General features: G+C 58.6%; 100 protein-coding genes, 1 pseudogene and 1 riboswitch (1 of these 102 cut by a window edge). Of the genes and pseudogenes, 55 read left to right on the top strand and 46 right to left on the bottom strand.

The window, feature by feature from the left end; all coding sequences use genetic code 11:
• The 6 genes and pseudogenes from FHX16_RS20875 to pmtA form a co-directional block, all read right to left on the bottom strand.
• Window positions 1–130, bottom strand: the beginning of a protein-coding gene (locus tag FHX16_RS20875; RefSeq protein ID WP_183757060.1) for an adenosylmethionine--8-amino-7-oxononanoate transaminase. The gene continues 1,139 nt to the left of window position 1, outside the view; 130 of the gene's 1,269 nt are visible here — the first part of the coding sequence; it begins with the start codon at window positions 128–130; the stop codon falls past the left edge of the window.
• Complete coding sequence (gene bioD / locus FHX16_RS20880; RefSeq protein WP_183757061.1) at window positions 127–765, bottom strand: dethiobiotin synthase; 639 nt, start codon at window positions 763–765, stop codon at window positions 127–129. Before bioD ends, FHX16_RS20875 begins: the two co-directional genes overlap by 4 nt.
• Complete coding sequence (locus FHX16_RS20885; protein ID WP_183757062.1) at window positions 762–1,907, bottom strand: 8-amino-7-oxononanoate synthase; 1,146 nt, start codon at window positions 1,905–1,907, stop codon at window positions 762–764. The genes bioD and FHX16_RS20885 overlap by 4 nt, the downstream gene beginning before the upstream one ends.
• A complete protein-coding gene (bioB, locus tag FHX16_RS20890; RefSeq protein ID WP_183757063.1) occupies window positions 1,904–2,878 on the bottom strand; it encodes a biotin synthase BioB in 975 nt (324 codons plus the stop codon). Before bioB ends, FHX16_RS20885 begins: the two co-directional genes overlap by 4 nt.
• A 199-nt stretch (window positions 2,879–3,077) precedes the next feature.
• Window positions 3,078–3,701, bottom strand: coding sequence for a GntR family transcriptional regulator (locus FHX16_RS20895; protein WP_183757161.1), 624 nt, complete (start codon window positions 3,699–3,701; stop codon window positions 3,078–3,080).
• Window positions 3,702–3,816: 115 nt separating this feature from the next.
• Window positions 3,817–4,435, bottom strand: a pseudogene (gene pmtA / locus FHX16_RS20900) (phospholipid N-methyltransferase PmtA).
• A 378-nt stretch (window positions 4,436–4,813) separates the two neighbouring features.
• Between pmtA and FHX16_RS20905 the strand changes: the two are divergent.
• Window positions 4,814–5,698, top strand: a complete 885-nt coding sequence (locus FHX16_RS20905) for an MBL fold metallo-hydrolase (RefSeq protein ID WP_183757064.1) — start codon at window positions 4,814–4,816, stop codon at window positions 5,696–5,698.
• A 960-nt stretch (window positions 5,699–6,658) separates the two neighbouring features.
• On the opposite strand, the gene FHX16_RS20910 is transcribed toward FHX16_RS20905, so the two are convergent.
• Window positions 6,659–7,210, bottom strand: a complete 552-nt coding sequence (locus FHX16_RS20910; protein WP_183757065.1) for a hypothetical protein — start codon at window positions 7,208–7,210, stop codon at window positions 6,659–6,661.
• Window positions 7,211–7,556: 346 nt separating this feature from the next.
• Window positions 7,557–7,652, top strand: a riboswitch (TPP riboswitch).
• A 50-nt stretch (window positions 7,653–7,702) separates the two neighbouring features.
• Between FHX16_RS20910 and thiM the strand changes: the two genes are divergently transcribed.
• Genes thiM through thiD form a run of 3 tightly spaced genes read left to right on the top strand, consistent with a single transcriptional unit; the run spans window position 7,703 to window position 9,955 of the window.
• A complete protein-coding gene (gene thiM / locus FHX16_RS20915) occupies window positions 7,703–8,506 on the top strand; it encodes a hydroxyethylthiazole kinase (protein ID WP_183757066.1) in 804 nt (267 codons plus the stop codon).
• Entirely contained in the window at window positions 8,503–9,135 is a 633-nt protein-coding gene (gene thiE, locus FHX16_RS20920; RefSeq protein WP_183757067.1) for a thiamine phosphate synthase, read from the top strand. Before thiM ends, thiE begins: the two co-directional genes overlap by 4 nt.
• A gap of 4 nt (window positions 9,136–9,139) precedes the next feature.
• Complete coding sequence (gene thiD / locus FHX16_RS20925) at window positions 9,140–9,955, top strand: bifunctional hydroxymethylpyrimidine kinase/phosphomethylpyrimidine kinase (protein WP_183757068.1); 816 nt, start codon at window positions 9,140–9,142, stop codon at window positions 9,953–9,955.
• A 29-nt stretch (window positions 9,956–9,984) separates the two neighbouring features.
• Here thiD and FHX16_RS20930 read toward each other — a convergent pair whose 3' ends face one another.
• The 3 genes from FHX16_RS20930 to FHX16_RS20940 form a co-directional block, all read right to left on the bottom strand.
• On the bottom strand, window positions 9,985–10,833 hold the full coding sequence (locus FHX16_RS20930) for a carbohydrate ABC transporter permease (protein ID WP_183757069.1): 849 nt from the start codon (window positions 10,831–10,833) through the stop codon (window positions 9,985–9,987).
• Window positions 10,826–11,764: a carbohydrate ABC transporter permease gene (locus FHX16_RS20935; protein WP_259130185.1), complete on the bottom strand. Its 939-nt coding sequence runs from the start codon at window positions 11,762–11,764 to the stop codon at window positions 10,826–10,828. The genes FHX16_RS20930 and FHX16_RS20935 overlap by 8 nt, the downstream gene beginning before the upstream one ends.
• 67 nt (window positions 11,765–11,831) lie before the next feature.
• A complete protein-coding gene (locus tag FHX16_RS20940) occupies window positions 11,832–13,142 on the bottom strand; it encodes an extracellular solute-binding protein (RefSeq protein ID WP_183863880.1) in 1,311 nt (436 codons plus the stop codon).
• A gap of 215 nt (window positions 13,143–13,357) precedes the next feature.
• On the opposite strand from FHX16_RS20940, the gene FHX16_RS20945 reads away from it, so the two are divergent.
• From FHX16_RS20945 to lhgO, 5 genes are all read left to right on the top strand, one after another.
• Window positions 13,358–14,557, top strand: coding sequence for an ROK family transcriptional regulator (locus tag FHX16_RS20945; protein ID WP_183757072.1), 1,200 nt, complete (start codon window positions 13,358–13,360; stop codon window positions 14,555–14,557).
• Window positions 14,558–14,590: 33 nt separating this feature from the next.
• Window positions 14,591–15,691, top strand: a complete 1,101-nt coding sequence (locus tag FHX16_RS20950) for a Gfo/Idh/MocA family protein (RefSeq protein WP_183757073.1) — start codon at window positions 14,591–14,593, stop codon at window positions 15,689–15,691.
• A gap of 16 nt (window positions 15,692–15,707) precedes the next feature.
• On the top strand, window positions 15,708–16,349 hold the full coding sequence (locus FHX16_RS20955; RefSeq protein WP_183757074.1) for a ThuA domain-containing protein: 642 nt from the start codon (window positions 15,708–15,710) through the stop codon (window positions 16,347–16,349).
• Window positions 16,350–16,771: 422 nt separating this feature from the next.
• Entirely contained in the window at window positions 16,772–17,296 is a 525-nt protein-coding gene (locus tag FHX16_RS20960) for a (Fe-S)-binding protein (RefSeq protein WP_246712673.1), read from the top strand.
• 491 nt (window positions 17,297–17,787) lie between these two features.
• The gene (gene lhgO / locus FHX16_RS20965) at window positions 17,788–19,017 is read left to right on the top strand and encodes an L-2-hydroxyglutarate oxidase (protein WP_183757075.1); all 1,230 of its coding nucleotides are present in this window, start codon (window positions 17,788–17,790) and stop codon (window positions 19,015–19,017) included.
• A 17-nt stretch (window positions 19,018–19,034) separates the two neighbouring features.
• Here the strand turns inward: lhgO and FHX16_RS20970 are convergent, their stop codons facing one another.
• Together FHX16_RS20970 and FHX16_RS20975 are read right to left on the bottom strand one after the other, a co-directional pair.
• Window positions 19,035–19,760, bottom strand: a complete 726-nt coding sequence (locus tag FHX16_RS20970; RefSeq protein WP_183757076.1) for an SDR family oxidoreductase — start codon at window positions 19,758–19,760, stop codon at window positions 19,035–19,037.
• 222 nt (window positions 19,761–19,982) lie between these two features.
• Window positions 19,983–20,276, bottom strand: coding sequence for a hypothetical protein (locus FHX16_RS20975; RefSeq protein ID WP_183863884.1), 294 nt, complete (start codon window positions 20,274–20,276; stop codon window positions 19,983–19,985).
• Between the two features lie 224 nt (window positions 20,277–20,500).
• Here FHX16_RS20975 and FHX16_RS20980 point away from each other — a divergent pair, with 224 nt between their 5' ends.
• The gene (locus tag FHX16_RS20980) at window positions 20,501–20,743 is read left to right on the top strand and encodes a hypothetical protein (protein ID WP_183757078.1); all 243 of its coding nucleotides are present in this window, start codon (window positions 20,501–20,503) and stop codon (window positions 20,741–20,743) included.
• A 185-nt stretch (window positions 20,744–20,928) separates the two neighbouring features.
• Here FHX16_RS20980 and FHX16_RS20985 read toward each other — a convergent pair whose 3' ends face one another.
• Window positions 20,929–22,032 (bottom strand): LacI family DNA-binding transcriptional regulator, encoded by a 1,104-nt coding sequence (locus FHX16_RS20985; RefSeq protein WP_183757079.1) that lies wholly within the window; start codon window positions 22,030–22,032, stop codon window positions 20,929–20,931.
• Between the two features lie 166 nt (window positions 22,033–22,198).
• On the opposite strand from FHX16_RS20985, the gene FHX16_RS20990 reads away from it, so the two are divergent.
• The 5 genes from FHX16_RS20990 (at window position 22,199) to FHX16_RS21010 (ending at window position 26,953) form a co-directional block, all read left to right on the top strand.
• Window positions 22,199–23,182 carry an ABC transporter substrate-binding protein gene (locus FHX16_RS20990; protein WP_183757080.1) on the top strand — a complete coding sequence of 328 codons (984 nt, stop codon included), beginning with the start codon at window positions 22,199–22,201 and terminating at the stop codon, window positions 23,180–23,182.
• A 98-nt stretch (window positions 23,183–23,280) separates the two neighbouring features.
• Window positions 23,281–24,774: a sugar ABC transporter ATP-binding protein gene (locus FHX16_RS20995; protein WP_183863885.1), complete on the top strand. Its 1,494-nt coding sequence runs from the start codon at window positions 23,281–23,283 to the stop codon at window positions 24,772–24,774.
• A gap of 61 nt (window positions 24,775–24,835) precedes the next feature.
• Window positions 24,836–25,777 (top strand): ABC transporter permease, encoded by a 942-nt coding sequence (locus tag FHX16_RS21000; protein WP_246712683.1) that lies wholly within the window; start codon window positions 24,836–24,838, stop codon window positions 25,775–25,777.
• A gap of 12 nt (window positions 25,778–25,789) precedes the next feature.
• Window positions 25,790–26,791: an ABC transporter permease gene (locus FHX16_RS21005; protein WP_259130196.1), complete on the top strand. Its 1,002-nt coding sequence runs from the start codon at window positions 25,790–25,792 to the stop codon at window positions 26,789–26,791.
• Window positions 26,792–26,815: 24 nt separating this feature from the next.
• Window positions 26,816–26,953 carry a hypothetical protein gene (locus FHX16_RS21010; RefSeq protein WP_183757084.1) on the top strand — a complete coding sequence of 46 codons (138 nt, stop codon included), beginning with the start codon at window positions 26,816–26,818 and terminating at the stop codon, window positions 26,951–26,953.
• 157 nt (window positions 26,954–27,110) lie between these two features.
• Here the strand turns inward: FHX16_RS21010 and FHX16_RS21015 are convergent, their stop codons facing one another.
• From FHX16_RS21015 to FHX16_RS21025, 3 genes are all read right to left on the bottom strand, one after another.
• Window positions 27,111–28,136 carry a hydroxyacid dehydrogenase gene (locus tag FHX16_RS21015; RefSeq protein ID WP_183863888.1) on the bottom strand — a complete coding sequence of 342 codons (1,026 nt, stop codon included), beginning with the start codon at window positions 28,134–28,136 and terminating at the stop codon, window positions 27,111–27,113.
• 221 nt (window positions 28,137–28,357) lie between these two features.
• Window positions 28,358–31,147: a hypothetical protein gene (locus tag FHX16_RS21020; RefSeq protein ID WP_183863889.1), complete on the bottom strand. Its 2,790-nt coding sequence runs from the start codon at window positions 31,145–31,147 to the stop codon at window positions 28,358–28,360.
• A gap of 92 nt (window positions 31,148–31,239) precedes the next feature.
• Complete coding sequence (locus FHX16_RS21025) at window positions 31,240–31,365, bottom strand: hypothetical protein (protein ID WP_259130200.1); 126 nt, start codon at window positions 31,363–31,365, stop codon at window positions 31,240–31,242.
• A gap of 882 nt (window positions 31,366–32,247) precedes the next feature.
• Between FHX16_RS21025 and FHX16_RS21030 the strand changes: the two genes are divergently transcribed.
• The 7 genes from FHX16_RS21030 to FHX16_RS21060 all read left to right on the top strand — a co-directional run bounded on the left by FHX16_RS21030 (window position 32,248) and on the right by FHX16_RS21060 (window position 42,166).
• Entirely contained in the window at window positions 32,248–34,158 is a 1,911-nt protein-coding gene (locus tag FHX16_RS21030; protein ID WP_259130202.1) for a caspase family protein, read from the top strand.
• Window positions 34,159–34,407: 249 nt separating this feature from the next.
• Window positions 34,408–36,546, top strand: a complete 2,139-nt coding sequence (gene scpA, locus FHX16_RS21035) for a methylmalonyl-CoA mutase (protein ID WP_183863891.1) — start codon at window positions 34,408–34,410, stop codon at window positions 36,544–36,546.
• 225 nt (window positions 36,547–36,771) lie between these two features.
• Window positions 36,772–37,929, top strand: a complete 1,158-nt coding sequence (locus FHX16_RS21040; RefSeq protein ID WP_183757089.1) for a Gfo/Idh/MocA family protein — start codon at window positions 36,772–36,774, stop codon at window positions 37,927–37,929.
• Between the two features lie 12 nt (window positions 37,930–37,941).
• On the top strand, window positions 37,942–38,826 hold the full coding sequence (locus tag FHX16_RS21045; protein WP_183757090.1) for a carbohydrate ABC transporter permease: 885 nt from the start codon (window positions 37,942–37,944) through the stop codon (window positions 38,824–38,826).
• Window positions 38,823–39,683: a carbohydrate ABC transporter permease gene (locus FHX16_RS21050; RefSeq protein WP_183757091.1), complete on the top strand. Its 861-nt coding sequence runs from the start codon at window positions 38,823–38,825 to the stop codon at window positions 39,681–39,683. Before FHX16_RS21045 ends, FHX16_RS21050 begins: the two co-directional genes overlap by 4 nt.
• Window positions 39,684–39,744: 61 nt before the next feature.
• The gene (locus tag FHX16_RS21055) at window positions 39,745–40,947 is read left to right on the top strand and encodes an ABC transporter substrate-binding protein (protein WP_210281002.1); all 1,203 of its coding nucleotides are present in this window, start codon (window positions 39,745–39,747) and stop codon (window positions 40,945–40,947) included.
• An 82-nt stretch (window positions 40,948–41,029) separates the two neighbouring features.
• A complete protein-coding gene (locus FHX16_RS21060) occupies window positions 41,030–42,166 on the top strand; it encodes an ABC transporter ATP-binding protein (RefSeq protein WP_183757092.1) in 1,137 nt (378 codons plus the stop codon).
• A gap of 25 nt (window positions 42,167–42,191) precedes the next feature.
• On the opposite strand, the gene FHX16_RS21065 is transcribed toward FHX16_RS21060, so the two are convergent.
• The 4 genes from FHX16_RS21065 to FHX16_RS21080 all read right to left on the bottom strand — a co-directional run bounded on the left by FHX16_RS21065 (window position 42,192) and on the right by FHX16_RS21080 (window position 45,666).
• Complete coding sequence (locus tag FHX16_RS21065; RefSeq protein WP_246712675.1) at window positions 42,192–42,488, bottom strand: hypothetical protein; 297 nt, start codon at window positions 42,486–42,488, stop codon at window positions 42,192–42,194.
• A gap of 95 nt (window positions 42,489–42,583) precedes the next feature.
• On the bottom strand, window positions 42,584–43,684 hold the full coding sequence (locus FHX16_RS21070; protein ID WP_183757093.1) for a D-TA family PLP-dependent enzyme: 1,101 nt from the start codon (window positions 43,682–43,684) through the stop codon (window positions 42,584–42,586).
• Window positions 43,685–43,699: 15 nt separating this feature from the next.
• Window positions 43,700–45,160 carry a M81 family metallopeptidase gene (locus FHX16_RS21075; RefSeq protein WP_183757094.1) on the bottom strand — a complete coding sequence of 487 codons (1,461 nt, stop codon included), beginning with the start codon at window positions 45,158–45,160 and terminating at the stop codon, window positions 43,700–43,702.
• A gap of 20 nt (window positions 45,161–45,180) precedes the next feature.
• A complete protein-coding gene (locus FHX16_RS21080) occupies window positions 45,181–45,666 on the bottom strand; it encodes a hypothetical protein (protein ID WP_183863892.1) in 486 nt (161 codons plus the stop codon).
• 112 nt (window positions 45,667–45,778) lie between these two features.
• Here FHX16_RS21080 and FHX16_RS21085 point away from each other — a divergent pair, with 112 nt between their 5' ends.
• The 6 genes from FHX16_RS21085 to FHX16_RS21110 all read left to right on the top strand — a co-directional run bounded on the left by FHX16_RS21085 (window position 45,779) and on the right by FHX16_RS21110 (window position 52,542).
• Window positions 45,779–46,168, top strand: coding sequence for a RidA family protein (locus tag FHX16_RS21085; RefSeq protein WP_183757096.1), 390 nt, complete (start codon window positions 45,779–45,781; stop codon window positions 46,166–46,168).
• A 23-nt stretch (window positions 46,169–46,191) separates the two neighbouring features.
• Window positions 46,192–47,055 (top strand): MurR/RpiR family transcriptional regulator, encoded by an 864-nt coding sequence (locus FHX16_RS21090; protein ID WP_183757097.1) that lies wholly within the window; start codon window positions 46,192–46,194, stop codon window positions 47,053–47,055.
• Between the two features lie 21 nt (window positions 47,056–47,076).
• A complete protein-coding gene (locus tag FHX16_RS21095) occupies window positions 47,077–47,853 on the top strand; it encodes an SDR family oxidoreductase (protein ID WP_183757098.1) in 777 nt (258 codons plus the stop codon).
• Between the two features lie 29 nt (window positions 47,854–47,882).
• Window positions 47,883–49,802 (top strand): beta-N-acetylhexosaminidase, encoded by a 1,920-nt coding sequence (locus tag FHX16_RS21100; RefSeq protein WP_183863893.1) that lies wholly within the window; start codon window positions 47,883–47,885, stop codon window positions 49,800–49,802.
• An 8-nt stretch (window positions 49,803–49,810) separates the two neighbouring features.
• Window positions 49,811–51,247 carry a M81 family metallopeptidase gene (locus FHX16_RS21105; RefSeq protein ID WP_259130214.1) on the top strand — a complete coding sequence of 479 codons (1,437 nt, stop codon included), beginning with the start codon at window positions 49,811–49,813 and terminating at the stop codon, window positions 51,245–51,247.
• A 95-nt stretch (window positions 51,248–51,342) separates the two neighbouring features.
• Complete coding sequence (locus FHX16_RS21110) at window positions 51,343–52,542, top strand: MFS transporter (RefSeq protein WP_183863895.1); 1,200 nt, start codon at window positions 51,343–51,345, stop codon at window positions 52,540–52,542.
• On the opposite strand, the gene FHX16_RS31625 is transcribed toward FHX16_RS21110, so the two are convergent.
• A complete protein-coding gene (locus FHX16_RS31625; RefSeq protein ID WP_405049307.1) occupies window positions 52,513–52,884 on the bottom strand; it encodes a cupin domain-containing protein in 372 nt (123 codons plus the stop codon). The two genes, FHX16_RS21110 and FHX16_RS31625, sit on opposite strands and share 30 nt — an antisense overlap.
• Before the next feature lie 236 nt (window positions 52,885–53,120).
• On the opposite strand from FHX16_RS31625, the gene FHX16_RS21115 reads away from it, so the two are divergent.
• Window positions 53,121–53,462, top strand: coding sequence for a carboxymuconolactone decarboxylase family protein (locus FHX16_RS21115; protein ID WP_183863897.1), 342 nt, complete (start codon window positions 53,121–53,123; stop codon window positions 53,460–53,462).
• Window positions 53,463–53,497: 35 nt separating this feature from the next.
• Window positions 53,498–54,526 carry a dicarboxylate transporter/tellurite-resistance protein TehA gene (gene tehA, locus FHX16_RS21120; RefSeq protein WP_183863898.1) on the top strand — a complete coding sequence of 343 codons (1,029 nt, stop codon included), beginning with the start codon at window positions 53,498–53,500 and terminating at the stop codon, window positions 54,524–54,526.
• 196 nt (window positions 54,527–54,722) lie between these two features.
• Here tehA and FHX16_RS21125 read toward each other — a convergent pair whose 3' ends face one another.
• The 7 genes from FHX16_RS21125 to FHX16_RS21155 form a co-directional block, all read right to left on the bottom strand.
• Window positions 54,723–55,487, bottom strand: coding sequence for a sugar phosphate isomerase/epimerase (locus FHX16_RS21125; protein ID WP_183863899.1), 765 nt, complete (start codon window positions 55,485–55,487; stop codon window positions 54,723–54,725).
• Window positions 55,488–55,794: 307 nt separating this feature from the next.
• Window positions 55,795–57,165 (bottom strand): alpha-glucosidase/alpha-galactosidase, encoded by a 1,371-nt coding sequence (locus FHX16_RS21130; protein ID WP_183757106.1) that lies wholly within the window; start codon window positions 57,163–57,165, stop codon window positions 55,795–55,797.
• 21 nt (window positions 57,166–57,186) lie between these two features.
• The gene (locus FHX16_RS21135) at window positions 57,187–58,854 is read right to left on the bottom strand and encodes an ABC transporter ATP-binding protein (protein ID WP_183757162.1); all 1,668 of its coding nucleotides are present in this window, start codon (window positions 58,852–58,854) and stop codon (window positions 57,187–57,189) included.
• A gap of 10 nt (window positions 58,855–58,864) precedes the next feature.
• The gene (locus tag FHX16_RS21140; RefSeq protein WP_183757107.1) at window positions 58,865–59,998 is read right to left on the bottom strand and encodes an ABC transporter permease; all 1,134 of its coding nucleotides are present in this window, start codon (window positions 59,996–59,998) and stop codon (window positions 58,865–58,867) included.
• 1 nt (window position 59,999) lies between these two features.
• Complete coding sequence (locus tag FHX16_RS21145; protein ID WP_183863900.1) at window positions 60,000–61,007, bottom strand: ABC transporter permease; 1,008 nt, start codon at window positions 61,005–61,007, stop codon at window positions 60,000–60,002.
• A 111-nt stretch (window positions 61,008–61,118) separates the two neighbouring features.
• Window positions 61,119–63,206 carry an ABC transporter substrate-binding protein gene (locus tag FHX16_RS21150; RefSeq protein ID WP_183757109.1) on the bottom strand — a complete coding sequence of 696 codons (2,088 nt, stop codon included), beginning with the start codon at window positions 63,204–63,206 and terminating at the stop codon, window positions 61,119–61,121.
• Window positions 63,207–63,329: 123 nt separating this feature from the next.
• A complete protein-coding gene (locus tag FHX16_RS21155; protein ID WP_183863901.1) occupies window positions 63,330–64,796 on the bottom strand; it encodes an alpha-glucosidase/alpha-galactosidase in 1,467 nt (488 codons plus the stop codon).
• 202 nt (window positions 64,797–64,998) lie between these two features.
• Between FHX16_RS21155 and FHX16_RS21160 the strand changes: the two genes are divergently transcribed.
• Window positions 64,999–65,889: an AraC family transcriptional regulator gene (locus tag FHX16_RS21160; protein ID WP_183757111.1), complete on the top strand. Its 891-nt coding sequence runs from the start codon at window positions 64,999–65,001 to the stop codon at window positions 65,887–65,889.
• Window positions 65,890–65,908: 19 nt separating this feature from the next.
• Here FHX16_RS21160 and FHX16_RS21165 read toward each other — a convergent pair whose 3' ends face one another.
• Window positions 65,909–66,622, bottom strand: a complete 714-nt coding sequence (locus FHX16_RS21165; RefSeq protein WP_183757112.1) for a DUF899 family protein — start codon at window positions 66,620–66,622, stop codon at window positions 65,909–65,911.
• A 208-nt stretch (window positions 66,623–66,830) separates the two neighbouring features.
• Between FHX16_RS21165 and FHX16_RS21170 the strand changes: the two genes are divergently transcribed.
• The 3 genes from FHX16_RS21170 (at window position 66,831) to FHX16_RS21180 (ending at window position 68,415) form a co-directional block, all read left to right on the top strand.
• On the top strand, window positions 66,831–66,974 hold the full coding sequence (locus FHX16_RS21170; protein ID WP_183757113.1) for a hypothetical protein: 144 nt from the start codon (window positions 66,831–66,833) through the stop codon (window positions 66,972–66,974).
• A 70-nt stretch (window positions 66,975–67,044) separates the two neighbouring features.
• Complete coding sequence (locus tag FHX16_RS21175) at window positions 67,045–67,635, top strand: AraC family transcriptional regulator ligand-binding domain-containing protein (RefSeq protein WP_246712684.1); 591 nt, start codon at window positions 67,045–67,047, stop codon at window positions 67,633–67,635.
• Between the two features lie 444 nt (window positions 67,636–68,079).
• Window positions 68,080–68,415: a hypothetical protein gene (locus tag FHX16_RS21180; RefSeq protein ID WP_183757114.1), complete on the top strand. Its 336-nt coding sequence runs from the start codon at window positions 68,080–68,082 to the stop codon at window positions 68,413–68,415.
• Window positions 68,416–68,434: 19 nt separating this feature from the next.
• Here the strand turns inward: FHX16_RS21180 and FHX16_RS21185 are convergent, their stop codons facing one another.
• The gene (locus FHX16_RS21185) at window positions 68,435–69,181 is read right to left on the bottom strand and encodes a histidine phosphatase family protein (protein WP_259130228.1); all 747 of its coding nucleotides are present in this window, start codon (window positions 69,179–69,181) and stop codon (window positions 68,435–68,437) included.
• Window positions 69,182–69,421: 240 nt separating this feature from the next.
• Here FHX16_RS21185 and FHX16_RS21190 point away from each other — a divergent pair, with 240 nt between their 5' ends.
• The gene (locus FHX16_RS21190; RefSeq protein WP_259130231.1) at window positions 69,422–69,760 is read left to right on the top strand and encodes a hypothetical protein; all 339 of its coding nucleotides are present in this window, start codon (window positions 69,422–69,424) and stop codon (window positions 69,758–69,760) included.
• Window positions 69,761–69,918: 158 nt separating this feature from the next.
• Here the strand turns inward: FHX16_RS21190 and FHX16_RS31630 are convergent, their stop codons facing one another.
• From FHX16_RS31630 to FHX16_RS21200, 3 genes are all read right to left on the bottom strand, one after another.
• A complete protein-coding gene (locus tag FHX16_RS31630) occupies window positions 69,919–70,110 on the bottom strand; it encodes a hypothetical protein (protein WP_405049305.1) in 192 nt (63 codons plus the stop codon).
• Window positions 70,111–70,443: 333 nt separating this feature from the next.
• Window positions 70,444–71,166, bottom strand: a complete 723-nt coding sequence (gene hutC, locus FHX16_RS21195) for a histidine utilization repressor (RefSeq protein ID WP_183757116.1) — start codon at window positions 71,164–71,166, stop codon at window positions 70,444–70,446.
• A 57-nt stretch (window positions 71,167–71,223) separates the two neighbouring features.
• Window positions 71,224–72,585, bottom strand: coding sequence for a formimidoylglutamate deiminase (locus tag FHX16_RS21200; RefSeq protein WP_183757117.1), 1,362 nt, complete (start codon window positions 72,583–72,585; stop codon window positions 71,224–71,226).
• A 121-nt stretch (window positions 72,586–72,706) separates the two neighbouring features.
• On the opposite strand from FHX16_RS21200, the gene hutI reads away from it, so the two are divergent.
• The 9 genes from hutI to FHX16_RS21245 all read left to right on the top strand — a co-directional run bounded on the left by hutI (window position 72,707) and on the right by FHX16_RS21245 (window position 83,255).
• Entirely contained in the window at window positions 72,707–73,969 is a 1,263-nt protein-coding gene (gene hutI, locus FHX16_RS21205; RefSeq protein ID WP_183757118.1) for an imidazolonepropionase, read from the top strand.
• Window positions 73,966–75,501: a histidine ammonia-lyase gene (gene hutH / locus FHX16_RS21210; RefSeq protein WP_183757119.1), complete on the top strand. Its 1,536-nt coding sequence runs from the start codon at window positions 73,966–73,968 to the stop codon at window positions 75,499–75,501. Before hutI ends, hutH begins: the two co-directional genes overlap by 4 nt.
• A gap of 1 nt (window position 75,502) precedes the next feature.
• Window positions 75,503–76,303 (top strand): N-formylglutamate deformylase, encoded by an 801-nt coding sequence (gene hutG / locus FHX16_RS21215; RefSeq protein ID WP_183863904.1) that lies wholly within the window; start codon window positions 75,503–75,505, stop codon window positions 76,301–76,303.
• Window positions 76,304–76,328: 25 nt separating this feature from the next.
• The gene (gene hutU, locus FHX16_RS21220; protein WP_183863905.1) at window positions 76,329–78,017 is read left to right on the top strand and encodes a urocanate hydratase; all 1,689 of its coding nucleotides are present in this window, start codon (window positions 76,329–76,331) and stop codon (window positions 78,015–78,017) included.
• Window positions 78,018–78,152: 135 nt separating this feature from the next.
• A complete protein-coding gene (locus tag FHX16_RS21225; RefSeq protein ID WP_183757122.1) occupies window positions 78,153–78,737 on the top strand; it encodes a HutD family protein in 585 nt (194 codons plus the stop codon).
• Between the two features lie 375 nt (window positions 78,738–79,112).
• Window positions 79,113–80,126 (top strand): taurine ABC transporter substrate-binding protein, encoded by a 1,014-nt coding sequence (tauA, locus tag FHX16_RS21230; RefSeq protein ID WP_259130237.1) that lies wholly within the window; start codon window positions 79,113–79,115, stop codon window positions 80,124–80,126.
• Window positions 80,127–80,195: 69 nt separating this feature from the next.
• Window positions 80,196–80,987, top strand: coding sequence for a taurine ABC transporter ATP-binding protein (locus FHX16_RS21235; RefSeq protein ID WP_183757124.1), 792 nt, complete (start codon window positions 80,196–80,198; stop codon window positions 80,985–80,987).
• 65 nt (window positions 80,988–81,052) lie between these two features.
• Window positions 81,053–81,838 (top strand): ABC transporter permease subunit, encoded by a 786-nt coding sequence (locus tag FHX16_RS21240; RefSeq protein WP_246712685.1) that lies wholly within the window; start codon window positions 81,053–81,055, stop codon window positions 81,836–81,838.
• A gap of 61 nt (window positions 81,839–81,899) precedes the next feature.
• Entirely contained in the window at window positions 81,900–83,255 is a 1,356-nt protein-coding gene (locus FHX16_RS21245) for an LLM class flavin-dependent oxidoreductase (RefSeq protein ID WP_183757126.1), read from the top strand.
• Here FHX16_RS21245 and FHX16_RS21250 read toward each other — a convergent pair whose 3' ends face one another.
• The 3 genes from FHX16_RS21250 to FHX16_RS21260 form a co-directional block, all read right to left on the bottom strand.
• Complete coding sequence (locus FHX16_RS21250) at window positions 83,256–83,909, bottom strand: methionine ABC transporter permease (protein WP_183757127.1); 654 nt, start codon at window positions 83,907–83,909, stop codon at window positions 83,256–83,258.
• Window positions 83,890–84,975: a methionine ABC transporter ATP-binding protein gene (locus FHX16_RS21255; RefSeq protein WP_183757128.1), complete on the bottom strand. Its 1,086-nt coding sequence runs from the start codon at window positions 84,973–84,975 to the stop codon at window positions 83,890–83,892. The genes FHX16_RS21250 and FHX16_RS21255 overlap by 20 nt, the downstream gene beginning before the upstream one ends.
• A 92-nt stretch (window positions 84,976–85,067) precedes the next feature.
• Window positions 85,068–85,901 (bottom strand): MetQ/NlpA family lipoprotein, encoded by an 834-nt coding sequence (locus tag FHX16_RS21260; RefSeq protein ID WP_183863908.1) that lies wholly within the window; start codon window positions 85,899–85,901, stop codon window positions 85,068–85,070.
• A gap of 268 nt (window positions 85,902–86,169) precedes the next feature.
• Here FHX16_RS21260 and FHX16_RS21265 point away from each other — a divergent pair, with 268 nt between their 5' ends.
• Entirely contained in the window at window positions 86,170–87,618 is a 1,449-nt protein-coding gene (locus FHX16_RS21265) for an FAD/NAD(P)-binding protein (RefSeq protein ID WP_259130243.1), read from the top strand.
• A gap of 60 nt (window positions 87,619–87,678) precedes the next feature.
• On the opposite strand, the gene FHX16_RS21270 is transcribed toward FHX16_RS21265, so the two are convergent.
• On the bottom strand, window positions 87,679–88,215 hold the full coding sequence (locus tag FHX16_RS21270) for a hypothetical protein (protein ID WP_183757130.1): 537 nt from the start codon (window positions 88,213–88,215) through the stop codon (window positions 87,679–87,681).
• 213 nt (window positions 88,216–88,428) lie between these two features.
• On the opposite strand from FHX16_RS21270, the gene FHX16_RS21275 reads away from it, so the two are divergent.
• The 5 genes from FHX16_RS21275 to FHX16_RS21295 are packed head-to-tail and all read left to right on the top strand — an operon-like array spanning window position 88,429 to window position 92,245.
• Entirely contained in the window at window positions 88,429–89,100 is a 672-nt protein-coding gene (locus FHX16_RS21275) for an amino acid ABC transporter permease (RefSeq protein WP_183757131.1), read from the top strand.
• Window positions 89,100–89,771 carry an amino acid ABC transporter permease gene (locus FHX16_RS21280; RefSeq protein ID WP_183757132.1) on the top strand — a complete coding sequence of 224 codons (672 nt, stop codon included), beginning with the start codon at window positions 89,100–89,102 and terminating at the stop codon, window positions 89,769–89,771. Before FHX16_RS21275 ends, FHX16_RS21280 begins: the two co-directional genes overlap by 1 nt.
• Before the next feature lies 1 nt (window position 89,772).
• Window positions 89,773–90,507 (top strand): amino acid ABC transporter ATP-binding protein, encoded by a 735-nt coding sequence (locus FHX16_RS21285; protein ID WP_183757133.1) that lies wholly within the window; start codon window positions 89,773–89,775, stop codon window positions 90,505–90,507.
• 9 nt (window positions 90,508–90,516) lie between these two features.
• Window positions 90,517–91,434 (top strand): N(4)-(beta-N-acetylglucosaminyl)-L-asparaginase, encoded by a 918-nt coding sequence (locus FHX16_RS21290; protein WP_183757134.1) that lies wholly within the window; start codon window positions 90,517–90,519, stop codon window positions 91,432–91,434.
• A 19-nt stretch (window positions 91,435–91,453) separates the two neighbouring features.
• On the top strand, window positions 91,454–92,245 hold the full coding sequence (locus tag FHX16_RS21295) for a transporter substrate-binding domain-containing protein (RefSeq protein WP_183757135.1): 792 nt from the start codon (window positions 91,454–91,456) through the stop codon (window positions 92,243–92,245).
• A gap of 37 nt (window positions 92,246–92,282) precedes the next feature.
• Here the strand turns inward: FHX16_RS21295 and FHX16_RS21300 are convergent, their stop codons facing one another.
• Window positions 92,283–93,284 (bottom strand): LacI family DNA-binding transcriptional regulator, encoded by a 1,002-nt coding sequence (locus tag FHX16_RS21300; RefSeq protein WP_183757136.1) that lies wholly within the window; start codon window positions 93,282–93,284, stop codon window positions 92,283–92,285.
• Between the two features lie 153 nt (window positions 93,285–93,437).
• Here FHX16_RS21300 and FHX16_RS21305 point away from each other — a divergent pair, with 153 nt between their 5' ends.
• Window positions 93,438–94,802 carry a Xaa-Pro aminopeptidase gene (locus tag FHX16_RS21305; RefSeq protein ID WP_259130249.1) on the top strand — a complete coding sequence of 455 codons (1,365 nt, stop codon included), beginning with the start codon at window positions 93,438–93,440 and terminating at the stop codon, window positions 94,800–94,802.
• A gap of 36 nt (window positions 94,803–94,838) precedes the next feature.
• Here the strand turns inward: FHX16_RS21305 and FHX16_RS21310 are convergent, their stop codons facing one another.
• The 4 genes from FHX16_RS21310 to FHX16_RS21325 all read right to left on the bottom strand — a co-directional run bounded on the left by FHX16_RS21310 (window position 94,839) and on the right by FHX16_RS21325 (window position 97,738).
• Complete coding sequence (locus tag FHX16_RS21310; RefSeq protein ID WP_183757138.1) at window positions 94,839–95,090, bottom strand: DUF2934 domain-containing protein; 252 nt, start codon at window positions 95,088–95,090, stop codon at window positions 94,839–94,841.
• A 114-nt stretch (window positions 95,091–95,204) separates the two neighbouring features.
• Window positions 95,205–95,618 (bottom strand): VOC family protein, encoded by a 414-nt coding sequence (locus FHX16_RS21315; protein ID WP_183757139.1) that lies wholly within the window; start codon window positions 95,616–95,618, stop codon window positions 95,205–95,207.
• Window positions 95,615–96,718 (bottom strand): Gfo/Idh/MocA family protein, encoded by a 1,104-nt coding sequence (locus tag FHX16_RS21320; protein ID WP_183757140.1) that lies wholly within the window; start codon window positions 96,716–96,718, stop codon window positions 95,615–95,617. The genes FHX16_RS21315 and FHX16_RS21320 overlap by 4 nt, the downstream gene beginning before the upstream one ends.
• 9 nt (window positions 96,719–96,727) lie before the next feature.
• Window positions 96,728–97,738: a Gfo/Idh/MocA family protein gene (locus tag FHX16_RS21325; RefSeq protein ID WP_183757141.1), complete on the bottom strand. Its 1,011-nt coding sequence runs from the start codon at window positions 97,736–97,738 to the stop codon at window positions 96,728–96,730.
• A gap of 617 nt (window positions 97,739–98,355) precedes the next feature.
• Here FHX16_RS21325 and FHX16_RS21330 point away from each other — a divergent pair.
• Complete coding sequence (locus FHX16_RS21330) at window positions 98,356–99,477, top strand: heparin lyase I family protein (RefSeq protein WP_183757142.1); 1,122 nt, start codon at window positions 98,356–98,358, stop codon at window positions 99,475–99,477.
• A gap of 235 nt (window positions 99,478–99,712) precedes the next feature.
• On the opposite strand, the gene FHX16_RS21335 is transcribed toward FHX16_RS21330, so the two are convergent.
• A complete protein-coding gene (locus tag FHX16_RS21335) occupies window positions 99,713–101,482 on the bottom strand; it encodes a hypothetical protein (RefSeq protein WP_259130256.1) in 1,770 nt (589 codons plus the stop codon).
• Between the two features lie 150 nt (window positions 101,483–101,632).
• Window positions 101,633–102,109 (bottom strand): nuclear transport factor 2 family protein, encoded by a 477-nt coding sequence (locus tag FHX16_RS21340; RefSeq protein ID WP_246720094.1) that lies wholly within the window; start codon window positions 102,107–102,109, stop codon window positions 101,633–101,635.
• A gap of 337 nt (window positions 102,110–102,446) precedes the next feature.
• Here FHX16_RS21340 and FHX16_RS21345 point away from each other — a divergent pair, with 337 nt between their 5' ends.
• From FHX16_RS21345 to FHX16_RS21355, 3 genes are all read left to right on the top strand, one after another.
• A complete protein-coding gene (locus tag FHX16_RS21345; RefSeq protein WP_183757144.1) occupies window positions 102,447–105,596 on the top strand; it encodes an adenylate/guanylate cyclase domain-containing protein in 3,150 nt (1,049 codons plus the stop codon).
• A gap of 88 nt (window positions 105,597–105,684) precedes the next feature.
• Window positions 105,685–106,980, top strand: a complete 1,296-nt coding sequence (locus tag FHX16_RS21350) for a serine hydrolase (RefSeq protein ID WP_183757145.1) — start codon at window positions 105,685–105,687, stop codon at window positions 106,978–106,980.
• 546 nt (window positions 106,981–107,526) lie between these two features.
• Window positions 107,527–108,171, top strand: a complete 645-nt coding sequence (locus tag FHX16_RS21355; protein WP_183757146.1) for a hypothetical protein — start codon at window positions 107,527–107,529, stop codon at window positions 108,169–108,171.
• A gap of 69 nt (window positions 108,172–108,240) precedes the next feature.
• Here the strand turns inward: FHX16_RS21355 and FHX16_RS21360 are convergent, their stop codons facing one another.
• Together FHX16_RS21360 and FHX16_RS21365 are read right to left on the bottom strand one after the other, a co-directional pair.
• Complete coding sequence (locus FHX16_RS21360) at window positions 108,241–108,534, bottom strand: hypothetical protein (RefSeq protein ID WP_183757147.1); 294 nt, start codon at window positions 108,532–108,534, stop codon at window positions 108,241–108,243.
• Between the two features lie 149 nt (window positions 108,535–108,683).
• Window positions 108,684–108,974: a hypothetical protein gene (locus FHX16_RS21365; RefSeq protein ID WP_183757148.1), complete on the bottom strand. Its 291-nt coding sequence runs from the start codon at window positions 108,972–108,974 to the stop codon at window positions 108,684–108,686.
• Between the last annotated feature and the right edge of the window lie 384 nt (window positions 108,975–109,358).

Below are 109,358 nucleotides of genomic sequence, written 5' to 3' on the forward strand. Positions count from 1 at the left end.
AGGAGATGGCATCTAGAATTCGATTGCCATCCTCATCAACGAGGTAGGCTCCTTCCGTGGAGACGATGCGCTTCATCGGAGGTTCCAGCGCATGCTGGGTGAACGGATGCCAGATAATCGATCGGGTCATGGGCTGACCTCTCCAAATGCGGAAAGATCAAAATTGTCGTGGAACGCCCTCCTCAAACCCGTTGCTGTCAAGCTCGTCAGGATTGGCAATCGACCGAGGGACCGAGTGCCGCTCAATTTGCTGATGATGGATTCGGTTTCCAGGTTTTCATTACCGATAAAGGCGATGCCGAGGATCGGAACCGCGCGATGGCGCATCGCTTCGACGGACAACAGCGTGTGATTGATGGTGCCAAGCGTCGTCCGCGTGCACAGGATGACGGGAATCTGCCAAGCGGCAAACACATCGGCAAACACAAGACTTTCAGAGAGCGGGACCATGAGGCCCCCTGCCCCTTCGATCACAAGTGGTCCATCGACATCGGGTGGGACAAGCCTGCGCGGATCGATTGAAGTTCCGTCGATTCGGGCTGAAAGATGCGGCGAGGCAGGTGTCGAGAGTTTGTAGGCCTCAGGGAGGATGCGTTCAGAAGGCACGCCGCCCAATCGGGACACGGTTTGTGAATCCGTTTCCCCATCGAGACCTGACTGCACCGGCTTCCAGTAATGACCGCCCAACGCATTTGTGAGCGCAGCAGCAAATACGGTCTTGCCAAGGCCGGTATCCGTGCCGGAGACGACAAAGTGTGCCGTCATTGCCCATTCTCCTTCAGGATCGTGAAGAGCCGTTCGAACATTGCTGAAATCTGCTGTTCCTCCACATTCAGAGTAATGGAGATCCGCAACCGCGCCGTACCCTCGGGAACCGTCGGTGGCCGGATTGCGCGAATATCAAATCCTTCGGCCTGCATCTGGCGGGCAATCGAGACCGCGCGTCCGTTGTCACCAATCAAGACCGGGATGATCTGCGAGCCGCTCGGCGTCTTGGCTAGTCGGGATTGCAGTTGTGCGCTGGCAAAGGCGACGAGTTTCTCCAGGCGGGTCAGCCTCTCCGGCTCATCGGCCAGGAAACGAAGCGCCTCACGGACCGCCGCTGCCATTAGCGGCGATGGCGCGGTGGAGTAGATGAAGTTGCGGGCGCGATTGATAAGGTAGTCCACGAGGATCTTCGGCCCCCCCAGGAGCGCCCCGCTAGCGCCCAGCGCCTTGCCGCAGGTATGGACCGTCAGGACATGACTACCCGCCCCGAGATTGGCGGCAAGGCCTCGACCTTCTTGGCCGAAGACACCGGTTGCATGCGCTTCATCGACGACAAGGAAACCGTCATGGCGCCGGGCAAGTTCGGCCAACTCACGCAGCGGCGCCCTGTCACCATCCATCGAGTAGAGACTCTCAACGCCGATCCAAGGAACCCCCTTTCCTCCCTTGTCCCGCCATTCCCGAATTGCCTGCTCGACTGCACAGGCATCGTTGTGGGGCACGGCGCGGGTGATTGCCTTGCTGGCTGAGATCCCCTCCATTGCACTTGCGTGGATCAGTTCGTCATAGACGACAAGGTCGTCGCGCAGAGGCAGGGTGGAGAAGATCGCCGCATTCGCGGCATATCCGCTGGCGAAATATAGCGACTTCTCCACGCCGAAGAGCCGTGCCGCTTCCGCTTCCAGCATCTCGTGCTCGATGTGATTACCGCGGAGCAGCCGCGAGGCACCGGCGCCCACGGGAACACCCCGGTCAACCGCTGCCCTAATTGCCGCTTTCAGGCGAGCTGAATTGGCGAACCCTAGATAGTCGTTCGACGCAAAGTCGATGCCCGATGCCACGGTTACGGAACGGATGCGCGACTTGCGCTCCAACCCGGCCATGGTCTTCGCATAACGGGCAAGCGCGACCCCGCTCAAGGGCGATGTTCCAGTGGCATTGGTTCCAGGCCTAGGCGCCGAAACAGCATGGCGTCCTTGTCTTCACCGGGATTGTCTGCCGTCAGAAGTGTCTCGCCGACGAATATGGAATTGGCTCCGGCAAAGAAGCAGAGCGCCTGCATCTCATCGCTCATGTCGGTGCGTCCTGCCGATAAGCGGACATGGGACTTCGGCATCAGGATGCGGGCAAGGGCGATGGTGCGGACGAAGTCGATCGGATCGACAGCTACGGCATTGGCAAGCTTCGAGCCGGGGATTGGGATCAGCATGTTGATTGGCACACTCTCCGGGTGCTCCGGAAGGTTGGCCAATGTGACAAGCATGGAAATCCGGTCAGCAGTGGTTTCACCCATTCCGAGAATACCGCCTGCGCAGACCTTGATACCAGCATCTCGCACGGTGGCGAGGGTCTCCAGCCGATCCTCAAAGGTACGGGTGGTGATGACCTCGGGATAAAAACGTTCGGAGGTGTCGATGTTATGGTTGTAATAGTCCAGGCCGGCATCTGCTAGGCGCTCAGATTGCTCAGGAGTGAGCATGCCGAGCGTCATGCAGGTCTCCATGCCAAGAGCCTTGACGCCCTCGACCATCGCCACAAGCGTGTCCATGTCTCGGTCCTTCGGGCTGCGCCACGCCGCACCCATGCAATAACGGGTCGCTCCGCCGGCGCGAGCCTGACGTGCCGCAGCAAGGACCCGCTCGACCTCCATCAGCTTGGAGGCCTTGAGGCCCGTCGGATAGTGAGCTGATTGGCTGCAGTAACCGCAGTCCTCGGCGCATCCACCGGTCTTGATGGACAAAAGCCGGCTCATCTGAATTGCGTTTGGATCAAAGGTCTCGCGATGGATCTGCTGGGCGCGGAAAACGAGATCGTTGAAAGGTAAATTATAGATAACACCAGCCTCGTCGTAACCGATTTTTACCCTGATCGTCGCGTCCGCCTGCTCCATGCGATGCCTCCCTTCGATATTGATAGATAGAATCCATAATTATCTATAAAATGAAACGAGACGACTATGTGCAACAAACCAGCCGAAGAATTTCGGCAGTGCGAAATCAACCTGAGCGGGATTTGAGGCGCGCGTTCTTGAGCCGGCCAGGCCCAGAGCAATGGTTCCAGGGTGGGGTTAACAACCCGCACGTCGCAAGTCAGCGCTGAATGGGACCTATCCGCTGCACATGCCGTTCAAGAACGACGACGGCTTGACTGACTTCACCTTTTCGAAGGTGGTCGAGGATCAAGTGGTGATCGAGGTCGATCCGCGGGATCCATACCGCGCCATAGGTCGCAAACGCGTAGCGCGAACCCACCATCTGGAGATCATCGATTGTTGCCAACAATCGCGGCATTTTGCTTGGAGCCAGCAACAGGTGGTGGAAGCGCCGATTTGCCTCGTCCCAGGTTCGCGCGTCGCGTGCGGTATCACCAGCAATCATCGCCGCCATTGCTTCGTCCATGATGGATGTCGTCAAGTTCGGCGCGGCTTGCCGCAACGCCAGTCCCTCGAGGACCGAACGCATCAGCGCGGCTTCCTCTACGGCGGCCCGGGAAAAGCTTGCAACGCGAACGCCCCGGCGGCTCTCGCTAATGGCAAGCCCTTGGGCCTCGAGCCGGCGGAATGCTTCTCGCACCGGTACGTGACTGGTGTCGAACTCGTCGGCGATGTGGTCCTGCCTCAGCTTGCTCCCAGGCTCAAGTGCACCTGTAATGATGCGGTCCGCGAGAACGCGGCTAATGCGATTGGCAATTGTGTCCTCAGTGGCAGCGGTCATCATTTATAGATAAAAGCTGCCAGGCGCGCTGTCGAGCGTGCCTGACTATTGACCCACTGAAAAGAGAAGTTGGTGGTGCGGCCTCGAGCGGTGAAGGTCCGAAGGTCGTTCGTCGTTAGCGAGGTGGTCCCGATTTATTCTGCCCCTGCTTCTTCGCATACATCCAAAGCTGCGCGGGTGGAATGTTTCCTCATCATGAACGCGAGGTGGCGGACCTCGTATCCCGCGGGCAGCGCGACGACGGGGGACAGCAAGCCATAGGTTATCTGGACGACCGGCCTGCCCGCCGGGACGCGCTCGAGGAGGTCGAGGACGAGTTCCCGCCGCTTCTCCGGTGGCAAGTGCAGAAGCGGTATAGCTGAGATGACAGAGTCAAATTTGGTTTTGCGCTGCGCTCCCAGCGTAAGATCGAGGGCGAAGGCGTCGCCACATCGCACGTCGACTGCAGGGAACTGCTCGCGGAGATGGCGACAGAATTCCTGCGAATACTCGATCGAAATAAGATTCCTTGGGAGAACACCACGTTCCAGGATTGCCTTGGTGGTGACCCCCGTCCCCGGTCCGAGTTCCAGTACGGGAAGTCCGGAGCCCGGCTAAATGATGCTCGCCATTTTCGTGGCCGTCGCAACCGAGGTTGGGGTAGTTGCGCCCACCGCTGTACGGTCGCGCTTCCATCCCCTCAAAAACTCGATCTCATCCCTGAACTTCAAACTCACCCGCTGCCGTATGCTCACTGTTCGACTCCGCTCGTGTTTTAGTGATCGCGAACAGATATTCCAAAATCGACAAATGCAAGTCTCTTACCGGCGTTTTCAGTTCGAATTTGTCATGCTCGCGTCAACCCAATCTGCAGAAGGCAAAAAAATCGCCTCGCCTTCGACCAGCGCACGAGGATAGTGAGACCGCGCGACCACCGTCGCCCGTATGGGAGGAAATATTGCCGTCCACTAGAGGCGGCCGGCCAGGTCGAGGCCGTCCGTCGTCCCACACTCTTCTTGCGGCCGACCAAAGCTGCTCGGTCCCGATATGTTGTGTTCACGACAATGAGAGATGACCAAAGCTGTGATGAGACGTACAAGACATCTGCCGCCACAAGTACAAGGACCTTCGGTATGTCTTCGACAAGAGCTTCATTCGCTTTGACGTCGTTCGCAGCCCTTACCGTCGCTGCTGGCGCCTCCGCCCAGATGCCTCCTCAGCAACCCGACTTCAAAGCCTTCAGGATAGGTGCTCTTGAGGTCGTGGCGTTGCACGACGCTGAATTTGTGCGGCCGAATGATGGCAAGATATTTGGTGTCTCCCACACAGTTGGGGAAGTTGGCGACGTCCTCAAGGCCGCAGGCGTCCCAACTGACACCGTAACCCTCAGCGTCGACGCGCTGCTCATTAAGGAGCCGGGGCGCGTAATATTGGTCGACACCGGGGTGGGTGGCGCACTGGAGAAGTCTCTCACTCAGGCTGGTATCAAGTCGGAAGACGTCACCGACGTCCTGATCACGCACTCGCACCCTGATCACATAGGCGGTCTCGTCAGAGACGGGAAGCTTGCCTTCCCCAAGGCGACGATCCGCATGTCCTCGGCTGAATGGACGTTCGCCAAAAAGGACACACAACTCGCCGATATCATCAAGGTCATCAATAGCCACGTGCAGACGTTCAAACCAGGTGCAAAGGTCGTGCCGGCAGTCGTCTCGGTTGGACTGAAGGGTCACACGCCCGGGCATGTGGGCTATGAAATCGCGTCAGGCAAAGAAACGCTGCTCGACATCGGTGACACGGTGCACAGCTCGATCATTTCGCTCGTGAAGCCTGAATGGCCGGTTGGCTTTGACAACGATCAAAAAGCCGCCGAGAAGAACCGCATCGAGACCTTGAAAAAGCTGGCGAAGTCAGATCAGCTTGTCTTTGCACCACACTTACCATTTCCAGGTGTCGGCCACATCCAGGCCGACGGCGACCACTTCAAGTGGGTGCCGGGTGTCCCGGAAATGAAATAGCAACAAAAGACGCGGCAGCATGTCTTCCGGACTGCCGTGCTGATGGACGCGTGCGGTACGCATGGTTCCCTTCAACGAGACTGAGGGCGGATCGCCGTTGCGCGGTGGCATTCACAGTTGAGACAGAGCCGTCGAGGACGTCGCGGACACCCCGCCTCGGCGAAAAAATACGCTGCGAAATTCGTGGACGTGACAGTGATGCCGCTTGGGAGAAACGCACCCTTTGCAGTGATTTGGATCTCGTGGACGTGGGTTGCGCCCACTTCGACGATCTGACGGCAGGGCCGAAGGGCAGCCTTGGATGCGCCATATTCCTAACGAAAGTTGTGGGTGCGGAGCGCAGTGATACTCAGGGATCGTCACAACCGGCGCCAGACAAAGGCATGCCATTCCGAAGCATGGGCGTCAGATGTGCCGGGACCTCATTGAAGTCGAATCGTGCGGACTGGTCCGGCGGAAGATGGAGCTATATAGCGTTACTCGGCGTATTTAGTGATCCCCAACAAGGACGGCCACCTTCACGGAATGCGTCCTGCGCGTCGATCTCGCGTTCGGCGAGAAGAGTATATCGCTTCAGGCCGTGTCCCTGCGCAAAGGTGCACGAGTCGCACCTCTTGTCGCCAGTCTTTCGATTTGAAAAGCTTCGAACAACAGAGAGTCTTTTGCACGGTGAGAGGTCGCCGAAACATGGCGTTTTGCGACAGTAGCCCAAAGCCACTTCCTGGAAGGAACTATTGATCCACTCGACGTTAACGCCTTGGTGTCTTTCGCCTTCACGTCCGGACAGCGCGCTTCCCTGGAGGAGTATTGAATCCAGCGCGTGCGCGATGCCATGGTATCATGCTCGCCCCTGGAGGCATCATGAGGGCGACTGACGAAACTCACACTGTGCGAGCCCGTGCAACCGCTTCCTTGCGGTGATATTCGCCGCCAACTTGTATGGCCTGCAACGCTCGTGGTCTAGGCCGATGCGTCAGATTTGGGTTTGCGTCCACGTCTTGCCGCGCCCGGTTGCGGGGCGGTTGTTGCTTTCGTCTTCGAGGCTGGTTTCGCACGGGAAACGATTGTCTTCGTTGTAGCAGAGCTTGCTGTCGCAGCGGGCTTGGACGGTTTGTCCATTGACTTGGCACCCGCCGACTTGGCTGCATTCAGGAACCCGACCCGCCGAAGCCGGTTCTGTTCGAGCGCCTGCTGGAAGCCAACGTCGTTCTCTGCGTGATAGGCAAGGTCATCGAGAAACTCGGCTACATCCGATGTCGATGAGACGACGACATAGCTCAGGCCGTGGCCTGCATCGACGGAGTCTCGACCGACCGTAACGCCGAACCCGCCCGGTACCTTCTGAAACCACGTTGAACGCCACTTGCTAAAGCCAGATGTGTCGCGCTCGTATTCCTCTAGATAGGCCTTCTGCTCAGCCACTCGTCCGCGAAATACGTCAACGATGTTTTTGGCACCTGGAGTCGGCTTGGTTGCCTTCTTGGTAGACCACTTTTCAAGGAAATTAGCCATTGATTGCATCTCCACTCATGTTGAGGCATCAGAATGAGAAGACTGTCTTTCAATAATCGTTGAATCTATGCAGTTCTGTTAGAAGTCAATGCATTCAGTTGCGCAGACTGCATAGGGGCGATCTCGATATACACCAACTCTTCCTTCCCGCAGTTGCCGAACACGCGGTGGCAGCTCCGACAGGTCGATATCTGCGAGCTTGGTGCTGGCATGTCTGCTTCGGTGAGACTTTGAGACAGTCCGCGGTGGAGTGCCCGACGCATCCGTTTACGGGCAGTCTCTCGTGTTCGTTTCGCCATGTGCATTTAGGGGATGACAGGCGCTCTCTTCTCTGCGAGAAGCTTGGCGTGAGAGACAGGGGCGCCACCGTCTGGTTGGCTGAGACGTACCCTTTGAACCTGAACCGGATAATGCCGGCGGAGGGAGTCGCTCGGGATCCTTCGCTTAATGCATTGGTCTCAGCGCCTTCCTTCCCCGATCGAAAGGCGAACCATGCTGTTTCAAATCCCACCTGGGACATTGCTGAACGAGCTGCGAGAGCATGTTCCACTTGTCCATTGCATCACCAATTACGTTGCCATGAACATTGCTGCCAACGTCCTTCTGGCAGTCGGGGCCTCTCCTGCCATGGTGCATGCAGAGGAGGAGACCGCCGAGTTTGCCAAGATTGCCGGGGCACTAACGATCAACATAGGTACGCTATCATCCGGGTGGCTGCGTGGCATGGAGGCAGCTGCGATTGCCGCGAGGCAATCTGGCAAGCCATGGGTTCTCGACCCCGTCGCCCATTACGCAACGTCGTTCCGCCGTGCTGCTGCCGACCGACTCATCGAGCTCGGTCCCACCATCGTCCGCGGCAATGCCTCCGAAATCATCGCTCTTGCCGGGGGTGCTTACCGAGGCAAGGGCGTCGACAGCGGGGACGGCGTCGAACACGCTGAGTATTCTGCCCGGCTGCTTGCCGACAGGCACGGTGCGATCGTCGCGGTAACGGGCGCCGTAGACTTCATCACTGACGGGAAGCGCGCGGTTCGCATCGAAGGTGGCTCGGAATTGATGCCGCAGGTGACAGCACTGGGTTGCTCATTGACCTGCCTTGTCGGGGCATTTGCGGCTGCGCGACCCGACGTGCCGTTCGATGCGACGGTTGCGGCCCTTGCCACTTTCGCTGTTGCCGGTGAACTGGCGGCCAGCAGGTCTCAGGGCCCGGGCTCTTTTTCCTGGCGGTTCCTGGACGCGCTGGCAACGGTTGATGGGCCTTGTCTTGATCACAGCGCAAAGGTTGCGGGCGCATGAAGAACCTCGATCTTTCTTTCTATCTTGTCCTTGATCCAGACCTTTGCGCTTCCTTCGGGCTCGTGGCGACAGCGCTTGCTGCAGTTGCCGGCGGGGCGACCGTGGTTCAGTTGCGCGACAAGCGAGCTGCCACCGATCAAATCATCGAAACGGGCCGCGCGCTGAAGATGGCCTTGTCGGGCACAGGTGCGCGATTGATCGTCAATGATGACGTCGAGGCTGCGCTCGCGGTCGGTGCAGACGGCGTCCATGTCGGTCAGGACGACATGGATGTCCGCCTGGCACGCGCCCGCATTGGGCCCGACATGGTCCTCGGACTATCCGTGGAAACGCAGGCATTGGCAGAGGCGGTAGATCCAACAATTGTCGACTATGCCGGGATCGGCCCGGTGTTTGCGACCCCGACAAAGGCGGACCACAAGCAGCCAATTGGCTTTCATGGCCTTGCCTGCCTGATAACGTGTTGTCCCGTTCCATCCGTCGCGATTGGGGGACTGAAGGCTGGCCATGTGCGTGAGGTGTTTGCGGCGGGAGCCAAGGGTATTGCTGTCGTCTCCGCAATCTGCGGATCTGCGGATCCTGAGGCCGCCAGCCGTCGGATATCCTCGAACATCAGAAGCATAAGGTAAATCAATGATCCGCAACATACTCACCATCGCCGGCTCAGATCCCTCGGGAGGCGCGGGAATCCAAGCCGATCTCAAGACATTCTCTGCATGCGGTGTCTATGGGATGGCGGTGTTGACCGCGCTGACAGCGCAGAACACCCAGGGTGTCTCCGGCGTACATCTCGTCCCCGCTGCATTCGTTGCGGATCAGATCAGAGCTGTGTTCGCGGATGTGCGTGTCGACGCTATCAAGATTGGCATGATTGCCAACGCGGAAATTGCCACCGCCATAGTCGATGTGATTGTGGAGCATGAGGAGGTGCCGATCGTTCTTGATCCGGTCATGGTGGCGAAGGGTGGAGCCGCCCTCCTCGACCTGTCTGCTGTTGACGTCATAACGCGACGCCTGTTGCCGCTCGCCTCACTGCTGACGCCCAACCTGCCAGAGGCTGCCGCACTGCTTGGTGAAGACGTGGCTCAGTCACGGGAGGAAATGGCGGATCACGCAAGACGCCTCAGGGCAATGGGCCCGCAAGCAGTCCTCGTCAAGGGCGGTCATCTTTCTGGCGGTGAAAGCCCGGATGTCCTTGCGTCGGACGCGGGACTGGATTGGTTCGAAGCAAGCCGGATTGCGACCGCGAATACCCATGGCACCGGTTGCACGCTCTCGAGCGCGCTGGCTGCAGAGCTCGCAAAGGGTGCGACGCTTCCCAACGCGGTTGCCAATGCAAAGGGTTACCTTGCGCGTGCTATCGAGCATTCCGGATCGTTAAGCGTAGGCTCGGGGCATGGTCCGGTCCTGCATTTCCATCAGTTCTGGCCTCTGCTTGAGAGCCGTTGAGACGCTGGCGATTGACATGTGGCGGGGCGTCAGGATTTGACCGCTCCCGCTGTCAGCCCTGCAATGATATGCTTCTGGGCCAGGAAGAATACGACGATGGTCGGCATGATCGTCAGCGTGATGAAGGCGAGTACAAGCTGCCACGCAGTGCCAAACTCGCCGCGATAGACCATGATCCCCAGGGGCCATGGATACATCGTCTCGGAATTCAGCATGATCAATGGCAGAATGTAGCTGTTCCAGCTACCGACGAAGGAGATGATACTAACGGTCGCGATGATCGGCCGCGATAGGGGCAGAGAGATGTGCCAGAAGAAGCGGATGTATCCGCAGCCATCGACGATAGCCGCCTGAAATAATTCTTCCGGAAGGTTACGAAAATAGTTCCGGAACAAGAGAATGCTCATGCCGAGCCCAAAAGAGACCTGCGGTAAGACCACGCCCCAGTAGGAATTCAACAGCCCCAGGTCACGGATTCGTATAAACAAAGGGAGGATTGCGGTCGCTGCCGGAAACATCAAGCCGATCAGGAAGTAGTTGAGCAAGAAGCCGGCACCGAAAAACTTCACATGTGCGAAGGTGAAAGCGGCCATCGCAGAGACTGAAACGGTCAGGCAAACTGTCAACGTCGCGATGATCAGAGAATTCATCATCTGCCGCCAGTAGCGGTCTCCGAAGAGAATGTCGGTGTAGTTCTCCGGATGCCATGTGGCAGGCAACCCGAAAGGGTTGGTGCGAAGATCGCCGAGATCCTTGAAGCCGCCAAGCGCTGTCGTCAACAGCGGCACCAGCACGATCGCGGCAATGAGCGTCAGCGAGACGTAGAGGTAGATCTTCGTGCCGGTAGCAATCCGGGCGGTTGAGGCCGTGTCAGTCATTGCGCATAAATATCCGTTTGTAACCGAAAGCGAGCGTCACGCAGATGACGAACAGGACGACACCGACGGCGCTCCCGAGGCCAACCTGCATGCGCGTGACGCCAAAGTTGAACAGGAAGGTGACCATCGTCTGTGTCGCGTTGAAAGGCCCACCGCCGGTCAGCGGCATGATGAGGTCGAAGAGCTGTAGTGAACCAACGACGGCAAAGAAGACGGACAGTCGGACCGTCGAGCCGAGCAGTGGCAGCGTGATATAGCGGAACCGCTGCCAACCGCTGGCGCCGTCGATTTCGGCGGCCTCAAGCACGCTCTTGTCAAGCGACTGCAGTCCGGCGATGAACAGCATCATGTGGAAGCCGAAGTACTTCCAGACGACCACGGCCAGTACTGCGTAAATTGCCAGGTCCTTGTCCGCAAGGACATAGGGTGTCTCGACACCGATGAGGTGGGCCGCCGAGGCAAACAATCCGTAGTCGCCGTCATAGACGAAGCGCCAGATGAGACCGGCCGCAACCTCGGCGAGGACGTAGGGCAGGAAGAAGATCAAACGGAAAAGAACCACCCCGGCGATCCGGTGTGCCAGCATCATCGCCAGCCAGATGGCAAGCGGAATCTGGATCAGGATCGAAACGACGATGATCAGGGCATTGTTTTTCAGAGCCGTAAGGAAGGCAGTGTTTTTGAACAGAACCTCGAAGTTCCGCATTCCAACGAACTGCGTCGGCAAACCGTAGCCGTCCCATTTGTAGAGACTGCACCACGCTGCCTCGCCCATTGGGAGAATGACGAATATCGTAAAGAGCAACAGGGCTGGAGGCAGAAACAGGAGCAGGACCGGCAGCCGTCGCGCTAGGCTGGGATCCTTGCTGCGCGCCGATGATTTTACAGCCGAGCGCTGACGGATGACGCCAGTTGCGCTTATAGTGGTCATGTCGGCAGATCCTTCTGATGCAGATTGATTGCGGCGCGGATATCTCTCCGCGCCGCGACAGTCGTGATCAGAGCTGATCCTGCTCAAAGGCTTCCTGGATCTGCTGTGATCCGTCGGCAGGGCTCATCTGACCTGACACGATGGCCACGGAGACGTCGTTCACGACACGGCCAACGGAGGGGCCAAGATCCTGATCGAAGAAGTTCTGGTGCCAGGTCGAGTGCGCCAGCTGTTCTGCAGACTGGTGCAACAAGGGGTTCGTGACACCATCCTCGGCACCGACGGTGACAGGGATGAGCATGCCGGCCTTTGCCATTTCGCGCTCATTTTCGGCATTCGTCAGGTAGGCGAGGAAATCGAGCGTTTCAGGGGGCGCCTTTTTCGTTACCGCCCAGCCGTTCAAGCCGCCGAGAGTGTCTGTGACGGCGCCAGCGCCGCCGGCAACCGCTGGGAATGCGAAGCGACCGATGTTGTCGGGATCGAGCCCCTTTCCGTCACCGGCATTGGTGCGCTGGTTCGCCGCCGTATTTTCGAAGCCCAAGATCATCGCCGCCTTGCCGTCGCCGAAGACGCCGAGGGTTTGCGGCCAGGTGGCGCCGAGATACCCCGGCTGGAACGGCTCCAGCTTGCCGAGCTCGGCTAGCTGTTCGCCGGCCCTGACGATCGCCGGGTCGTTGAAACCTTCGCCATCACCAGCCTTCGCCGCCTCGAATGCCTTCTGGCCGCCATTACGCATGACCAGATAGCTCCAGTAGAAATGGATCGGCCATTTCTCGCCACCACCGCCAGCAATCGGCACGATGCCGGCATCCTTGAGCTTCTTTACGGCAACCAGATAGTCGTCCCACGACTTGATGCCGGCGGCATCGACCCCGGCCTCGGCAAAGAGCGCCTTGTTATAGAAGAAAGAGACGGTTCCCATCTTGAATGGCACGGCACCGATTTTTCCGTCATAAGACAGGCCCTTGACTGCCGCCGGGTTATACGTTTTTACCCAGGCACCGTCTTTCGCGTTCATCGCCTCTGTGAGATCCATCAGCGTCCCTGTGGCCAGCTGCTGCTTCAGCACGCCACCGCCCCAGCTGTAGAAGAAATCCGGCGCGTCGCTCGACTGCAACAACGTCGGAAGCTTCGCCTTGAAGGCCTCGTTTTCCAGGAACTGCATTTCGATCTTCACGCCGGGGTGTTCGGCCTGGTATTTGTCCGCGATCTTGCGCCAAATCGCGACGTAATTCGGATCGAGTTCAAGATGCAGCCACCTGACTGTCGTGTCTGCTGCCGCGCTTCCCGCAGCAATCAGGAGCGTAAGTCCGGTCGCTGCAGAGCGAGAGATGAAACGGCTGCGAAGCATGGCTTTCGCCTTCATATGGTCAAACATGATTTCTCCTCCAGTAAGGGCAAAAATCGTCCTCTTCAATTTTTCCCTTATGCGGATTAAATCATCGGGAGGTTTTGGCGAATGTCAACTACCCTGCAGAAAAATGACAGTTTTTCCTTGACATCGGGGGGCGGCGACGCGTTATTTAATTCGCATACCGTTGAAATTATGAGTCCCGTGCGCTTTACGGGACATGGAAGAGCCGGCTCGCCCACATGAAGACCGCAGATCCCGAATTGATGCGCGCGATCAATCGTTTGAATGTGCTGGACACGATCCGCCGTCACGGGGCGATATCGCGTGTCGAGATCAGTGAGCGAACGCAACTGTCGACGACGACGGTGTCGGCGATCACCGGCTCTCTCCTCGATGACGGGCTCATCCTGCCTCGCCACGAGGGCGACATTCGCAATGAAGCGGCACGCGGCCGGCCACGGGTGATGCTCGAGCTCAACCCGGATGCCGCAAGAGTGGTCGGCGCCAAGATTGCCGCGAACCGCCTCGTTTTCGTGGTGGCCGACTTTCGTGGCGACGTGTTGTCGCAACTCACCCTTCCCATTCGGATCGATCGACAGCCGATCGGTGTGATTGCCGATCTTGTGGAAGATGGCGTGCGGCGCTGCGTGGTCGATGCCGGGCTTTCGCTCGAAGATATCGATACGGTCTGCCTTGGCCTTCCCGGCGTGATTGAGCATCGCACCGGTCATATTCGCAGCAGCCAGATATTCCGCGACACGAATGTTGATTTTGCCGGCGAGATGACAGCCCGCCTAAACACGCCAACAATCGTGGAGAGCGATGCACACGCCATCACGCTTGCCCATCACTGGTTTGGAAAGGCGCGCGATCTAGAGGATATGGTCCTTATTTCTCTGGAACAGACGCTCGGTCTCGGGGTGCTCCACGACAATCAGTTGTTCCGGGGCGCCGGCGGGCTTAGCCACAACCTCGGCGATCTGGTCCTTGGGATGGGACCGCGCGGCGTCGTGAGACTATCCAGCCAGGCTGGAGAGAGCGAAATTCTGGGTGACCAACCTGCCAGTGGCCGCTTTGCCGAGGCGATCCGGCTTGGGCGCGGAATGACGCATGCTCAAGCCCTTATCAAGGCCGAAGATAACACCTTGATCAGTGCCGCCATCCGCGCTGGAGAAGCCGTTGGCGTGGCGATCGCCAACATCGTCACTTTGTTTGCGCCCCCCCGCGTCATTCTTGTCGGTTCGAGCCTGGCGCTCGGCGAGCCGTTTCTCGACAGCTTGCAAAACGCCTATTCACTCGCGGTTCCCCCCTCGTTGAAGGGAGTTGCTGAACTTGTCTTTGACGATTCGACCGACGACTTCTGGGCGCAGGGGGCAGCTGCGGTAGCGCTGTATGAACTCTACGAGTCGCCGTGGAACACTACCGGTCCGGCGCTCTGATCAACAAATCACGACATTCAACGGGAGGAAATAATGGAACCAGTCGGTATCGGCATTATTGGGTGCGGGAACATCTCAGGCGCCTACCTCAAAGCGATGGCGTCCTTCCCCATCTTGGATGTTCGTGGTGTGGCAGACCTGAACCATGATCTGGCTGTGGCAAGGGCCAACGAATTCAACGTGCCGGCACGACGCATCGATGAGCTGCTTGCCGACCCCAAGGTCGAGATCATCGTCAATCTGACGATACCGAAGGCGCATGTTGCGGTTGGCCTGCAGGCGCTTGAGGCCGGCAAGCACGCCTATTCGGAAAAGCCGCTCGGCATCAATTTTGCGGAAGGCAAGCGGCTTGCTGACGCGGCAAAAGCCAGGGGTCTGCGCATTGGCGCCGCACCCGACACGTTCCTCGGCGGCGGCCATCAGACCGCGCGCACGCTGATCGATCAGGGCGTGATTGGCCAGGCCGTCGGGGGAACTGCGACCTTCATGTGCCCCGGCCACGAGCGCTGGCATCCCAACCCTGCCTTCTACTATGAAGTGGGCGGGGGACCGATGCTTGATATGGGACCCTATTACATCACCGATCTTGTCAATCTTTTTGGACCGGTTGCGCAGGTGGCGGGCTTCGCCGTCACGCCGCGCAAAGAACGGGTCATTACCAGTGAGCCGCGAAATGGTGAGCATATTCCCGTGCACGTCCCTACCCATGTCGCGGGCCTCATGGCCTTCGTGAACGGTGCTGTTGTCCAGATCGGCATGAGTTTCGACGTCGCCGGTCATAGGCACGTTCCGCTGGAGCTTTACGGAACCGAGGGAACCCTGATCGTCCCCGACCCGAACCACTTCGGTGGCGACGTGGAGGTGCTGAGGAAGGGTGGGACCTTCGAGCTGCAGCAACCAACAGCGCCTTATGGCGACGGAAACTATCGCTCGATCGGCGTTGCCGACATGGCGCACGCGATCCGCTCGAACCGTACGCATCGCGCAAATGGCGACCTCGCCCTGCATGTCCTTGAGGTCATGGAAGCGTTCCACACTGCTTCCGCGAGCGGCCGTACGGTCAACATAAGCACTCAAACAGAACGGCCCGCGCCGCTGGCACAGTCGCTCGTCGACGGCCGCTTGGCGAAGTAATCATCAGGAGGAAAATATGCGTGAAGCACTGATCGTCTGGGGCGGATGGAGTGGCCATGAGCCCCAGGAATGCGCGGCAATCATCAAGGACATGCTGGAGGAGGACGGCTTCAAGGTCTACGTCGAGCATACGACCGAAGCCTTTGCAGACCCATCGGTCCACGACCTCAGCCTCGTGGTGCCCATCGTGACGATGTCGAAGATCGAGAAGGAAGAGATCAAAAACCTGGCGGCGGCGATTGAAGGTGGGGTTGGCATTGCCGGATACCATGGTGGCGCCGGTGACAGCTTTCGGGACTGCGTTGAATACCAGTTCATCATCGGCGGCCAGTGGGTCGCCCACCCTGGAAATATCATCGACTACACGGTCAACGTTACCCGCCCTGACGATCCGGTCATGGAAGGCATCGGCGACTTCCCCTACACGTCCGAGCAATATTACATGCATGTCGACCCGTCGAACGAGGTGCTGGCGACAACGCGTTTCACCGGCGACTATGCCTATTGGATCGACGGCGTTGTAATGCCGGTTGCATGGAAGCGGAGATATGGAAAGGGGCGGGTTTTCTATTCCTCCCTCGGTCATCAGGCCAAGGAGTTCTTGGTGCCCGAGATGAAGACGATCTTCCGACGCGGCGCGAACTGGGCAGCACGCTGAGGCAACATGATATGCCGGTGCGGTCCATCGCCGCTCCGGTATTTAATAAGGATACCGTACGAATTCCTCGACGGTGTCAGATGAAGCGTTCAGCGGTCGGCGACGGAGTTGAGCGGCTGCGGGTAAGCAGGGACAGCGAGCGGACGAGGCGGAGATCGGCGATTGGCCGAGTGGGGGAATTTTCTGGGAGCACGGCAAGGTGTGCGCAGAGCATACCTGGTGGCGTTTGTCGGAGCTGCGGCATGATGCGTTTCGCCGTATCAAGCAGGCGTTCAATCGGGACAACGGATTCAATCCCGGGAAGCTCGTCGCATTGAGACAACGCCGTTTCGCGCCGTGAATGCCGCGGATAATGATCCGCTCAGCCTTCGTTCAAATGCAACGGCAATGCTCAATGTCTGAGCTATCAACGCAGCAATGTCATGTGCCCATCGTTCAAGGTGACGCGAGACCTTCATCACTCCCCGAAGGGCCGCGCTGACGCACTGGGACACTGGCACCGGGCCTATCGGCAACATTACGCAGACGAACAGTTGGAGAGCGATATGCTCTCGGCACTCGACGGATGTCTTGGCTGCAAGGGCTGTGCCACTGGATGTCCAGTCCAGACCGATATACCCCGGATGAAATCCCACTTCCTCGGCACGCTTTATCAGAAACGTCGGCGCCCTCTCGCTGACGGGGTGTCGCGACTGGAAGAGTATTCATGGATCATCGAGCGGTACCGCAAGGTATTTGCAATTGCGCCTCGGATCACGAACGCGATGACGGAAAGAATGACTGGCTTGCGCGTAAACTCTTCCTTCATTGCAGCGAAAATAGGCGTCCCGGCGCGAACGCATGGAAGAAGGTCTTCGCCGCACTCGATGCGCCTGTCGAACTCGCCGCAACGGGATGTTGCGGCATGGCTGGATTGTTTGGCCACCAGAAGCGGCATCAGCACCTGAGCACGCGGGTTTTCGATTTGTCCTGGGCGGGGCAGCACGAAGGACAGAAGGACGCCATGGTTTCCGGCTTCTCATGCCGTTGTCAAACGGAGCGGTTCGCATCTGTTCGCAGCGAGCAGCCGATGCGATGGATTGCCGACGCTATCGATGCCGGTTCGAGGTAGACGTGAGATGCGCCAGGTCGGTTGGCCGTTTGACTGCGCGTTCGTTGTTTTCGGAAGCGCTTGCCTCGAACGGACTCATGGCACTTGATCCTGTTGCTTGGAGCAAGGATTGCTCAAAACGTCCGGCAGCAACTGACAGAACTGCGGGCTGCGCGCATCTCCAGTGGCCGCCACGACAGGCGCGGATGCTTCTCCTGGCGGCTGCGGTTAGTCTTTCTGGCAGAGATGGGTGAACGACGTTTTGCGACATACGCCATAAGGATCGCAAGACGATGGCGTGCGTGGATGCTAGCCTGTTGGCGTAGGGCGGACCATTGGGGGACCGGAATGTATGATCATTGCATCATTGGGGGCGGCATCGTCGGTCTGGCCGTTGCGATGGCGTTGCAGGAAAGAGTTCCTGGTGCCAAAGTTATTGTCCTCGAGAAAGAGGAAGAGCTCGCGAGGCATCAGACGGGCCACAATAGCGGTGTCATCCATGCTGGGATTTACTACGCTCCCGGTACCCTGAAGGCAAAGCTCTGTCGTGAAGGGGCGGAAGCAACAAAGCAGTTCTGTCGCGAGAACCGCATCCCCTTCGAAACCTGCGGGAAATTGCTTGTCGCTACGAGCAAAGCAGAGATGCGCCGGATGGAGGCGCTCGAGGACAGGGCGCAGTGCAATGGAATTGACTTTACCAGGCTGACAATTGGCCAGTTGAGAGCCGATGAACCGAATATTGCGGGCATGGGCGCCCTTCTCGTTCATTCCACGGGGATTGTCGACTACGCGCTTGTGTGCCGCGCCATGGCCAAGAGAATCGTGGATCGGGGCGGCGAAATCATCCGTGGGAAAGAGGTCCTGGCCATCCTTGAGCATGAGAAAGGCGTACGGGTCCAAACATCGGCGGTGGTCGTCGAAGCCCGGAGACTGGTTGCGTGCGCCGGCCTTCAGTCAGACCGGATCGCGTTGATGGCCGGGATGAAGATCGATCATCGGATTGTGCCTTTCCGAGGAGAATATTATTCGTTGCCTGCATCCAAGGCGAAGGTGACGCAGCGCCTGATCTATCCGATCCCGGATCCTGACTTGCCCTTTCTCGGAATACATCTGACGCGAACGATTGATGGTGGAATGACCGTGGGACCCAACGCAGTGCTTGGATTCTCACGCGAAGGCTACGCTAAAGGCAGCTTCTCACCTCGAGACGTTTACAGCATGGCCACGTTCTCCGGTTTCTGGAAAATGGCGAGGAAGAACTGGCGTTCGGCGGTGTTGGAATTTGCCAATTCCGCCTCGCGTACACGCTATCTGACTGAGTGTCAGAAATACTGCCCGTCGCTGACGATCAGCGATCTTCAAAACCCACAGGCCGGCATTCGCGCACAGGCGGTCATGGCCGATGGCACTCTCGTGCACGACTTTCTGTTCAAACAGACAGACAGGATGCTGCATGTCTGCAATGCCCCATCCCCTGCGGCGACATCGGCCATTCCCATCGGTCGAATGATCGTTGATCGTTTGCTTGATCGTGATGACGGGACTTCAGACGCCATCCCTGCGCAGGCCGAAGCGTGACTGCTGCGCCGCCCCCTTCACGAAACAGCAAGGCCGCCATCGACGGGCAGAGATATGCCCGTAACCATTGATGCTTCGTCGCTCAGCAGGAAGAGGATCGCTTCGGCGACTTCATTCGGGGAAAGGAACCGTTCTAGTGGAATACGCGCTTTGACCGGGTCCGCCTTAAGAGGGTCACTCCATGCCAGCTCCCCCATCGGGGTCAAAGTTACGGTCGGATTGACACTGTTGACGCGAATGCCGGCGCTGCCGAGTTCCACAGCCATAACACGGGTAATGGCATCAAGGGCCGCCTTCGACGAGCAATAGGCCGTATGGTTTGCCAAGCCTCGACGAGCCGCATCGCTCGAAACGTTCACGATTGCACCCTTAAGTCCGCGAGAAAGCCAATCGCGTACTATGACCTGCGCCAGGACCATTGGAGCGACCGTGTTGACGTTCAGGACATGGGTGAAGTCCTCAACAGTGCTGGAAATGAAGGACTGAAGGATCGTGGTGCCGGCGCAATTGACCAGCATATCGACGGGAAGGGCCGATGCGACCTCCTCACCGATCCGATCGAGATTGGCGAGATCCATACAGATCGGTTCGCATTTCATTTCCTGCTGCAGTGACTGCAGATCGTCCGGGTTGCGCGTCAGTGCGACGACCGAGGCGCCTCGCTGCGCTAACATGACGGCTGTAGCCCGCCCAATTCCCTTGCCTGCGCCTGTGACAAGAACCCGCTTTCCAGTCCAGTCCATTATCGCCCTCGAGACCCCTGATGATATTGCCGGTGACAAGACTTAGCTCGAAACGTTCCCAAAATCGATCTGGAGCACACGCATGTTCACGGTCGATCCCATTCACTATCACCAGTTTGCGTGGAGTTGGCCGGGGCGCACGAAGCCTGGCAAGAACCTTGGCTCTCGGGAAGCGCATTTGTAAAAAGAAGCTTTCGCATCGCCAGACCTTGCCAGTGCAAATCACTCGCAAACACGCACGCTTTCGATATGCCAATCGCCGTCGTACTGGTTCTGCACCCGTCGATCTTCGTGCCAACAGCGAGGCGGCGGCGGATCGACGTAGCGCTGTTCCTGGCTATTGGCGATGGACCCACCGACAAGCCCACCGATCACTCCGGCGGCAATGCCCCCCGCTATGGCCGCTCCGGTATTGTGGTGGTGATGATGGGACCGGGCGAGCGAAGGATCGGTTGCCGCAAGGAAACTGCTGACCGTGATGGCGGCTGCAACTACAGGAAAAATGGACTTTCTCATGTGGTTCATCCCAACTATTGCTATCCATGCGTCGTATTCAACCGGTTGGCTGCCACGACCTGTCCGGGAGGAACGCGCGTAAGCCCCCAATTTGTTCCAAGCCAATTGCGCCAGGGAAGCGCGCGTACCACTCAAGCCATTGTTTGCCGCGCGAAAGCTACCTCTTTCGGAACACGTTTCCTTCCCGTCAGTTTCCTTTGTTGATTGATGGAACGGAGGACAAGATGGCAGAAGACATCAAGGCAGGCTTTACCGGATCTCCAAGTGATCCTCCCGAAGGGCTTCGCAGGGCGGCGAAGACGGCCACCCAAGCTGTAAGGCGGGAAACGACAGCGCTCGCAACTGGTGCGGCTGCACATCCTCAAACAGCGACGAGCCTGCTGTTGGGGATTGGCGCCATCGCCTTCACGCTAGGGTTTTTCGCAGGCCGTGCTTCAGCTCGAGATGACTACACCTATTGGCGCTGAGCAGCTTTGCCCCAATTGCTGTTGGGGTGGCGCCAACGGTCTCGTAATGTCCCTATCGCGCCGGTAGCCATTCGGTCCGGACGCCAGTGTTGCTGCCTGCTTCTCCTGGTTCTCAGCTCCATAGGCGCCGATCCACCGGCTTCAATGTCGGTTCGTCTTCGCTGTGCATGGACGTGGCGAGAGCCCTAGCGCACCTCTGCTCCTGCGACTGCTCTTGCCTGACTGGAGGGTTTGCCAGTGGAATTTCGGACCACCAGCGGACCGTCGACCTTGATGGTCATCGGGCGAAGCTTCTTGCCGTGGACGGCCATGTCGATCAGCGCCTCTGCAGCTTTTTGGCCCATCTCGTAGTTAGGAAGAACAAGCGTCGACAATGGAGGATGCGTGTAACGAGCGAGCTCCTGATCGTCATAACCCATGACCGACAGATCCTCCGGAACACGCAGGCCCCTTTCCGCTGCAGCCTCCATCACGCCGATTGCCATCAGATCGTTGCCACAGAGGATCGCGGTCGGAGCGCTGGGTAGCGAAAGAAGTTCAAGGCCGGCCTCGTAGCCTCTGAGGGGCAGCCAGTCGCCATTGCGGACCAGAGCCTCGTCGAAGGCTACGTCGACGGTCGCAAGCGCCTGCTTGTAGCCTTTGAGCCGGTCGATTGCCGCATCCATCCAGGGCTCGCCATTGATGAAGCCGATCCGTCGATGTCCCAGCGCGGTCAGGTGCGCAGTGGCGGAAAAGCCGCCGGCGACCTCGCCCGGAACGATTGCCATTTGCTGACGCGGCTCCGCATAGCAGTTTAAAAGGACGGTCGGTGTGTTCCTGAGGCCTTCCGGCACGTGAACCTTTCGCGTGAAAATCGTCGCGTAGATCACGCCGATGATGCTTGGGTCGCGCAGAACCGACCGGAGCACAGCCTCCTCGAGTTCGGGATTGGAACGGGTTGCGTGCGCGGAAACGAGGAAGCCTTGCTCAAAGGCGTAGTCGCGTGCGCCATCGAGGCTGACGACGGGATGCGGGCTGGTTGAGATTTCGTCGACGATGAAAGCGATTGTGTCCTTCTCGATCGTCTCGGCGGGAGCCTCATTTCGGACACCAGGTAATTTATAACCAATTTTATGAGCAGCATCTCTCACCTTCGCCTGTGTTTCGGGAGAGATGCGCGATCCCGACATCTCGTTTAGAACCAGTGACACGCTCGATTGCGACACGCCTGCAATTTTGGCTATATCAGTCATGGTTGGCCGGGTTTTACCACCGCGCCGACCAACGTCGCCGCCATTCTGATTGCCCATACTTTTCCTCCCGCGATTTGCTGCGTCGCAAATCAGCATTTCGCAAGTGCTCATAAAATGGCGCTTGACTGCTAATAATATTAGCGACAATATCCGCCCATGTGAAGCGTCTATTGCTCACGGCCGGTCGGAGGAATACCGGAATATTTTGGGAGGAGAAACTGAGATGGCTACATTCTCACGTCGTACATTCATGCTTACTGCCACGGCCCTCGGAGCGATTGCCGTTGCCGGCGCCACCGCAATGGCGGATGTTCCGAAACTAAAGCAGAAAGAGAAATACAAGGTTGGCTTTGCGCAGACCGAGTCCAACAATCCATGGCGAATTGCGCAGACAAACAGTATGAAGGAAACGGCCGAGAAGCTCGGCTATCAGCTGGTCTATACAGATGCTGCCGGCTCCGCTGCCAAGCAGGTCGCGGACGTCAACTCCATGATTGCTCAGGGTGTCGATCTGATCTTCCTCGCGCCACGCGAAGAGAAGCCACTCATCCCCGCAGTCATGGCTGCGAAAAAAGCCGGTATTCCGGTCATATTGCTGGACCGCAGTGTCGATCCTAAGCTTGCCAAGGCCGGCGAAGACTATCTGACCTTCATTGGTTCCGACTTCATCAAGGAAGGCCAGCGCGTTGCCGAGTGGCTCATCAAGAATGCAAATGGCAAGACGAAGATTATCGAACTCGAAGGAACAACCGGCGCGTCTCCTGCAAACGACCGAAAGAAGGGCTTCGATGAGGCGATCAAGGCTGCCGGTGGTTTCGAGATCGTCGCATCGCAATCAGGAGACTTTGCTCGCGACAAGGGCCGCCAGGTTGCGGAGGCACTCCTTCAGGCCCATCCGGATGCAGACATCGTTTACGCCCACAATGACGAAATGGCGATCGGCGCAATCTCGGCGATCGAGGCAGCCGGCAAGGTCCCCGGCAAGGACATTCTCGTTCTCTCGATCGACGGTGGCAAGGAAGCCGTAGGCCTCGTGGTCGACGGAAAGATCGGTGCCGTGGTCGAGTGCAACCCGCGCTTTGGCCCCAAGGCATTCGAAACGATGGCTCGATATGCCAAGGGCGAAAAGATTGAGCCGAAGCTCATCAATGATGATAAGTTCTACGACAGCTCGAACGCCAAGGCGGAGCTTGCCGGCGCCTATTGATCTCCCAGTCTGATCGCTTCCGGCCGGTTCGGCTTTTGCCGCACCGGCCGGTTTTTCTGTCAAAGCATGTGCGTCAGGATGTCGTGGAGCGTATGGCGATGCTTCTATCCATGCAGGGAATATCAAAGTCGTTTTCCGGTGTAGCGGCCTTGCGCTCGGCTTCACTCGAGATTGCCGAAGGGGAAATAATGGCGCTGGTTGGCCAGAACGGCGCCGGCAAGTCGACGCTGATAAAAATCCTGACAGGTGCCTATCATCGTGACGATGGCTCGATCCGGTTCAATGGCCAGGACATAGTGTTTTCGTCTCCCGCCGAAAGCCAGGCGGCAGGCATCGCCACGATCTACCAGGAGATCAATCTTGCACCGCAGCGTTCGGTGGCTGAGAACATCTACCTCTCGCGCGAGCCGCGTCGATTTGGATTTCTGGATCGCCACGCCATGCGCGAAGGCGCCCGGCGGGTTCTGAAAACCTTCAAGCTTGATATCGATGTCGATCGGCCTGTTGCGAGCTTCAGCGCCGCAACGCGCCAGATGGTATCAATCGCACGGGCGGTTACGCAAAATGCCAGGCTCCTGATCATGGACGAGCCGACGTCCTCCCTCGACGAGAGAGAGGTCGCTGTTCTTTTCGATACGATCCGCACACTTCAGGGTAACGGCGTCGCAGTCTGCTTCATCGGCCATCGACTGGATGAGCTCTACGCGATTTGTGATCGCGTGACGATCATGCGGGACGGACAGACCGTCGCCGTCAGCACCATGAAAGCGATGCCGAAGGTGGAACTGGTCCGGCACATGCTTGGACGCGAGCTTGCAGCCTTCGCCGCGATCAGTCGCGATGGCCCCGAAGGACCGGAGAAGCCCGTCCGGCTTGACCTATCGGCCGTCGGCTCGGGTGTGAGGGTACGCGACGTGAGCCTTTCGGTGCGCAAAGGAGAGATTTCCGGGCTGGCAGGGCTTTTGGGTTCCGGTCGCACCGAGACGGCGCGGATTATTTTCGGTGTCGACCGGCTGGAACGTGGTTCAATCCGCTTTGAGGGTTCCGAACGACACTATGACGAACCTGCTGACGCGATTGCCGATGGAATCGGACTGGTCTCCGAGGATCGCAAGGTGGATGGCATTGTTCCCGATATGAGCATCCGTGAGAACATGACGCTCGCATTGCTTCCAAAGTTGAAGAAGTCAGGGATCGTTGATCGTGCGAGGCAGGACGCTATCGTCGAACGTTTCATCAAATCGTTGGGCGTGAAGTGCGCGTCTCCTGACCAGCCGATCAAGGAGCTTTCCGGTGGGAATCAACAGAAGGTCCTCCTGGCGCGATGGCTCTGCACCGATCCTAAAGTGCTGATCGTCGACGAACCGACGCGCGGCATCGATATCGGCGCCAAGTCCGAGATACTGAAGCTGCTTAGGGGCCTCGCGGATGAAGGGTTGAGTGTCCTGATGATTTCCTCGGAACTCGAGGAACTGCTTGCAGCGGCAGACCGCGTCACTGTCCTTAGCGACGGAATGTCAGTCGCAGAGCTCCCGCGTCAAGAGCTTTCAGAGGCCAGCCTTTTGACGGCTATGGCCCACCAGGTGAATTGACATGACGATTTCAGATACGACCGTCAAAACCCAGTCGCAGTCACGTGGCTCACTCCTCGTGATGCTTAGCCGCTATGGGACATTCGTTGCCTTCCTCGCCCTCATACTATTCAACATCGTTGTTACCCCGAATTTCCTGTCCTGGCAAACCCTGAACGTGAATCTGACGCAGGTAGCGACCATTGTGATCGTTGCGACAGGCATGACGCTTGTCATTGCCACAGGAGGGATCGATCTTTCGGTTGGGTCACTGATGGCGATATCGGGAGCCGTGGCTCCCATGATCTTCATGGGTACGTTGTTTAGGATCGAAAGCTCGGAATTGGCTGTCGCGCTTGCCTTCATCATCCCCCTCCTGATCGCGATGGCGCTTGGGTGGTTCAATGGCTTTCTGGTCACGCGGTTCGCGATCCAGCCAATCGTGGCGACTCTTGTGCTCTTCATTGCTGGCCGCGGTATTGCGCAGGTCATCACCAACGGAAATCTGCAGGTCTTCAAGAACGAAGCTTTTCAGTTCATTGCGATGGGCCGTGTCGCCGGAATCCCGACCCAGGTCGCCCTGATGCTTGTCGTTGCTGCGCTTGCCTTCTGCCTGATCCGTTTCACGGTCATTGGTCGCCAGATCATCGCCGTTGGAGGCAACGAGAAGGCGGCGCGCCTGACCGGTATTCCCGTCCGCCACGTCAAGACTGTCGTATACATCATAAGCGGAGGCCTGGCTGGTCTCGCCGGGTTGATCGTCGTGGCTCGCAATTCAGCGAGCGACGCGAACCTTGTTGGCATGGGTATGGAGCTCGATGCCATCGCCGCGGTGGCAGTCGGTGGCTCGCTGTTGACGGGCGGAAGAGCCAATATCATTGGCACCCTGCTTGGCGCCCTCGTGATTCAGCTGGTGCGCTACACGCTGCTCGCCAATGGTGTTCCTGACGCGGCCGCCCTGATCGTCAAGGCGGCGCTGATCATTATTGCCGTGTTCATTCAGCAGCGCGCCCACAAGTCCTGAGGAGATGAATTGATGCTATCTGCGATTTTCAGACCATTGGTGCCGAAGTCATCCGGAGACCTTGCGCGGTTTGGGGTTGTCGTTGCGCTTTTTACCCTTATTGTTTTCGGGGCGCTGCGTTATGAAAACTTCCTTTCACCGTTCAACATACTGACATTCCTCAGATACAATTCGATGTTCGCGCTGATCGCCCTTGGGATGGCATTTGTGATCATGACCGGCGGCATCGATCTGTCTGTTGGGGGAGTGGCAGCGCTGGCAAGTGTCGTTTCGGCGCTCCTGTCTCCTTATCATTGGATAGCTGGACTTGCCGGCGGCGTCGCCGCTGGTCTTGCCGTCGGACTGCTGAACGGGCTTGTCATCACCCGCATGCGGATTCAACCCTTCATCGCGACGCTTGCGGCGATGCTGGCCGCCTATGGAACGGCGCTGCTTCTTGCCGACAACCAGTCAGTATCGGTTTCCTATGATACTGGCTTCACCACGATCGGACAGGACGACTTGCTTGGCTTTCCGATCCCCGCCTGGATTGCCGTCGCCGCCTATGTTGTCGGCTGGTTGTTTCTCGAGCGTCGGCCATCCGGACGGCATGTTCTGGCGATCGGCGACGGAGAAGTGACCGCAGCACTCATGGGGCTGAAGGTGGAGCGGACGCTTCTGGCTGTCTACGCCAGCTCAGGCTTGCTTGCCGGTCTTGCCGGTGTGATCCTCGCGGCACAATTTGGCGCGGGGCAGCCAACAGAAGGTGTGGGCTGGGAACTGTTTGCAATCGCCTCGGTCGTTGTCGGCGGCACCCTCCTGACTGGCGGGGCGGGTTCCGTGGGTGCAACACTGGCAGGTGCGCTGTTGCTTGGCATGGTATTCAACGTGCTCAATTTCGAAAATGGGCTGGGCTGGATCTCCTTGTCTGCCTACTGGCAATCGGTGATCCGTGGGCTGTTTCTGCTCGTGGTCGTGGTGCTGCAGGCAAGGCTGACGGGGCGCGGCGAAAAGGCACCCGTCAGCGAAACCTGACCTGGAACAGATGGAGAGTGGCGTATGTCGTTCTTTTCCCTGGAGATCGAAACCTTCTACGAGCGGCCGAGCATGTCGAACGATACAAATTCGAGCTTGATGCCGATGTCTTCGGAAATGACAGTGCCGATTGCGCCCAAAATCGTTCGTTATCCAGCCTGAGGGCCGAACGATTCCGCAGATGTAGCGCCGATGTTTCCTCGGTCACTGCGTGCCTCGGCGTTCGAAATGTTCAGCTCCGTCAGAAGCGCTCTCCGTTGAGGGACCGACGTCGTTCATCAGGCCGAATTTCTGCCCTGAGAATGGGCGACGAACGACGTCACGAGATATCAACCGGCTTGGACCGCAGCCGGTTGACCGTTGCCAGGTCGGCACGTCTGCAAAGCTGGGGCGGCAGGCCGCGCATGATCAACTCGGCATCGGCGACCGCCATCGAGCCCAGCGCATAGAGTGCGTCACGCGTTCCACCGGTCCTGTGGGCGGAGAGCAGGATTCCGGGTGTCTTTCGCACTGGATCGTCCAATGCCACCGGCTCTTGCGGGAAGACATCGGTGGCGACCCGGATATGGCCGGATCCAGCCGCCGCAATCATTGCCGGGAAATCGACAACCGCTGCCCGGCTCATGAGGAGGAAGGCTGCTCCCTTCTTCATCATGGCGAATTCAGGCTCGCCGAGAAAGGATTGGTTTTCGCTGGTAACGCTTGCAAATACGAAAACCAGTTGGCTTGCGGAGAGCAGGTCTTCGAGACTGCTCGGCATGCAATCCGCGGTCGTAATAACCTCTGCGGGAAGCCATGGGTCAAAGACGCGAACAGGGTTCTTGAACGGGCGGATCAGTTCTCTGAACTGGCGTCCGAGATCGCCGAAGCCGATGATGCCGACGGGGGCCCCTGCAAAGCGGAAGGTGCCTTCGTTGCCGGCAAGGCCATACTGTTCGCGTCCAGCACGGAAGTCCCTGTCCGCCTCGGTAAATCCACGCGCGAGGTCAAGCCCCAGCCCCAATGCTGCCTCGGCAACCGGCGAAGCGAAGGCAGCTGCAGGTGTGATAACCCAGATGCCACGCTCGACGCAGGTCTTGTAGTCGATGTTTGGAAGGAAATTGCTCTCGACATTTATAATTGCCTTGAGCCTTTGAGCACGGTTAAGGCGCGCCGTGTGCATATCCGTCTGTCCGAAGATAAGGACGGTCTCGGGAAGCAGATCGTCGATCTGTTCGGCGGACATCGGTTTGTCCTCCGAGATGACAAGTTCGCCGAGCTGTTCCAGGCGGTGTCGCACGCCTGGCTCCATGATCAGGTCGAGTGTTCGCGGCAATGGGTCTACCAAGATCACGTCGCGGGGCATGATGTTCTCCTCTTCCTCCAAGGTAGTTACCACGCATCGAGTTGACAAACACCCAAGATCGCCTGGTTCCTTACCGGCGCCAGGCGACATGATACGATGAGCGCCAGGCGATCAGGTATGGCTAGACGCGCGACGAACGCGAACGCAATCAGCTGATGTCATCGACGGTAGACCAGCGGTAGGGAATTACTTACGCTACTTCTGCGGCGGCTTTTTCCGGGTCATGGAGTGTGGCGTTGTTTGACGTTCGGGAACTCCTTTTTGCCACTAATGACCTGCTCCTGGTCCATGACGCTGTTGAGATTGAAAAGCCACGCCAGAGGCTCGGACATGGTCTGTTGAGGAAACCATTTGTAAAACAGGGCTTCCGCCCCGGCGCGATGTGAAAACAGCTCGTAGATCCGATGCTGAACGAAAGCGAAGAGAGCCATGTCCTGCGTGGCGATCAACAAGGCATACGGCTCGTATGTAAAGGACTGGAACGGGTCTCGCACATCCGTGCAGCTTCGCCCTGCCGCTCTCCAGGCGGCCAGCTTTCCCAGGATGATTTCACGGTCGCCAAAATATACCTTGTCCCGGTCTGTATTGCTGCAGAACCACTCGATGAGCTGATCGTGATCCTGCATGGGACAAAGGACATAGGCGGGGATGGCCGCACCGATCTCCTTGAGCGATTTCGTCGGCTCAGGGTCCCGGCTTCTGACAGCTGTCATTTCAGCGCGGCACTCCGTCGGCTGTCCCGTGAAGCAATCCGGGGTCTTGCCTGAGGACCCCAGCCTCAACGCGTCCACTGTGCACGCTTCCTTCGCAACCCGTTCGGCGGTCGAGTTGCCGAGATAGCCGACCTCGACGTCGCGGAACCTTCGAACGGAGCGCCAGAGATAGGACACCCCCGACACGAAGACGATGGGTGAAAAGACGCCTGCACCCGTCCGCTCGGGGTCGTCGAGACGAACCGTGACCGCGTCGCAGAGGACATCCACTTTCCTGTCTCCCAGCTCGGGCAGTGGTTGCCTCATGGCGGAGAACCGGTTCCTTCCATTGATGGGGACCTGGATCAGCTGATAGTCACTGTTGTCAAAGATCTCGTAGCAAAGCTCGGCAAGATAACCGAGATATGGCCTTTTTTCGTTGTTACCGTCCGGCGGAGGAAGGTAGGAGAACGGGGGGATATCTGTCCTGAACCCGATGACAATTTCCCGCGTGTGCGCCGATGAGGCGCTTGAAACAAGAAAGATCGCGCAGGCAAGCAGCACTGCGACACCTGTCGCGGCGATTTCCTGCGCCTTGCCGAGGATCTTGGACCTGCGCAGACGGCGCGGCGCCAATCCAAGGACAGAGAAGAAGACTGTAAGTGGCATCACGATGAGGTCAAGTGTGCTGTAATAGGCAAAGCACGTCTCCAGGTCGTGACCCGACAAAGACACGACCTTCAATATTGAAGCGGGTTGCGCCGGACTCCCCACCATGCACGGTTGCGAAACAGTGATACTGGCGAACACGATCAGATAGACGAGGGTCACGAGCGCGCCACACGAGGCAAGGCCAAGAATGACGGAGAAGCGCGGCGGTCTGTCCGGTGCCCTTACCGAGTTGATGAAGCAGAAGGCAATGATGGCAACCGGCGTAAGCAAAAGATAGTAGAGAAGTGCACCCGTCCAGCTCCCTGATCCGAAGAGGCTTTGCCACATCTGGGAAACGTTGCTGGCCGGCAGCGCCGAATAGAGCATTGCAACGAGAGTCATTCCGCTGGCCGCCACAGCGAAAGCGCCAATTGCACCGGAGATCGTCGCCCACGCGACGCTCTTGTTGAGCGGAGATTCCGATAGGCCGGTGCCGTAAACAACGCTGACAAAAGATGCGACGACAGTCGACGGCAGCCACACCAGCAGGAAGACCTTTGCTGTTTCGAGCGCCGCACTCATGGCCACCGCCTGATCAGTGAGCGGAACCGAGGAAATGAGCGGGTGCCATTGCGCCCGTATTACGAGGAAGTATCCGACGAAGACGATCACGAACCCGTAGAGCGGCAATCCGGTCGCCGCCATCTCGCGTTTGTCGACCACTTTCTCGATGATGCTGTCTCTTAGGCGGCCGGGCTTCATCTTGTCGAAGCGAGAGCCATACTCGCAGTAAATGGCCATGATCAAGGAGAACCGATCCCGAAGATCTTCGAGCAGGCGGGTGTTGTTCAATAACCGCTTTTCGAGATCCTTGATCCGGTCCTCGTCTGCCGTTGACCGGTCTGGCGTCCTCGCCGGATCGGTCAGATACTGGAAATCCGTCAGGGCATTCTCGGCCTCGTCGCGGACGTTTCGTTCATACTCGTTCAGCTTTCTTCGGATTTCGGGGTCGGACCATTCCACGTGTTCTTCATATGACCAATGGACGACGTATTTGAGGTTTCGCTCCAACGCAAAAAAGCTGTTGAGTTTCGGACCGAGAACGCGCTGCGCAAGCGCTGACGCCTTACGACGACTGTCATCGGATGGAGCACCATCGATCAGCGTCTTTATGCGGATTGTCTTTTCCTTGAGACGAGTCGGAATGCCTACCACCTCATGGGAGAACCGGCGTAGCCAGTTTTCGGCGGGAACCAGTGGATTGATCAGAGGAGCAAAACCCGAGATACCAAGCGCCAGAAAGAGGGGCCACTTCCAGGAGTCGAATTCGATGGTCCCCATACCAATCTGCAGACCGGAAACATTGAGTGCGTCAAAGAGCTGGACGATCACCCGCCCAAAGAACGCAAGCGTCGCATAAATGAAGATCAGGGATATGCAGTATATCGCGTAGGCCCGCCTCAGCGAGAAACTGTCCTTCAGGTTCCAGATCGTCAAATCCCTGAAGTCGCGAAACGCGCTTGCATTGACGTCGTAGGTGGGTTCTGAAAATCGCTTCCAGGCAAACGCACAAATCAGAGCGCACCCAGCTGCGAAGGCTAGGACGAACTGGCCGGTTACCGCGATGCCAACGAACGGAAAATCCCTACGGCTCCCTGGTACAAGCAAACCAAATTGCCATAATGAATCGGGAACCGTCGATGGCCAGTACGCGGATTTTGAGTACACCCTTGCGACTTCCTCGCAAACGTTGGTTCAGCCTAGCATTGTTGTTGCTGTGGATTGCATGGACCGGCCAGCGCAATGGACGGGTGCAGGCCCATCGAGCCTGTCATGGCCAGAGCCAGCGCAAAGGCAGCCACAATAAACAAAGTCTTCTTTGTCATTTGCGTCCCTCCACATTCGTATTACGGGAATGTGCGCGATAGTAGTATCTTAGGCCCAATATTGTCTAAATTCAACCATCTATGGTAGGCTAATCGTTGGAATCATTTACTTCAACAGTCGTGCCTTCCGAATGTTAGCGGACGCTGAATATACTGCTTGCCACCTCTACATTGCGGTGTATCATTGCGGGAATGCAACGCGAGCTTGGCTGCATTTCATCATTGCCAATAGCTCGACAGGTTGGCAGTCCAATTCTCTGATAATCTTCGCTTGAGCCGGATCGGCTGTCTCAGGTTGCTTTTCTTGGCTAACCTGTCGTGGTGGTCATGGCGTTGATGCGCCGCATACTTTTGTCCGCTCGCGTTGCCTGGGGGGCGTGATAGTGAGCATCCTTGATCGCGTTTCTACAGAGCCGAGAGTCCTGATAGATGGCGCGCACCTTTGCAATTATGTCCATTTGCCAATCGTTCGGCCCCTCCCCGCCGGACACGCTGCCTGCCAACGTGTCATCTGCTCGCGTAAAATGCCCGCACCGGTTGGGTGGGAGCGACGACATCGGAACGGCAAAGGTGTTTTTACGACTGGGCCGTCCGCCTCAGCGTCGGCATCCGTTCACGGTCGATGCCCGACCGCAACGATAGCCCTTTTCGTTCTTCCGCTCGCAGGAGGCGTCGGAACGTCCGTTGCAAAGGCCTGAACGGAGACCAGCACGTGGCTCGATCCAGAGGCGATGGCGGGGCCAGTCAGGTTCGACGAGTTTTTGATGGATGCATCATGCGGCCGGTTCCCAACCCGACCCGATCTGAGAAGCGAACCTGCTTCGCGAATCCTAAGCCGGATCCGAGCGACCAGGCCCGCGACATTGCCAGAGGAGAAAGTCCATGCCTTCCAACGGAAAAATATCTCTTGAAGAACTCAATCGCCGGCTTGCCGACGCATCTCTTTCGGACGAGGAACTCGCCCGGTATTTTCTGGTTGATGAAGACCGATCTGGTCCCTTCAACCCGGTTCTGACCGTGAACCCGGACACGGTCAGCGTGCCGCAAACGGCAGAAGGCACGGAGCGGAGTGCGGCACTGCTCAACAGTGCCAATTTCATCGCGCGCCTGCGCAGGCATTTCGCGTTCAATGCCCGCGTGGGAAGCGGAAGCTACCGGGGGCCGATCCTTGTCTCGGAAGGAGACAGCTGGTTCCAATATCCCTTCAAGCTGGAAGACGTCATAGACGACCTGATGCAGGACTACGCAGTCTTCAGTCTGGATGCCGCTGGTGACACACTGTCAAACATGTTTCGCGAAGCCGAATATCTGGACGCGATTGCCAATACCGGAGCCTCGATCTTCCTGTTCAGTGGCGGCGGCAATGATGTCGTTGCTGGCGGAAACCTGGCCGCACACCTATTCGACTTCGACCCGGCAAAATCGCCGGCCGCGCATCTGCGTCCTTCCTTCAATCTCATCCTCGATGAAGCGATAGGGATATACTCGAAACTGGTCAGGCAGGTCGCCCAGAAGTTTCCGAACGTTCATATTGTCTGTCATGGATATGACTACGCAAGGCCTGCGAATGGGCCCTGGATCGGCAAGCCCATGGCATCCAGGGGCATCACCGATCCTGAGCTTCAGCGGGCAATCGCTCGGGTGATGATCGATCGCTTCAACGAGAGACTTGGTCTCCTGCAGTCCACGTCAGCAAGGCTCCACTATATCGATTGCCGCAACACGGTGCCGGCAGATGAATGGTTTGACGAGCTCCATCCGACAAACGATGGCTATAGGAAAGTTGCCAAAAAGTTCGCGACCGTCATCGAGCAACTAAAGCCGAGGACCAGAGATGTCGATTACAGGGCTAATAAGGCGCGGGCTGCGAGGGCAACTGAAACCAGCAGTGCCCGTCCTGCAGTGCGACCGTCAAGGGCGGTTCCACAGAGTGCTAGGCCCAGTGACGGTCCTCGCGGCATCGCGCTTCACATCGGTCTGAATGCCATCGATCCTGCTCATTATGCGGGATGGGCCGGCCCATTGAATGCCTGCGAATTCGATGCACAGGACATGCATGAGATTGCCACGGGCCTGGGATACGACGCGACCCTCCTGCTCACGGAAAATGCGACACGCGAAAACGTTACCAAAGTATTCAAGAAGGCGGCGCAGGAGCTGAAGGAGGGTGATATCTTCTTCGTCAGCTATTCGGGCCACGGTGGCCAGGTTCCCGATTTCAATGGCGACGAAGAGGATGGCGTCGACGAAACCTGGTGCCTGTTTGATGGCCAGCTTATTGACGATGAGCTTTATCAGTTCTGGTCAAAATTCAGGCCCGGTGTCCGGGTTCTGGTGGTTTCGGACAGCTGCCACAGCGGTACCGTCATCAGGGCAGTCGTTCCCGACGCCACTACCGATGTCGCTGTTGTCAGCAGTCCGCTGGCACGGGCGATGCCCATCAACATCGCCAGTCGGACGTTCCGGCAGAACCGCGACTTCTACAGCAAGCTCGGAAGTTCGCTCTCCAGCGTGGAAGCGCAAAGTGTCAAGCGCGCCACCGATACACCGATCTCGTGCAGTGTCCGGCTGATGTCCGGATGCCAAGATAATCAGGTGTCGCTCGACGGCCCCGGGAATGGTGCGTTTACCGCGGCTTTGATCAGCGTGTGGGACCATGGCCGCTTCAGCCGCGACTATGCGGCCTTCCATGCTGCGATCTTGAGGAAGCTGCCGGAAACGCAATCTCCCAATCACTGGATGATTGGTCCGAAGAACCCCGTGTTCGATGCCCAGTCGCCTTTTGCGATCTGACGCCTTGACCCCACTCTTCGGCATGAGAGGCCAGGAGGAGAAAGCAGCAGTGTGATCGAATGGGAGCGTCGCCTGTCGTGACGCGGCGGGACAGGAACTGCTCACCACGGAAGGAGATCCAGTCGTCGTATCGACGGACCGCGCTTGCCGTCTGACGCTGCGCTTTGCGGCAAATTATCGAATGGCTCTATCGCGCAACCGGCAAATAAAATGCTAGCTTCCGGCAAAAGAAGAATGCCGGAGGATAGGATGGCGAAGAAAACGTTTGGTGACTGGATGGCTCTTGCGGAGAAAGAGCTCAAGGCGCCGCCGGAGTCGCTCGTCTGGAAGACACCAGAAGGGATCGATGTCAAACCGCTTTATACCGAGGGCGATATCGAAAATGCCAAGCACCTCGCGTCCCTTCCCGGATTTGCGCCGTTCACGCGCGGCCCGCGGGCAACAATGTATGCCGGCCGGCCATGGACAATCAGGCAATATGCGGGATTTTCAACCGCGGAAGCCTCCAATGCCTTTTATCGCAAGGCACTTCAATCCGGACAGCAAGGTGTTTCGGTTGCTTTCGACCTTGCGACCCACCGGGGCTATGACAGCGATCATCCGCGCGTTGTCGGCGACGTCGGCAAGGCCGGAGTGGCAATCGACAGCGTCGAGGACATGAAGGTCCTGTTTGATGGCATACCGCTTGACAAGGTCTCGGTGTCGATGACGATGAACGGCGCGGTCATACCTATCCTGGCGAATTTCATCGTGGCCGGAGAGGAACAGGGTGTCTCGAAGGCCGAGCTGTCGGGCACCATCCAGAACGACATCCTCAAGGAGTTCATGGTCCGCAATACCTACATCTATCCACCGGAACCATCGATGCGGATCGTTGCGGACATCATTGAATACACCGCGAAGCAGATGCCGAAGTTCAACTCCATCTCTATCTCGGGCTACCACATGCAGGAAGCTGGGGCGACCCTGGTCCAGGAACTTGCATTCACTTTGGCCGACGGTCGGGAATATGTCCGGGCAGCGATCGCCAAAGGCCTGGATGTTGACGATTTCGCCGGTCGGCTCTCCTTCTTCTTTGCCATTGGAATGAATTTCTTCATGGAGGCGGCAAAGCTGCGCGCCGCACGGCTGCTCTGGACGCGGATCATGGAGGAATTCAAACCCCAGAAAGCCTCCTCGCTGATGTTGCGTACGCATTGCCAGACGTCGGGCGTGTCGCTACAGGAACAGGATCCCTACAATAATATCGTCAGAACCGCATTCGAGGCGATGTCGGCTGTCCTCGGTGGGACCCAGTCGCTCCATACCAATTCCTTCGACGAGGCGATCGCCTTGCCAACCGATTTTTCGGCCCGTATCGCTCGCAATACGCAACTGATCCTCCAGCACGAAACTGGTGTGACCAAGGTCGTCGACCCTCTGGCTGGATCCTACTACGTCGAGACCCTGACGAATGAGCTCGCCGACAAGGCGTGGACGCTGATCGGTGAGGTCGAGGCACTCGGCGGCATGACGAAGGCTGTTAATGAGGGCCTTCCCAAACGTCTCATCGAGGAGGCGGCGACGCGCCGGCAGGCAGCGGTCGACAGGGGCGACGAGGTGATCGTAGGTGTCAATAAATACAGGCTCGATACGGAGGAAGACATCGAGATCCTCGCCATTGACAATGCGGCTGTTCGAACGGCCCAGGTAAAGCGGATCGGTGAAACGAAACGCCGCCGCGACCAGGCAAGGGTCACGGCGGCTCTGGATCAGCTGGGACTGGTTGCGATGAGCGGTCAGGGTAACCTGCTTGAGGCAGCCGTTGAGGCAGCCCGCGCGCGCGCCACAGTTGGCGAGATTTCTGATACCATGCGGCATGTATTCGGCGATCACGCTGCCGAGCCCGAGGTCATCAAGGATGTCTACGGGCAGGCATACCGGGACGAGCCCGAGCTCGAGGTGCTGAAGGATCGCATGGCTGCTGCCGCCAGGGTTCTCGGCCGAGAGCCCAGGATCATGGTCGCAAAGCTCGGGCAGGATGGGCACGACCGTGGGGCCAAGGTCATCGCCTCGGCATTTGGTGACATCGGGTTCGACGTCCTGGCAGGTCCACTTTTTCAAACACCCGAAGAAGCAGCCGATCTTGCTGTTGCAAGCAAGGTTGATATCATTGGCATGTCATCGCTGGCGGCTGGCCACAAGACACTTGCGCCGCAGCTTGTCGAGGCGCTCAAGGCGCGGGGCGGTGGCGACATTATTGTCGTCGTCGGGGGCGTCATCCCGCGGCAGGACTACGCATATCTAATGGAGAACGGTGTTGCCGCTGTCTTTGGACCGGGGACCAATGTCCTCGATGCTGCAAATGAGGTTCTGGATCTTCTGGAGGGCAAGCGGCGCAACCGCTAGTCGACCGTCCCTGCCTGCCGGGTTCGACACCGTGGCCGTTCATACGATCATTCGATCGTCATCGGCGCCCCCTATTCGCGGAGACACGAAAATCGGACTGGGAAAATGAGCGCTCATGAAAATTAATTTCATATAGCCAACTTTTTATGGGATTCGAGTTGACGGGTTCGAATTTTTGTCCCAACCTGACGAAAATAAATTACGCGTTGGGAACGAGATAACAGCATGAAAGTTGGAATTATCGGGCTAGGATTCCGGCTCGGCTACCTTGGCCATGTCTTCACCGCAGTGGATGAAAGCTTCGAGATCGTCGGTTACGTCGACCCCGATCCAGCAGGCCTGCCTGGTCTCGCCGAACAGGGCATTTCCGCAGGAACGGCCTACGCGTCTGCGGAAGAGCTCATCGCCAACGAGACGCTTGACCTTCTGATGATTGGCTCGCCCAATCACATGCATCTCGACCACATCAGGCTGGGCCTGGAGAAAGGTCTGAAGGTTTTCTGCGAAAAGCCAATCGTAACGACGATTGCCGAAAGCATTGAACTGGCACGACTGATGGCGAAGTTTGGTCATGAGCGGCTGATGGTCGGTCTCGTTCTGCGTTACTCTCCGCTGTACAAGGATCTCCGCGCGATCCAGGCGTCAGGCAAGCTTGGGCAAATTGTCTCGATCGAGGCTGCGGAACATATCGAGCCTTACCACGGTGCGTTTTTCATGCGCGACTGGCGCCGCTATGAGCGCTATTCGGGTAGTTTCATGCTGGAGAAATGCTGCCACGACCTCGATCTTTATAACGGTGTCGTCGGCGCGCGTCCCGAGCGTGTTGCAAGCTTTGGCGGTCGTAAGAGCTTCATCCCCGCAAATGACCCCGTGCGCGAAGGTATCAACGACGTCGAACTGTTTCATCGCAAGCCGAGTGGCTGGATGGGGTCCGACAAGGTGTTCGACAGTGACGCCGACATCATCGACTATCAGGTGGCAATCGTCGAATACGCCAACGGCGTTGGAATGAACTTCCACACCAATCTCAACGTTCCAGACCAGTTCCGTCGCTTTGCCATTATGGGATCACGCGGCATGGCCGAGGGCGATTTCGTCCGAGGCTATCTCGATGTTCATGAGCAGCTGACAGGCAAGAAGGTTGTCGAGAACAAATACGTCGCGACAGAGCTTTCGCAGCACTACGGTGCCGACGAGCAGATGGCGGCAGATTTGCTCGACAGCGTGCGTACCGGTACCGAACTTCCAGTTTCGACGCTCAATGCCCTCGAGGCCGGCATCCTGGCCCTATCGATGGACGAGGCAAGGATGAAGAAGGCGGTTATCGATCTGCGCCCGATTTGGGACAGGTTCGACGAAGCCCTGCACGCAAGAGCGGCTTGAGAGGGCGGCAAGATGAGCGTCCAACGCAACGCAGTCATCTTTGCCTGGATCCTTCTCCTTCCGGCAGTCCTCTATGTCGCTGTGATCGTCGCGTATCCCCTGGTCGACACGTTCATCCTCTCCTTCACCGATGCGTCGCTGAAGAAGACGACGAATTGGGTCGGCTGGGTGAACTACAGTAAGATCTTCAACGCTACCTTCGCCGAAGTCATCGTTCGCACCTTCATCTGGACGTTCTTTTCTGTCTCCATCAAGATGATTATCGGTGTCTTCGGGGCGACGATGCTGAATTCCGCGGTCCCCGGCAGGGCGCTCTTCCGCGTGCTGACGATGCCGCCATGGATTGTCCCAATGGCGATCGGCATCTTCATGTGGGGCTGGATGTACAACGGCCAGTTCGGAATGATTTCCGGCATGCTGCAGCGTTTTGGCCTTGTGGACGCGCCGGTCGCGTTTCTCGCACAGGGGTCCACGGCGTTCTGGGCGACGATCATCACCGACGTCTGGATCGGCGTTCCGCTGGTCACGCTTTATATGCTCGCGGCCATGCAGGCGATTCCGCAGGACCTCTACGAGGCTGCCTGGACCGACGGGGCCGGCCGCTTCTATCGCTTTCGGCGCATTACCCTCCCGCTGATCGTCCCTTCGATGATCACCATGTCGATGCTGTCACTGATCGCGACCTTCAATTCCTTCGACATCATCTGGATCCTGACGCGTGGCGGACCGAGCGGCGAAACGACGACGATGATCATCGACACTTATAAAACCGCAATCGGCTCGAACAAATACGGCGAAGGCGCCGCGCGCGCCGTGCTGATCTGCATCTTCCTGTCGATCTTCTGCGTCTGCTATTTCCGCGTGACCAGTCGCCTTACGTCCGGAGACAAGCGATGAAACAGCCACATCTGCTGATCCATCGGTACAAATGGTATGAAATCATCGGCATCTATGCCGGCATCCTCATTTTCCTTACCTTCGTGCTCGCGCCCTTTGTCGAGGGCTTCCTGGTATCGCTTAAGCCGCTCAGTCAGCTCTTTTCATCACCCTATCGCTTCATCCCGGAAAACGGTTCCTTCGAGGCCTATCGGACTATGTGGATTAGCGTGCCGGGCTTTGCGCGCTACATCTTCAATTCCTTCTTCATCTCGACCATCGTCACCGCTGTCGTCCTAGTGCTGGTGATCCCTGCCTCCTACGCGTTCGCGCGGTTTGAATTCAAGGGCGCCGGGCTGCTGCTCGGTGCGTTTCTGGCCGTCAACATGTTTTCGGGCGCAGTACTGCTCATCCCGCTGTTCCGGCTGATGCGCACGCTCGGCCTGCTCAACACCTATTTCGCAATCATGGTTCCGGGTGTTGCCTTCCTGATCCCGTCGGCGATCTGGCTGTTGAGAACCTACATGATGCGCATCCCGCGGGAGTTGGACGAAGCCGCCTTCGTTGACGGTGCCAGCCACTTCTATACGCTCCGCCGCGTCATCCTGCCGATCGCCATGCCCGGCATCATGGTGGTTGCAATCACCACCTTCATCGGCTCTTATGCCCAGCAGTTCATCTTCGCGCTCACCTTCAATTCCAAGACCGAATTTGCGCCGTTACCGGTCGGCCTCTTCGCCTATTTCGGTCGCCAGGAAGTGGTCTGGAATGAACTGATGGCTGCAAGTTTCGTCGGCATCGCGCCGGCCATGATCGTGATTTTCTTTCTTCAACGGTATCTCGTCAGCGGGCTGACCGCGGGCGCGGTGAAACAGTAAGTCAACCACCAGAGAAAAAACGGGAGCTAACAAAGTGACAATTCATTTCAAGACCGGGCTGATGGCCCTTGCCCTGCTCGGTTCTACCGCGCTCGGCGCCATGACCGCGCAGGCCGCTGACAAGGAGATCAGCTGGATCTACTGCGGCGACAAGATCGATCCGATCCACGAAAAATACATCAAGGAATGGGAAGGCAAGAACCCGGGTTGGAAGGTCACGCCCGAGGTCGTCGGATGGGAACAGTGCCAGGACAAGGCCACGACGCTTGCCGCTGCAGGCACGCCGGTCGGAATGGCCTATGTCGGCTCGCGCACACTCAAGGAATTCGCACAGAACGACCTGATCGTTCCGGTCCCGATGACCGACGAGGAAAAGAAGAGCTACTACCCGAATATCGTCGACACGGTCACCTTCGACAACAATCAGTGGGGCGTGCCGGTCGCCTTCTCGACCAAGGCACTCTACTGGAACAAGGACATTTTCAAGCAGGCTGGTCTCGACCCTGAAACCCCGCCGAAGACCTGGGCTGAAGAAATCGCCGACGCCAAGCAGATCAAGGAAAAGACCGGCATCGCAGGCTACGGCCTTCCGGCTAAGACCTTCGACAACACGATGCATCAGTTCATGCATTGGGTTTACACCAACAACGGCAAGGTAATCGACGGCGACAAGATCGTCATCGACAGCCCGGAAGTGCTGGCAGCGCTCCAGGCCTACAAGGACATCACGCCCTACTCCGTCGAAGGCGCGACCGCCTACGAGCAGAACGAGATCCGTGCCATCTTCCTCGACGGCAAGGTCGGCATGATCCAGGCAGGCTCGGGTGCTGCTGCCCGCCTGAAGGACACCAAGATCAACTGGGGCGTGGCACCGCTGCCGCTTGGCCCTTCCGCCAAGGGCGAAGGTACACTGCTCATCACCGACAGCTTGGCCGTCTTCAAGGGGACGGGCGTGGAAGACAAGGCGATCGAATTCGCCAAGTTCATTACCTCGCCGGGCCCCCAGGGAGAATATGAGCTTCAGGGCGGCGCCGGCCTCACGCCTTTGCGTCCGTCGCCGAAGGTCGATGAATTCGTCAAGGCAGATCCGTCCTGGAAGCCGTTTATCGACGGCATCGCCTTCGGTGGTCCCGAGCCGCTCTTTACGGATTACAAGGGCTTCCAGAACTCGATGATCGAAATGGTCCAGTCCGTCGTGACGGGCAAGGCCCAGCCGGCCGATGCCCTCAAGAAGGCTGCTGGCGAGATCGAAGCGTTCAAGTAAGCCTTTGTCGGGATCGCGGGCGCAACAACCGCGATCCCCCTTACAGTATGCATGCTGCAGGCGCGGCAACCGGAGACAGGTTTTGGGACAGCTTCTTCTCAACAATGTTCAGAAGTTCTATGGCGACTTCGAGGTTCTCAAGGGCATTCAGCTCGAGGTGAAGAACGGCGAGTTCGTGGTCTTCGTCGGGCCGTCTGGCTGCGGCAAGTCGACGTTGCTGCGCATGATCGCCGGTCTGGACGCGACCTCCGGCGGCGACATCGTCATCGGCGGGCTCCGAGTGAACGACCTGCCGCCGGTCAAGCGCGGCATTGCAATGGTGTTCCAATCCTACGCCCTTTATCCGCACATGTCGGTTTTCGAGAACATCGCATTCCCACTGCGCGTGGAAAAGATGGAAGAGGAAAAGCTCAAGGCCAAAGTCGAGCACGCCGCACGCATTCTCCATCTTGACCAGAGGCTGCAGCAGAAGCCGGGGATGCTTTCCGGCGGCCAGCGCCAGCGCGTGGCGATCGGCCGAGCGATCGTGCGCGAACCGAAGATCTTCCTGTTCGACGAGCCGCTTTCTAACCTCGACGCGGCGCTACGCGCCGACATGCGCATCGAGCTTGCCAAGCTGCATCGCCAGCTGAAGGCGACGATGATCTACGTCACCCATGACCAGATCGAGGCGATGACCATGGCAGACCGGATCGTAGTGCTCAACGCCGGGGAGATTGCCCAGACCGGCGCGCCGCTGGAACTCTACCACAAACCGGCGAATATCTTCGTCGCGAGCTTCATCGGCAATCCAAAGATGAACTTCCTGCCGGTTACCTGTAGCGCAGTCAGTGAAGCCGGCGTGGAGATCGATTATCAGGGGCAGAAAGCTACCATCCCAGTGACGCCGCGGCAGGGCGCTGTTGGCAAGACGCTGACGCTGGGCGTGCGCCCCGAGCACATCCAGATTGGATCAGGTGACATCCAGATCAGAGTTGCACCTACGGTCATCGAACGACTTGGCGCACAGACAGTTGCCTATGCATCGCTTGACGGTGAAGGCGAGAATTTCTGCGCGACGCTGCCGGGCGGTGCTGCCGTTCGGCCGGATCAGCCTCTGTTGGCCGGGATTAACGTTGTCGACTGCCATCTGTTCGACGACAAGGGGATATCATTCGAGCGCCATGTCGAACTGACAGATATCGACGTGAATTTGCTCAACCCCACCGCGGCTGCCTGATCAGCCGACCCGGGGAGCGCCGCCCTCAGTACAGGGGATAGAAGAGCCTGTTAGCTGGGTAGGAATAGGCGCCACGGTCGAGGATTCCCAATCTAGACATGCAGTTTCTGAGCGCCGTGACGTGCCAGGGATTGGCTGGATAGGGAGAGCCCCGGTAGTTGGCCTCTGGCTCGCAATAGCGATAAGCCCGCTCAAACCGCGCCAGAAGCACGGGATCCGAATCCATCCGAACGCCATGAAAGCTTTGCCATTCCGCCGGTGCTTCCGCCGCCGAAATCGCCAACAGACTAGCCACTATGCCCAATGCAACGGAGACTCTCATCGACCTGACCTCCCGCGCGCCTAACGCCGCTGAAAAGAAGATGCTTTTCAATCGCGTAACGTCAAGAGGCATATGTCAAAGGAAGGCGAGATTCGTTACCAGACGAGTCCGCGCGCAGCCACGTCCTCGACACGGGTGACGACGCCGTCGCGGTGAAAGACCATCGTGTCGAAAAGATTGGATACAACGCATGTGTGGTTGGGGATGATGCGGATCTTGTCGCCGATCTCCGGACGCCTGTCGCCGCATTTCGATAAGTCGATAACGCCGTGTTCCTCAGACAATCCAGTGATCACCGCCTCGGGGTAACCGACCACAGTTCCGAAGTCGGAGAAGCCAAGCAGGTCGGAGGTTAGTGCCTTTGAACCGGCGTCGATGACGGCACGATCCCCGGTCGGGCGAGACACGACCGTCGCGAGCACGTGCATGGCGCAGTCATCCCAGCTGCAGTGACCGGCGCGAACCATGGCCCGATCGTTGTAGATATAGGTTCCGGCACGATGCTCGGTCGCGGCGCTGACGAGATGTGCCTCAAACAGACTCGGCGTGCCGCCATTGCTGACGATCGGGCAATCAATTCCCTGCTCCTCGAGAAGCGATAGTGCTTCGCCGAGAAATGCCTGTACCGCCTCGGCAGCCCCGGGCTTCGGATAGTTGAGAAGCCCACCGAAAGAGAGGCCGGGGATGCTGTGAATGCGCTTCGCCAAGTCTCTTGCTTCATCGGGCGTCTGGACGCCGCAGCGGCCACCACCGGTATCGCATTCGACCAGCACAGTCAGCGGTTTACGGGATGCGAAATAGGCAGACAGGCCATCGACCGTGGCCGTGCTGTCGGCGACTACCTTCAGGTCGGAGATGCGGTCGTTGAGGGCTGCCAGCTGCTTAAGCTTTTGCGGGCCGAGGATGTTGAAGGTGATCAGGATATCCTGGAAACCAGCCGCTGCGAAGACTTCAGCTTCACTGATCTTTTGACAGTTGATGCCCTTTGCGCCTGCTGCGATCTGCTCGGCTGCGAGCGCCGGGATCTTGTGGGTCTTGATATGCGGCCGGAAGTTCAGCCCGTGCTCGTCCATGTAGGCCTGCGTACGGGCGATGTTCGCCGCCAGGCGATCCTCGTCGATGATTGGCCGTGGCGTCGAGAGATCGGCGACCCTGTCGCCTGGCCTGGCGATGATGGCGAACGGATTTTCCTGCATATGACGCGCTCCGTGTTAGCGGCCGTGGGGATCGGCGACCATCGGCCAGATGTTCTTCGGCGCGCGACGATAGGGCGTCTTGGCCGGATTGTTGGGATAAGGCGTTCCGGCCGAACAGTAAATGATTTCCGCTGCGATCTTGGAGAAGGACGCGTAGAAATGATTGGTCGATTTGATCACCAGGATTTTCTTGGATGTCGGATCGATACCCATAACCGAAAAGAGGCTCGGATCGAAGCTCTGGGCGCGCGTCGAGTTCAGGATGATATCGATGCCGTCGAGTACGATATGCGCCGCATCGCCGAACGGCGCAAAGCTCTCGCCAAAACGCATCTCGGCATTCGCAACGAGCTTTACGACCTTGACGATCCCGTCCACAGGATTGCCGGTGCCGGGGCCAGACTTGGCGCCGAACCGGAGCGGAATTTCGGCGCCCTCGCCTGCTGCCATACAAATCTGCACTGCCATCGGGTCCCAGATCGTGCCTATCGCGACACCCTTGGCGCCTCTTTCGATGAGCTCCTGGAGGAGGACGGTGGCATCGCCTGCAGTGCCGCCGCCGGGGTTGTCCCATACGTCAGCGACGACGACAGGCCACGAGGTTGCTGCCATAGCCTGCGTGACAGCCTCGACCTCGTCGATCTGCGGCATCATGAAAGTGCCACGTTTGGAAAACAGCTCTAGGCCAAGCTCACGTGCAAGGGCCGCACCTTCCTCCGGCTTGTTGTTGGTGACGACAAGTATCTTCGTACCCATCTCGGGCACATCTCCGGCCATGAAGCCGTGAACCACGGAGATCGACAGGATATCAGCGTGGTCCTGCTCGATGTGCATGATCTTGTCGACGAAGGAACGCATCGGGTCGCGCGAGGTGGGATAGACGTCGATCATCCGGCAATCGAACGCGGACATGACGGGGTTCAGGCGCCCTTCCAACGTCTCCACGGCAATCCGCCAGAGATCCTCGGCGCGGTCGACGAAATCAATGTGCGGGAACTCTTTGAAGTAGACCAAGAAGTCTGCCGCCTTTAGGCGCTTGGCGGTGAGGTGGCTGTGCGGATCGAGCTCGGCGCAGACGAGGAGCTCTGGCCCGACGATCTCGCGGACACGCGCCAAAATATCGCCCTCGGTGTCCTCGTAGCCGGCGGCGACCATGGCGCCGTGCAGGCCAAGGATAACGGCGTCGACAGGCATGGCGGCTTCTAGCTGCGCGAGCACCTCGTCGCGTAATCCCTCATAGGCGGAGCGGTTCACCAGCCCGGCCGGGTCCGCCCAGGCGGCGGTGCCCTCGATCAGTTCCCATCCCTTCTCCGCGCAAACACGACGCCCCACCGTGATCGGTGCCGAGCAGAGCGTTGGCGTTTCCGGATGTTGGCCGGGAGGCGCATAAAGCGACGCTTCGAAGGCGCGTCGATCGACGCAGATCGGTGAAAACGTGTTGGTCTCGGTTGCGAGCGCCGCCGTGAAAATGCGCAAGGGTTCGGCCTTTGTGTTGATCAGCCCATCGGGTTCGGCAGGTAGCCGGTAAAGCCGCAGATCTTCCAGCGGCCTTCATGCAGGCGGCAGTAATAAAGTGTCTGCCACTGCATGATATCACGCGTGCCATCAGCCTTGCTGAGGCCGCCATCGAACTTCTTGCGCACCAGCGCCATGTCACCCTCGATCTCTATGTCTTCGAGCGTGGTGGTCGTGAAGATGGCCGTGCGGGTGTCTTCGGCAAACGCTTGCGTGGCAAATTCCTCTGCCTGACGCACCCACTCGTCGCGGTAGGCAGACAGCGTCGGAAACGCAAGCCGCCATTTATCGGGGCTGACTTCTTTCCGTCCATCGATGCCGATGAAGCCTTCCTCGACAAAATCGTGCTCGACCATCGACCAGTCGCCAGCAAGGAATGCATCGATGTCGCGAGGGACCAGCATCTCCCAGATCGAATGCCGCGCGACGTCTGAAACGGGAAACGGGTTTTTGAAAGGATCGCGCATTATCTCCACCGGATTGAAATTCTTTTCATCAATGGCGTTTTTCGCTGGTCAAATTCGGCTTTCTATGGTCACTTGTCAACTTAATACGAAAATAATTTGCAAGGATCGATCGATGTCCATTAAGCGCTATGGCGCGGTTCAAAAGGGTGCCGGTGGCAAGCCCCTGCCCTTCGCGCGGGCCGTTGAAGCCGATGGCTGGCTCTATGTATCTGGCCAGGTCGCCATGGAAAATGGCGAGATCATCGATGGCAATATCGTAGCGCAAACCCACAAGACGATCGAGAACGTCCTGGCGATCCTCAAGGAGGCGGGATACGGCCTGGAGCATGTCGTGCGTTGTGGCGTGTGGCTCGACGATCCCCGCGACTTCTGGACCTTCAATGCAATCTACCAGCAGTACTTCGGTGACCATCCCCCTGCTAGAGCCTGCGTTCAATCGTCGATGATGGTTGACTGCAAGGTCGAAATCGATTGCGTGGCGTATAGGTCGAAGGATCTGTAAACTGCACACGACCGGGGGACGGGATGGATATTTTCTCAACACTGCAGGAAGAGAAGCCCCGGCTTTCACCCTCCGAAAGCCGTATCGCCGATATCCTTCTCAAGGACTTTGAGTTTGCGGTAAATGCCTCGATCATCGAGCTCGCCGAAAGGGCGGACGTTTCTCCGCCCACCGTCACGCGTTTCTGCCGCCGATTGGGCTGCGAGAGCTTTTCCGATTTCAAGGTTCAGCTTGCCAGGACAGCTTATGTTGGCATGCGCTACTTGAAGCCGGAACCCAAGAGCACCAACCCGGGTGATGTCGCGCAGGACATCATCACGAAGGCACAGAACGCACTGTTCCTGCTTCATCGTTCGCTCGACCTGGCTGCGATCGAGCTTGCCGCCGAGCGGCTCTCACGCGCCGACATGATCTATGCCTTTGGCTCCGGCGGCAACTCGTCGATGATTGCAAGCGAACTTCAGAACCGGCTTTTTCGCTTCGGCCTGCATGTCACGGCGAGCTCGGATCATGGCATGCAGTTGATGATGGCAGCCGCCGCGAAGTCGACAGACGTGTTGATAGGTTCTTCCTTTACGGGACGCAATGCCGAGCTCGTGCGCGCTTTCGCGCTTGCCCGCGAGTCAAGAGTAACCACTATAGCGCTCACCCAAAGCGACAGCCCGGTGGCAAAGGTGGCGGAAATTGTTGTGCCTGTCGACCTGCAGGAAGGTAGCAACATCTTCCGGCCGACGTCGACGCGCATTGCCTATCTGGCGATCGTCGACATTCTTGCCAGCCTGGTCGCCTATGCAATTCAGCCGAAGGCTGCCGTTGCGCTACGCCGCATAAAGCAACAACTCGTTGCCCATCGCGATGGTGACGACCGGCAACTCCTCGGGGATTAACATGCCAAAAAGGGATGCAGAATGACAAGGACGGTAGCGATCGTAACGGGTGCTGCAGGTGATATTGGACGAGCCATCGCCGAGCGCCTTGCAGACGATCACGATGTCATTGTGATCGTCGATATAGATCCCGCAGCCGCCGCCAAGGCCGCGCTCGATCTCGGTCCTGTCGAACGCTTTGTCGCGCACGCCTGCGATGTAACCAGCGAAACAAGCGTCGCCGAAATGGCAAGCCAGGCAGCCTTGCTGGGTTCGGTGCGGACACTCGTCAACAATGCCGGCGCGGCGCGTGCCGTCAGCCTGCATGACACCACACCCGAGATCTGGCGGATGGACAATGCCCTCAATCTCGAGGCTGCGTTCTTGTGTTTCCGGGCTGTCGAACGCCAGCTGGAGGCCTCGAAGGGATCCGTTATCAACATTGCTTCCGTAAATGGCATGAACGTGTTTGGCCACCCCGCTTATAGTGCCGCGAAAGCCGGGCTGCTGCATTTCACCAAGTTGGTTGCCGTCGAATACGGAAAGCTCGGCATTCGTTCAAACGCGGTTGCACCTGGCACTGTCCGCACGAAGGCCTGGGAAGCGCGTGCTGCGGCCAACCCCAATGTCTTCGAAGAGGCGCGACGCTGGTATCCGCTCCAGCGGGTTGTCGATCCAGGTGACGTGGCCAATGCCGTGGCGTTTCTTGCGGGACCACAGGCTGGCGCAATCACGGGCGTCTGCCTGCCCGTCGACTGCGGGCTGACTGCCGGTCAGGCGGAGCTGGCGCGGACGTTCTCGCAGTCCGAACACTATTGATCCCGATACACGTCATGAGAGGAACCTTGATGTCGTTGGCGCCCTATCGCCTGGAGAGTTCGTGGCAGCCTGACGGCGGTCCGAACGGTCGCTTTACGTTTTCGCTCTTCAATCTCTCCGAGGAAACGCTCTTTGGCTTCACGCTGGCCTATACGTCGCTGACGCGCGTCATCGATCCTAAGGCCTGTGAGAATGCAACCTTTTTACGTCGTAACGCGAATTTCCATGAATTCGCCCCACCGGAGGGCCTTCGGGTCGATCCGGGTAAGAGCTGGAATTTCACAGTCAGCGGTCTTCACCGGCCGGCGCGTCATTGCACCGATGGTGCCAAGTCGGCTTATGTCACGCTCCAGGACGGGAAACATATCACAGTCGCCGTATCCGACCTACTTCTGGAGGGCTGCGTCAATGAGCCTCCGCCAATCCTTCTGCCGGAGGGCAAGGTCGCGCTGCCATTTGCATTGCAACCCTGGCCGGCGGACATAGACGCGAAGCCGGGAGAAGATTTCCCCGTTGTTCTCTATCCGGCCGAAGGATCGACGCGCGATGATGTGCTGGCTATCTCGACAGTTCTGTCGCTTCACCGCCGATTGTTCGAGAGTAGTCACGCGCCATTCAGTCTTGCTGCCTCGCCGCAGGGGCGTTCTGTGCAGTTCCTGGTCGATGCAACCATTGCTCCGGAAGGCTACAAGCTCGAATTCTCCGCGACACAGATTGCGTTGTCCTTTTCCGCGAAGGCAGGACGCCAATATGGGTTGACTTCGCTTGCGCAACTCCTCCATGGCGCCCGCACCGACCGGAGAAACTTCCGCTTTCCTGTCTCCGGTACGATTTCGGACAGGCCGCGATACGGTTGGCGGGGCTGCCATCTCGACGTGTCGCGCCAATTCTACCCGACCGCCGACGTCAAGCGGTTGATCGACATCCTTGCCTGGTTGAAGCTCAACATCTTCCACTGGCATCTGACGGACGATGAGGCATGGCGCCTTGAAATCAAGGCCTATCCCCAACTCACGACGACCGGCGTCCTTCGTGGCCCGGATGAACCTCTCCTGCCTCAACTCGGCAACAGCGCAGAGCCTGTCGGTGGCTTCTATTCCCAGGACGATGTCCGCGATATCGTCGCCCATGCGGCGAGATTGAGCGTCGAGATCATCCCGGAGATCGATATTCCCGGCCACAGCACGGCGACACTGACCGCGATACCCGATCTGACTGACGGCCAGGAGGCGCCCGAGAGCTACCATTCGGTGCAGGGCTACCCAAACAATGCTCTCAATCCCGCGGTGCCTCTGACCTATGAATTCCTCGAAACTGTGCTCGACGAGATGGTGGACCTTTTTCCGTCACTGTACCTCCACATTGGCGGTGACGAGGTGGCGAACGGGTCCTGGCTGGCCTCTCCGCTTGCCAAGAAGCTGATGAAGCAGGAAGGGATTTCGGGCACTTTCGCATTGCAGTCCTATTTTCTCAACCGCGTAAAAGAGATGTTGACGGCTCGCGGTCGCAAGCTCGCGGGCTGGAATGAAGTTGCACATGGGGGTGGTGTCGCCCCAGAGGACACATTGCTGATGGCCTGGGAAAATCCGCAGGTCGGCATCGATCTTGCGACCGAGGGCTATGAGGTCGTCATGACGCCGGGGCAGGCCTATTACCTCGACATGGTACAGGCGGAGGCATTTCAGGAGCCGGGCGCAAGCTGGGCCGGAACCGTGCCACCGTCCCATACCTATGCCTATGAGGCGGAGGGTGACTTCCCCGAAGCGCTGAAGGACCGAATGAAGGGTGTACAGGCGTGCATCTGGTCGGAACACTTCCTGTCGCGCGGCTACTTCAACCGGCTCGTCTTTCCGAGGTTGCCGGCGATTGCCGAAGCCGCGTGGACACCGAGGGCCATGAAGGACTGGGAACGCTTCGCTGCGATCGTGCGGCTCAGCCCGGAATTATGAGGCAAGTGATGCGGTTAGCTGTGGGCGGAATCCATACGGAATGCAGTACCTATTCGCCGGTCATGATGACGGCTCAAGATTTCCGCGTGCTGCGCGGCGGGGAACTTATGGTCTCCGACTACTTCGCCTTCCTCGACGCGGATGGCATTGAACACCTGCCGCTCCTGCATGCACGCGCAGTGCCTGGCGGCCCGGTATCAAGGGCGGCATATGAGTTGTTCAAGGCGGAATTTCTAGATCGGCTAAAAACTGCCTTGCCGGTTGACGGCCTCTACCTTGCCATGCATGGCGCCATGAACGTCGAGGGAATGGATGACGCGGAGGGCGACTGGATTGCCGCCGCCCGCTCGGTGGTCGGCGAGGAGTGCGTCGTCGCAGCGAGCTACGACTTGCACGGCAATGTCAGTCAACGGATCATCGACCAGCTCGATATCTTTGCGGCTTATCGCACGGCCCCGCATATCGACGTGCGTGAAACGATGATACGCGCATGGTCCCTCCTCGTAGACGCCCTGAGGTCTGGCCGACGGCCCGGCGTGGCCTGGGCACCGGTACCCGTCCTCTGGCCAGGCGAGCGAACATCGACCGAGGACGAGCCTGCAAGAAGCCTTTACAAATCCCTGCCTGACATTAATAAGCGCGCCGGCATCCTCGATGCCAACCTGATGATCGGTTACGTTTGGGCAGACGAACCACGCGCGACCGCCTGCGCGGTGGTCACTGCGACGGATCGTGCGGCCGCCGAACGCGCCGCGGAAGAGATTGCGCTGTCCTACTGGAATGCACGCGAACACTTCGTCTTCGGGCCTGTGACCGGTCCGCTCGACGCCATGATCGATATCGCGGAAACTGCTGCGACGGTGCCGGTGATCCTTGCCGATTCCGCCGACAATCCAACGGGCGGCGGCGTCGGCGATCGGGCCGATGTTCTCAATGCGCTCATTGCCAGGGGGTTCGACGGAGCCCTGCTTGCGGGCATAACCGACCGACCCGCAGTCGAGGCCTGCTTCGGAGCCGGGAAAGGCTCGAAAATCGAACTCGCCATTGGCGGCACGCTTGATCCTTCCAGCCTGCCGGCTCATGTCGAAGCAGAGGTGGTCTTCCTCGATGACCCCGGCCCGGTCGGCGAACGCCAGGCGGTGGTGCGAACAGGCGGCATTACCGTCGTGCTATCTGCCCGCCGTCGTCCGTATCACAACATAGCCGATTTTACCCGACTGGATCTCGATCCCCAACCCCTGCGTTTGCTTGTCGTCAAATCAGGCTATCTGTCACCTGAGCTGGCGCCGATTGCCAATCCGAACCTGATGGCGCTGACGCAAGGCGTTGTAAACCAGGACATCGAAGGGCTAGACAGCAGGCGACGCATCAGACCGACCTTCCCGTTCGATCGAGACTTTGATTACGCACCGCAGGCGCGCTTGTCGGCGCGCTGGAGAGCATGATCTTTTCGGTCTGGCAGGTTCCGGTCCCGTGCCGAACCTGTTAGACGCGTCCATCCACACTGCATGCTCGGCGTTACTGCCGCACGATATATGTCATGAACCGTTTCCTTCCCGATGTTTTTCGCGACCCGACGATCCGGGTCAGCATGCTTGCGATCTTTGCATTTGGATTTGCCGGTGCATCGACCTCGCCCTATCAATCGGTTATCGGTATTCGTGAATTGGGCATGAGCAATGCTCTCTACTCGGTGCTGATTTTTTCGGCCGCAGCGGTCAACGTCACTGTCAGCATCCTGCTTGGCAACCTGGCGGACAAATTGGGCGAGTACCGGTCGCTGATGGTGACTGTCGCAGTGTTCGGGATCTTCGGCTACGGGGCGATATACCTCTTTCCAGCGCAGGGCACCTTCATCATCTGCGCGCTTCTTTTGCTGCCGGTCTACAACGCGCTTAACTCACTCCTCTTTGCCAACGTGCGTGCCAGCACCAGGGGAATGCCCCGCAATGAAATTGCATCGGTGAATTCAGGTGTTAGGGCGATGATCTCGCTCTCCTGGGTGCTTGTGCCAGGCCTCGTCGGGATCGTCCTGTCACGATCGGCAAGCATGCTGCCGGCCTATCTGTTTGCGAGCCTCGCCTGCATGGTCTGCCTCTGCCTGATTGCCGCCTTCCTGCCCCGCCAGAACGGAACGGACAACGCGGCCACACACCACCTGTCATACATTGCAGCGCTCGCAGCGGTCATATCGCCACGTGTCCTCGTGCGGGTGCTGGCCGTCTCACTCATCAGCAGCACCCTGCACGTCAATGCCGCCATCCTGCCCCTGATCGTCACGGGACCTGCCCATGCGACCGTTGGCGACGTCGGTATTCTCGTTGGCATCGTCGCGTTCCTTGAAGTCGTCTTTATCGTCGTGTGGGGCCGTGCCCAACGCATTTTGAGCAGCATCACGGCGCTCGCGCTCGGCACTGTCATCTATGTGGTCTATCTGCTCTTGCTTGGTTTTGCCTCGGCGCCTTGGCATGTCTATGCGCTGACCATCGTCAGCGGCATCGGCGCAGCGGCCCTGATCAGCATTCCGATCACCTATTTGCAGGATCTTATCGCAGATCGACCGGGCCTCGGCAGTGCGTTGATATCGGTCAATATTTTTGTAAGCGCTGGTCTGAGCGCGCTTCTCTTCGCAGTCGGAACCGGTATCGGGGGCTATTCAGGGACGGCCATCATCGGTGCCGTTGCCGGCATGACCGGCCTGGCGCTCCTCCTATGGTTCGACGGACGCGGGATTGGCTGACGATGTCCGGGCTTTCCAAACGGAAAGCGAGCGCCGGAATTGTGCCGGTGTTGCCTGTCTGCTTGCTTTGAAAGCCTTGGCGAGGAGAAGGCTCGGCGAGTCCGGCGCATAGGTGAAATGGCCGCAAAGGAGGTCGACGTCCCACGGGCCGCCGCGGTTTGTCCGCATTGGCAACATTCCATCGGCAGCAATCTGAAATACTCGGGGCGGCTGATCGGATCGTTCCGATTGCACGCTGACAATGCTGTGCGCATCCCCACGGGGAAGCATCAGAAAATCCCCGGAACGCATCGTCACCAGTCGTCCTGCGGCCGTGCGGATGGAACACTGGCGGCCGAGCACGAGATGAAAGTGTACGACGCCTGGGGTGGCATGGTCATGATCGATGACGAACGCGCCCCTCGAGCCTGCAGCGCAAATCGAGCAGCAGTTGCAGATCGGCCAGATCAAGCAGGCGGCTAAGAGTGTCCATTGAGACGATCGGTTGTAAACATGAGCTTGCTGGGCATGCAAACGCGCATGAAAAGCGTTCATGGTCCCCCCGGAGCATCGGCGCAACAATGATCATGGAGAGACAAATGTTGAAATGGAAGGAATATCGAACCCAGCTTCTCGGCCGGATCGGGGAGCTCCCCAAGCTCGCACCGGATACGATAAAAACGGCTATCAGACGCTGGCCGGGGGCGGGTCGGAAGACCAACCATCTCGATGCCAAACAGCGAGAATTGATCGCCTTGGTCGTTGCAGTCACCCTGAGGTGCGACGGTTGTATCGTGGTTCACACGACAGAGGCAAAGAAGTTCGGTGCAACGGAAGCCGAAATTGCCGAGGCGCTCGGTGTTGCGATCTCTGTAAATACCGGCGCAGCGCTTGTCTATTCTGCACGTGTCGTGGATGCTACTCACGCTGTCACAGAGTGACGGTGCGAGGTCGATCGACGCGAATGGAGCTTTCCATGACTGTGAATTCCAAACTCTCGCAGGCAGGTGATAGGGTCTCGCTCCCGACGCGGTTTCGCCTTCCGCGCGTTCCTGCGGCATTCTTTGGCATCGTTCTCGGTGTCGCGGGTCTTGCCAACAGCTGGCGGGCAGCGGCGGCGATTTGGCCGCTCCCCCCCGAAATCGCTGCCGCACTGAACCTTGTCGCCGTCGCAATCTGGCTGGTGCTGGTAGTCCTCTACACCGCCAAGTGGATCGTGGATCCGCAGGCGGCACGGGATGAGGCGGAGAATGCGGTTCAATGTTGCTTCATCGGCCTGGCTGGAGTTGCGACAATGCTGGTTGCGTTGGCCCTGCTTCCCTATTCTCGTCCCGCCGCCGAACTGATCTTCGGACTAGGAGGTACGTTCACGGTCGTGTTTGCATTATGGCGGACCGGAATTCTGTGGCGCGGCGGGCGTGATCCGGTAGCGACGACGCCGGTTCTCTATCTGCCGACCGTCGCAGGAGCGTTTGTCACGGCGACGGTCGCGGGGGCGATGGGCTATGGCGATTGGGGCCAGCTTGCCTTTGGTGCGGGCCTTTTCTCGTGGCTCGCAATCGAATCTGTCCTCCTCAATCGGTTGCTGACGGCGCCTGTCCTGGCTGAACAGTTTCGTCCGACGCTCGGCATTCAGTTGGCGCCACCGGCGGTCGGCAGCCTCGCTTATCTCAGCGTCACAACGGGTACGCCTGACATGATGGCGCATGCGATGATCGGGTACGCCATCTTGCAGATGCTCCTGCTCCTGAGGATGTTGCCCTGGATCGTCCGGCAGCGGTTTGCAGCATCCTACTGGGCGTTCACCTTCGGGATCACAGCACTGTCGACAGCCGTATCGAGAATGGTTGCGCGTGGCGATACCGGACCGATGCATGTCTTCGCCCCGCTTCTTTTCATTCTGGCAAATATCGTCGTGATCCTTGTCGCAGTCGGGACCATTCTGCTGTTGGCACGGGGAAAACTGTTGCCAACCCAAACCGCACCGACGATGTCTGCCCCTTAATGCAGTTGCGCGCTGCGCAACTGATAGCGGCATCCGCTTCAGGAGTGAGCCTCAACGCGTGTCGTTGCCTGATGCATTCTCCATGGCAGGCATCGAATCGATGTGATCTGCTCGGCAATCGCGGCAAATGGAACTTGGCCGATGTTGTCCCGAATTGCGGGCTGGAAGGGGTCCAACTATTCCGCCTCGGTCCGGGTCAGGACATGAAGCGGCTCAGATACGCAAAACTCCTTGTTGCGAATTCTGTGGGCTGCCGCGGATTGTCGTGTTCGACTACCAGGGTGCGAGCACCATTCAGGAGGGCTGCGCGCCACAACAATGGCCACACCAGAATGCCTGAGCCGACATCCGACCAACCGTCCTCGTCCTTCCTGGCACCCTCAGGTGCCTGGTCCTTGACGTGGGCCGACGCAAGGATCGGCGCATATCTGTGCAACCATTCCTCTGGAACCACACCTGCACGTGATAGCCAGGCAATGTCTGCCTGCCACGTCAACGGACTTCCCTTGGCAGTATCGAACATGAGTTCAAACCCGTACCGACAACCGAGAAGTCGCGTAAACCCTGCCATCTTGTTGTGATAGCCCAGCGCGATGTGGTCCCGCTTGAACCGTTCGGCCAAGGCGCCCAACTCGCGACCCAAGCGCTGCCAGGCGCTCGCGGTCTCCTGTGAGGCCGGCGGTGCAGGATGCGGAACGTACAGTTCCCCTATTCCGCACACTTCACAGGCTGTGAGGATTGGCCCAGCCTCACGTCGGAGTGTGTCCAGGGTGACATGGGCGGTCGGCGCGCTTAGCCCATGGCGTATGAGGCCTTGCTTCAGCTCGTCTGTATCGCGCAAATGACTTTCCAGCGGCTCCACCGAGCGGAAACCGGCGCGGGCGGCGGCCGAAAGTTGCGCATCGAGCGACCCAAGGCCTCTCATCGAGAAGAGCTGCAGGGACAGGATTGGTCTGGTCATTCAACAGCCTCCGGCCGAACGAAATTTGCCGGATCATCGTTGATGGTCTGCCCAGAGAGCAAGCGCAGTCCATCGAATGCGGCAAGCCATGGCTGGCGAGTCACAGCTTTCGAGTGGGTATTTTCGACGAGATTGGGTTGACGCACAAGCTGCTGGAGACCGTCTAATGCCTTGCCTGGTGGCGAGAGAATTGCTCCGTTCATTGACCGCGAAGCCGCCCGGAACAACCTTGGTGAGAGTGTAGGAGAAGAAAAGTCCCGCGGCATTGCCGCGGGACTTCATATGGCCGTGACCGGGAGAGAGATGGTCAGGCGGCCTGAACCTTGCGGCCGGTGCGTGCCCACGCCGGCAGCCAGTCGCCATGGGCGGCGAGCAGATCGTCCACCATTGACCAGATCTGATCAAGATCGAGTTCGGCCGCGGTGTGCGGGTCCATCATGGCGGCGTGATAGATGTGCTCGCGGTTTTCCGTCATCATGGCCTGGACGGTCAGCTCCTGAACGTTGATGTTGGTGCGCATGAGGGCCGTGAGCTGCGGTGGCAGATCGCCGATAAACGTCGGCTGGATGCCGGATGCGTCGACGAGGCATGGCACTTCAGCGGCGCAATTGTTTGGAAGCGACGTGATGCATCCATTGTTACGAACGTTGCCGTAGATGACCGAGGGTTCGCCGGTCCAAACCGAGTTGATGATCGAAGAGGCGTATTCTTTCGACTGCTTGACCTCGATCTTGTCAGCCGAGCGATAGGCCTCCGCCTGTCCCTTCCAGCGCTCGATCTGTTCGATGCAACGCTTCGGATATTCGTCGAGCGGAATGCCGAACTTCTCGATCAGATCCTCGCGGCCTTCCTTGATGAAGTAGGGAGTGTATTCGGCGAAGTGCTCCGAGCTCTCGGTGACGAAGTAGCCGAGCCGCGTCAGCATTTCATACCGCACCTTGTTCGGGCAGCGAGGATTCCAGCCCGGCTTCGGAGCGCGGCCCTCGCGATAGGCGCGCATGAGATCCGGATAGAGGTTCTTGTAGGATCCGTCGGGCAGGCGATGTTCAAGCTTCAGATAGAAAGCCATGTGATTGATACCGGCCGAGCGGTAGCGGATCTCCTCGTAGGGGATGTCGAGATCGTGTGCCAGTTCCATGGCTGTGCCCTGCACCGAATGGCAGAGGCCGACCTGCTTGATGGTTGGATACTTCTCCGCGATCGCCCAAGTATTGATTGCCATCGGGTTGACATACTGAAGCATGATCGCTTCAGGGCAGACGGCAAGCATGTCCTCGCAGATCTTCCAGAGGTGCGGGACGGTGCGAAGGCCACGCATGATCCCGCCGACTCCGAGCGTGTCGGCAATCGTCTGACGCAAACCATACTTCTTCGGGACCTCGAAGTCGGTGACCGTGCAGGGCTCATACCCGCCGATCTGGAAGGCGACGACCACGAAGTCGGCTCCATCAAGTGCCTTGCGCTGGTCCGAATAGGTCTCGGCTTTGGCCTTGACGCCGAGCGTCGAGATCAGCTTGTTGACGACGATGGCGCTTTCTTCCAAGCGCTGCGGGTTGATATCCATCAGGGCGATCGTGGCGCCCGACAAGGCTGGGCGTTGCAGCACATCACCGATGATGTTCTTCATGAAAACAGTGGAGCCAGCTCCGATAAACGTGATCTTGGGATTTCTTGCCATTATAACCTCCGGCATGTGCAATCAGGCTACCTCGAAAGCGGCTTTGACGAGCCGTTCCGTGTAGGCGGTCTTGGGATTGGTGAGAACTTCGTTGACGGGCCCCTCCTCCATGATCTTGCCATGCTGCATGACAATCACACGGTGGCAGAGGGCACGCACGACCTTGAGATCGTGCGAAATAAAGAGATAGCTGAGGCCGCGTTCGTCCTGCAGCTTGCGCAGCAGCTCAATGATCTGGGCCTGGACCGACAGGTCGAGGGCAGACGTTGGTTCGTCGAGCAGGATGAATTCGGGTTCGAGCGCGATGGCGCGGGCAATTGCGATACGCTGGCGCTGACCACCGGAAAACTCGTGCGGGAAACGCGACAGGATATTGCCTGGCATGCCAGCTGCAATCAGCGCCTCGCGGACGCGGTCGAGCCGTTCGGCTCTTGTTGCTCCGAGCTTGTTGACAACGAGCCCCTCCTCGATGATCTGGCCGATCGTCATGCGCGGATTGAGCGAGGAGAACGGGTCCTGGAACACGACCTGCATGCGCGAGCGCAGCGGCCGCATCTCGGCACGCGATTTTCCGTGGATTGGCTGGCGATCGAAATAAATCTCGCCTCCATCGGTGTCGTTCAGCCGAAGCAGCGCCTGTCCGAATGTGGTCTTGCCGGAGCCGGACTCCCCGACGAGGCCGAGCGTCTCGTGGCGGCGAAGTGTCAGGCTGAGGCTGTCGACGGCGACGAGCTCCTTCAGTTGCGGTTTGAAGAAGCTGCCATGCCGCATCATGAAGGACACGCGTACGCCCTTGGCATCGAGGATGACGTCGGACCCCTCGGGCAGCGGGTTGGCCTGCCCCCGCGGCTCAGAGCCTAGCAGGTGCTTGGTATAGACATGCTGCGGATTGGCAAAAAGCTTCTCGGTCGTGTTGTGCTCACGCATCTCGCCATGCTGCATGACGTAGACGTAGTCGGAGAACTGCCGCACGACCGTGAGATCGTGGGTGATCAGGATCACCGCCATCCGCATTTCCGTCTGCAGGTTGCGGATCAGGTTGAGGATCTGCGCCTGGACGGTGACGTCGAGCGCCGTCGTCGGTTCGTCAGCGATCAGCACGTCGGGGTCGTTGGAGAGCGCCATGGCGATCATCACGCGTTGGCGTTGGCCGCCGGAGAGCTGGTGCGGATACTGCTTGAGCCGTGCTTCTGGATCGGGGATCTGAACATGCTTCAGCAGCTCCAGCGCGCGGGCTTCCGCCTGCTTCCTGCTCATCTTGCGATGCACCCGGATGGCCTCTACGATCTGGCTCCCGATCGTATAGATCGGATTCAGCGAGCTCATCGGCTCCTGAAAGATCATCGAAATCCGGTCGCCACGCAGTTTGCGGCGCTGGCGCTCGGAGAACTTCAGGATATTGGCGCCGTCATATTTGACGGTCGACTTCGGTGCGACCACAGCACGCTTCGACAGAAGTCCCATGACGGTTCTGGCTGTCACCGATTTTCCCGAGCCGGATTCACCGACGATCGCGATGGTCTCCCCGCGGTAGAGTTGGAAGGAAATATCTTTCACCGCCTCCACGGTGCCTTGCTCGACCTTGAAGTTCACGCCGATGTTGCGGGCGTCGATGACGGGGCTCTCCTTGTGCGCTTCGTGATCGAAACGGACGGATGGGGCGAAGGAGTTGACGAGTGCAAGTGCCATGTTCTTCACCTCAATAAGGATCGACTGCGTCACGCAGGCCGTCGCCCAGCGCGTTGAAAGCGAAGACGGTGACGAGCACGAAGCCGACGGGCGCCAGAATCCACGGATAGGTGCCAATCACCGAGTAATTGGCGGTGTCCTGCAGCATCAGGCCCCAAGAGATCAGCGGCGGCTTCACGGCAAAGCCGAGGAAGCCGAGGAAGGATTCAAGCAGCACAACGCTCGGGATATGCAGCGTCACGGCAACGATGACGTGGCTCATCACGTTCGGGAAGATATGCTGGAAGATGATACGCCGGTCGGTAGCGCCGACGGCCATCGCTGCCCGGACATAGTCGATGCGTGCGAGCGCCAGCGTCTTGCCGCGCACCTCGCGCGACATCTGTGCCCAGCCGAGGGCCGACATGACGACGATGACGAATGCAAGGAAGACATTGGTTGGCGCGGTCACCGGGATCAGCGAGGTCAGTGCCAGGTAGAGCGGGAGCTGCGGAAAGGCGAGAACCACTTCCACGAAGCGTTGCACCCAGGTATCGAACGCGCCGCCGAAATAGCCGGACACCATGCCAACCGTCGTGCCGATCATGGTCACGATGAAGACCACGGTGAGCGCGATCGTCAGCGAAATCCGCGAGCCGATAATGGCGCGCGAAAGGATGTCGCGGCCGAACTTGTCGGTGCCGAGAAAATGCACCGGCTGGCCATCGATCGACCCGAAGAAGTGTCGGTTTGCCGGAATGAGCCCGAGGAGATTGTATTCCGCGCCCGGTACAAAGAAGCCGAGCAGGCGCGGATTGTCATAGTCCGGGCCGACGATTGGCTGGAAGGTGACGGGATCGAGCTCCTCGGATTCGCCGAGTGCATAGACGCGGGGCGAATAGGTGAAGTTGCCGTCCTTGTCGTGGAAGCTGATCATCTGCGGTGGCGCGAAGCCGACGTCCGTCGCCTTGGGGTCCATCGGCGCGAAGAAATCAGCAAAGACGGCCATGAAAAGCAGGAGACCAACGAGTATCAGCCCCATCATGCCGGTCCATGAGCGCCTCAGGCGACGCCAGACAAGCGACAGATAGCTTTCGTTGCCGTACGGTGCGTTCTTGATGGTTTCTTCGTGCGGGGGTGGGGGAGCAGAATCAAAGGCGAGCATATCATGCTCCTCCGTACTGGCGGACCCGCGGGTCCAGTATGGCGAGCAGCATGTCGGCGATGATGTTGCCGACGATGAGCGTCGCCGAAAGGACCATCATGAAGGTTGCCGTGACGTAGACGTCGCCGATTGCCATCGAGCCGACGATGGCCGGGCCGACGGTCGGCAGCGAGAAAATGATTGCAGTCTCGATTTCGCCAGTCAGCATGTAGGGGAGCACGACGCCCTGATACATGACGAGCGGGTGGAGCGCATTTGGCACAGCATGGCGCATGACGACCGCACCACCCGACAATCCCTTGGCGCGCGCCGTTTCGACATACTGGGCGTTCAGCGTGTCGAGCAGATTGCCCCGCATGACGCGCATGTTGTAGGCGAGACCGCCAAAGGTGGCGATGGCGACGACCGGCCAGACATGGCTGACGAGGTCGACGAATTTCGCCCAGGACCACGGCGCTCCGCCATACTGCGGCGAGAAGAAGCTGCCGATTTCCGAGACGTTGAATTGAAAGACGAGGAGATAGACGATGATCAACGCCATCAGGAAGCGCGGCACCGTCATGCCGAGGAAGGAGACGCCGGAGAGCAGGCTGTCGATCCAGCTGTACTGGCGGGTGGCCGCCCAGATGCCAAAACCGATACCAAGCACCGACGCGAAGATGTGGCAGACCAAAGCCAGGGCCAACGTGCGTGGCAGTCGCTCGGCCACAACGTCCGCCACGGGCTTGTTATAAAACATGCTGTAGCCGAAATCGCCTTGTGTCACGATACCTTTGATCCAGTTGAAATACTGGATCACCATCGGCTGATCGAGGCCATGAGCGACGCGATAGGCCTGGGCCTGCGCATCGGCGGCTGCGAAGGACGCTCCACTCTGATTGATCAGCTGCGAACGGATGTAGTCGGCATAGTCACCGGGCGGAGCCTGGATGATCGCGAAGGTTACGATGCTCAAAATGATCAGTACCGGGATCGCGGAGGCTATGCGCACGAGCAGGAATCGTAACATCGGACGGTTCGCTTCTCCTTGCCGCCAGTCGCGCCTGTCGGTGCGGCCGGCTTGTTGATATTGCCCGGCCGCGCTTCACGCGCGACCGGCTTTTCGGTTGGGAGGGAAGTCTTAGTTGATCGGACCCTTGTCACCGGGCTTGCCGGGCAGCTGCTCCGGGAAGAGCTCGTATTTGCCCTGCTTGTCGGCGGCCACCCACAAACGTTCGCGGATGACGGAGTCTTCGGCCCAGTTGAACATGAAGATCGGGGTGCCTTCCGGGACGTTCGAGAAGCGTTTGTTGATGATCAGTGCACCTGGGTATTCCGTGAGGCCGACCGTATCGACATTCTCGGTTGCCACCTTCTGGTACTGCTTCATCAGCTCGACGCGCTCGTTGTTGTCCTGGCTGGTCTGGAACTTTGTGACGATATCGACCAGCTTTTCTTCGTAGGGCATCAGATCAACCTTGCCGTCCTTGCCGGCGCGATGCTGCCAGCTCGTCCGTGGGCCGACGGGCGCCAGCTGCTCGGTGTTCTGAACAACCGAGGCAAGTTCCGGCGAGCTGCGCTGGATGAGCCAATCGAAGCGGCCGCTGTAGTGGGCGTCGTCACGCTTGGGGCCGTCCAATGCATTCAGGATCACCTTCAGCCCGAGCTTTTCCATCTGGCCGATGACGCCTTCGGCAAGGCTCTTGTCTGTTGCATAGCCGTTGTTGACGAGCAGCACGATCTCGACGTTCTTGCCGTCGGCCGTCCCCGCAGGGAAGTTCACGAACCCGTCCCCGTCGGTATCCTTGAGGCCGACCTTGCCCAAGAGCTCTTTGGCGGCCTTCAGGTCGAAGGGGTAGTAGACCACGGAATTGCGGTCGTAGAAGCTCGTGCCGGAGGAGAGGCCGCCGGGATAAATCGCTGTGAACGGACCCTTAACCAGGGAGTCACCGATCGCCTTGCGGTCGAGACCCATGGTGACCGCCTTTCGGAAGTCTTCATTGCGGTTCAGATCGCGGAGGGCCTGGCCACGAGCATCAGGATCGCCCCAGCCGTTGGCGGACAGGTTCATGCGCATGTTGTAGCCGATCAGGCGTGGACCGAAGGCGAGGCGTGCGGGCGCGGTCTTCTCGGCGGCGCGCTTCAGCGACGCCACGAAGTTTTCCGGTTGCTCCAGGTTGGAAATGTCGCCGGATCCGGCAACCGCCTGCACGTCACGGTCCGCCCAGGTCGACAGCTTATAGTGCAGCTCGTTGAGGTAAGGCAGCTGATTGCCCTTCTCGTCGACCTTCCAATAGTAGGGATTGCGGCGCATCACGATGATGTCGTCCGGACGGTATTCGACAGGCACCCAGGCACCCATGACCGGCATGTTCATGTATTCCGGCGGGAACGCATTCTTGAACTGATCATACGTGTTCTTCGAATACTTCGGATGCTGCGGCTTCAGAATATGCGATGGGCCCGGGCAGAAGCTCGGATAGGCCATCGTGTAAAGATACTGCTTCGGGAACGCTTCCTTGAAGGTCCACTCGACGGTGTAATCATCGATCTTCTTGAGCGTCGTTCCCTCGCCGAAAGCCTCGGGCGAAGCGCCGCCGCCAAGCGGCGAAACGTTCGGATCGATGACCTCGTCTTCCCAGTAGAACATAATGTCATCAGCGTTGAACGGCACGCCATCCGACCATTTCGCACCTTCGACAAGGTGCATCGTCAGCTTGTGACCATCCTGCGACCACTCCCAGCCCTTGGCGAGGTTCGGAAGCGGTTCGGTGTCCTTGGCCTGGACCTGGAAGAGCGGTGCGGTGCGCGTCAGGCATTCCGAAAGGCCGATATCGATGCCACCCCAGCCTTGTGTCTGGCCGGCGCCGTAGTTCCAACCCTCCGGCCGGCCGCCGATAACGTGACGCATGGTGTCGCCGTAGACCCCGATGCCGTCAACCATGTTCTCGGTCTTGAAGACGAGCGGCTCCTTGGGAAGGCGATCCTTCACCGGGGGCAGCTTGCCGGTGTCGACGAAGTTCTTCTTCACCCAGTCTGGTTCATTGTAGGATGGAAGTGCCTTGAATTCCTCGATGGAATCTCTCGAGACGTATTTGATCTTGCCTTCCGCCGGAAATTGCGGCGGAACGGGCGGTGCTGTTGGCTCGGAAGCATAAGCGTTCAAAGCCTGGACCGAGACGCTCAGCGCCAGTCCGGCAAGAATGCCAAGGTTGCGGAAATTTCTCATCGTCTCTCCCTCTTGTTTCGGAGGCGCGCGCGGCGACCCCGGTTCTCCTCAAACGATCCGGCAACAGGCTTGCGACGATAGGGTCCCTCCCGGAGCCCCATCGCCACCCGTCCTCCGGGAAACTCAGACGGCCTGCTTCAGCGCCGCCTTTTCGGCACGCAGTTCGTCGATCGAACGGACGTTGCGGCGGGCAGCACCGGCCCAGTCGCGGGTCTCGACGGTCGATTTCGCGAGACGTTCCTTTGCTGCCGGAACACCATCCGCATACTGCGGAAGCCAGCGGGCCTGGGCGACGACCATCTCGTCGACCATCTGCCAGACCTCTTCCGGGGTCGCGACGGCACCGACCAGCGGATCGTGCAGGACGGCGAGCTTCAAGAGGTCGATGTCGCCGCTGATTGCAGCATGGACCGACATGCGCTGAACATTGATCGACGCCATGCAGGTTGCCGCACATGCTTCCGGAATCGTAATGCTGGAGACCATATTGATGCCGAATCGGTCGACGAAACCGGGCGATTCGATGATCGCGTCGGACGGCAGGTTGGTGATGACGCCGTTGTTCTTGACGTTGAAGTGGCCACGATAGACGCGTCCGGTTTCCAGCGCTTCGAGAATATGGCTGGCATGTTCGTTCGAGCGCTTGGCCGGATCGATCGGCTTTTCGGCCGAAGCCAGGAACTGCGGGAATTCCGTCTCGAACCAGTTACGCGTTTCGGTCGAGTGGCGGAGGTAACCTCCGGTCTCGCCGTGGATCCAGTCGGACATGTCGATCCACTTGGTGATCTCGTCCGGCCGCTTGCGGTACCAGGGGAGGTATTCCGAGAGGTGGCCGTTGCTCTCCGTCGAGTAGACGCCGAAACGCTTCAGGACGTCGATGCGCAGCTTTTCCTGCTGCGAGAAGACTGGATGGGCCTCAAAGGCGGCGACAAGCTCGTCCTTGCCGATCTTGCGGCCGTTTAGCTTCAGATCGACGAACCAGGTCTGGTGGTTAATGCCCGAGCAGATGTAATCGAGTTCGGAAGGAGACTTCGCGCCGAGCACTTCGGCGATCTGCTCGGCACCGTGCTGGACGCCGTGGCAGAGACCGACGGTGTCGACCTTGCCGTACTCGATCGCGGCCCAGGTGTTCATCGCCATCGGGTTCGCGTAGTTCAGGAACTTGGCGCCTGGCTCGGCGACTTCGCGGATGTCCTTGCAGAAGTCGAGAATGACCGGGATATTGCGCTGGCCATAAAGAATGCCGCCAGCGCAAATCGTGTCACCGACGCACTGGTCAATGCCATATTTCAGCGGAATGCGGATATCGTCGGCATAGGCTTCGAGGCCGCCAACGCGCACGCAGCTGATGATGTAGCGCGCGCCGGTCAAGGCCTCGCGGCGGTTGGTCGTCGCCGTCACCTTGGTTGGCAGCTTGTTGGACAAGACGATCTTATCAAGGATCTGCTTGATCATCGTCAGATTGTGTTCACTCATGTCGGTCAGCGCGAACTCGACGTCCTGGAACTCAGGAACGCAAAGGATATCGGTAAACAGTTTTTTCGTGAAGCCGACGCTGCCCGCGCCGATGATAGCGATTTTGAAACTCATGATCCCTGCCTCAATGCGATAAAATTGCCGTCGCTGAACGATGAGAAGAAGATTAGCGCCCGGGCTTGCGCTCGACGCTAGAAAAGGCCAGAAAACGGGCTTATTCTCCTCCCCGCCGGTCCTCGGTGCTGGCGGTGTTCTCTCTCTTGAGGGCGGATTATGCGCATATTCGGCGATGCCGCCAGAGAAGGATTATGCTTTCATGGGTAATTTTGTGCTGCAGAAATTGATTGACAACGGACCGGTGATGCGGACGGTGTCGCTGCCCCGTGGCCGCCAGAGCCTGCATACGATGCCCACCAGCACCGGCTACGAGATTCGCGAAAATGCCACCTACGACTGGGACGGCCGCAAGCGCGGACAAACACCTTTTACCGTTTTGCAGCACACGATCGGCGGGGCGGGAAACCTGCGGTACGAGAACCGCCAACTTCGCGTCAAGGAAGGCGAGACGCTTTTGGTCCTGGTCCCCCACAATCATCGCTACTGGCTTGATGACGGTGATCGCTGGGAGTTCTTCTGGATTTCGATGAACGGTGAGGAGGCGCTGCGTATCCATCGCTCGATACTTGCCGTCACGGGACCGATCCTGAAGCTGCAGCCGCAAACAATCGAGCATCTTGCGGATTGCAGCCTGCGCCTGATCAATGGCGCGGAAACGCCGGGGCTCGCCTCCGCCATCGCCTACGAGGCCGCGATGGCGCTGTACGACGATGTCTTTGGATCGCATCCGGTTTTCAGTGAGGAATACCGTACGATGCAGCATGTCATCGACTACATCTCGGCAAACCTCGAGCGTCCCTTGCCCGTGGAGGATCTTGCCCGGATCGCCGGCCTCAGCCGGGCCCACTTCTCACGAATGTTCGCAGCCAATGAGGGCCTCCCACCGGCTGAGTTCGTCTTGCAAAAGCGGTTGAGGCGGGCTGTGAAGCTGTTGACCAAGACCGCCAACATGCCGGTGAAGGAAGTGGCGATCCGCTCGGGGTTCGAAGACGCAAACTATTTCTCCAAGGTCTTCCGGCGGGTATACGGAACCAATCCGACAGAGTTCCGCACGACCGGCATGTATGCGAGCGTCGGCAAGGTGCGCTGACGCCCGCGAAACGCGCCGGCTACCGGGCGAGGTCGTAAGTGAGCTTGGGATACCAGGTCGCCGGTCTGCCTTCCGGAGTTGTGTCGAGGACGGTCCAGAGAGGCATGAAATCCGGTGCGCCGCGCGGATCCTGACCGGGATCGGCGGTTGCCGGTCCCATTTCCGGGTTCCAGAAGTGACGGATCGCGCCATTCTTCAGGGTGAAGACATTATAGGCGGCATCGTCACTGCCATCGGGTCCGATGGCATGATAGTCACGACTAAATTCGTCCGTTGTATCGGAATAGAGTGGGAGGTGATGCCAGCCCCGCTCCTTCTTGAACGCCAGCAAACGGTCTATCGGCGAACGCGCAACGACCGCAAAGGCAACCTGCTGGCATATGTCCGGAACCTCGCCATCGAAGGCAGACAGCATGGACGTGCACATTGGGCATGGCCGCTCGCGATTGGGTCCATACATGTAGCTGTAGATCACCAACGTGGTCTTGTTGGCAAAGAGGTCATGCATTGTGACTTCGCCATCCGGCCCCCGGAATGTGTAGTCTCTGGTTACCTCGCCACCTGGCGGCAAAGCCCGACGCTGCTCGGCGACGCGCTCGATATGGCGGCGCAGCTCGATTTCTTCGGCAAGGAGTTCGTCGCGCGCCTGCCTGTATTCGCTACTTTCGTTTGGAAAGGTGAGGGCGTTTCTTCTTGCCAGTTCTCTGGCAGAGACAAGGTTGTTCTGATCCATCACGAGACTCCTCCTTTGTTCTAAAACGCCGGCGAACCTTGCACCGGTCGCCATCCTGACAAGGAACGTTTGACAAAAGCGAAAATCGACAGGTGGCTGAAATTTTCTCCGAAATTTCCGTCCGTTCGCGCCAGGACCACATTTGCCCTCCGCTAAGAGAGGCCTCATCATGTTGTTGGCACTTATAAGCACGAGACCAGGGGGAGTGATGTCTCAAGTCCTCAAGAACAAGTTTCAGGGGCTAGCTGCTGCTGCGACCGCGATAGGGTTTGCTTCACAGCTTGCGCTCGCGCGGATCAAGCGGGAAGACAGCGATCCGCTGCCGCTTCTGAGGCGCACAAGTTCGGACTGAGTCTAGCGACCCAACTGGACCTTCCGGAGATCAGACGCTGGAACTTCGGTTCGACAATCAGGGGGGCGTACTGCGACCCGCAGTTTCCTTCGAACGGTTTTCGCGCCATACCGATAGACATCACGCCGAGTTCGTCGCCTCGGTGCTTCTTCGCGTATGCCGCAAACTGATGGGAAGCCGGATTATCCCTCTGAGTGTGTCGCTCGCACACCATTGCTCCGGAGATCTCGCTCAAATCAAGTCTCTATTCGGCTGCGACGTGCAATTCGGCGATTACTCTGATGGCCTGACGTTCGACGCAGCCGTCCTTGGCCTTCCGGTCATCGGTATAGACCCCTTCCTCACCGAGCTGTTGTCGGACTTTGCGAGCAAGCCATCACCGCGCGTGTGTCGACCATGGACGCTGGTGGAGAACACGATCTCGCCTCTATTGCCTCATGGCGAAGCGAGTGCCGACAATGTTGCGCACCGACTGGGTGTCAGCGAGCGGACATTCGCGCGGCGCCTGGCTGCGCAGGGAACGGCCTTCGGGTTGATATTGGATGGTCTGAGACATGAACTGACGATTACCTGCATGCAGGATGGTCTGCAGGCTTCCCGGATCGCCTGGTTGCTTGGATTTCACCAGTCCAGCTCGTTCACCCACGCCTGCAAGCGCTGAACTGGGAGCACACCCTCTCAGTATCGGCGGCTCCAACCGATACAATGAGACGTTCAGGAGGTAACGGCGCATCCGAGATTTCACCGTCACCCACCGGCACCAATCGCCTATTGGCATGAGGCATATGGCAGCTCAGAACAAGTTTTTGGCAGCGTATTGTAAGCACAAGAGCAGCTGTTTTCTTAAAGTGCCAAAAAAATCAACGTCCAATTGGAAAATTGGCCGCCGCTCACCCCAGCGGTGGCATCCTTTTCCGCCTTAACCACGGCTTCTCGTGGGTTAACATTCCACGGAAATTCCATTCGCTCGCTTAATCCCGAGGGGCGCCCTTCCCGCCTCTGATATACGACCTATGTCCCCTTCATCCTTCATCTCCTGGAAGGAAGACGGAGGCCTCCAGTCATCGGTTGACCGGTGCGGATGTCTCCCTCCACGGAGGCTACGATGAAAACCTTGGTATCGCTGTTTGAGGCTGCCATTCTGGCGGCCGGCTCACCGGTCGTTTCCAACGATGGCACAGGCCTGGAGCGCGCCCAGGCCGTCTGCTCGTTTCTTCAGGGGACCGGCCTGAACGGCGATTGCGCAGTGGACGCCGGGGAGACGCTCATCGAGGTTTCTCTTGCTGGCCAGTACGACAGTCCCGCAGACTGTCCTAAGGTGGCTGACATGCTGCGGGCGCACGGTTTTCAGCTGGGTCCGGATTGGGAACTGCGGATCAAAGCCAGCATCAAGGACGAGCCGGAGGTTACCGAGTGCGGCCTGTCCCCTGCTCGCCATTAACACCGGCGATGACGTCTGCCTATGGTTTTTGTTTCGGGGCAATCGTCAATTCTGATCCGTGGGCCATACGCAGCTCGTCATCACCTTCCATCCGGTCGGTCGCCTTGTGCAGCAGGGACGAGCTGTATCCAAAGGAACGATTTCCTTCGATCAATGTGACGTCGGAATTTCCTGGATTGTCGGAGCGCTCAAACCAGTCGACAGCAAGGTGGAGGAAATTCATTTCGAACGCCCGGTTCGTCACGCCATGTCCCACGATAATGACATCGTTGGATATGCCGGACACATCGTCGATTACCGTTTGCAGGAAAAGCCGAAGACGCTGGGCGACATCCGCCCTGCTCTCCCCGTCGGGCGGCCTTGCATAGAATTTTCCACTGGTGCTGCGCAGCCTGGCCCATTTTTCGAACTCGTCCGGAAACTTTTGCCGACGCTCCGCATGATCGTATATTTCCGTGAAAAGGCCAAAGTCCTGCTCGCGAAGCAGGTAATCCTCCCTTATTGCGCCTATCCGTTCGGGCGGTAGGGTTTCGAGAAGCGCGTCCTTGCTTTGCCGGGTCCGCAAATAGGGAGAGTACCAAATGTCCAGGCTGGCGCTGCCGGTCTGCGGCAGTCCCGCGAGGTAGGACGCCAACGCCTGACCGGCCGTTTGCACTTGCCGGTAACCCCATTGCGTCAGAGGAACATTGTGGTCGCCGAACTGCCCGTAGGCCTTTTCATCAATGTTGCCGAGGGATTCGCCATGTCGGACCAGAAAGATACGCATCGCCGTCGTGTGTCTCGATGTCAGGTGCCCTCATCATGACGACAAAGGCCGTGCGGTTCAATCGGGGCAGTCTTTCGCGCAAGCAGCAGGTAACGTGAAGTGCGACCCATGGTGACGTTGTTTCTCCTCTTTCCAAAACATGCGAGGCAGCGTTGATCACTTGCAATTTCTGAGGGATCTGACCTTATGACCGAAAATTCATATCCATTTCCGATCGCGGGCTTTTGGTGTCGACAATCAATGAACAGATGTCCCTTCCCCCTCGCGGCTTTCCCGATGCTCGCACTCGCCTTTCCAGCGCTCGCCGAAACGCGCCCGCTATCGGAGGTCACAAAAAAGATCGAAGCTCAGATCTTACGTCAGAATTCGCGCCAGGATATCGAGTGCTACAAGTACATCCTGAAAGATTTCAAGCAGAGGAAAGTCAGGAAAGCCGATGTTTTTATCGTCTTCGATGATCCAGGCATCGAGGGTATCGGGATCGGAATATCGGAGACCGATGAAAACTACAGTTGCGAAGGCGGCGAGATGAGAGCCTGGGAAGCCGGAAAGTACTCTGTCGTGAAGCAATTTCGTTAGAATTGGCGAGACACCAACCGAGATCGTCTACGAAACCTAGAGGACGTCCGCAGCGAGAGGGACGCCACGCTCCGGCGCGTTTAGATGATCGGTCGTCGACCAAGAACTGCAACGCGTGTCGGCGACGTCACATCACCCCGTTGATCTGGTAAAGGCGCTTAATAGCTGCAGGGTCGATCGTTGCCGAATCCGCCACTGCACGCCGGTCTGAGATCAAAGTCGGCATTGTGTCTGCCATACCCGACCGACCCCGTCGTGAGAGGTGCCTCGGAGCTGGTTGAACAGGCCGATGCGAGACCTGCAATAGCGACGAGCATTCCAACGGATATCATTCTTCGAAGCGTGTCCATCACAGCCCCCGTGCAACACTATCAGTGATAGAATTTAGCCTCACCGGGCTTCTCGGAAATAGGCCGAACCAATCAACATTTCGTCATCTTGGTGGGCACCGTACGTTTCCCGGCAAGGAGCAAAATACACCTGCAGCGAGAACTGGAGATATCGCTACCCACAACCTGCCGCACCATCGCAAAAGGCCCTGATTGCACATGCTTTGCAGGCGAAGCCGCGATCAGAGGGGCGGTGTGGACCCGCACGTCGGCTCTTTCCGTCAAAATCTGTTACTGAAGCACTGCGACGGGGAATATCCGACCACCCAGTCGATAATGGTTGCTGCCGACTTGCTATTGCGATGCCGGCGTGAAGCGCGCTACCAACGCATGGCGGTCACCTGGATAGGTGAAGCGGACATGGGTGACTGGTCCGACATTGCTCCAGGTACGTCGCTCGACAACCAGGCAGGCGGTATGACGCGGTATATCCAGGGCAATGGCTTCGTCGGCGCCGGCCGAGACGGCGTGGATTCGGTGCTCGGCGCTGCTCCACGGTATCTGGTTGATCAGCCACGCACCCGGCGCCATGTCAGCGAAATTTTCTTCGGCGGCTTCCGGGACAGTTGAAAGACTGATCAGGCGCTCTTCCAGGCAGAAGGGCCGCCCGCCCGCATGATGAATGCAGGATACGTCCAGCACCGACGATCCCGATGCAAGATCGAGGCGCCTGATGTCGTCCGGCCTCGCCTTGCGCTGCTCGCGCTTCGATACGGCGTAGGAATAGGCGAGGTTCAGTGACTGAACCTCCGTCCGGATGTCGTGGATCTCAAGCACCGCCGATTGCGCTTGAGGTTGCGTCACGAAACTGCCCGACTTTTTCCTGCGCTCGATGAGACCCGCCTTGGCCAGTTGCGTAAGCGCCTTGTTCACGGTCATGCGCGAACAGTCATATTCCTTGGTGAGATCCACCTCGAACGGAATGCGATGGCCAGGAGGCCATTCGCCCGAGACGATGCGGCCTTCGATCTCGCTCACGATCCGCTGGTGCAAGGTTGTGTCCTTGCCTTGATTCATCGCCACGCTCCAGTTGGTGACTCCCGCTCTAGTCGGTATACCGCGGCGAGGGAAGCCCTATGTTGTCAGGAGCTCGCCCATCGCCTTCAGAAACCTTCGGTTGATGTCCTCGCGCGCCACGTGGCGTCCGCTCGAGACCTGTTTTCGTCCAAGCGTCCAGACGCTGTCGATGGTGACGCCACCGGCAAAGACCCAATGATCGAGCAGCTGGTCGCCGGAGAGATAGGGGACGGCGGTTGCGTCGAGCGAAACGAGGTCGGCGTGGTTTCCCTTCGCGATACCACCTGGAGCCTTGAGCGCGTCACCACCGCCACCGATCGCGCGATCGAAAAGGTTCCGCCCGGTCGAACCGCTAGGGGCGGCAATGACGTTGCGACCTCTCAAGGCGAGTCGCAATGAATATTCGAGCTGACACAGTTCCCCGGGCAGGGAGATGCGAACATTCGAGTCAGAGCCGACGCCGAAGCGCCCGCCTTCTTCGATGAAAAGTGGCGCGGGGAATGTACCATCACCAAGGTTGGCTTCCGTGATCGGGCAAAGACCCGCAATCGCGCCACTCTGCGCCATGCCGCGTGTCTCTGCGTCGGTCATGTGTGTCGCATGGATCAGGCACCAGCGCTCATCAACAGGTGCGTTTGCAAGCAGCCATTCCACGGGGCGTGCGCTTGACCACGCCACGCAGTCTTCCACTTCCTTGACCTGCTCGGCGATGTGGATATGGACCGGCCCGTCGCCGGCAAGCGGCACGATCTTGGCAAGTTCCTCCGGTGTTACGGCCCGCAGGCTGTGCGGCGCGATGCCAAGCTCGGCGCCGGGGATTGCGGTTGTCACCCCGCGGCAGCCCTCCATCAAAGCGGCAAAGCTGTCCAGGTTATTGATAAAGCGTCGCTGGCCATCAATCGGCGTCTTACCGCCGAAGCCGGAATGGGCGTAAAAGACCGGAAGAAGTGTCAGGCCGATCCCGCTGGTGGTTGCTGCCGCACCGATACGCTCTGCGAGTTCGGCAATATTGCCATAGGGCATTCCGTCCCGGTCATGGTGAAGATAGTGGAACTCTCCGACGCGCGAAAAGCCGGCCTCGAGCATTTCCATGTAGAGTTGGGCGGCAACGGCCTCGACGTGCTCGGGTTCCATAGACAGGGCAAACCGGTACATGACGGTGCGCCAACTCCAGAAACTGTCGTTCGCAGGGCCCCTGACCTCTGCAAGGCCAGCCATTGCGCGCTGGAAAGCATGGCTATGGAGGTTGCTCATCGCCGGAACGATCGTTTGGTGATGCTCGTCACCGGGTCCGGCGTCAACACCTGTCTGAACGTCTTCAATTCGTCCGTCTGCAATGGTCAGGCGCACGTTCTCGCGCCAGCCTCCCGGTAGCAGAGCCGCGCTGGCGTGAAGTCTGGTCGCGACAGGTCCGGTCATTAGGCTTTTCTCCTCTTTGGCACTGCACATCTTCCTTTTTGAGGAGGATGCACAAAATTTCACTTGTCACCGCTCCTGTTATGTATATACATGTTTCCACATAAGGGAAGGCGCAAAGCTGATGACTGGGAACAAAATTTCAACCGGCGACGCATCCGGAGATCTCCGTCCACATCTGTGGCGGAACGCGCGATTGGCGACGCTCGAGCAGCAAAAATTGGGTCTCGGCATCATCGAAAAGGGTGCCATTGTCACCGAGAATGGCCGTCTAACTTTTGTCGGCCCGGAGGCCGACCTGCCGGTGGCGGCAATCGAGCGGGCACAGATCACCGATCTCGAAGGCCGCTGGGTTACACCCGGTCTGGTGGACTGCCATACCCATATCGTCTACGGGGGCAACCGCGCCCGCGAATTCGAGATGCGCCTCCAAGGGGCTACCTATGAGGAGATTGCACGGGCTGGTGGTGGGATTGTCTCCTCCGTCAAGGCGACGAACGCGCTCTCGGTGGAAGGCCTCGTGGAAGCAGCGCTTCCCAGACTGGATACGCTTCTTTCCGAAGGTCTGACCACCATCGAGATCAAGTCTGGCTATGGATTGAGCGTCGACGGTGAGCTCAAGATGCTGCGCGCTGCGCGCCGGCTCGAACGCGTCCGTGCGGTTCGGGTCGTCACCTCCTATCTTGGTGCTCACGCCACTCCGGTCGAATACAAAGGGCGCAATGCCGACTACATCACCGACGTAGTCATCCCGGCTTTGCAAAATGCCCATGCAGAGCACCTTGTCGATGCCGTCGACGGATTCTGTGAGACGATCGCGTTCTCAACCGCGGAGATCACTCGAGTCTTCGATCGGGCAGCCGCCCTCGGTCTGCCGGTCAAGCTCCACGCCGAGCAGTTGTCAAACCTCGGGGGCGCGAAGCTCGCAGCCTCATACAAGGCGCTTTCTGCCGATCACCTGGAATATCTTGATCCGGAGGGCGCTCGCGCGATGGCTGAGGCCGGGACGGTTGCCGTCCTGTTGCCGGGTGCATTCTATGCCATCAACGAAAAACAGAAGCCCCCCCTGCAGGCACTGCGAGACGCTGGCGCCCACATTGCCATCGCGACGGATTGCAATCCGGGCACCTCGCCGCTGACGTCGTTGCTGCTGACGATGAACATGTCCGCCACCCTCTTCGGCCTGACCGTGGAGGAGTGCATTGCGGGGGTCACGCGCGAGGGCGCGCGGGCTCTTGGGCTGCTTGACGAAACGGGCACTCTCGAAACCGGCAAATCGGCGGACTTCGCCGTCTGGGATGTGGAGAGCCTGGCAGAGCTCGTCTACCGCATCGGCTTTAATCCGCTTCACGCACATGTCTTCAAGGGCGAAAGGATCGACCATTGACCATTACCCTTCATCCCGGAACCGTTTCTCTCAAGCAGCTCGAGACCATTTACTGGACCGGAGAGCCGGCCAGGCTGGACGCATCGTTTGATGCTGGTATCGCCAAGGCGGCAGCGCGTATTGCCGAAATCGCTGCCGGCAATCAGCCTGTCTATGGCATCAATACCGGTTTCGGGAAACTTGCGTCGATCAAGATCGACAGCGCTGATGTGGCCACGCTTCAGCGCAATCTTATCCTCTCGCATTGCTGCGGCGTCGGCGCACCACTGCCCGAGAACGTCGTCCGTTTGATCATGGCCCTCAAGCTGGTCTCCCTGGGCCGTGGCGCCTCCGGGGTTCGACTCGAGCTGGTCCGGTTGATCGAAGGCATGCTGGAAAGGGGCGTGATCCCCGTCATTCCAGAAAAAGGCTCCGTGGGCGCGTCGGGAGACCTTGCCCCACTCGCCCACATGGCGGCCGTCATGATGGGAGAAGCCGAAGCCTTTTTTGCAGGCGCTCGTCTTTCCGGTCATGTGGCTCTCGAGAAAGCCGGCCTGAAGCCGGTTGTCCTTGCCGCAAAGGAAGGGCTTGCGTTGATCAACGGTACGCAGACCTCGACAGCTCTTGCGCTGGCCGGGCTCTTCCGGGCGCATCGCGCAGCACAGGCAGCCCTGATCACCGGTGCCATGTCCACTGACGCGGCAATGGGCTCGTCCGCACCATTCCACCCGGATATCCACACCTTGCGCGGTCATCGGGGGCAGATCGATACGGCCGCGTCGCTTCGAGCGCTTCTCGAAGGCTCCGTGATCCGTCAAAGCCATATCGAGGGCGACGAGCGGGTTCAGGATCCCTACTGTATCCGCTGCCAGCCGCAGGTCGACGGCGCCTGCCTGGATCTCCTGCGGATGGTTGCGCGGACATTGGAGACCGAAGCCAACGCAGTAACGGACAACCCTCTGGTGCTGTCCGACAACTCTGTTGTCTCGGGCGGCAACTTCCACGCCGAGCCGGTGGCATTTGCGGCTGACCAGATTGCGCTCGCAATATGCGAAATCGGAGCGATCGCGCAGCGACGCATCGCCTTGCTGGTCGATCCTGCGCTATCCTATGGATTGCCAGCCTTCCTTGCAAAAAAGCCGGGGCTGAATTCCGGCTTGATGATCGCGGAAGTCACCTCCGCGGCGTTGATGTCTGAGAACAAGCAGATGTCCCACCCTGCCTCCGTCGATTCAACGCCGACCTCCGCCAATCAGGAAGACCATGTGTCGATGGCTTGCCACGGTGCCAGACGCCTGCTGCAGATGACCGACAATCTCTTCAGCATTATCGGCATCGAAGCAATGTCGGCGGCCCAGGGGGTCGAATTCCGTGCGCCGCTTTCGACCAGTCCGGAGTTGCAGAAGGCACTGACCGCGATCCGCAGCGCAGTTTCGACGCTGGATCTCGACCGTTACATGGCCAACGACCTTCAGGCAGCGGGCGATCTCATTGCGACCGGTGCACTCAATGCATCTGTGTCGCGCGGCATTCTTCCGGTCCTGGAGGCTTGACATGTCCGTGTTCGAAGTCAGGCAGGGGACCTCGCCGGTCATCCTCGCATTTCCTCATACCGGGACCGACGTCCCTGCGGGCATCTGGGATCGCCTGAATGACAATGGCAGGAAACTTGCCGATACCGACTGGCATATCCATCGGCTCTACGACGGCCTCCTCGCCGACGCTACGAGTGTTCGCGCGACTTTCCATCGGTATGTTATCGACGCGAACCGTGATCCTCAGGGGCGAAGCCTCTATCCCGGGCAGAATACGACGGGTCTGGTCCCGGAAACGGACTTCGATGGGCAAGCGATCTGGAAAGATGGCGAGTCGCCGCGCGAGGCCGACATCGCTCTGCGGGTGCGGGACTTTCATGCGCCCTATCATGCGGCGCTTGCCGCCGAAATCGAGCGCGTCAGAGCAGACCACGGTGTGGCAATCCTTTACGATTGCCACTCCATTCGCTCCCACATCCCGTTCCTCTTCGAAGGCAAGTTGCCAGACTTCAACATCGGGACGGACATGGGCAAGACCTGCGATGGCGCGATCGAGCAGGCGACGCTGACCGTTGTCGGAGCCGCCGAAGGCTATGACAGCGTGCTCAACGGCCGCTTCAAGGGTGGCTGGACCACCCGCCACTATGGTCGTCCGGAAACGGGAGTACATGCCATCCAGATGGAGCTTGCGCAATCAACCCATCTTGAGACCGAAGCGACACCGTTTGCCTACGACAGCCATAAGGCCGACCGCCTGCGGATACATCTGAAAGACATCCTGTTGCGGATCGAACAGATCGCTCAGGGCCTGAAACGCTAGAAATCACTCCACAAGGGGAACACGCATGACATCCAATCCACGCCACAACATCCGTGAAATCCGCGCGCCGCGCGGCAACGAGCTCACTGCCAAGAGCTGGATGACAGAAGCGCCATTGCGCATGCTGATGAACAACCTCGACCCTGACGTGGCCGAAAATCCGAACGAGCTCGTGGTTTATGGCGGCATCGGCCGGGCAGCCCGCACCTGGGACGACTTCGATCGTATCACGGCGACCCTGAAGACGCTGAGCGAGGATGAGACGCTGCTGGTGCAGTCTGGCAAGCCGGTTGCCGTGTTCCGGACACACAAGGATGCCCCGCGTGTTCTGATTGCAAACTCGAACCTTGTCCCGCATTGGGCGACCTGGGATCATTTCAACGAGCTCGACAAGAAGGGTCTTGCCATGTACGGCCAGATGACGGCCGGTTCCTGGATCTACATCGGTACGCAGGGGATCGTACAGGGTACGTACGAGACATTCGTCGAAGCTGGACGCCAGCACTACAATGGCAACCTCAAGGGAAAATGGATTCTTACCGGCGGTCTCGGCGGCATGGGTGGGGCTCAGCCGCTTGCGGCTGTCATGGCGGGAGCCTGCTGCCTTGCGGTCGAATGCGACGAGACCCGCATCGATTTCCGCCTTCGTACGCGTTATGTCGACGAAAAGGCAAAGACACTCGACGAGGCGCTCGCTCTCATCGACAAGTGGACGAAGGCCGGGGAAGCAAAATCGGTGGGTCTCCTCGGCAATGCCGCGGAAATCTTTCCCGAGCTTGTTCGTCGCATGAAGGCGGGCGGCCCACGCCCCGACATGGTGACTGACCAGACGTCGGCGCACGACCCGCGCAACGGTTACCTGCCCGCTGGCTGGACGGTCGAGGAGGCTAAGGCCAAGCGCGAAAGTGATCCGAAGGCTGTGGAAGCTGCTGCGCGCGCCTCCATGAAGCAGCAGGTCGAGGCAATGGTTGCCTTCTGGGATGCGGGCGTCCCGACACTCGACTATGGCAACAATATCCGCCAGGTCGCCAAGGACGAAGGTTTGGAGAATGCATTCGCCTTCCCGGGCTTCGTGCCAGCCTATATCAGGCCACTGTTCTGCCGAGGTATTGGTCCGTTCCGCTGGGCTGCACTCTCTGGCGACCCGGAAGATATCTACAAGACAGATGCGAAGGTGAAGGAACTTCTTCCCGACAACAAGCATCTCCACAACTGGCTTGACATGGCGAGAGAGCGGATCTCATTCCAGGGCCTGCCGGCACGCATCTGCTGGGTCGGTCTTGGCGATCGCCATCGTCTCGGCCTTGCTTTCAACGAGATGGTCCGGAACGGTGAGCTGAAAGCTCCTATCGTTATCGGCCGTGATCATCTGGATTCCGGTTCTGTCGCCTCCCCGAACCGTGAGACCGAAGCGATGAAGGACGGCTCGGATGCCGTATCCGACTGGCCGCTTCTGAATGCTCTGTTGAATACCGCGTCAGGTGCCACCTGGGTATCGCTTCATCACGGTGGCGGCGTCGGCATGGGCTTCTCCCAGCATTCCGGCATGGTGATCTGCGCCGATGGCACCGACGATGCAGCTCGCCGCCTCGAGCGTGTCCTCTGGAACGACCCGGCGACAGGCGTCATGCGTCACGCTGACGCGGGCTACGAGATCGCCCTTGATTGTGCCAGGGAGCAAGGCTTGCGCCTGCCGGCAATTCTCGGGAACTGATGAAGGATACCGGGCCCCAAATCCGATGGGGCCCGATTACCCGAAAAAAGCCTTCATCGTGACCGTGACAACCTCCTCAATCTTCGGCGTGGACGCGACCAATCACTCCGTCGTCCTTGCAATCCAGGAACGAAAATGATCCGCGCAACCGTGCTCAAGTCCAGGACCTATCGCCGTATGCCGTGGAAGAACGGCGGGGGCGAAACCATCGAGATCGCGGTTTCGCCAGAGGGGGCGCCGATAAGCGATTTTGATTGGCGCATCAGCATGGCAATCGTTGCCACGGATGGACCGTTCTCGATCTTTGCCGGCGTCGACCGGACGCTGTCGATCCTCGAGGGAAACGGAATGTCGCTGGCGATCGATGGACACGCTCCTGTATTGCTGACACAAGAGAGCGCTCCCCTCGCCTTTCCGGCCGATGTTGCCGTGTCTGCAGCGTTGCCAGATGGTCCGATCACGGACCTCAACGTCATGACGCGCCGCAACATGCTGCGGCATCGGGTGGAGAGACTGGCTGTCAACTCGACTACATCCATGCGACCCGAGGCTCAGACCTGTCTTCTGCTCTGCCGCCAGGCTGCGCTTGCAGTCGAATGGAGCGACCAACATGTCGAACTTGAACCAGGCGACACAATCCTCCTGAAGGGGGCCAGAGGGGTGGACGTCACACTCCACGGCGAAGCGCCCTGCTTTCTCATCTCCATCAATTCGCTCTGAGACCCCAGATCTCGATCGATTGTGGAGCAGCTAGGTTGGTGGCAGGCACGTCCGATACGGTGGGGTCCGGCCGTGCACAACGAGTGGCTATCCAATCACCAGCCGGATCAATCACGACAGCCTGCTTATAGGACCCCTCATCTGGCATGAGCGTGCCTGACCACGTGTCGCTCCGTTTCCATCAACATGACCATTGGCAGGCGCAAACAGCCCAAGGTTCAGCCGTTCGCCCCCCTAACTCATGCCAAAACAATATTGTTTCTATAGTCTATAAATTAGATGGTTTTAGCTGTGTGGGAGCAAGTCCCTGCCCTAGTGTCTCCGTGTCGAAACAACTTCACGCGGTGACGATGTTCAGCCGCAAGGGGACGAAACATGAAATTGAGAACACTTTTGGTGGCAGTGGCCCTAGGGTCGGCCAGCCTGCTGACACCATTTCTTGCAGGGGCAGCGGAAAAGAAAGTCGTTGTCGCATATCAGACCGACGCGCTTCCGTCATCGGTCGCCATCGCCAATGGTGAGTTTGCCAAGGCAACCGGCTATGAGATCGACTTCCGCAAGTTCAACTCGGGTGCAGAGATCTTTGCCGCCATCGCTGCTGGTGATGTTCAGGTCGGCTACGTCGGCTCGAGCCCGTTTGCGGCAGCAACCTCACGCGGACTGGAGGTCAAGGCCTTCTACCTCTCATCCATTTCTGGCGTCGATGAAGCGCTCGTCGTCCGCAACGGCTCCGGGATTTCGTCGGTCTCCGACCTAAAGGGCAAGAAGCTTGCCGCGGCTCCTGTCTCCACGGATCACTACCAGCTCCTTGCTTTGATCAGGTCCATCGGGTTGACAGAAAAGGATGTACAGGTCTTCGCCATTCCGCAGCCGGAGATTGTTGCGAGCTACAACCGCGGCGATATTGACGGCGGTTTCGTCTGGGATCCGGCACTGACCGAACTGAAAAAGAACGGCAAGGTTCTGGTCACATCCAAGGACGTTGCGGACCGGGGTGCGCCCACTTTCTCCGCCTGGGTCGCCGCATCGAAGTTTGCTGATGAAAACCCCGCGTTCTTGAAGAGTTTTGCCGGCGTCATCAACACCTATTACGCCTCGTTCGCGGCAGACAAGAAGGCCTGGGATGGCGATAGCGAGAATGCACGGTTGCTTGCCAAGACTTTGGGCGGAACTGCCGAGCAGCAAGCTTCCGCGCTGAAGAACCTCACTCTTCTTACGCCTGAGGTGCAGGCATCCGAGGCCTGGCTTGGCGGCGGCGACAAGTCGGGTGCCGCCAGAATCCTCAAGGATACCGCCGCCTTTTTGAAGGACCAGGGCAAGGTAACCGAAGTCCTGCCGAGCTACGCTGCCTTTGTTACGCCAGATGCAGTCGTCGACGCAAACAACTGAAAACACAATTCAAATCACCTCTGCACGCTGGCGCGAGAGGCGCCGGCGTCACTGACGAAGAGATTACATATGCTCAAAGTCGATCAAGCCAGCGTCTTTTTCAGAACGCGAGACGGCCGGACGGTCCATGCTCTTGATAGAGTTTCACTCAATATTCCCGACAACAGCTTAGTCGTGGCACTTGGAGCCTCGGGTTGCGGCAAGTCCACGCTGCTCAACGCGATAGCGGGATTCCTGCCGCTCTCGTCAGGCGCCATCACCCTTGACGGGCGCCCCGTCACGCGTCCGGGAGCAGACCGGGGAGTCGTGTTCCAGAAAGACACGCTGCTGCCATGGAAGTCGGTCCTTGGCAACGTCGCGCTTGGACTGCAGTTTGCGGGAGTTTCAAAGGCTGAACGCAGAGCTCGTGCGATGGAGTTGCTCTCTCTCGTGGGCCTGAGCGATTTCGCTGACGCATTTCCCTACGAACTGTCAGGAGGCATGCGCCAGCGTGTAGGAATTGCCCGGTCTCTGGCTGCCGATCCTGAGGTGCTACTGATGGATGAGCCATTCGGCGCGCTCGACAGCCTGACGCGGGAACAGATGCAAGAACTGATCATATCCATCTGGAAAGCCACACGAAAACGGATCTTCTTCATCACCCATTCGATCGAGGAAGCGCTGTTTCTCGGCACGCAAGTCGTGGTTATGTCTCCGCGACCTGGTCGCATCGTAGCGCGCTTTGATCTCGACTTTGTCAGCGAGTTCGCGCGAGCCGGCGACGCTGGAGCCATCAAGATGGCGCCGCAGTTTGCGACTTTGCGAGAAGAAATCCGGGGAATCCTGCATGGGTCCGATCAAATCAGGAGTGCGGCGGAATGAGTGACACCATCGAGACTGCCGGGCTCCTCGTCCGGCCCACACAGGAGCAGCCCAACACAGTGGACATGAAGGGGTTCGGCGCCGGGGAAGGAAGTACGCTCCTCATCAGCCTCGCGACAGCAGTCGTGCTGCTCACATCATGGTGGCTGGTTGCAAGGCTCGGACTGGTTCCGCGTCTCTTCCTCCCGGCACCACAGGAGGTACTGACCCAGATCGGCACGGTTTACAGGGACGGTTATGCCGGCGCCTCTCTCGGTGAACATGTCTCTGCAAGTCTCTTCAGGATCGCCGCGGCGGCCGCCATTGCGATCGCTGCCGGCATCCCGATTGGCCTGCTGATGGGTCTCAACCGGTGGGCAAAGGGCATCTTCGATACGCCGATCGAATTCTACTGGCCGCTACCGCCGCTTGCCTATCTGCCATTGATGATCATCTGGCTCGGAATTGGCGAGACGTCGAAGGTGACGCTTCTCGTCCTTGCAATTTTCGCTCCGATCTGTCTTTCCGCCCAGGCCGGGGTTCGCTCGTTGCCGATCGAACGCATCAATGCGGCGCGATCCCTCGGTGCCCGGCACTGGCAGCTGGTTGTCAGCATCGTTCTGCCATCTGCACTTCCGGAGATCCTCACAGGCATTCGCATCGGGTTCGGCGTCGGCTGGGGCACGCTTGTTGCAGCGGAACTTATCGCCTCAAATCGCGGCATCGGGTACATGATCATGTCAGCTTCCCAGTTCCTCGCGACCGACGTCGTCTTCGTCGGCATCGGGATAATCGCTGCCTGTGCATTCGCGTTCAGCCTCGCCGTTCGGATCTTGGAAGCAACCCTCGTTCCGTGGAAAGGTAAGATCTAGCGCGAACGCCTGCCACGTCCCTGACGGGGCGCCCTTTCTGTCACGACGGGGATCGACCGCAATGAAACAGATGCAGATCTTTGCCTTCGACATGAACTGCGTCGGCCATATCAATCACGGCATGTGGACCCACCCACGCGATACCTCGCTTCACTACACGGATCTCGATTACTGGGTGGATCTTGCCCGAACTGCCGAGCGCGGAAAGCTCGATGGGATATTCCTGGCTGATATCCTCGGCGTCTACGACGTTTACAAGAACAGTGCGGCGCCGGTCATCCAGGCTGCTGCCCAACTCCCTGTAAACGACCCCATGGTGCCGATCGCGGCCATGGCCTACGTCACCAGGCACCTCGGCTTCGGAGTGACAGTCAACACGACTTTCGAACCGCCTTACCTCCTTGCACGGCGCATGTCGACGCTCGACCACCTGACAAAGGGTCGGATCGGGTGGAACATCGTCACCGGCTACCTCGACAGCGCAGCGCGGGCAATGGGTTTGGAGAAGTTGCCGGAACACGACGCGCGCTACGATGCGGCAGAAGAATATCTCGAAATTCTCTACAAGCTCTGGGAGGGAAGCTGGGACGACGATGCATTCGTTGGCGACAAGGTCCGTGCAATTTTCGCCGACCCTGCAAAGGTTCGTGCCATGAAGCACGAGGGGCAATACTACAAAATTGAGGGGTTTCATCTTTCACAACCCTCACCGCAGCGCACGCCGCTACTCTTCCAGGCGGGAGCCTCCGCTCGTGGGCAGGATTTCGCCGCCAGGCATGCCGAGTGTGTCTTCGTTGCCGCGCCAACCCCGCAGGCAGTCTGCCGGCCCGTTGAGGCATTGCGGGCAAAGGCCGAGGCGTTCGGACGCGGACCAGATGCCCTGCGCGTTCTGCAGCTTGTTACAATTGTTGTTGGCCGGACCGAGAAGGAGGCGCGGGACAAGCTCCAGGACTACCGCACGCATGCCAACGTGGAGGCGTCTCTTGCACACTACGCGGCTTCGACTGGCGTTGATCTCTCCAAATACGGTCTTGACGACCCCATCACGCAGGCGTCGACCAATGCCAATCAGTCGGCACTCGCCGCGATCACCAAGGATGCGCCGACGCCCATGACACTGCGCCGGATCATTGACCACATGGTGCTTGGTAGTCGGATGAAGCCAATTGTCGGATCACCCGCTCAGGTCGCGGACCGACTGGCGGAATGGATTGCCGATGGCGGCATAGATGGCTTCAATCTCGCGCGTACCGTTGCTCCGGAAAGCCTGCTTGACTTCGTCGATCTCGTGATCCCGGAGTTGCAGGAGCGCGGGCTATTCAAGGCAGATTATGCGCAGGGCGCCCTGAGACAAAAGCTGTTTGGCAAGAGCGGCAGGTTGCCGCCTGGGCACCCTGCCGCCGCGTTCCGGCATTGATTACTTGTGGTCCAGCCTGGCGACCAGCCGATCGCCAAGCCACTGGATGCCGCAGACCAGGACGATCAGCACGGCAACAACAGCGACCATTACGGCAGTCTCGAAGCGTTGGTAGCCGTAGCGTATGGCGAGATCACCAAGTCCGCCGGCACCGATCGCCCCCGCCATTGCAGACGCTCCGATCAGGGTCACGAGGGTAACGGTGAACCCGGCGACAATCCCGGGGAGCGCTTCTGGAACCAGCACTTCGCGAATGATCGTCCACCCATTGCCCCCCATGGCGCGCACGGCATCGATCAGGCCGCGGTCTACTTCTCTCAGGGATACTTCCGCGATACGCGCGTAATAAGGTGTTGCTGCAATCGCGAGCGGCACGATCGCTGCCCACGTTCCCAAAGCCGTACCGACGATAAGACGCGTCAACGGGATCAGCGCCACCAGCAGGATGATGAAGGGAACGGATCGAAAACCGTTGATGATGGCGCCAAGGATACCGTTAATCCACGCGTTTTGGGCTATGCCGCCCTTGTTGGTGAGAACCAGCGCCAGCCCGAGCGGTAGACCGAAGACCAGCGAGATGAGCCCCGATGCGCCGGTCATCAGGATCGTTTCCCAAAGCGAGCGAAGCAGAAGATTAAACATGATCGGTGTCATAACCGAGAACCTCCACCCGCGCCGAGCGGGCTTTCAGAAATTGCAGGACCTTGTCTCTCAAGGCCGGGTCGCGGGTCGGCACGGCGATAAAGAACCGCGCCACAGGCTGGTTCTGAATATGGTCGATACCGCCGTGGACAAGGCGGAAGGATTGCGGAAGTGCTGTGGACAAGTCGGCAAAAACCGCGCCCTGTGCCACGGGGCCCGCCATGTCGATGCTGAGGATGGCTTCATCGCCCGATGTGGGCGACAGGCGTGCTGCTATATGTTCAGGCAATTGCGGCCGGCTGCCAGACAGCAGGCTCTTGGTGATCGCTGCTTTTGGATCGGCAAATACAGACCAGACTTGTCCTTCTTCCGCGATGCGGCCAGCGTCAATGACCGCAACACGATCTGCTATGCTTCGGACAACTTCCATCTCGTGGGTGATGAGGATGATCGTGAGCCCAAGCTTGCGGTTGATGTCCTTGAGCAGGGCCAGGATGGATCGCGTCGTCTCAGGATCGAGCGCGGATGTCGCTTCGTCAGACAGAAGCAACGCCGGACGGGCTGCGAGTGCGCGGGCGATGCCGACACGCTGCTTCTGACCACCGGATAGGGATGAAGGATAGGCCCTCGCCTTGTCGGCAAGACCGACGAGCTCGAGCAGTTCATGCGCGCGTTGCAGGCGCTCCGACTTTCCAGCGCCAGCGATCTTCAGAGGGAGCGCAACATTCTCTTCGACGGTTTTCGATGCCAGCAGGTTGAAGTGCTGGAAAATCATCCCGACACGGCGCCGAAGGGGTTGCAGTTCCTTTTCGTCGAGACCGACGATGCCGCGTGCCTCGATTTCGATCAAACCGCTGTCCGGACGCTCTAGGCCATTCAGACAGCGGATCAACGTGGATTTTCCGGCCCCGCTTCGCCCGATGATCCCGAGAATTTCGCCCTTGTGAACGGTGAGCGATATTCCATCCAGGGCGGCAGTCGTACCAAAGTGCCGGTGGACATCGACGAGGCGGACGACCTCTTCGCCCTTTACCGCTGGCGAAGCCTCGATTGTGGCGGCCGATACATTTGAATTCATCTTCTATCCTTTCGGAAAACGCTCAAGGCGGCCCGGGCTGGGAACGCCCGGGCCGCCTTGTTCATGCACCCGCTGCGTGGCGCAAATGTCGATCAGTAGGCGCTGACGCCGGTTCCCTTATACACCTTGTCGAACTCCGCCTTAACCGTGTCGTTCTGGTAGGACGATACAAGCGTCTTGACCCAGGCTTCGTTTTCGCTGCCCTGCTTGACGGCAATGAAGTTGCGGTACGGGTTATCGGCGATCGGCTCCTGCGCAATACGGTCAGCTGCGGACAGGCCGGCCTTCAGTGCCCAGTCGGTATTTACCACGGCTGCATCCAGATCATCGATGGCGCGGCCGACCACGCCGGCATCAAGCTCCTTGATTTCGACGTTCTTTGGATTCTCGGTAACGTCAGTGACTGTTGCAAGAATTCCCGTGCCATCCTTCAGCTTGATAATGCCTTCGTTCTGCAAGACCCGCAGTGCACGGCCTTCGTTCGAGGGATCGTTGGGGACACCGATCGTCGCGCCTTCACCAATCTCGGCGACCGCCTTGTGCTTCTTGGAATAAAGACCGATCGGCCATACCGCGGTATATCCAACAGGGACTATGTGGTAGCCATGCTGTTCAACCTGGTTGTCGAGGTATGGCTTGTGCTGGAAAGCGTTTGCGTCGATTTCGCCGCGCTCCAGCGCCTCGTTCGGCTGCGTGTAGTCGTTGAAGACGACCGTTTCGACCGTCAGGCCTTTCTTTGCGGCTTCGGCTGTCACGACTCGCCAGACATCTTCGTCCTCGCCACTCATGATGCCAACTTTAATAGATTTGTCTTCGGCGAAGGCAGTAAACGGCGTTGCCAGGGCGATCAGAGCGATAGTAGAGGCGGCCATCACAGCAAGGGTGGTGCGGCGCGCGAGGCTTGGTTTGGACGTCTTCTTGTTCATTTTGGTGTTTCCCGTCTTGAATTGGTGAGGCGAGCCTCGAACAGCCGGATAGTTCCAAAACTGGTGAAAATAAACCAAGCAAGCCCATCTCTATTGCGCTGCAGCACGGAAAAACTCTTCGGCCGACGGGCGCAAGTGGGGGATAAAAATTCTACTGATTTGGTAGAATATTGCCATTGCTCGGTTCTTCGGCCCATTCTAGGTTAAACCATCCGGGCGCGAAGGACAAACGCGCCTTCCCCCACCAAGGTCATCGGAATCGCGTGCATTGGACCACGACAGCGTGACAACCGGACGAAATAACGGCGGCAAGACACGCCACCCCGTTGTTGTGGTTGTTGGTGGAGGCGTGTCTGGTGCTGGCGTTGCCTATCACCTTGTGCGTACCATGGGCGAGCAAGCACCCGCGATCGTCGTGTTTGAACCACGTTCTGAACTCGGCAGAGGGCTCGCTTACGATACGACCGATCCTGCCCATCGCATCAATGTCCCCGCTGCGCGCATGAGCCTGCTGCCCGACCGGCCCGAGGATTTCCTGGAATGGATCGCGCGCGAGGATGCGGTCGCCGACGATCCCGAAGCTTTCCGGCCAGACGGCAACCTTTTCCCGCGCCGCCAGGTCTTTGGCTCTTACATTGCTTCAGCTCTCGCCCCTTATGTTGAAACGGGAGCAGTGCGCCATCGGCGCGCGCTCGTTGTCGACGTGTGCCGCGACGGATTGCTCTGGCGCATTGCCGACATCCAGGGCGGTCAGGTGTTTGCCGATTTCCTGGTTATAGCCACCAGTCATCCCTCACCGTCGGTGCCGGGTGCCCTGCGCGTTCTCGAGGGACATCATCGTTTTGTGCCCGATTCGACCCGTATTGAAGCTCTGGGGCACATTCGTCCGAATGACAGGCTGCTGATTATCGGCAACGGCCTTACGGCGGCCGACATTGTCGCTTCGCTGGCACGCACCGGTCACCGCGGCCAGATCACCTCGATTTCACGTCGGGGATTGCGATCGAGAGGGCATTCGCCCTGGCCGCAAGATCCGTTTGGGGACTTCGAAGCAACCCCAACCCACAGCGCCACCGCCCTCCTCCGAAGCATACGTCTGGCGATCACCGAGGCCGAGGCCGCCGGACTGACTTGGCATGCGGTCATCGACCAGGTCCGTACCCATGGGCGCGCCCTCTGGCAGAAATTACCCATGTCGGAGCGATGCAGGATTGTGCGTCACATCAGACCCTTTTGGGATGTCCATCGGTTCCGGATCGCGCCGCAGGTTGAGGATGTGTTGGAACAGGCAATCGCGGAAGGCAGGATGGAGGTCCTGGCGGCGTCCGTCGGCAAGGTCCATTTTGAAGGCGGGTCGATCCACGTCGCGCTTCGACGACGCAGCGGCCCCTCATTGCAGCGGTGCTTCGATGCCGTCGTCGTCACAACCGGTCCGGCACATGGCGGGATCCTGGACAGTCAAGCCTGGCTTTCAACGATGCGCGCTCAGTCGCACTTGCAACTCGATCCAACCGGCCTCGGCATCGCATGCTCCGAGCGCTCGGAGGCGCTGGATGCCGATGGATTGCCCGACGCGACTCTGCTCGTTTCCGGGCCGCTGGCGCGAGGTACGTTCGGAGAGTTGATGGGCTTGCCTCAGATCACTGAACATGCGGTCTTCGTGGCGAGCGAGCTTTCCACGAAGGTGACAGCACTTCGGATGCCGGCTCGAAACTGAACAGCGCGTATCGGGGCCTTTGGCACAAGCCTGCCTTCAGGCCATCTGAGAGCCCGTCTGTCATGGCGCGGAACCCGGTGTCACCATGAACGGTTCAAGTTCTGGATCGAAGTCGACCTCGACCACGTTGTTGAATGTCGCAGTCGCGAGCATGATACCAGCAAATGCCACAAGGTCGACGAGCGTCTTATCATCGTAGCGCTCCTTCAGGCTGGTCCAGATTTCCGCGGGGATCGCGTTGGAATTGGCGACGATGGCATTTCCGAAGCGGTCAAGAATGGCCTCTTCTTCCGAGAGCACCATTGCGTCCGGATTGAAGCCTGCATTGATCAACGCCCGGCGGAAGAAGCCGACGGCGATCTTTGAGCGCGCTGCTTTCGAAATCGAATGGGAAAAGATCCAGATGGGTCGATCGGGAATGGACGCGAGTTCGGCGCGAAGCGTGAACCATTCAGCGTAAATCCGGTGCGCCACCGGCGAATGCAGGAGTGTCCGCTTCATGTTCGTCATGCGACCGCGAACCCTCACCTCTTCGTCGTGCGCTGCCTGAATCTCGCGCGAGGCGGTGGCGTATTCGATCTTGGGGATTTGGCTCATGATCATGCTCGTGTTGTCGGTTGCTATCGTCTTATTGCGAGTCGCAGGGTAACGCACCCGGCCGTCCTGATCCTCCTTTAGGTTGTCAGATTGCTCCAAGCCATCTCATCACAGCGAGGATAGGAAACGCGAGGGAGAACGACATTACGTTCTTGACAATTCCAGCTTGCCAATTCACGGTGAAACCGGTTTCACTCGCAATACGGATAGTTCGTGCGGCTCGATCTTTCGGTTCTCTTGCCCCATCTCGGCTTTCTCGCGCATGGCGCGCTTTTGACGGCAGAGGCATGCGCACTGGCCCTCATCGGAAGCGTCGTGATGGGGGCATTCGTGGCGATCGCACGGACTTCCTCCTCGGCACTTCTGCAGCGGGTCTCCTGCCTCTACGTCGACATTTTCCGCAATGTGCCCTTCATCGTGCAGCTGTTCTTCTTCTACTATGGTCTGCCCGAGGTCGGCATCTACATTGACGCGTTTACAACAGGCGTGATTGCGCTGTCGATCGCAGGCGGCGCCTATGCCTCCGACGTCATCCGTGCAGGCATTCTGGCTATCGATCAGGGCATCATCGAAGCTGCTGAGGTAAGCGGCCTGTCGCGGCGCGTTTTGTTCACGCGGATTGTCCTGCCGATCGCGCTGCGCACGTCGGTGCGCCCCCTCGGCTCGGTCCTCATCAACATGATCCTCACCTCCTCGATCCTCTCGACGATCACTCTGAATGAGCTCACCGGCTCTGCGCAGATCGTCGTATCGCAGACGTACCGCCCCTTTGAAGTCTACGTTGTTCTCCTCGTGGTCTATGCGGCATTGACCTACCTCGTCTCTCTCGCGATTGCGCTCCTCCACCGCCGCCTCAACCGTGACATGATGGAGGCTGTTACCTGATGCGTTTTACTGATTTCACGGCGTTCGACCTCGTCCTTCTCGCGCAAGGGCTCGGCGTCAATCTGGCCCTTTTCCTAGGAACGTCCCTGATCGGACTGGTGATCGGAATCGCGTGGGCGATCGTGCGTTACTACTGCGTGCCGGTGTTGAGCGCGTGCATCACCTTCTTTTCCGAGCTGCTGAAGAATTCACCGGTTCTGGTGCAGCTGTTCCTGGTGTTTTTCGGCCTGCCTGGCCTTCTCCACATCCGCGTCACGCCCGTCACGGCGGCGGCGATCACCCTTTCCGCCAACACAGCCGCCTTCGTCTACGTCATTGCGGTCTCGGGCATCGAGTCAATCGGCCGGGATCAGCTCGAAGCGGCGCGTGTCTTTGGATTAAGCCGCCGGCAGGTGCTTCGTCATATCGTCGCGCCACAGGCGGCTGCATTTGCGGTCGGGCCTCTGATCGCTCTCCTCGTCAACCAGCTGCAGGTCACGTCGCTGATCTCGGTTATCGGCGTTGTCGACCTGACCAAGATCGGCAACATCCTGAACATGCGCACCCTAAAGCCATTTGTCGTCTGGACGGCTGTTGGCCTGCTTTACTTCGCCGCCGCCAAGCTGGTCGCCTATGCGGGATCGCGCTTCGAAAAACGCCTCCGCGCCCATAGCGCCTGGAGAGGGCTCTGAAATGATAAGAGTTGAAAACGTAAGGAAGTCCTTCGGTCAGACGCCTGTGCTCGACGGTGTCGATCTGACGATTGCGCCTGGCGAGGTTGTTTCGATTCTTGGCTCCTCGGGGTCGGGGAAGTCGACGCTGATCCGCTGCATCAACGGGCTGGAAAGGCTCAGCGGCGGCCGGATCATGGTCGATGAATTCGACGTCAGCATGCCGAAGGAGCTTGCCGAAGCGCGGAAACGCTCCGGCACGGTCTTCCAGTTGTTCAACCTCTATCCGCATATGACTGTGCTCGGCAACATCACGCTTGCGCCGATCGAAGTGCTGAAGAAGCCCCGCGGCGAGGCTGAAGCCAGGGCGCGCGCCCTTCTGGAATCGGTCGGACTGGGCGGCAGGGCCGATGCCTACCCGGCGCAACTTTCTGGCGGTCAGCGCCAGCGCGTCGGCATCTGCCGCGCGCTTGCGATGCAGCCTCGCTACCTGCTGTTGGATGAAGTGACCAGCGCGCTTGATCCGGAGATGACAGCGGAAGTGCTCACAATTCTAGCCAAGCTCGCCCAGGACGGGACGACGATGCTCTTCGTCACGCACGAGGTCGAGTTTGCCAGGCAGATTTCGGACCGGATCGTGTTTCTCGACAAGGGCAAATTGCTGGTCGATCTCCCGACAAAAGACTTTTTCGACAACAGTGGTGGCATGGCGCAACCGCGTGTCGCCCAGTTCCTTTCCAAGATGCGCAAAGATTAGAGGTGCTAGATGCTGCTGTTGGCCAACAAAGAAGCCTGGCCGGGTTTTCCGACGTCCGTTGAAATGCTGCGCGATGGTGCAAACAGTCTCGATGCAATGGTCGCCGGGATCGGCAAGGTCGAGAGCGAAGTGAAAGTGCGGAGCGTGGGTTATGGCGGCTGGCCCAACATGCTTGGCAATATGGAGCTTGATGCCGCGGTCATGGACGGCAACACCCGCGAAGTCGGGACTGTCGGGGCCGTGCCCAACACGCTGCCGGTCGCACGTCTTGCCCATGAAGTTATGAAGCGCCTCCCGCACGTCATGCTGACCGGTGACGGCGCCCGGCGCTTTGCCACCGAGATCGGCTTCGCAGAGGATGACGTGTTGTTCGAAGACAGCAAGAGGGTCTGGTGGGAGCGGCTGGAAAAGGAGCTGTCGGCGGAGGACCTCGCGAAATTTCCGGACATACCGCTCGCGCCGTTGAGCCGCGCGATTACCGATCCGGAGCGCGTTCGGGACACCACGGTGTTCCTGTCGGCGGATCCTGCACGCGGCATCCACGCGGCGACGTCAACTTCTGGCTGGGCATGGAAATATCCTGGCCGCCTTGGCGATAGCCCGATTCCGGGTGCCGGTTTCTACGCTGATAGTCGCTATGGGGCTGCCGCCTGCACGCACACTGGAGAAATGACAATGCGTTGTTCGACGGCTCGCACGGTCGTCCTTGCAATGAAGCTCGGCTATTCACTCACTGACGCGGTGAAACTCGCTATCGACGAGCTCAATGAACTTTCCTCGGGCTTCCTGGCGGGCGTCGTGATCCATGCGGTCGATGCGAAGGGAAACCACGAGGTCGTGAACTTCAGATGCGAGGGCGAAATTCGCTACTGGCTCTGGGAGGACTCGATGCCCGAACCGGAACTGCGGGTAGCGAAACAGGCATAATCAAAGAGGGAATGAAAACATGAAGCGCATTCTGACTACACTTGCCGCATTCGCCATTGTGGCAGGTTCTGCTCTCCCGTCGTTTGCGGGAATGATCGACGATATCCGATCGCGCGGAACCGTTCGCATCGGAGTCTCGCTCGGCGGCGAGCCGATCGGCTTCCGTGACGCGCAGAACAATCCCGTCGGTTACGATGTCGATGTCGCGACGCAACTCGCCCAGAAGCTCGGAGTACCAGTGGAGTTCGTCGACGTTTCAGGCGATGCACGTATCTCTATGCTGGTTTCAGGCCAGATTGACCTCTCAGTTGCCAACACCTCCGCAACGCTGGAACGCGCCAAGACCGTGAACTTCACGATCCCCTACAATCGCGCCGGCTTGCGGGTCATCGTCCAGAAGGATTCGGGCATCAAGGAGTTGAAGGACCTCGCCGGGAAGAAGGTCGTCGTTGGTCGGGGAACGACGGGCGAGAGCTTCCTCAAAACGGCTGTCCCGGATGCAGAACTTGTCTACGTCGATCAGTTTGCCCCAGACGGCGTCCTCCAATTGCAACAGAAGCGCGTCGACGCGGCGATCGAAGATTCTTCGCTGCTCGATTATCTGGCGACCAAAAATCCGTCGCTCGTGACCCTGCCGGGCCTCTACTCCAACGATCCAATCGGTATCGCCGTCGCCAAGGGAGACCCGGAATTCGTGCGGTGGCTCGACATGTTTGTCTCCGATTACATCCAGTCGGGCGCCTATGCGGCGAACTACAAGAAGTGGTGGGGTCCCGAATCTAACCCTCCTGCCTTGAACCCTCAGTGGTAGGGCTACCACGGGCTGCCTTCCGGCAGCCCGTTTTCGTCTAGGCGGTCCGGCGGGGAACGAAACGGGTCGGCACAGTCACAGGGGGCTGGGAAGTCTTGAAAATGCCGGGATTGGCAACGGCATCGACGATGTGGCGGACATAGAGCGCCTTGTCATAGCCAATCGACGAGATCGGATAGGCATCGAAATCGGTCAGGGACAGGTTGTCGAAACCATAGAGCCGGAAGCGCGTGGGTCGGCCATCGGGAAAATCGACCCGACGGACATCCAGGATTCCCATCGCCATCGCATCTGACGTGCAAAACACCGCATCGAGAGCGCTCAACCCTGTCAGTTCGATGGCGGCCGCATGCCCGCTTTCGTAGGAGTAGTCGCCCTGAACTGTTCGAATGAGGTCGATCCCGTAGCGTGCGAAGCACTCCTGGTAAGAGCGAATGCGGGCCTGCTCGACCGGAGAGGATGCACGACCCGTAACGAGAGCGGCACTGCGAACCCGTTTCGATGCGGCGTCAGCCACCGCTTCGGCGATGCCGGCCCGTTCGTCGGGGATGATGACGGGAGAGTACTGGTCGTGAAGGCCATTGAGCATGATGACATGATCGGAGCGGAACATCCGCCGCACGGTCGGCGCGTCGGCAAAGTCGGAAAACACCAACGCGGCATCGACATGATAGGCCACCCCATTGCGCAAGAACTCTTCGACGCGCGCAACCGATCCGATACGGATCAAGATGACCTGCTTGCCGACGATCTGGATCTGATCGATGAGCCGGTCAAAGAGATCGAGGTCAGAGAGATCGTGAATGTGATTGACCACTACGGCGACGAGATTCACTGTCTTGGTGGTCAGGCTTTGTGCGAGCAGGTTCGGCTGGTAGCCAAGGCGGGTGGCCGCTGCGATTACACGTTCTCTTTTCTCGGAGGACACCGGCCGGGGTTCGTTGGAAAGTGCCCGGCTTGCTACCGCACGCGAGACACCCGCCAAACGGGCAACGTCGGCAATCGTGGGAGGGGCGTCGCGGCTACTGTCATGATTCATGTTCGAAAGCTTTCCACCATTAAGAGGGTGATATCGCACCGCTCGGTGCTTCGGCTATGTTAATCTTCGGCTCCCCGGCGCCTGGCCCGCCACTATTCACGCTTTTTCTGCCTTCACCTTTGCCATGCCTTGATACTTGCTTGGAGGAACTTGATGTCTGTCACGCTAGCCCCTGTTGCATTGCCCGATTTCGGCCCGATTGGACCGCAGCCGCAGGTTCCATCGGCAATTTATGATTTACGTGCGGTTGCCGCCTTCAATGCCGCGCGGACTGACTGGCTTGTGGTCTATGCCGACCGTGAGCACTTCGGAAATATCATGCATCTCACCGGTTTCGAGCCGCGCTTCGAGGAAGCCCTGCTGCTGCTTGGTCCGGAAGGGCGTCGTGTGATCATCACCGGAAATGAGTCCGAAAGCTATGCGGCAATCGCCGGTCTCCCCGGGATCACCGTGCTGCGGGCGCAAACCTTGAGCCTTATGGGGCAGGATCGCAGTCAGGATCCGAAGTTGGCCGATCGGTTGCGCGATGCGGGACTAAAGGGCGGCGATTCTGTCGGCCTGGTCGGCTGGAAATATCTCGGACCTGACGAGGATGAGGACTACGGCCAGAGTTTCTTCGTCCCGCATTTCATTGTCAATGCGCTGCGGGGAGTAATCGGCCCGGCGGGAACACTGCTTGATGCCACCCCTATCCTCATGCATCCGGAGAATGGTCATCGCGCAGTTGTCGATGTCGATCAACTCGCGGCGTTTGAGTGGGCGGCAGCGCGTTGCTCGCAGGCGCTGTTCAGGGTCGTTGCCGGAACTCGGGAGAACGAGACGGAATTTCAGGCGCTTGGGCATCTCGGCTACGAGGGAGATCCGACGAACGTCCATACAATGTTTGCTTCAGCCAGTGTCGGCGAGACCATCATCGGCCTGAGAAGCCCCACGTCGCGCCGACTGAGAAAGGGCGATGGCGTGACGACAGCACTCGGTTACTGGGGTGCGCTGTCGTCGCGCGCTGGGCTGCTAACGGACTATGAAGAAACATTCCTGAAGCCTGCGAAAGCCTACTTCGAGGCTTTGACGACGTGGTACGAGACGGCAGATATCGGCGTGACGGGCGGCGACCTCTTCGCCGCGGTTACCGAGAAACTTCAGTCCGCGGGTCTCGACTCGGCTCTAAATCCTGGTCACCTCGGCAGCCACGAGGAATGGCTGCATTCACCAGTACGGCCCGGGTCGACTGAGCGTTTGCGATCCGGCATGCCGTTCCAGGTTGACGTGATACCAGTACCAATGCCCGCGGGTTGGGCGCTCAACTGCGAAGACATGGTGGCCTTCGCGGATGCCAACATGCGCGAGGAGATACGTCAACGTCATCCGGAGATGCATGCGCGCATTCTTCTGCGGCGTTCTTTCATGGCGAACAAGCTCGGCGTGACACTCTCCGAGAATATTCTTCCGCTTTCGTCGACACCGCTTTATCTGCCGCCGTTCTGGCTTAAGTCGGGGAGCGTTCTCGTGCGAGAATGAAGCCATGTATTGGCGCGACGGGCCGGAGTGTTTCTTTTACGCGGAGGTCTTTTGTTCGCATGTGTCGGCGTCGATGACTTTGAAGTCGCTTGAGCGCATCAGGCGGCCCATCGTCCGCAATCGTTCGATAAGCTCGCTGCCGTCGACCGACGCACGGGTCAACTCGAGCTGGCGGTACTCGCTGGATGCTTGGCTCCAATGGTCGCCACTGCGGCCGTTCGGTCTCCCTTCGGATTCCCAGAGTGCGTAGGCGCGTTGATTGATCCAGTCGTCCTTGCTGCGTGACATGCCGGCCTCAGCTGTGGAAAGGTGTATCGATTCCTTCAGGCTGACAAATGGGCATTACTGGTTCGTTACTGCAGTGCAAAAAGCGCCTGCTGCGACATCTCTTTGGCGTATTGATCAACCGGGGCTCAGCTCATTGCGCCGTTCTGCGAGTTCGACGGTGATACCGTCGGGATCGCGCAGGAACGCCACCCGATCGATTATCTCGGAATTCACGGCGGGACGGGGCCTCTCCCTTACCGCCGCGCCGGCCGCTTCGAGTTTGGCGAAACTTTCATCGACGCTATCAACGAGGAAGGTAATATGCAGGACTCCCGACGTTGCGGGCGCCAGATCCAAAGCGGCAGCGGCGCCGTCAGGCGGCGCGAAGATCTCGAGCATGCCATTGCCCGTATCGAGAAACGCCACTTCCGTGCCGTTGGCCATTGTCTTCCGCAAGCGCAGGCGCAGACCCAGGAGATCACAATAGAAGGCAAGTGACCGGTCCATGTGGCCAGTCACCATGCCGACGTGCTCGAAGCTCTTGATCATGCCTCAGACCCGGAAGCCAGGCGATCCTCCTCCTCCGGCAACCAGGACCGGTAGAGAGGATGATCAGACAGGATTGGCAGCGAAGTCGGCTTACCGGTCCGCTGCGAATGATAGGCCGCCGTGACCAGTTCCAGTGAGTTGCGAGCGTCCTCCAAGGTTACCGGTGGCTCGCCACCGGTGGTCAATGCACGATGAAAGAGTTCGAATTGTCTCGTGTAACCGTCTTCGTGGACGACATAGGCGGCCAGAGCGTCATCGACACGCTTCTGGTGGTCCTCCGTCCCGGCAATAAAAGTCCATGGGTCTCGACCCATCGTGTAAGGCTCGAGGATACTTTCTGCTACGAGATCCGAGAAGCAGAACCGCAGGCGGGAGATTTCCTTCCGGGAGCCGAGTGTCATCGACAGCGTTGCCAGGGATCCATTCTTCATCTTCACCGAAATGGCTGCAGTGTCTTCAACCTGGATCGGATTTACGAGTGTCGCCCCGTAGGAGAATATTTCGGAGCATGCGCCGTGCACGTAGTTCAGCATGTCATGAGCGTGAATTGCGTGGCCAAGCAAACCGCCTCCGAGCTCAGTGACCCACTTCCCGCGCCAGGGCACAGCATAATAGTCTGGCCCACGCCACCAGTGCGTTTCGATTGTGGTGAGGAATGGAGTACCTGTCAGGCCGAGATCGATCAGCATCTTCAGCTTTTGAAGTCCCGATCCGTAGCGGTACTGGAAGATAGGCATCAGTTGCGGACCTTCGGCGCGCGCCACTATGCGGGCCATTTCGTCCACCTCTGCAATCGAGCCAAACAGCGGCTTTTCACAGATCACGTGTTTTCCGGCTTCGAGCGCCTTGCGGCATAGTTCGAAATGTGAACCTGGCGGAGTGCAGATATCGATAACGTCGAGATCCGCACGAGCGATCATCGTTTCTGCATCCTGGGTATATTCCGGTATTCCAAACTCATCACAAAGTGACCGACCACGCTCCTCGTCCAACGAGCAAAGAACGGCAACGTCAAACAGGTCCTTGTTCCACGCGAACCCGGTTAGGTGGCGGGATGCGATACCTGCTCCGATGACACCAACGCGAAACTTCTTGGGCATGTGGGTTCCTCAGCAATGACCCAGGCGCGCGGCCTTTGATTGCGCTTCAAGTGAAAGGCGGCATACCTCGTACACATGTTCCTGAGGCATCGCTGTTTCGGTCCGGTCACGCACATCTGCAATGAAGGCATCGAAATAATCGAGCTTCTCGGCAGAGCAATCGATGTGGGTCATCTCCTTGCCATTCACGAGGAAGAGGTGGTCCTTACCCGGGCGTCCGGCAATATCGATATATTTTCGCAGCTCGATGTAACCGTCGGTACCGAGGATTGTCAGGCGGCCGTCGCCCCATGTCGGCAAGGCCTCCGGAGTAAACCAGTCGACACGCACATAGCCCGAGGCGTTGTCAGAGCGAAGCAATACCTCACCGAAATCCTGGAAGGCGGGTTTGTCGGGCATGCCGAAATTACCGACCGAACTTGCCACCACTTCGGCACGTCTCGAACCAGTATAAAACAGGAACTGGTCGACCTGATGGGATGCAATGTCAACGATTATTCCGCCAAATTGATCGGGATCGAAGAACCAGTCCGGCCGCGTTGGCAGCTGCAGCCTGTGAGGCCCCATGCCGAGCGTCTGGATGACAGTGCCGATCGCACCTTCTTTGATGAGTTTGCCTGCCTTTACGGCGGATCGCACACAGTGGCGCTCGGAAAAACAGATCGAGAATATGCGACCGGTTTCCGCGACGGTGCGCCTTACCTCTTCCAACTGCGCGAAGGTCGTAACCCCGGGCTTGTCTGTCATGACATCCTTGCGTGCGTTCATCGCGCGGACGGCCAGTCCAGCACGGTCGCGTGGGATGGCGGCGATGCAAACGATGTCGATGGAAGGATCGGCAAAGATCGTGTCGCGATCGAGTTGCGGCGCATCGGGGTAGGTTTTACTGAAGGTTTCAAGAAGCGCAGGCACCGATGTTTGGGGGCAATACCCTGCGAATTCCGCGCCTGCGGCAAGCAGGCCCTTCACATGGTCGAAGGTGTGTCCATGGTCGATTCCGACGACGGCAAATCTCAACATAACAGAACTGTCCTCCTGCAAATGCCCAAATCGGTCTTGGTGCCTGAGTTGTGCGTTCTCACCGAAGAGACAGCGAAACGCCTGGGCTGTCAAGGCGCAGTGGCCCGGGCAGCGAACGATTAAAAGACATAACAATCTGATATTAATGGTTAAAAAAAGTATCTAAATAGTTAGTTATGGCTCGATTGCTAAGCTAGAACCAAAGGCGGCGGCGGCGGCCGACCGATTGCCCCGTGTCCCTAGATTTGCGTCCAGACCCCAAGATTCGCGTCGCGTAACCGCGTAGATATGCGTCTGAAGAAAATTACGCTCAGAAACCGCTTGCCTCGGTGGCAGCAAAGGCAGCTTCGTCGTTGTTGCTCCGTCCTTCGTACTCGGTCACCTCTCTGACCCCCATGTGCAGTTTGCGTCGACTCTTACATTGCAATCTTAGGTTACTGGTGCTTCAATCGTGGCTCACCGTGGGGCACCGAAACGAAGCGAATGCCGCTTGGCACATTTGCTCCCGATGTGTCCGGCTTAGCCGGCTGCGGCACTCGCTCGCAGTCTTAGTATCTCGCGCTTTTGTCGCGACTTTGCGTGTAATGCTTTGTTCTATGGCCAAGGGAGCCACAACTGTGAAGGCTATTTGCACCTATCTGCTTTACAATAGATGTCTCGTGGGACTGGCTTCCATGTTCTTGTTATGCGCCTCGCATGCAACAGCCAAAGATATGGCCGATGACTTCAACGCGGGAAAGCTTGATCCAACGAGGTGGTCAACCATCCAAGCGGAACCTCACCAAATTGGATACCCGAAGGATGCGCGCTGTGGAGGTTCAGCAATTTCTCTCACGGTCAAAGACGGGGATTCTGGAAAATCTTGCGATGGTCCTTGCCAGCGGGCAGAGCTTCGTACTCAAAATGCCTACCGTTCGAAATATGGGGACGACCAATGGTACGCATTCAGTTTTCGAGTCGCAGGCGACGTTCCCCCGACGAACAGCGACCGGTTCGTCGTCTCGCAATGGAAGGCACCCAACGATATCAGTCCTTTCCTCGCCCAGCGATTTGATAACGGAGTTTTTTACATAACAGTGCAGGACGGCGAGCGCCGTCGGACGGTGGTTTCAGCAGATGGCGATCCGGAAGCCCTCCAAGCGGCGCAAGAGGTACTGAGCAAGGTCGACCCGCAAAACCAGCAAATGGTGTCGGCCATCAACACCCTGCAGCAGCTCCAGCTCTTCAGAACCCAGCAGCCCGCGTTGGACAGCCTATTTTCGGATACTCTCAAAGACGCGCTCGGCAGTCAAAGACCGGATGCGCCGTCGGTCAAGGAACTTGCTACAAAGCTTGGCATCGATGACAGTGACCTTGTTCCGGCGATAGGTGACCTTTCGTTTGCAACCGATATCCACGAATATCTCGGTCCGGCTAATATTGACGTTACGCTGGAAAGCAAAGATCCACTTCCCGATCCACGCAAAGGTTGGGTAGACATGGTGTATCATGTGAAGAATGGCCGGACAGACAATACTGTCGTTCCTCCGAAAAAGGGCTTCATCGAAATCTGGGCGAACGGAAATAAGATGGCAACGGTTACTGGGGATTTGGGAGCGAAGATCACAGAACCGAATGACCTAACCGGATATTTTAAATTCGGCATCTATCGGGCTCCCCTGCCCGGCAAATTTGAATTCCGCTTCGACGAATATTCACAGGCGGCGAAAAAAGCAGACCTGGCAAAAATGTGTAACTAGCCGATCACTGAAACGCAGATCCACACCGCCAGCATGAGGCCCAAGGCGCGGCTGTGACTTCCGCTTAGCCGATCTCAACAATTGCAGCTGACCTTGCCAGGTCGGTTCTATCGTAGCCCATTCGACGAGAGATTCACGATACGCGGTACGACCATCTCAGGCTGTTGGGATTCTTGTTGTAAGCCCCTGCGACGCATAACCAGCGCGCTATAAAGCGAAACTCCAGTCGGCACACTCACCTGGCACACGGAAAATCATAGTCGACGAGATGGTCAGCATGACCGTACACAACACCCGTATTGTCGAAGCAGAACCGCTTTGGCACCACGCGGATGAGATATCTTTTTCCGCAAACAGCGGGAATGGTAATCGAGTAGCTCCGAGGCCCCTTCGCTGGAGGTGTATCGCTCCATTTCCGATGCCCACTATACGATGCATTTAGGAGGAGCAGTGTGTCGTTCCGTAATTTGAAAACGCTGCCGAGCGACGGAGAAGCCTCGGTCGCCTTCACGTCAGCCATGCTGGGATAGTCGGTGGTTGCTGGCGGAGCTTGTGCGACAGGGATTTCTTTCTCCCTCACTGCAATATCAAAACGCACATCGTCTCTCTCGGGTACATCGCCATAGCCGTTGAGATACCGCCAAGTCAGGTGCAGGGCGCTCTGGAAACCATCGGTGTTTGCCATAGTCATCGGAGCAATCGAGAAGTCGAATGGGACGAAGGTGTCAGCACCGGCACCGGGCGCTGGACAGCCAGTGAACAATGGGCGGTAATTGCATGTCTTTCCACCGTTTTCCCACGCACACTCACTGAGTTGGTCCCACTCCGCAGCTGTGAGCCTGCTCGAGCCTTTCGAGAGATTGCCCCCATGATCCGGGACCATCCATGGCATAATGCGGCCATCGCCAGATGTCGAAGCCCAATCCGTTCGGTGATCTTGAACGGGTTGGAGCGCCGCATTTTCCTGAACTATCCCCACAGATTGCCCAAGGGTCGGATCCTTGACACCGGCTGGCATAGCTACCGCATCTGCGGCAAAACGCTTGCCGGATTCCATCGTCGTCAGCGAATGGCAAGCGAAGCAGGGATGTCCCTTAATTGCAAAAGCCTTCGCGCGCGCCATGGAGACCCCGTGCGTGGACACGTAGCCCGAGCCGATGACACGAAACGGCAAGTCGACCCTGGCGATCCTCGCCGTCAGGAAGTTGCCAAGACTGAAACTCCGCGCCCTGCTATCGAAGTAACCGACCCTGGCTTGCTGAATGTGCGGGTCTATGACGGTTGGTTTCTTGTTGTCGTGACACGAGACGCAGTCGACGGCAAAGGTCTTGTCATACAATGCTTCAGCATCTCGTCGTCCGATCGTATCACCATAAGACTGCCCACCGGGAGGAGGGAAGCTGTTTGACCAATCGAAGACGGCGCGATCCTTGCGACCGTCGAGGAACGCGATCTCGCCGGTCACGGAGTTAAAACCGATTGCGCTATAGCGCGAAAATCGAGGATCGGATTCTGTCCAGTACGGGTCGGCGTGGACCTTCAAGTCACCCGAAGACTTCCTGCATAAGAAAAGCCACTCGACATGGTTTCGTTGGACGCGGCTGATGCGCGAATTTAGCCCGCAGAAGGTAACGCCGCCCGCCAGGGAAGGCTTGTCGCACTTTGTTATCTCCTTCGTCCACTTTACGAGACGGCCATCTGCGTCACGATGGGAGAACTCAAGGGGAGAGCCGGGCTCAAATGGATTGGGCTCCAATTCGACGGAGTTACCGTCAACTTCGAGGCCAAGCCGCTTCGATTCCGGACCCGTGCAATCACCATCGGGGATCGGCCCAAAGACAGATCTGGCTTCGTCACCGAACCTGTTGATGGGATCGGCATTCAATCCCGCGGGAGCCCAAAGGATTTCTTCATTCAAACGTCGAACTGCATCGACTAAGTGGCCCTCGTCCAGCTGAGGCAAAGATGATAGCGACGTCGCTCCGCTTTGGACGCCCGCTAGCATGGCATCATCCGCCAGCCGCTGCCGATCGGATCCTCCGGAGTCAACGCTGGTCGCCCCGATCTGTGTCGCCAGGGCTAACACAAGCGAAATTGCGAATATCGGCCACCGCGGGTGTTCCACGATTTCTTTCCATCCGCCAACCGAGCGAACCTATCGAGCCCTGATCTGGATCCCTTGCGGATCAGTCACGACTGTAAGGGATCGGAATTTGAGCCCCGTGCCGAAAGGATCTTCCGCGATCGTCGCGTAAAGCGTGGCCATGTAGTCGACTTCCGGGGGCGCTTGGGTGGCTATTACTTGGGTAAAGACGACAGAGGAAATGAGCACCTCAAAAGTTCCATCAGATATATTCTTCCGGATCAGGATGTTGCCAAACAACCGCCGTGCCCGTTTTTTCTCTGCCTCGAGCTTCTTAAACGACGCGTCGAGCTCCTCCGCAACGTCCTTTCCGACCGCGTTAACTTCGCTTTCTGCGACGCCAAGCTGGCACAGCAAGTACGTGCCATCTCCGGCGAACAGAGCACCTACGGCGTCTTTCCTTCTGTTATCCATCAGCCAAGCATACCGGGATATAAAATCCTCAACCGCGGTCCGTTCGTCAGCTGTCGGCATGGCAAGGTTTGCCATGTTGAAAAACTGGTCTCCGTCTCCCAAACTCGGGGACGGACACTGTTTGGCTTGCGCCCACGCGTCCCCAGAAATGCCAACGAAAACAAATGCCACCAAGGCTACAGTTCTTAAAAACGAATTCATAGCGCCCTCCATGAGTTCACAAAGGGATCGGACCGCTTACAGTCCCGTCCCAATCCCAAGCCTCGTAGATCTGCACGGCTCTGTTCGCCCTCGGATATCTCGAAGGCATGCCTGAAATCATTGAATAACCGCTTTGGGTAGAGTAGCTTCAACTAATACACTAAGCAAGTTCTGGTAGTGCCCGTCAGCTACGCAATTAGATGGAGCAGCGATGAGTGACATCAGGCGATGGCTGGCTGATATCGGGCTGGACAATCTCGGTGACCAGTTCGAACATTCCCAGATCGACCTTGAAAGCTTACCGCTTCTAACCGAGCGCGATCTACGCGAAATGAGAATTCGCACGGGCCCGAGACGCAAGCTTCTTGCCGCCATTGCTGAGATGCGGACACCACGGCAAACCGATAGAAGAAATCCGGTTGAACGCCGTCAACTGACGATTCTCTTTTGTGACATGGTAGGGTCGACCGAGTTCGCGGCGATCCTTGATCCCGAAGACTTCAGCCATATGACACAACAGTACCTCGCGCGTTGCAGTGCGCTGGCTAAGTCCCACGGGGGATACGTGGCAAACTACGTCGGCGACGCGTTCCAGGTGTTGTTCGGATACCCAACAGCCGAAGAGGACGACGCCGAACGCGCGTTGCAGCTGGCTTTCGATATTTTCGCCTCGGTGTCGCAACTCAAATCTCCCGAGGGCACGACACTTCACGTGCGGATTGGCATCGCCACGGGTCTGGTGGTTGTAGGGGATATTGAAGGCGCTCCGGCGGGCGTCTCAACAGTCGCGTTCGGGCCCGTCCCCAATCTTGCGCAAAGGCTGGAGACGCTGGCGGAACCGGATACCATCCTGGTTGATCAAAACACTTACGATGCAACTGCCCGCACCTTCGCGTTTTCGGATCTCGGCACCAGAACGTTAAAGGGCTTCCCACAGCCCATCCACGTTCGACAGCCCATTAAGGCGTTGGCGAGTGCGTACAGGTTTTCCGGGGAATCGCGGCTGACCCGATTGGTTGGAAGGAAGACGGAGCTTGACCGTCTGGCGGCTCAATGGCGTCAGGTCATGCTTGACAAGCGCGGTAATGTAGCGGCGATCAGCGGAGAACCGGGCATCGGCAAGTCACGGCTCGTTTTCGAACTCCAAAAGCGCCTTGGGGATACGAAGGCCCTCATCGCTCAATGTTCGCCGGCGTTCTCAAACAGCGCGCTTTATCCTTTCCTGCGGCTCCTCAAACAAGAAACGGGAATATCGGATGGCGAAGCAGCAAACGTCACCTCGGAGCGGCTCACAGCTTTCCTATCGCTGACGGGGGTGCCTGTGCACGTCGGATATCCAATCTTCGCACGGCTGCTGGCGCTGGACCAGCCTGGATCTCCGCCTTCCGAGCTCGGCTCTGCCGAACAGGAATATACAATAACCAACGCTTTTTCGGGCTGGCTCCAACACCTGTGCATCGATGGACCGCTTTTGCTTGTTGTCGAAGATGAACAATGGATCGACCCCTCCTCGAGGAGGCTTTTGCAGGCCTTGGTGAACGCCGTTGCCTCGGCACCTATTCTCCTTGTCGTGACCTCTCGCAACAAACCGGCGTTGGAGGTGAGTATTCCTGAATTCCAACACCTCAAACTTACGAGACTTTCGCGCGATGAATCCGGTGAACTGATCGAGAGCTTGGCGGAAGCTGCGGGCCTCCATCTGCAAGTCGCCAGCAAGGTCCTTGACAAAGCCGAGGGTGTGCCTTTGTTTTTGGAGGAGCTTGCGCGGTCCACATTGGATGACGTCACTGAGGTCGCGGATCACGGGCCGGATCGAGCTGAGAAGCGGGTTAACGTTCCCGTTTCCCTGCAGTCAGCACTGCTCTCCCGCCTCGACAAACTCGGCCGGGCGAAGACTGTCGCACAGACAGCGGCCGTGATCGGGAGAGAGTTCGATCTCAACACTCTTGCCCACGTCGTTGGCGTTACGGCCGAAACTCTACGCCCAGAAATAGACCAATTGGTCGATGTCGGTCTCGTTGCCCCGCAACCCTTCAGCAATTGGCCGCGCTATACTTTTTCTCACAGCCTTCTTCAGGAAGCGGCGTGTGGCGCATTATTGCGTGACAGGCGTCGGCAACTTCATGCGTTGGTGGCGCAGGCGATCGAACTGATCGAACCAAAAACGGTGGTCGAACACCCCGAAATTCTTGCCCAGCACTATGATGAGGCGAGCCTTTTCGAGCGCGCCGCTGACTGCTGGATGAGCGCAGGAAGAAAGCTGGCCGCAACATGGGCGAAGGTCGAAGCCGCGAACATGTTCCAGAAGGGCCTCGAGTGCGTAAGGAGAATGCCTCCCTCTAAAGTTCGCGATCGAAAGGAACTAACCTTGGAGCTCGAACGGGGCGACGTCCTCTACGCGGCGTACGGGTACATAACGGCAGAGGGCAACGCCGCCTATAGAAATGTCATGACGCTCAGCGAAACGGTCGGCGATACGGCTGCAGCGATCAACGCGCTCGACGGCCTGTTCGGGACCGCGTTCAACTCCGCGCGGTTTTCCGACGCGGAATGGGCAAGCAAGCAGCTCAGGGGAATTGGCAGCAGGGAGAACAATATCAAGGCGTTGGTGCTCGGACTCCAGTTCGGCGGTATGTGCGCGTTTGTGAGAGGTCGATTTCCGCAAGCCCGTGAGGCATTGGAGGTCGCTCTCTCCTATAGCGGCAGCGCTGGCCAGATCGGCAGCGATTTTCCAAGCATGGCCATGGTCTATCTCTCTTGGACCTTGCACATGCTCGGCGAGGAAGACCAAGCGTTGGAGCAATTCCTAGACGCGGAACGGGAGGCGCGAGGCCAAGTGGATTATCGCGTCGCCGCTTGCCTTGGCAACGGCTGCATCCTGATGTCGCTCCGCCAGGACACTGCTACACTCCAGAGACTGGTAGACGAACTAATACCGCTTGCGACACGTAACGGATTTCAGCTTTGGCTGAAGATGGCTACGTTCTTCTCCGGCTGGGCGAAGGTTGCCGCCAGCAATGACTCGTCCGGGATCGCGCAGATGCAGCACATTTGCGACAACATGGGCGAACAAGAAGTCGACAAGACATGTTACCTCGGCGTACTGGCGGACAGCTATCTTCGAGTGGGTGCGTTTGCCGAAGCTAGGAGCGTTGTCCAGGGAGCGTTAACCCTTGGAGAACGAACCGGCGAGCACTATTACACTGCGGAACTCTTGCGGTTACGCGGAGAGTTGGAGATTAAGGCCGGCCGTCTTGGCGATGCCGAGGGTTTCCTCCGAAAATCAATCGAATTTGCCGTCGCTCAGGGAGCCAGGGTCTGGGAGGCCAGAGCCCGGCAATCGCTTAACATCTTGGGGTAGAGGTATTTTCCCAGCCGTCACAGCTGGCAGATCACTTCTACCTCGGTTTCCCAGTATTTAACGCGGATTTGCGAAATCGGAGCTCACAATGAACGTGTGGATGCCCTTTGAGATCAAGGTATCACAGAGCAAAACTGCGCAAGAATACAGGTATGGCGGAAACGCCTTGTGGGTGTTTCGGCGCCTCGCCGCCTCCCTAATCGGGGCCTCTCTCTTGACCGCGCCACTACCGGCATCCGCGAAGAACGCGACAATTCACCCACCACCGCAATCCGTCGACCTCCCACGCGGCCAGGAGATCGGCGACATCACGTATCAATGCGACGGAAAAGGTCCGGCAACATGCCACCTTGCGGATTTCATGACGCGCGCGAAGGTCTGCGCCTTGATCGTCGTTAAAGCGGACGCATTCACCTTTGAGAAGTACGACGAGGAGAAAGGATTTTGCCGGGATGACGAAGCCCCACCCAATGGCCCAACAAAACTCTATGGTATCGCGTCGGTCACGAAGTCAATCACCTCAACGCTGCTCGGACATGTCCTTTCCGTCAAGCGCGGCGCTCGCACACGTGCGGACTTCGACGCTGAGCTTAGTCAACCAGTGGTTCAATACATTCCTGAGTTGGCCAATGCCATTCCCAGTGGCTACAGTCGAGCAACAGTCGATCAGGTGCTTCGCATGCAATCCGGCGTCTGGTGGAGTGAATACGGATGGTATGGCTTTTTCCCTGGGGCGGTGCTGTTCGACAAGCAGGTCCGCACCGGGATGACGGAGAGCGTGATCGACTTCGCGCACCGTTTCATCTTGCGCTCCGGACCGCCCCGGAATTTGTTCAACTATTCCGCGCTGGACGCTGCCATCGCGGCTGCGGTCGCAGATCGTATGCTCGGCGAAACCCGCTTAACCGACTTTTTCGAGAAAGGGATTTGGGCTTCGATCGGTGCCGAGCAGCGGGCAACGTGGGGTGTGGACAACACCGGACTGGCCGTGGGGCCATGCTGCTTCAAGGCGACGCTCCGTGATCTCGCCCGGTTCGGCTTGTTTGTTCTCAACCAGGGTCGGGACCATTCGGACCGCCAGATCGTGCCCCAAGCCTGGTTCGATCTGGCGACAAAACCTTCTTCAGACCCGAACAACGGGATCGCGGCCGATAACAAGTATCAGAAAACCGACTGCCCACTGAACTACGGATACTTCTGGTGGCTGACAAAGGGCACTGATTTCACGGCCGTTGGTCGCGACGGTCAGTTCATTCACATCTATCCGGACAGTAAAACAGTCATCGTTCAAATCAGCGACTGGAAAGCCTGGACGAACGGTGATGCGTTGGAATGTGAAGCGTTCCGGGCGCACGACGCGCTGGTATCTGCCACCGCCCGGTGAACACTCTGTCGGTCCCGGAGGACCAAGCTTCTCGTTCATCACCGCGAGCCACGCTTCCGGCAGAGAGGAAACGTATCACTAAGCGCCAGCGACGTGGCAAGGCTTTCGACTTGGGCTGAAGAAAGCGACCGACCGTCTCGGCGGCGTCCGGATCGGCTTCCCATGCGCGTCCGTCTAACGCCGGAACAGCGTCCAGCGCCGCCAGCCCTTATCGGACGTCCCGTTTCTCCAGTGGGTCCTGCTGGTGTAGAGGCTCGGGATTTTCACCGAAGCGAGCCTCTGGCGATGGTTTGCATTGTTGCCTTGTCCCTTCCCACACAGTGTGCCGCCGGACAGCCATTTACATAAGAAAGGCGCTGCTCAATGATGGGACGGCACAGTTTCGAGGGCATACGAATGCAGTCGACAAGTCCGCGAGCGCCGGGGCGCACGAGAAGTATCATTTTCGCAGGCCTCCTGACAGCTGCGATCCTTTTGGCCGCGACGCTGGTGGGTTGGTACGCTCATCCCGAATCCTGTGGCGGCGTGACAGGGTCATACTCGTGCATGAGCGCCGCGGACTGGGGTACTTTCCTATCGGGTGTCTTCGCACCGATCGCGTTTATTTGGCTCGTCGCCGCCGTTTGGATCCAATCGCAAGAGCTCGCCGAGCAGCGCGAGGAGCTGCGGCTTACACGTTTGGAGTTTGAGGAAAACCGCGAGGTCATGCGTCAGCAGGCAGAGGAAGCAAAGAAGCAGGCAGAGTTTGTCGGCATGCAGACAAGCATTCTCAAACACCAGGAGGAGGACCGAGTCATCGCGCAAATGCGGGGAGACTTTTCTGAACTCGTCCGCGAACTCGCGGGGCTCATTAGCCAACACTTCAAGGACGTTGGAATTGTGGAGGGTACATCGGCGAGTGGCAGAAGAGCTGCGAGCGTCTATCAGGGTCTAGGCGTTGAAGAGAAAATCCTCATAAGCTTTTGTAAGCACCTTGCCGACAACCCCGCAAACCGCGGGCTGATGCCCCCGTATGCCTTTGTCCCGGCAATCCTAGACAAGGCGAAGGCCGCGGACGCTCTAGCAGCTCGGATTATCGCTCTGTCGGAAGAGCTCGGGCCTATCCAACAAAGTACGGTCGCCCGGCTGGAAATCAAACGGCTGAGCGCGAACATTCGCGCTCTCCTCGAGGGAAACTGGCCGCTGACGTGAGCTGGGCGCTGCCGCGGCGCAAGGAGGCTTTGCTACGGCAGAAGCCGTCTCGATCCCATCGACGGGGTCTTAACCGTTTTTAGCCAAGCGGACCTCTAGGTCCCGAAAGACATCCAGCCGTTCCGTGACAGCGTTTGAAAGGTATTGCGCTTCACGCCACGCGAGCTGCAGCGCGACCTTAGCATCCTCTGTTTTGCGTTGGGTGTCGAGCGTGGTTTTGTCGTCATAGTTGATCGCTGCTGAAGCTCGCGCATCCTCTGCTGCCGCTAGCACAACGGCGCCGGCAAACGCGTGGACAAGAAGCTCGGTGTCGGCCCGCATGACCTCCAGGCGATTAACTGTCGCATTCAAAAGTTCGCTCATCTTTTTAATCCCAACCATCTCTGTTTCTAAAATGATGAGTTTCGAACTTTGGAAAGGTCAACCCACTTTTCTCGGCAGTCGGAACGAATTCGCCCTCTTCGGGTACGCGAGCGCGTCTTTGTACAGCGATCTTCGAGCATAGTCGACGTTCAAGCGCGCTTTGGGGAGCGATTCACGGAAACGACACTGTCTCCTTGGTAAATGAAAGTGGGCTCCAGGAGCTCCGACGCCAAACGCGCTGTTACGCGACCGTGGGTGTTGGAATCCATCAAGACGTCCTTGATGCCGTCCAGCACATCGCTGTCGCTAGTGAAGCTTGCGTACAGCGCTTTGGCCACCCTCGCCCTGTAATCCTTATCGGTAGCGGCCAAGTGCTCCAGAATTTCATCGACGAGATCCCCGAGGTACTTTAGTTCTCCAAACTCCGTCAATTTTTCCATCTAGTGCGTCCCAACGACCCTTGCTGATTTAAATTCAATTACGGATCTTCGCGGGAGGCAACCCTGTTTTCCGGCGCGCATGTTGAGAATGACGGCACGACACGTGCGCTGCCATGATCGCGAACGGAACTTTCTGGGAGCGTCTCCTGATCCTGTCGAACAAGATATCGGCGCACAAAGATGACCGCTTAAATAGATTCACGAAAGTCACGACCACGCGATTGACGTCGCGAAAATTCCGGATCCACAATTGGTGACAGTAAGGGACTGACCGCTGCGTCAGATTAAATGACCTTGCCCCCAAGTTTTATCCAGTTTTAAGTTCGCTCCGGCGGTTTTGGGTTGCTGTATTTGGGGCGGTAGCGGCGGGTTGCGGTGCGGAGC

The sequence above is a fragment of the Rhizobium sp. BK661 genome (genome assembly GCF_024808825.1).
In the GTDB taxonomy this organism is placed as follows: domain Bacteria; phylum Pseudomonadota; class Alphaproteobacteria; order Rhizobiales; family Rhizobiaceae; genus Rhizobium.

Coding starts and splice junctions, on each gene's coding strand:
- thiM (WP_183757066.1), top strand. CDS start 7,703: ATGCTGTTTCAAATCCCACCTGGGACATTGCTGAACGAGCTGCGAGAG.
- FHX16_RS21300 (WP_183757136.1), bottom strand. CDS start 93,284: ATGAATCATGACAGTAGCCGCGACGCCCCTCCCACGATTGCCGACGTT.
- FHX16_RS21095 (WP_183757098.1), top strand. CDS start 47,077: ATGACAAGGACGGTAGCGATCGTAACGGGTGCTGCAGGTGATATTGGA.
- FHX16_RS21305 (WP_259130249.1), top strand. CDS start 93,438: ATGTCTGTCACGCTAGCCCCTGTTGCATTGCCCGATTTCGGCCCGATT.
- hutG (WP_183863904.1), top strand. CDS start 75,503: ATGTCCGTGTTCGAAGTCAGGCAGGGGACCTCGCCGGTCATCCTCGCA.
- FHX16_RS21200 (WP_183757117.1), bottom strand. CDS start 72,585: ATGACCGGACCTGTCGCGACCAGACTTCACGCCAGCGCGGCTCTGCTA.
- FHX16_RS21110 (WP_183863895.1), top strand. CDS start 51,343: ATGAACCGTTTCCTTCCCGATGTTTTTCGCGACCCGACGATCCGGGTC.
- FHX16_RS20970 (WP_183757076.1), bottom strand. CDS start 19,760: ATGGACTGGACTGGAAAGCGGGTTCTTGTCACAGGCGCAGGCAAGGGA.
- FHX16_RS21285 (WP_183757133.1), top strand. CDS start 89,773: ATGATAAGAGTTGAAAACGTAAGGAAGTCCTTCGGTCAGACGCCTGTG.
- FHX16_RS20990 (WP_183757080.1), top strand. CDS start 22,199: ATGGCTACATTCTCACGTCGTACATTCATGCTTACTGCCACGGCCCTC.
- hutU (WP_183863905.1), top strand. CDS start 76,329: ATGACATCCAATCCACGCCACAACATCCGTGAAATCCGCGCGCCGCGC.
- FHX16_RS21105 (WP_259130214.1), top strand. CDS start 49,811: ATGCGGTTAGCTGTGGGCGGAATCCATACGGAATGCAGTACCTATTCG.
- FHX16_RS21335 (WP_259130256.1), bottom strand. CDS start 101,482: ATGCTAGCGGGCGTCCAAAGCGGAGCGACGTCGCTATCATCTTTGCCT.
- FHX16_RS21225 (WP_183757122.1), top strand. CDS start 78,153: ATGATCCGCGCAACCGTGCTCAAGTCCAGGACCTATCGCCGTATGCCG.
- FHX16_RS21005 (WP_259130196.1), top strand. CDS start 25,790: ATGCTATCTGCGATTTTCAGACCATTGGTGCCGAAGTCATCCGGAGAC.
- FHX16_RS21050 (WP_183757091.1), top strand. CDS start 38,823: ATGAAACAGCCACATCTGCTGATCCATCGGTACAAATGGTATGAAATC.
- FHX16_RS21090 (WP_183757097.1), top strand. CDS start 46,192: ATGGATATTTTCTCAACACTGCAGGAAGAGAAGCCCCGGCTTTCACCC.
- lhgO (WP_183757075.1), top strand. CDS start 17,788: ATGTATGATCATTGCATCATTGGGGGCGGCATCGTCGGTCTGGCCGTT.
- FHX16_RS21280 (WP_183757132.1), top strand. CDS start 89,100: ATGCGTTTTACTGATTTCACGGCGTTCGACCTCGTCCTTCTCGCGCAA.
- FHX16_RS21350 (WP_183757145.1), top strand. CDS start 105,685: ATGAACGTGTGGATGCCCTTTGAGATCAAGGTATCACAGAGCAAAACT.
- hutI (WP_183757118.1), top strand. CDS start 72,707: ATGACTGGGAACAAAATTTCAACCGGCGACGCATCCGGAGATCTCCGT.
- bioB (WP_183757063.1), bottom strand. CDS start 2,878: ATGGAGCAGGCGGACGCGACGATCAGGGTAAAAATCGGTTACGACGAG.
- FHX16_RS20910 (WP_183757065.1), bottom strand. CDS start 7,210: ATGGCTAATTTCCTTGAAAAGTGGTCTACCAAGAAGGCAACCAAGCCG.
- FHX16_RS21325 (WP_183757141.1), bottom strand. CDS start 97,738: ATGTTGAGATTTGCCGTCGTCGGAATCGACCATGGACACACCTTCGAC.
- FHX16_RS21125 (WP_183863899.1), bottom strand. CDS start 55,487: ATGACCAGACCAATCCTGTCCCTGCAGCTCTTCTCGATGAGAGGCCTT.
- FHX16_RS21155 (WP_183863901.1), bottom strand. CDS start 64,796: ATGAGTTTCAAAATCGCTATCATCGGCGCGGGCAGCGTCGGCTTCACG.
- FHX16_RS21015 (WP_183863888.1), bottom strand. CDS start 28,136: ATGCCCCGCGACGTGATCTTGGTAGACCCATTGCCGCGAACACTCGAC.
- FHX16_RS20960 (WP_246712673.1), top strand. CDS start 16,772: ATGTGCCCATCGTTCAAGGTGACGCGAGACCTTCATCACTCCCCGAAG.
- FHX16_RS21360 (WP_183757147.1), bottom strand. CDS start 108,534: ATGAGCGAACTTTTGAATGCGACAGTTAATCGCCTGGAGGTCATGCGG.
- FHX16_RS21150 (WP_183757109.1), bottom strand. CDS start 63,206: ATGAGAAATTTCCGCAACCTTGGCATTCTTGCCGGACTGGCGCTGAGC.
- FHX16_RS21085 (WP_183757096.1), top strand. CDS start 45,779: ATGTCCATTAAGCGCTATGGCGCGGTTCAAAAGGGTGCCGGTGGCAAG.
- FHX16_RS21160 (WP_183757111.1), top strand. CDS start 64,999: ATGGGTAATTTTGTGCTGCAGAAATTGATTGACAACGGACCGGTGATG.
- FHX16_RS21310 (WP_183757138.1), bottom strand. CDS start 95,090: ATGTCACGCAGCAAGGACGACTGGATCAATCAACGCGCCTACGCACTC.
- FHX16_RS21355 (WP_183757146.1), top strand. CDS start 107,527: ATGAGCGCCGCGGACTGGGGTACTTTCCTATCGGGTGTCTTCGCACCG.
- FHX16_RS21100 (WP_183863893.1), top strand. CDS start 47,883: ATGTCGTTGGCGCCCTATCGCCTGGAGAGTTCGTGGCAGCCTGACGGC.
- FHX16_RS20945 (WP_183757072.1), top strand. CDS start 13,358: ATGAAGACCGCAGATCCCGAATTGATGCGCGCGATCAATCGTTTGAAT.
- FHX16_RS20995 (WP_183863885.1), top strand. CDS start 23,281: ATGCTTCTATCCATGCAGGGAATATCAAAGTCGTTTTCCGGTGTAGCG.
- FHX16_RS21030 (WP_259130202.1), top strand. CDS start 32,248: ATGCCTTCCAACGGAAAAATATCTCTTGAAGAACTCAATCGCCGGCTT.
- FHX16_RS21165 (WP_183757112.1), bottom strand. CDS start 66,622: ATGGATCAGAACAACCTTGTCTCTGCCAGAGAACTGGCAAGAAGAAAC.
- FHX16_RS21070 (WP_183757093.1), bottom strand. CDS start 43,684: ATGCAGGAAAATCCGTTCGCCATCATCGCCAGGCCAGGCGACAGGGTC.
- FHX16_RS21180 (WP_183757114.1), top strand. CDS start 68,080: ATGAAAACCTTGGTATCGCTGTTTGAGGCTGCCATTCTGGCGGCCGGC.
- FHX16_RS20930 (WP_183757069.1), bottom strand. CDS start 10,833: ATGACTGACACGGCCTCAACCGCCCGGATTGCTACCGGCACGAAGATC.
- thiD (WP_183757068.1), top strand. CDS start 9,140: ATGATCCGCAACATACTCACCATCGCCGGCTCAGATCCCTCGGGAGGC.
- FHX16_RS21190 (WP_259130231.1), top strand. CDS start 69,422: ATGAACAGATGTCCCTTCCCCCTCGCGGCTTTCCCGATGCTCGCACTC.
- thiE (WP_183757067.1), top strand. CDS start 8,503: ATGAAGAACCTCGATCTTTCTTTCTATCTTGTCCTTGATCCAGACCTT.
- FHX16_RS20975 (WP_183863884.1), bottom strand. CDS start 20,276: ATGAGAAAGTCCATTTTTCCTGTAGTTGCAGCCGCCATCACGGTCAGC.
- FHX16_RS20985 (WP_183757079.1), bottom strand. CDS start 22,032: ATGGGCAATCAGAATGGCGGCGACGTTGGTCGGCGCGGTGGTAAAACC.
- FHX16_RS21245 (WP_183757126.1), top strand. CDS start 81,900: ATGAAACAGATGCAGATCTTTGCCTTCGACATGAACTGCGTCGGCCAT.
- FHX16_RS21040 (WP_183757089.1), top strand. CDS start 36,772: ATGAAAGTTGGAATTATCGGGCTAGGATTCCGGCTCGGCTACCTTGGC.
- FHX16_RS21170 (WP_183757113.1), top strand. CDS start 66,831: ATGTCTCAAGTCCTCAAGAACAAGTTTCAGGGGCTAGCTGCTGCTGCG.
- FHX16_RS21240 (WP_246712685.1), top strand. CDS start 81,053: ATGAAGGGGTTCGGCGCCGGGGAAGGAAGTACGCTCCTCATCAGCCTC.
- FHX16_RS20940 (WP_183863880.1), bottom strand. CDS start 13,142: ATGTTTGACCATATGAAGGCGAAAGCCATGCTTCGCAGCCGTTTCATC.
- FHX16_RS21255 (WP_183757128.1), bottom strand. CDS start 84,975: ATGAATTCAAATGTATCGGCCGCCACAATCGAGGCTTCGCCAGCGGTA.
- FHX16_RS21340 (WP_246720094.1), bottom strand. CDS start 102,109: ATGGCAAACCTTGCCATGCCGACAGCTGACGAACGGACCGCGGTTGAG.
- FHX16_RS21365 (WP_183757148.1), bottom strand. CDS start 108,974: ATGGAAAAATTGACGGAGTTTGGAGAACTAAAGTACCTCGGGGATCTC.
- FHX16_RS21115 (WP_183863897.1), top strand. CDS start 53,121: ATGTTGAAATGGAAGGAATATCGAACCCAGCTTCTCGGCCGGATCGGG.
- FHX16_RS20955 (WP_183757074.1), top strand. CDS start 15,708: ATGCGTGAAGCACTGATCGTCTGGGGCGGATGGAGTGGCCATGAGCCC.
- FHX16_RS21290 (WP_183757134.1), top strand. CDS start 90,517: ATGCTGCTGTTGGCCAACAAAGAAGCCTGGCCGGGTTTTCCGACGTCC.
- FHX16_RS21145 (WP_183863900.1), bottom strand. CDS start 61,007: ATGTTACGATTCCTGCTCGTGCGCATAGCCTCCGCGATCCCGGTACTG.
- FHX16_RS21010 (WP_183757084.1), top strand. CDS start 26,816: ATGTCGTTCTTTTCCCTGGAGATCGAAACCTTCTACGAGCGGCCGAGC.
- FHX16_RS21345 (WP_183757144.1), top strand. CDS start 102,447: ATGAGTGACATCAGGCGATGGCTGGCTGATATCGGGCTGGACAATCTC.
- FHX16_RS20980 (WP_183757078.1), top strand. CDS start 20,501: ATGGCAGAAGACATCAAGGCAGGCTTTACCGGATCTCCAAGTGATCCT.
- FHX16_RS21295 (WP_183757135.1), top strand. CDS start 91,454: ATGAAGCGCATTCTGACTACACTTGCCGCATTCGCCATTGTGGCAGGT.
- FHX16_RS31630 (WP_405049305.1), bottom strand. CDS start 70,110: ATGGACACGCTTCGAAGAATGATATCCGTTGGAATGCTCGTCGCTATT.
- bioD (WP_183757061.1), bottom strand. CDS start 765: ATGACGGCACACTTTGTCGTCTCCGGCACGGATACCGGCCTTGGCAAG.
- FHX16_RS21315 (WP_183757139.1), bottom strand. CDS start 95,618: ATGATCAAGAGCTTCGAGCACGTCGGCATGGTGACTGGCCACATGGAC.
- FHX16_RS21045 (WP_183757090.1), top strand. CDS start 37,942: ATGAGCGTCCAACGCAACGCAGTCATCTTTGCCTGGATCCTTCTCCTT.
- FHX16_RS20905 (WP_183757064.1), top strand. CDS start 4,814: ATGTCTTCGACAAGAGCTTCATTCGCTTTGACGTCGTTCGCAGCCCTT.
- FHX16_RS21080 (WP_183863892.1), bottom strand. CDS start 45,666: ATGCGCGATCCTTTCAAAAACCCGTTTCCCGTTTCAGACGTCGCGCGG.
- FHX16_RS21065 (WP_246712675.1), bottom strand. CDS start 42,488: ATGAGAGTCTCCGTTGCATTGGGCATAGTGGCTAGTCTGTTGGCGATT.
- FHX16_RS21135 (WP_183757162.1), bottom strand. CDS start 58,854: ATGGCACTTGCACTCGTCAACTCCTTCGCCCCATCCGTCCGTTTCGAT.
- FHX16_RS21235 (WP_183757124.1), top strand. CDS start 80,196: ATGCTCAAAGTCGATCAAGCCAGCGTCTTTTTCAGAACGCGAGACGGC.
- FHX16_RS21140 (WP_183757107.1), bottom strand. CDS start 59,998: ATGCTCGCCTTTGATTCTGCTCCCCCACCCCCGCACGAAGAAACCATC.
- FHX16_RS21025 (WP_259130200.1), bottom strand. CDS start 31,365: ATGACAAAGAAGACTTTGTTTATTGTGGCTGCCTTTGCGCTGGCTCTG.
- FHX16_RS21250 (WP_183757127.1), bottom strand. CDS start 83,909: ATGACACCGATCATGTTTAATCTTCTGCTTCGCTCGCTTTGGGAAACG.
- FHX16_RS21185 (WP_259130228.1), bottom strand. CDS start 69,181: ATGCGTATCTTTCTGGTCCGACATGGCGAATCCCTCGGCAACATTGAT.
- FHX16_RS20895 (WP_183757161.1), bottom strand. CDS start 3,701: ATGACCGCTGCCACTGAGGACACAATTGCCAATCGCATTAGCCGCGTT.
- FHX16_RS21055 (WP_210281002.1), top strand. CDS start 39,745: ATGGCCCTTGCCCTGCTCGGTTCTACCGCGCTCGGCGCCATGACCGCG.
- hutC (WP_183757116.1), bottom strand. CDS start 71,166: ATGAATCAAGGCAAGGACACAACCTTGCACCAGCGGATCGTGAGCGAG.
- FHX16_RS21270 (WP_183757130.1), bottom strand. CDS start 88,215: ATGAGCCAAATCCCCAAGATCGAATACGCCACCGCCTCGCGCGAGATT.
- tehA (WP_183863898.1), top strand. CDS start 53,498: ATGACTGTGAATTCCAAACTCTCGCAGGCAGGTGATAGGGTCTCGCTC.
- FHX16_RS20935 (WP_259130185.1), bottom strand. CDS start 11,764: ATGACCACTATAAGCGCAACTGGCGTCATCCGTCAGCGCTCGGCTGTA.
- FHX16_RS20950 (WP_183757073.1), top strand. CDS start 14,591: ATGGAACCAGTCGGTATCGGCATTATTGGGTGCGGGAACATCTCAGGC.
- tauA (WP_259130237.1), top strand. CDS start 79,113: ATGAAATTGAGAACACTTTTGGTGGCAGTGGCCCTAGGGTCGGCCAGC.
- FHX16_RS21000 (WP_246712683.1), top strand. CDS start 24,836: ATGCTTAGCCGCTATGGGACATTCGTTGCCTTCCTCGCCCTCATACTA.
- FHX16_RS21260 (WP_183863908.1), bottom strand. CDS start 85,901: ATGAACAAGAAGACGTCCAAACCAAGCCTCGCGCGCCGCACCACCCTT.
- FHX16_RS21320 (WP_183757140.1), bottom strand. CDS start 96,718: ATGCCCAAGAAGTTTCGCGTTGGTGTCATCGGAGCAGGTATCGCATCC.
- FHX16_RS21130 (WP_183757106.1), bottom strand. CDS start 57,165: ATGGCAAGAAATCCCAAGATCACGTTTATCGGAGCTGGCTCCACTGTT.
- scpA (WP_183863891.1), top strand. CDS start 34,408: ATGGCGAAGAAAACGTTTGGTGACTGGATGGCTCTTGCGGAGAAAGAG.